Origin of the sequence: Modestobacter marinus (assembly GCF_019799945.1) — a bacterium.
Taxonomy (GTDB): domain Bacteria; phylum Actinomycetota; class Actinomycetes; order Mycobacteriales; family Geodermatophilaceae; genus Modestobacter; species Modestobacter marinus_B.
This window is the reverse complement of record NZ_JABGCH010000017.1, coordinates 1-112755: the sequence shown is the minus strand read 5'-3', so window position 1 is coordinate 112755 and position 112755 is coordinate 1. Positions and strand designations below refer to the sequence as shown.

Annotated in this window: 110 protein-coding genes and 1 tRNA gene (1 of these 111 only partly in view); 51 read left to right on the top strand and 60 right to left on the bottom strand. The window is 74.9% G+C overall.

Annotation, left to right across the window (positions count from 1 at the left end; all coding sequences use genetic code 11):
• On the bottom strand, positions 1 to 666 hold the 5' portion of the coding sequence (locus HK417_RS15075) for a PadR family transcriptional regulator (RefSeq protein WP_222267837.1). 39 nt of this gene lie to the left of the window's left edge; the window shows 666 of its 705 coding nt (coding positions 1-666); it begins with the start codon at positions 664 to 666; its stop codon lies beyond the left edge, outside the window.
• 137 nt (positions 667 to 803) lie between these two features.
• Between HK417_RS15075 and HK417_RS15070 the strand changes: the two genes are divergently transcribed.
• From HK417_RS15070 to HK417_RS15025, 10 genes are all read left to right on the top strand, one after another.
• Positions 804 to 1106, top strand: a complete 303-nt coding sequence (locus HK417_RS15070) for an urease subunit gamma (RefSeq protein WP_222267836.1) — start codon at positions 804 to 806, stop codon at positions 1104 to 1106.
• Positions 1103 to 1420, top strand: a complete 318-nt coding sequence (locus HK417_RS15065; protein ID WP_308123600.1) for an urease subunit beta — start codon at positions 1103 to 1105, stop codon at positions 1418 to 1420. The genes HK417_RS15070 and HK417_RS15065 overlap by 4 nt, the downstream gene beginning before the upstream one ends.
• Positions 1414 to 3135, top strand: a complete 1722-nt coding sequence (locus HK417_RS15060; RefSeq protein WP_222267833.1) for an urease subunit alpha — start codon at positions 1414 to 1416, stop codon at positions 3133 to 3135. The genes HK417_RS15065 and HK417_RS15060 overlap by 7 nt, the downstream gene beginning before the upstream one ends.
• Positions 3135 to 3785, top strand: a complete 651-nt coding sequence (locus tag HK417_RS15055) for an urease accessory protein UreF (protein WP_222267832.1) — start codon at positions 3135 to 3137, stop codon at positions 3783 to 3785. Before HK417_RS15060 ends, HK417_RS15055 begins: the two co-directional genes overlap by 1 nt.
• Positions 3786 to 3803: 18 nt before the next feature.
• A complete protein-coding gene (gene ureG, locus HK417_RS15050) occupies positions 3804 to 4481 on the top strand; it encodes an urease accessory protein UreG (RefSeq protein ID WP_222267830.1) in 678 nt (225 codons plus the stop codon).
• Entirely contained in the window at positions 4478 to 5221 is a 744-nt protein-coding gene (locus HK417_RS15045; RefSeq protein WP_222267828.1) for an urease accessory protein UreD, read from the top strand. Before ureG ends, HK417_RS15045 begins: the two co-directional genes overlap by 4 nt.
• A 52-nt stretch (positions 5222 to 5273) precedes the next feature.
• A complete protein-coding gene (locus tag HK417_RS15040; RefSeq protein WP_222267826.1) occupies positions 5274 to 5987 on the top strand; it encodes a GntR family transcriptional regulator in 714 nt (237 codons plus the stop codon).
• Between the two features lie 95 nt (positions 5988 to 6082).
• Positions 6083 to 7603: an NCS1 family nucleobase:cation symporter-1 gene (locus HK417_RS15035; protein ID WP_222267824.1), complete on the top strand. Its 1521-nt coding sequence runs from the start codon at positions 6083 to 6085 to the stop codon at positions 7601 to 7603.
• Positions 7604 to 7611: 8 nt separating this feature from the next.
• Positions 7612 to 8331: an aspartate/glutamate racemase family protein gene (locus HK417_RS15030; protein ID WP_308123599.1), complete on the top strand. Its 720-nt coding sequence runs from the start codon at positions 7612 to 7614 to the stop codon at positions 8329 to 8331.
• A 36-nt stretch (positions 8332 to 8367) separates the two neighbouring features.
• Positions 8368 to 9744 carry an 8-oxoguanine deaminase gene (locus tag HK417_RS15025; RefSeq protein WP_222267822.1) on the top strand — a complete coding sequence of 459 codons (1377 nt, stop codon included), beginning with the start codon at positions 8368 to 8370 and terminating at the stop codon, positions 9742 to 9744.
• Here HK417_RS15025 and HK417_RS15020 read toward each other — a convergent pair.
• The 4 genes from HK417_RS15020 to HK417_RS15005 are packed head-to-tail and all read right to left on the bottom strand — an operon-like array spanning position 9734 to position 12582.
• On the bottom strand, positions 9734 to 10438 hold the full coding sequence (locus HK417_RS15020; protein ID WP_222267821.1) for an anti-sigma factor: 705 nt from the start codon (positions 10436 to 10438) through the stop codon (positions 9734 to 9736). The genes HK417_RS15025 and HK417_RS15020 overlap by 11 nt on opposite strands.
• The gene (locus tag HK417_RS15015; protein WP_308123598.1) at positions 10419 to 11069 is read right to left on the bottom strand and encodes an RNA polymerase sigma factor; all 651 of its coding nucleotides are present in this window, start codon (positions 11067 to 11069) and stop codon (positions 10419 to 10421) included. Before HK417_RS15015 ends, HK417_RS15020 begins: the two co-directional genes overlap by 20 nt.
• Positions 11066 to 11740 carry a class F sortase gene (locus HK417_RS15010; protein WP_222267820.1) on the bottom strand — a complete coding sequence of 225 codons (675 nt, stop codon included), beginning with the start codon at positions 11738 to 11740 and terminating at the stop codon, positions 11066 to 11068. Before HK417_RS15010 ends, HK417_RS15015 begins: the two co-directional genes overlap by 4 nt.
• 26 nt (positions 11741 to 11766) lie before the next feature.
• The gene (locus tag HK417_RS15005) at positions 11767 to 12582 is read right to left on the bottom strand and encodes a DUF4397 domain-containing protein (protein WP_222267819.1); all 816 of its coding nucleotides are present in this window, start codon (positions 12580 to 12582) and stop codon (positions 11767 to 11769) included.
• Positions 12583 to 12901: 319 nt separating this feature from the next.
• Here HK417_RS15005 and HK417_RS15000 point away from each other — a divergent pair, with 319 nt between their 5' ends.
• The 4 genes from HK417_RS15000 (at position 12902) to HK417_RS14985 (ending at position 16471) form a co-directional block, all read left to right on the top strand.
• Complete coding sequence (locus HK417_RS15000; RefSeq protein ID WP_222267818.1) at positions 12902 to 13876, top strand: anti-sigma factor RsbA family regulatory protein; 975 nt, start codon at positions 12902 to 12904, stop codon at positions 13874 to 13876.
• A gap of 2 nt (positions 13877 to 13878) precedes the next feature.
• Entirely contained in the window at positions 13879 to 14376 is a 498-nt protein-coding gene (locus HK417_RS14995; RefSeq protein WP_222267870.1) for a DUF309 domain-containing protein, read from the top strand.
• Positions 14373 to 15548, top strand: coding sequence for a MalY/PatB family protein (locus HK417_RS14990; RefSeq protein ID WP_222267817.1), 1176 nt, complete (start codon positions 14373 to 14375; stop codon positions 15546 to 15548). The genes HK417_RS14995 and HK417_RS14990 overlap by 4 nt, the downstream gene beginning before the upstream one ends.
• A gap of 68 nt (positions 15549 to 15616) precedes the next feature.
• Entirely contained in the window at positions 15617 to 16471 is an 855-nt protein-coding gene (locus tag HK417_RS14985; RefSeq protein ID WP_222267816.1) for an Fpg/Nei family DNA glycosylase, read from the top strand.
• Positions 16472 to 16508: 37 nt separating this feature from the next.
• On the opposite strand, the gene HK417_RS14980 is transcribed toward HK417_RS14985, so the two are convergent.
• A complete protein-coding gene (locus tag HK417_RS14980; RefSeq protein WP_261326764.1) occupies positions 16509 to 17336 on the bottom strand; it encodes a hypothetical protein in 828 nt (275 codons plus the stop codon).
• Between the two features lie 115 nt (positions 17337 to 17451).
• On the opposite strand from HK417_RS14980, the gene HK417_RS14975 reads away from it, so the two are divergent.
• A complete protein-coding gene (locus HK417_RS14975; RefSeq protein WP_222267814.1) occupies positions 17452 to 18120 on the top strand; it encodes an HAD family hydrolase in 669 nt (222 codons plus the stop codon).
• Here HK417_RS14975 and HK417_RS14970 read toward each other — a convergent pair.
• The 5 genes from HK417_RS14970 to HK417_RS14950 all read right to left on the bottom strand — a co-directional run bounded on the left by HK417_RS14970 (position 18104) and on the right by HK417_RS14950 (position 23398).
• Entirely contained in the window at positions 18104 to 19300 is a 1197-nt protein-coding gene (locus HK417_RS14970; protein WP_222267812.1) for an MBL fold metallo-hydrolase, read from the bottom strand. The two genes, HK417_RS14975 and HK417_RS14970, sit on opposite strands and share 17 nt — an antisense overlap.
• Positions 19301 to 19362: 62 nt before the next feature.
• Positions 19363 to 20625, bottom strand: coding sequence for a cytosine deaminase (codA, locus tag HK417_RS14965; RefSeq protein WP_222267810.1), 1263 nt, complete (start codon positions 20623 to 20625; stop codon positions 19363 to 19365).
• A 69-nt stretch (positions 20626 to 20694) separates the two neighbouring features.
• On the bottom strand, positions 20695 to 21369 hold the full coding sequence (locus HK417_RS14960) for an HAD-IA family hydrolase (protein ID WP_308123597.1): 675 nt from the start codon (positions 21367 to 21369) through the stop codon (positions 20695 to 20697).
• Between the two features lie 198 nt (positions 21370 to 21567).
• Positions 21568 to 22023, bottom strand: a complete 456-nt coding sequence (locus tag HK417_RS14955; RefSeq protein WP_222267808.1) for a universal stress protein — start codon at positions 22021 to 22023, stop codon at positions 21568 to 21570.
• A 49-nt stretch (positions 22024 to 22072) separates the two neighbouring features.
• Positions 22073 to 23398 (bottom strand): Rieske 2Fe-2S domain-containing protein, encoded by a 1326-nt coding sequence (locus tag HK417_RS14950; RefSeq protein WP_222267805.1) that lies wholly within the window; start codon positions 23396 to 23398, stop codon positions 22073 to 22075.
• A 170-nt stretch (positions 23399 to 23568) separates the two neighbouring features.
• Between HK417_RS14950 and HK417_RS14945 the strand changes: the two genes are divergently transcribed.
• Both HK417_RS14945 and HK417_RS14940 read left to right on the top strand, forming a co-directional pair.
• Positions 23569 to 23946 carry a DUF485 domain-containing protein gene (locus HK417_RS14945; protein WP_222267803.1) on the top strand — a complete coding sequence of 126 codons (378 nt, stop codon included), beginning with the start codon at positions 23569 to 23571 and terminating at the stop codon, positions 23944 to 23946.
• Positions 23939 to 25576 (top strand): solute symporter family protein, encoded by a 1638-nt coding sequence (locus HK417_RS14940; protein WP_222267801.1) that lies wholly within the window; start codon positions 23939 to 23941, stop codon positions 25574 to 25576. Before HK417_RS14945 ends, HK417_RS14940 begins: the two co-directional genes overlap by 8 nt.
• A gap of 199 nt (positions 25577 to 25775) precedes the next feature.
• On the opposite strand, the gene HK417_RS14935 is transcribed toward HK417_RS14940, so the two are convergent.
• The 3 genes from HK417_RS14935 to HK417_RS14925 form a co-directional block, all read right to left on the bottom strand.
• Positions 25776 to 26033: a hypothetical protein gene (locus HK417_RS14935; RefSeq protein WP_308123596.1), complete on the bottom strand. Its 258-nt coding sequence runs from the start codon at positions 26031 to 26033 to the stop codon at positions 25776 to 25778.
• Between the two features lie 104 nt (positions 26034 to 26137).
• The gene (locus HK417_RS14930) at positions 26138 to 27001 is read right to left on the bottom strand and encodes a manganese catalase family protein (RefSeq protein ID WP_222267799.1); all 864 of its coding nucleotides are present in this window, start codon (positions 26999 to 27001) and stop codon (positions 26138 to 26140) included.
• A gap of 175 nt (positions 27002 to 27176) precedes the next feature.
• Complete coding sequence (locus tag HK417_RS14925) at positions 27177 to 27899, bottom strand: sensor histidine kinase (protein WP_261326761.1); 723 nt, start codon at positions 27897 to 27899, stop codon at positions 27177 to 27179.
• Positions 27900 to 27994: 95 nt separating this feature from the next.
• Here HK417_RS14925 and HK417_RS26500 point away from each other — a divergent pair, with 95 nt between their 5' ends.
• From HK417_RS26500 to HK417_RS14910, 3 genes are all read left to right on the top strand, one after another.
• Positions 27995 to 28642 carry a response regulator transcription factor gene (locus HK417_RS26500; RefSeq protein WP_308123595.1) on the top strand — a complete coding sequence of 216 codons (648 nt, stop codon included), beginning with the start codon at positions 27995 to 27997 and terminating at the stop codon, positions 28640 to 28642.
• 119 nt (positions 28643 to 28761) lie between these two features.
• On the top strand, positions 28762 to 29868 hold the full coding sequence (locus HK417_RS14915) for a hypothetical protein (RefSeq protein WP_222267793.1): 1107 nt from the start codon (positions 28762 to 28764) through the stop codon (positions 29866 to 29868).
• A gap of 2 nt (positions 29869 to 29870) precedes the next feature.
• Complete coding sequence (locus HK417_RS14910; protein ID WP_261326805.1) at positions 29871 to 31169, top strand: glutamate mutase L; 1299 nt, start codon at positions 29871 to 29873, stop codon at positions 31167 to 31169.
• A 3-nt stretch (positions 31170 to 31172) separates the two neighbouring features.
• Here HK417_RS14910 and HK417_RS26495 read toward each other — a convergent pair whose 3' ends face one another.
• The 3 genes from HK417_RS26495 to HK417_RS14895 are packed head-to-tail and all read right to left on the bottom strand — an operon-like array spanning position 31173 to position 33815.
• Positions 31173 to 31814 (bottom strand): pentapeptide repeat-containing protein, encoded by a 642-nt coding sequence (locus HK417_RS26495; protein WP_222267788.1) that lies wholly within the window; start codon positions 31812 to 31814, stop codon positions 31173 to 31175.
• A 19-nt stretch (positions 31815 to 31833) separates the two neighbouring features.
• Complete coding sequence (locus HK417_RS14900) at positions 31834 to 33309, bottom strand: PH domain-containing protein (protein WP_222267786.1); 1476 nt, start codon at positions 33307 to 33309, stop codon at positions 31834 to 31836.
• Entirely contained in the window at positions 33306 to 33815 is a 510-nt protein-coding gene (locus tag HK417_RS14895) for a PH domain-containing protein (protein WP_222267784.1), read from the bottom strand. Before HK417_RS14895 ends, HK417_RS14900 begins: the two co-directional genes overlap by 4 nt.
• Before the next feature lie 59 nt (positions 33816 to 33874).
• Between HK417_RS14895 and HK417_RS14890 the strand changes: the two genes are divergently transcribed.
• Positions 33875 to 34207, top strand: a complete 333-nt coding sequence (locus HK417_RS14890; protein ID WP_222267862.1) for a rhodanese-like domain-containing protein — start codon at positions 33875 to 33877, stop codon at positions 34205 to 34207.
• Positions 34208 to 34238: 31 nt separating this feature from the next.
• Here HK417_RS14890 and HK417_RS14885 read toward each other — a convergent pair whose 3' ends face one another.
• Positions 34239 to 35855 (bottom strand): long-chain fatty acid--CoA ligase, encoded by a 1617-nt coding sequence (locus HK417_RS14885; protein WP_222267782.1) that lies wholly within the window; start codon positions 35853 to 35855, stop codon positions 34239 to 34241.
• Positions 35856 to 36139: 284 nt separating this feature from the next.
• On the opposite strand from HK417_RS14885, the gene chvE reads away from it, so the two are divergent.
• From chvE to araA, 7 genes are all read left to right on the top strand, one after another.
• Positions 36140 to 37294 (top strand): multiple monosaccharide ABC transporter substrate-binding protein, encoded by a 1155-nt coding sequence (gene chvE / locus HK417_RS14880; protein ID WP_222267780.1) that lies wholly within the window; start codon positions 36140 to 36142, stop codon positions 37292 to 37294.
• A gap of 173 nt (positions 37295 to 37467) precedes the next feature.
• Complete coding sequence (mmsA, locus tag HK417_RS14875; protein ID WP_222267778.1) at positions 37468 to 39006, top strand: multiple monosaccharide ABC transporter ATP-binding protein; 1539 nt, start codon at positions 37468 to 37470, stop codon at positions 39004 to 39006.
• Positions 39003 to 40265, top strand: coding sequence for a multiple monosaccharide ABC transporter permease (gene mmsB / locus HK417_RS14870; protein WP_222267776.1), 1263 nt, complete (start codon positions 39003 to 39005; stop codon positions 40263 to 40265). Before mmsA ends, mmsB begins: the two co-directional genes overlap by 4 nt.
• A 92-nt stretch (positions 40266 to 40357) precedes the next feature.
• Positions 40358 to 41386, top strand: coding sequence for a LacI family DNA-binding transcriptional regulator (locus HK417_RS14865; protein WP_222267774.1), 1029 nt, complete (start codon positions 40358 to 40360; stop codon positions 41384 to 41386).
• Between the two features lie 102 nt (positions 41387 to 41488).
• Positions 41489 to 43165 (top strand): xylulokinase, encoded by a 1677-nt coding sequence (locus HK417_RS14860; protein WP_222267772.1) that lies wholly within the window; start codon positions 41489 to 41491, stop codon positions 43163 to 43165.
• On the top strand, positions 43162 to 43845 hold the full coding sequence (locus HK417_RS14855) for an L-ribulose-5-phosphate 4-epimerase (protein ID WP_222267769.1): 684 nt from the start codon (positions 43162 to 43164) through the stop codon (positions 43843 to 43845). Before HK417_RS14860 ends, HK417_RS14855 begins: the two co-directional genes overlap by 4 nt.
• A 14-nt stretch (positions 43846 to 43859) precedes the next feature.
• Positions 43860 to 45362 carry an L-arabinose isomerase gene (araA, locus tag HK417_RS14850; protein ID WP_308123594.1) on the top strand — a complete coding sequence of 501 codons (1503 nt, stop codon included), beginning with the start codon at positions 43860 to 43862 and terminating at the stop codon, positions 45360 to 45362.
• Positions 45363 to 45459: 97 nt separating this feature from the next.
• Here araA and HK417_RS14845 read toward each other — a convergent pair whose 3' ends face one another.
• Entirely contained in the window at positions 45460 to 45738 is a 279-nt protein-coding gene (locus HK417_RS14845) for a DUF1905 domain-containing protein (RefSeq protein ID WP_308123593.1), read from the bottom strand.
• A 167-nt stretch (positions 45739 to 45905) separates the two neighbouring features.
• Entirely contained in the window at positions 45906 to 47102 is a 1197-nt protein-coding gene (locus HK417_RS14840) for a cytochrome P450 (protein ID WP_222267764.1), read from the bottom strand.
• 48 nt (positions 47103 to 47150) lie between these two features.
• Between HK417_RS14840 and HK417_RS14835 the strand changes: the two genes are divergently transcribed.
• Positions 47151 to 48080, top strand: a complete 930-nt coding sequence (locus HK417_RS14835; protein ID WP_222267762.1) for a DUF5926 family protein — start codon at positions 47151 to 47153, stop codon at positions 48078 to 48080.
• Between the two features lie 74 nt (positions 48081 to 48154).
• Complete coding sequence (locus tag HK417_RS14830) at positions 48155 to 49132, top strand: cytochrome c oxidase assembly protein (protein ID WP_308123592.1); 978 nt, start codon at positions 48155 to 48157, stop codon at positions 49130 to 49132.
• Between the two features lie 28 nt (positions 49133 to 49160).
• On the opposite strand, the gene HK417_RS14825 is transcribed toward HK417_RS14830, so the two are convergent.
• The gene (locus tag HK417_RS14825; RefSeq protein WP_308123591.1) at positions 49161 to 49721 is read right to left on the bottom strand and encodes a sigma-70 family RNA polymerase sigma factor; all 561 of its coding nucleotides are present in this window, start codon (positions 49719 to 49721) and stop codon (positions 49161 to 49163) included.
• 41 nt (positions 49722 to 49762) lie between these two features.
• Here HK417_RS14825 and HK417_RS14820 point away from each other — a divergent pair, with 41 nt between their 5' ends.
• Positions 49763 to 50494, top strand: a complete 732-nt coding sequence (locus HK417_RS14820; RefSeq protein ID WP_222267760.1) for a zf-HC2 domain-containing protein — start codon at positions 49763 to 49765, stop codon at positions 50492 to 50494.
• 3 nt (positions 50495 to 50497) lie between these two features.
• On the opposite strand, the gene HK417_RS14815 is transcribed toward HK417_RS14820, so the two are convergent.
• The 8 genes from HK417_RS14815 to HK417_RS14780 all read right to left on the bottom strand — a co-directional run bounded on the left by HK417_RS14815 (position 50498) and on the right by HK417_RS14780 (position 60225).
• Complete coding sequence (locus HK417_RS14815; RefSeq protein ID WP_222267758.1) at positions 50498 to 51718, bottom strand: arginine deiminase; 1221 nt, start codon at positions 51716 to 51718, stop codon at positions 50498 to 50500.
• A gap of 37 nt (positions 51719 to 51755) precedes the next feature.
• On the bottom strand, positions 51756 to 52814 hold the full coding sequence (locus tag HK417_RS14810; protein WP_222267756.1) for a LacI family DNA-binding transcriptional regulator: 1059 nt from the start codon (positions 52812 to 52814) through the stop codon (positions 51756 to 51758).
• A gap of 56 nt (positions 52815 to 52870) precedes the next feature.
• The gene (gene yjfF / locus HK417_RS14805; RefSeq protein WP_222267754.1) at positions 52871 to 53932 is read right to left on the bottom strand and encodes a galactofuranose ABC transporter, permease protein YjfF; all 1062 of its coding nucleotides are present in this window, start codon (positions 53930 to 53932) and stop codon (positions 52871 to 52873) included.
• Entirely contained in the window at positions 53929 to 55068 is a 1140-nt protein-coding gene (locus HK417_RS14800; protein ID WP_222267752.1) for an ABC transporter permease, read from the bottom strand. The genes yjfF and HK417_RS14800 overlap by 4 nt, the downstream gene beginning before the upstream one ends.
• The gene (locus HK417_RS14795) at positions 55065 to 56624 is read right to left on the bottom strand and encodes a sugar ABC transporter ATP-binding protein (protein ID WP_222267750.1); all 1560 of its coding nucleotides are present in this window, start codon (positions 56622 to 56624) and stop codon (positions 55065 to 55067) included. The genes HK417_RS14800 and HK417_RS14795 overlap by 4 nt, the downstream gene beginning before the upstream one ends.
• A 76-nt stretch (positions 56625 to 56700) precedes the next feature.
• Positions 56701 to 57693, bottom strand: a complete 993-nt coding sequence (locus tag HK417_RS14790) for an ABC transporter substrate-binding protein (RefSeq protein ID WP_222267748.1) — start codon at positions 57691 to 57693, stop codon at positions 56701 to 56703.
• 439 nt (positions 57694 to 58132) lie between these two features.
• A complete protein-coding gene (locus HK417_RS14785; RefSeq protein WP_222267746.1) occupies positions 58133 to 58474 on the bottom strand; it encodes a hypothetical protein in 342 nt (113 codons plus the stop codon).
• A gap of 41 nt (positions 58475 to 58515) precedes the next feature.
• Complete coding sequence (locus HK417_RS14780) at positions 58516 to 60225, bottom strand: FAD-binding oxidoreductase (protein WP_222267744.1); 1710 nt, start codon at positions 60223 to 60225, stop codon at positions 58516 to 58518.
• Positions 60226 to 60518: 293 nt separating this feature from the next.
• Here HK417_RS14780 and HK417_RS14775 point away from each other — a divergent pair, with 293 nt between their 5' ends.
• Together HK417_RS14775 and HK417_RS14770 are read left to right on the top strand one after the other, a co-directional pair.
• The gene (locus HK417_RS14775; protein ID WP_222267742.1) at positions 60519 to 61163 is read left to right on the top strand and encodes a hypothetical protein; all 645 of its coding nucleotides are present in this window, start codon (positions 60519 to 60521) and stop codon (positions 61161 to 61163) included.
• Positions 61164 to 61201: 38 nt separating this feature from the next.
• The gene (locus HK417_RS14770; protein ID WP_222267740.1) at positions 61202 to 61996 is read left to right on the top strand and encodes a methyltransferase domain-containing protein; all 795 of its coding nucleotides are present in this window, start codon (positions 61202 to 61204) and stop codon (positions 61994 to 61996) included.
• A 71-nt stretch (positions 61997 to 62067) separates the two neighbouring features.
• Here HK417_RS14770 and HK417_RS14765 read toward each other — a convergent pair whose 3' ends face one another.
• The 10 genes from HK417_RS14765 to HK417_RS14720 all read right to left on the bottom strand — a co-directional run bounded on the left by HK417_RS14765 (position 62068) and on the right by HK417_RS14720 (position 73806).
• A complete protein-coding gene (locus HK417_RS14765; protein ID WP_222267739.1) occupies positions 62068 to 62400 on the bottom strand; it encodes a TfoX/Sxy family protein in 333 nt (110 codons plus the stop codon).
• Between the two features lie 40 nt (positions 62401 to 62440).
• A complete protein-coding gene (locus tag HK417_RS14760; protein ID WP_222267737.1) occupies positions 62441 to 63691 on the bottom strand; it encodes an MFS transporter in 1251 nt (416 codons plus the stop codon).
• Between the two features lie 4 nt (positions 63692 to 63695).
• The gene (locus HK417_RS14755) at positions 63696 to 64781 is read right to left on the bottom strand and encodes an FUSC family protein (RefSeq protein WP_222267735.1); all 1086 of its coding nucleotides are present in this window, start codon (positions 64779 to 64781) and stop codon (positions 63696 to 63698) included.
• A gap of 134 nt (positions 64782 to 64915) precedes the next feature.
• Positions 64916 to 65677, bottom strand: coding sequence for a MerR family transcriptional regulator (locus HK417_RS14750; RefSeq protein WP_222267733.1), 762 nt, complete (start codon positions 65675 to 65677; stop codon positions 64916 to 64918).
• Positions 65678 to 65760: 83 nt separating this feature from the next.
• A complete protein-coding gene (locus HK417_RS14745; RefSeq protein WP_222267730.1) occupies positions 65761 to 66348 on the bottom strand; it encodes a GGDEF domain-containing protein in 588 nt (195 codons plus the stop codon).
• A 97-nt stretch (positions 66349 to 66445) separates the two neighbouring features.
• Positions 66446 to 67045: a TMEM165/GDT1 family protein gene (locus HK417_RS14740; RefSeq protein WP_222267728.1), complete on the bottom strand. Its 600-nt coding sequence runs from the start codon at positions 67043 to 67045 to the stop codon at positions 66446 to 66448.
• A gap of 167 nt (positions 67046 to 67212) precedes the next feature.
• Positions 67213 to 68415 carry a nickel pincer cofactor biosynthesis protein LarC gene (gene larC, locus HK417_RS14735; protein ID WP_222267726.1) on the bottom strand — a complete coding sequence of 401 codons (1203 nt, stop codon included), beginning with the start codon at positions 68413 to 68415 and terminating at the stop codon, positions 67213 to 67215.
• A 41-nt stretch (positions 68416 to 68456) separates the two neighbouring features.
• Positions 68457 to 69176: a GAF and ANTAR domain-containing protein gene (locus tag HK417_RS14730; protein ID WP_308123590.1), complete on the bottom strand. Its 720-nt coding sequence runs from the start codon at positions 69174 to 69176 to the stop codon at positions 68457 to 68459.
• Between the two features lie 38 nt (positions 69177 to 69214).
• Positions 69215 to 72043, bottom strand: coding sequence for a diguanylate cyclase domain-containing protein (locus HK417_RS14725; RefSeq protein ID WP_222267724.1), 2829 nt, complete (start codon positions 72041 to 72043; stop codon positions 69215 to 69217).
• Entirely contained in the window at positions 72040 to 73806 is a 1767-nt protein-coding gene (locus tag HK417_RS14720) for a GGDEF domain-containing protein (RefSeq protein WP_222267722.1), read from the bottom strand. The genes HK417_RS14725 and HK417_RS14720 overlap by 4 nt, the downstream gene beginning before the upstream one ends.
• A gap of 113 nt (positions 73807 to 73919) precedes the next feature.
• Between HK417_RS14720 and pheA the strand changes: the two genes are divergently transcribed.
• Positions 73920 to 74873 carry a prephenate dehydratase gene (pheA, locus tag HK417_RS14715; protein ID WP_222267720.1) on the top strand — a complete coding sequence of 318 codons (954 nt, stop codon included), beginning with the start codon at positions 73920 to 73922 and terminating at the stop codon, positions 74871 to 74873.
• A 154-nt stretch (positions 74874 to 75027) separates the two neighbouring features.
• Here pheA and HK417_RS14710 read toward each other — a convergent pair whose 3' ends face one another.
• Positions 75028 to 77160, bottom strand: coding sequence for an MMPL family transporter (locus tag HK417_RS14710; protein ID WP_222267718.1), 2133 nt, complete (start codon positions 77158 to 77160; stop codon positions 75028 to 75030).
• An 81-nt stretch (positions 77161 to 77241) separates the two neighbouring features.
• Here HK417_RS14710 and HK417_RS14705 point away from each other — a divergent pair, with 81 nt between their 5' ends.
• Positions 77242 to 77715 carry a MarR family winged helix-turn-helix transcriptional regulator gene (locus HK417_RS14705; protein ID WP_222267716.1) on the top strand — a complete coding sequence of 158 codons (474 nt, stop codon included), beginning with the start codon at positions 77242 to 77244 and terminating at the stop codon, positions 77713 to 77715.
• Here the strand turns inward: HK417_RS14705 and HK417_RS14700 are convergent.
• From HK417_RS14700 to HK417_RS14690, 3 genes are read right to left on the bottom strand one after another with little or no spacing between them, the layout of a single operon-like run.
• Complete coding sequence (locus HK417_RS14700; RefSeq protein WP_308123589.1) at positions 77706 to 78029, bottom strand: GroES family chaperonin; 324 nt, start codon at positions 78027 to 78029, stop codon at positions 77706 to 77708. The two genes, HK417_RS14705 and HK417_RS14700, sit on opposite strands and share 10 nt — an antisense overlap.
• Before the next feature lie 21 nt (positions 78030 to 78050).
• Positions 78051 to 78398: a metallopeptidase family protein gene (locus HK417_RS14695; protein ID WP_222267714.1), complete on the bottom strand. Its 348-nt coding sequence runs from the start codon at positions 78396 to 78398 to the stop codon at positions 78051 to 78053.
• The gene (locus HK417_RS14690; protein ID WP_222267712.1) at positions 78395 to 79828 is read right to left on the bottom strand and encodes a GuaB1 family IMP dehydrogenase-related protein; all 1434 of its coding nucleotides are present in this window, start codon (positions 79826 to 79828) and stop codon (positions 78395 to 78397) included. Before HK417_RS14690 ends, HK417_RS14695 begins: the two co-directional genes overlap by 4 nt.
• 59 nt (positions 79829 to 79887) lie before the next feature.
• On the opposite strand from HK417_RS14690, the gene serS reads away from it, so the two are divergent.
• Genes serS through HK417_RS14675 form a run of 3 tightly spaced genes read left to right on the top strand, consistent with a single transcriptional unit; the run spans position 79888 to position 82917 of the window.
• Positions 79888 to 81186 (top strand): serine--tRNA ligase, encoded by a 1299-nt coding sequence (serS, locus tag HK417_RS14685; protein ID WP_222267710.1) that lies wholly within the window; start codon positions 79888 to 79890, stop codon positions 81184 to 81186.
• Entirely contained in the window at positions 81183 to 82115 is a 933-nt protein-coding gene (locus HK417_RS14680) for an HAD family hydrolase (protein WP_222267708.1), read from the top strand. Before serS ends, HK417_RS14680 begins: the two co-directional genes overlap by 4 nt.
• Entirely contained in the window at positions 82108 to 82917 is an 810-nt protein-coding gene (locus tag HK417_RS14675; RefSeq protein ID WP_222267706.1) for an HAD hydrolase family protein, read from the top strand. Before HK417_RS14680 ends, HK417_RS14675 begins: the two co-directional genes overlap by 8 nt.
• Positions 82918 to 83036: 119 nt before the next feature.
• Here HK417_RS14675 and HK417_RS14670 read toward each other — a convergent pair whose 3' ends face one another.
• Positions 83037 to 83585, bottom strand: coding sequence for a bacterial proteasome activator family protein (locus tag HK417_RS14670; RefSeq protein WP_222267704.1), 549 nt, complete (start codon positions 83583 to 83585; stop codon positions 83037 to 83039).
• 94 nt (positions 83586 to 83679) lie between these two features.
• On the opposite strand from HK417_RS14670, the gene HK417_RS14665 reads away from it, so the two are divergent.
• The gene (locus tag HK417_RS14665; protein ID WP_222267702.1) at positions 83680 to 84897 is read left to right on the top strand and encodes a cysteine desulfurase-like protein; all 1218 of its coding nucleotides are present in this window, start codon (positions 83680 to 83682) and stop codon (positions 84895 to 84897) included.
• A 56-nt stretch (positions 84898 to 84953) separates the two neighbouring features.
• Here HK417_RS14665 and HK417_RS14660 read toward each other — a convergent pair whose 3' ends face one another.
• The 3 genes from HK417_RS14660 to HK417_RS14650 form a co-directional block, all read right to left on the bottom strand.
• On the bottom strand, positions 84954 to 85943 hold the full coding sequence (locus HK417_RS14660; protein WP_222267700.1) for an NAD(P)H-quinone oxidoreductase: 990 nt from the start codon (positions 85941 to 85943) through the stop codon (positions 84954 to 84956).
• Between the two features lie 62 nt (positions 85944 to 86005).
• A complete protein-coding gene (locus HK417_RS14655) occupies positions 86006 to 87607 on the bottom strand; it encodes a 4-coumarate--CoA ligase family protein (RefSeq protein ID WP_222267698.1) in 1602 nt (533 codons plus the stop codon).
• An 86-nt stretch (positions 87608 to 87693) separates the two neighbouring features.
• A complete protein-coding gene (locus HK417_RS14650) occupies positions 87694 to 88122 on the bottom strand; it encodes a PaaI family thioesterase (protein ID WP_222267696.1) in 429 nt (142 codons plus the stop codon).
• Here HK417_RS14650 and cutA point away from each other — a divergent pair.
• Complete coding sequence (gene cutA / locus HK417_RS14645; protein WP_222267694.1) at positions 88121 to 88483, top strand: divalent-cation tolerance protein CutA; 363 nt, start codon at positions 88121 to 88123, stop codon at positions 88481 to 88483. The genes HK417_RS14650 and cutA overlap by 2 nt on opposite strands.
• Positions 88484 to 88493: 10 nt before the next feature.
• Here the strand turns inward: cutA and HK417_RS14640 are convergent, their stop codons facing one another.
• Complete coding sequence (locus tag HK417_RS14640) at positions 88494 to 88880, bottom strand: VOC family protein (RefSeq protein ID WP_261326752.1); 387 nt, start codon at positions 88878 to 88880, stop codon at positions 88494 to 88496.
• Between the two features lie 101 nt (positions 88881 to 88981).
• On the bottom strand, positions 88982 to 89842 hold the full coding sequence (gene folP / locus HK417_RS14635) for a dihydropteroate synthase (protein ID WP_222267692.1): 861 nt from the start codon (positions 89840 to 89842) through the stop codon (positions 88982 to 88984).
• A 95-nt stretch (positions 89843 to 89937) separates the two neighbouring features.
• On the opposite strand from folP, the gene HK417_RS14630 reads away from it, so the two are divergent.
• Positions 89938 to 90486 (top strand): DinB family protein, encoded by a 549-nt coding sequence (locus HK417_RS14630; protein WP_222267690.1) that lies wholly within the window; start codon positions 89938 to 89940, stop codon positions 90484 to 90486.
• Between the two features lie 108 nt (positions 90487 to 90594).
• Here HK417_RS14630 and HK417_RS14625 read toward each other — a convergent pair whose 3' ends face one another.
• From HK417_RS14625 to HK417_RS14615, 3 genes are all read right to left on the bottom strand, one after another.
• The gene (locus HK417_RS14625; protein ID WP_308123588.1) at positions 90595 to 91833 is read right to left on the bottom strand and encodes a serine hydrolase domain-containing protein; all 1239 of its coding nucleotides are present in this window, start codon (positions 91831 to 91833) and stop codon (positions 90595 to 90597) included.
• Positions 91834 to 91988: 155 nt separating this feature from the next.
• Positions 91989 to 92276 (bottom strand): HU family DNA-binding protein, encoded by a 288-nt coding sequence (locus HK417_RS14620; RefSeq protein WP_222267688.1) that lies wholly within the window; start codon positions 92274 to 92276, stop codon positions 91989 to 91991.
• 48 nt (positions 92277 to 92324) lie between these two features.
• Positions 92325 to 92483, bottom strand: a complete 159-nt coding sequence (locus tag HK417_RS14615) for a hypothetical protein (protein WP_222267686.1) — start codon at positions 92481 to 92483, stop codon at positions 92325 to 92327.
• Positions 92484 to 92622: 139 nt separating this feature from the next.
• Here HK417_RS14615 and HK417_RS14610 point away from each other — a divergent pair, with 139 nt between their 5' ends.
• Complete coding sequence (locus HK417_RS14610) at positions 92623 to 93549, top strand: aldo/keto reductase (protein WP_222267684.1); 927 nt, start codon at positions 92623 to 92625, stop codon at positions 93547 to 93549.
• 9 nt (positions 93550 to 93558) lie between these two features.
• On the opposite strand, the gene HK417_RS26950 is transcribed toward HK417_RS14610, so the two are convergent.
• On the bottom strand, positions 93559 to 93636 hold the full coding sequence (locus HK417_RS26950) for a DUF1059 domain-containing protein (RefSeq protein WP_222267847.1): 78 nt from the start codon (positions 93634 to 93636) through the stop codon (positions 93559 to 93561).
• Positions 93637 to 93734: 98 nt separating this feature from the next.
• The gene (locus HK417_RS14600) at positions 93735 to 94826 is read right to left on the bottom strand and encodes an EAL domain-containing protein (protein ID WP_308123587.1); all 1092 of its coding nucleotides are present in this window, start codon (positions 94824 to 94826) and stop codon (positions 93735 to 93737) included.
• A 158-nt stretch (positions 94827 to 94984) separates the two neighbouring features.
• Here HK417_RS14600 and HK417_RS14595 point away from each other — a divergent pair, with 158 nt between their 5' ends.
• Positions 94985 to 97828: a SpoIIE family protein phosphatase gene (locus HK417_RS14595; protein ID WP_308123586.1), complete on the top strand. Its 2844-nt coding sequence runs from the start codon at positions 94985 to 94987 to the stop codon at positions 97826 to 97828.
• 3 nt (positions 97829 to 97831) lie between these two features.
• Here HK417_RS14595 and HK417_RS14590 read toward each other — a convergent pair whose 3' ends face one another.
• The 3 genes from HK417_RS14590 to HK417_RS14580 all read right to left on the bottom strand — a co-directional run bounded on the left by HK417_RS14590 (position 97832) and on the right by HK417_RS14580 (position 101307).
• Positions 97832 to 98518: a trimeric intracellular cation channel family protein gene (locus HK417_RS14590; RefSeq protein ID WP_222267682.1), complete on the bottom strand. Its 687-nt coding sequence runs from the start codon at positions 98516 to 98518 to the stop codon at positions 97832 to 97834.
• A gap of 105 nt (positions 98519 to 98623) precedes the next feature.
• Complete coding sequence (locus HK417_RS14585; protein ID WP_222267680.1) at positions 98624 to 100633, bottom strand: acyl-CoA dehydrogenase family protein; 2010 nt, start codon at positions 100631 to 100633, stop codon at positions 98624 to 98626.
• The gene (locus HK417_RS14580) at positions 100630 to 101307 is read right to left on the bottom strand and encodes a TetR family transcriptional regulator (protein WP_222267678.1); all 678 of its coding nucleotides are present in this window, start codon (positions 101305 to 101307) and stop codon (positions 100630 to 100632) included. The genes HK417_RS14585 and HK417_RS14580 overlap by 4 nt, the downstream gene beginning before the upstream one ends.
• A 99-nt stretch (positions 101308 to 101406) precedes the next feature.
• Here HK417_RS14580 and HK417_RS14575 point away from each other — a divergent pair, with 99 nt between their 5' ends.
• The 3 genes from HK417_RS14575 to HK417_RS14565 are packed head-to-tail and all read left to right on the top strand — an operon-like array spanning position 101407 to position 104897.
• Positions 101407 to 102690 carry an acetyl-CoA C-acetyltransferase gene (locus HK417_RS14575; protein WP_222267676.1) on the top strand — a complete coding sequence of 428 codons (1284 nt, stop codon included), beginning with the start codon at positions 101407 to 101409 and terminating at the stop codon, positions 102688 to 102690.
• Positions 102691 to 102702: 12 nt separating this feature from the next.
• Positions 102703 to 104040 carry a 3-oxoacyl-ACP reductase gene (locus HK417_RS14570; RefSeq protein ID WP_222267674.1) on the top strand — a complete coding sequence of 446 codons (1338 nt, stop codon included), beginning with the start codon at positions 102703 to 102705 and terminating at the stop codon, positions 104038 to 104040.
• Positions 104040 to 104897, top strand: coding sequence for a MaoC/PaaZ C-terminal domain-containing protein (locus HK417_RS14565; protein ID WP_222267672.1), 858 nt, complete (start codon positions 104040 to 104042; stop codon positions 104895 to 104897). The genes HK417_RS14570 and HK417_RS14565 overlap by 1 nt, the downstream gene beginning before the upstream one ends.
• Positions 104898 to 105039: 142 nt before the next feature.
• On the opposite strand, the gene HK417_RS14560 is transcribed toward HK417_RS14565, so the two are convergent.
• Positions 105040 to 105996, bottom strand: coding sequence for a UDP-glucuronic acid decarboxylase family protein (locus HK417_RS14560; RefSeq protein ID WP_308123585.1), 957 nt, complete (start codon positions 105994 to 105996; stop codon positions 105040 to 105042).
• Positions 105997 to 106189: 193 nt separating this feature from the next.
• Here HK417_RS14560 and HK417_RS14555 point away from each other — a divergent pair, with 193 nt between their 5' ends.
• Positions 106190 to 106936: a class E sortase gene (locus HK417_RS14555; RefSeq protein WP_222267668.1), complete on the top strand. Its 747-nt coding sequence runs from the start codon at positions 106190 to 106192 to the stop codon at positions 106934 to 106936.
• A gap of 8 nt (positions 106937 to 106944) precedes the next feature.
• Entirely contained in the window at positions 106945 to 107103 is a 159-nt protein-coding gene (locus HK417_RS14550; protein WP_222267666.1) for a hypothetical protein, read from the top strand.
• Here the strand turns inward: HK417_RS14550 and HK417_RS14545 are convergent, their stop codons facing one another.
• Together HK417_RS14545 and HK417_RS14540 are read right to left on the bottom strand one after the other, a co-directional pair.
• Positions 107104 to 108240, bottom strand: coding sequence for a CaiB/BaiF CoA transferase family protein (locus HK417_RS14545; RefSeq protein WP_222267664.1), 1137 nt, complete (start codon positions 108238 to 108240; stop codon positions 107104 to 107106). It abuts the gene before it with no gap.
• Between the two features lie 17 nt (positions 108241 to 108257).
• Positions 108258 to 110051, bottom strand: coding sequence for a helicase-related protein (locus HK417_RS14540; RefSeq protein ID WP_222267662.1), 1794 nt, complete (start codon positions 110049 to 110051; stop codon positions 108258 to 108260).
• Positions 110052 to 110294: 243 nt separating this feature from the next.
• Here HK417_RS14540 and HK417_RS14535 point away from each other — a divergent pair.
• The 3 genes from HK417_RS14535 (at position 110295) to HK417_RS14525 (ending at position 112683) form a co-directional block, all read left to right on the top strand.
• Positions 110295 to 110381 (top strand) — tRNA-Ser (locus tag HK417_RS14535).
• A gap of 328 nt (positions 110382 to 110709) precedes the next feature.
• The gene (locus HK417_RS14530; RefSeq protein WP_222267841.1) at positions 110710 to 111534 is read left to right on the top strand and encodes a hypothetical protein; all 825 of its coding nucleotides are present in this window, start codon (positions 110710 to 110712) and stop codon (positions 111532 to 111534) included.
• 99 nt (positions 111535 to 111633) lie between these two features.
• The gene (locus tag HK417_RS14525) at positions 111634 to 112683 is read left to right on the top strand and encodes a GGDEF domain-containing protein (protein WP_261326742.1); all 1050 of its coding nucleotides are present in this window, start codon (positions 111634 to 111636) and stop codon (positions 112681 to 112683) included.
• Positions 112684 to 112755 lie beyond the last annotated feature (72 nt).

The following is a 112755-nucleotide window of genomic DNA, read 5'->3' as shown; positions in this document are numbered from 1 at the left end:
CGGCGCCTGGCCGGCCAGGATGAGGTAGAGAGCCCGGCGGGCGTCGCCGATGACCCGGGCGGCCTGGGCCAGCTGGTCGGCGTCCCCCACGCGGCCGAGCTGGTGTGCCGCACCCATCAGCTCGCCCATCAGTGCGCGCAGGTCGGGCCGGTCGCCGGCGCCGCCGAACGCGGTGAACGGATCGACGTCCCCCAGGCCGGCCACGTGCGCGCGACCTGCCTCGGTGAGCGCCACAAGCTTCCGGCCACCCTCGGCGGTGACCCGGACCAGGCCCTCGTCCTCCAGCTGGGCGATGGTCGGGTAGACCGCCCCTGGGCTGAGCTTCCACGCGCCCCCGGTGCGCTCGGCCACGGCCTGCATCAGCTGGTAGCCGTGCATCGGCTCCTCGGCGAGCAGGAGCAGCAACGCCGTGCGGACGTCGCCGCGCCCGGCGCGGCCGGGCCGGCCGCCCGGCCGTCCGCGGTGCCCGCCGCCGCGGCCGCCGGGATGGCCGGGGCCGAACGGCCCGCCGTGGTGCCCGAACGGGCCGCCGGCGCGGCCGAAGGGGCCCTCGAAACCGCCGGGGTGTTCGTGCGGGTGGTGTCCGCGCGCTCCGGGCTCGTCGCCGGCGCGGGGGACGTAGTGGTGGTGGCGGCGATGCCGCGACCATGGGCTGGTGGGCTCCATGTCGCACCTCCGAGAATCGTCGATGCACTCACGATATATCGCGACGCATCCCGCAACAAGGCCGTCACCGACGCAACAGCGCTGTCACACCGGGCCGCTAGCGTCCGAGCTCCGTCGCCGACCAGGAGGGCTGCCCGGTGTTGCTGTCCCCGCACGAGCAGGAGCGGCTGATGCTCAGCTACGCCGCCGAGCTCGCCCGCCGCCGCCAGGCCCGCGGCCTCAGGCTGAACCTCCCCGAGGCCACCGCGATCGTCACCGACCACGTGCTCGAGGGCGCGCGTGACGGGCGGCTGGTCACCGACCTCATGCAGTCCGGCCGCACGGTCCTCACCCGGGACGACGTCATGGACGGCGTCCCCGAGCTGCTCGAGGAGGTGCAGGTGGAGGCAACGTTCACGGACGGGACCAAGCTGGTGACCGTCCACCACCCCATCCCGTGAGCGCCGTGATCCCCGGTGAGGTCCTCCCCGCCGAGGGCGAAATCGAGACCCTCCCCGGTGCGCCGCGGATCGAGCTCGCCGTGCACAACACCGGCGACCGGCCGGTCCAGGTCGGCTCGCACTTCCACTTCGCGCAGGCCAACCGCGCCCTGGTGTTCGACCGGGCGGCCGCGCACGGCCACCGGCTGGACATCGCGGCCGGCACCGCGGTCCGCTTCGAGCCGGGCATCCGCCGCACCGTGACCCTCGTGCCGTTGGCCGGCGCGCGGATCGTGCCCGGGATCAGCGCCCAGGGAGGTCTGGGCCGGTGGTGAGGCTGTCCCGCGAGCGCTACGCCCAGCTCTACGGCCCCACCGTCGGCGACCGGGTCCGGCTGGCCGACACCGACCTGCTCATCGAGGTGACCGAGGACCGCAGCGGCGGTCCCGGGCTCGCCGGGGAGGAGGCGGTGTTCGGCGGCGGCAAGGTCATCCGCGAGTCCATGGGGCAGGGGCGGGCCACCCGGGCCGAGGGCGCCCCCGACCTGGTGATCACCGGTGCGGTCGTGCTGGACCACTGGGGCGTCGTCAAGGCCGACGTCGGCATCCGTGACGGGCGGATCGTCGCCCTGGGCAAGGCCGGCAACCCCGACACGATGGACGGCGTCCACCCCGACCTGGTCATCGGCCCGGGCACCGAGGTGCTGGCCGGCAACGGCAAGGTGCTCACCGCCGGTGGCGTCGACTGCCACGTGCACTTCATCTGCCCGCAGATCGTCCCCACCGCCCTGGGCTCGGGCGTCACCACGCTCATCGGCGGCGGCACCGGGCCGGCCGAGGGGTCCAAGGCCACCACCGTCACCCCGGGCGACTGGTACCTGGCCCGGATGCTCGAGGCGATGGACCCGCTGCCGGTCAACGTCGCGCTGCTGGGCAAGGGCAACACGGTCCGCCAAGACTCCCTGGAGGAGCAGCTCCGGGCCGGCGCCAGCGGCTTCAAGCTGCACGAGGACTGGGGGTCGACGCCCGCCGCGATCGACGCGGCGCTGACCGTCGCCGGGCGCCACGGCGTCCCGGTGGCGCTGCACTCGGACACGCTCAACGAGGCCGGGTTCGTGGAGGACACGCTCGCGGCCATCGCCGGGCGGAGCATCCACGCGTACCACACCGAGGGCGCCGGGGGCGGGCACGCGCCGGACATCATCACCGTCGCCGGGCACCCCAACGTGCTGCCGAGCAGCACGAACCCGACCCGGCCGCACACGGTGAACACCCTTGACGAGCACCTCGACATGCTCATGGTCTGCCACCACCTTGACTCCAGCGTGCCGGAGGACCTGGCGTTCGCGGAGAGCCGCATCCGGCCGACCACGATCGCCGCGGAGGACCTGCTGCACGACCTCGGCGCCATCTCGATGATCGGCTCCGACGCCCAGGCGATGGGGCGGGTCGGCGAGGTGGTGATGCGCACCTGGCAGACCGCGCACGTGATGAAGCGCCGGCGCGGGTCGCTGGCGGGGGACGGCCCGGCCGACAACCTGCGCGCCCGCCGGTACGTCGCCAAGTACACGATCTGCCCGGCGGTCGCCCACGGGATCGACGGCGAGGTCGGCTCGGTCGAACCGGGCAAGCTCGCCGACCTCGTGCTCTGGGACCCGAAGACCTTCGGCGTCCGACCGCACGTCGTCCTCAAGGGCGGGATGATCGCCTGGGCGCAGATGGGTGACGCCAACGCCTCCATCCCCACGCCGCAGCCGGTGCTGCCCCGGCCGATGTTCGGCGCGTACGGCCGGGTGCCGGCACGGACCTCGCTGCACTTCGTCGCCCCGGCGGCGCTGGAGGCCGGGCTGGCCGACCGGCTGGCGGTGAACCGCCGGCTGGCCGCGGTCGCCGACACCAGCCGGCTGGGCAAGACCGACATGCCGGAGAACACCGCGCTCCCGGAGATCCGGGTGGACCCGGACACCTTCACCGTCTCCGTGGACGGCGAGGTCTGGGAGCCCGAGCCGGTGCGCGAGCTGCCGATGGCCCAGCGGTACTTCCTGTTCTGATGGCACTCGCCGCGCTGCTCACCCTCGCCGACTCCCGGCTGCCGGCCGGCGGGCACACCCACTCCGGTGGCGTGGAGCAGGCGATCGCCACGGGAGTGGTCACCGACGCGGCGTCCCTGGCGGCGTTCCTGCGCCGGCGGCTGGCGACGTCCGGGGCGGTCGCGGCCGGCCTGGCCGCGGCCGCCTGCCGGGCTGTCGATGACGCCGACCCGGCCGCCGCACTGTCCTGCCTGGACGCGGAGGCAGACGCCCGGACCCCGTCCCCGGCGCTGCAGGCCGCCTCGCGGCAGCAGGGGCGCGGGCTGGTGCGGGTCGGCGGCCGGGCCTGGCCGCATCCCGCCTGGGCGGCGGTGCCACCGCGCCCGCACCACCCGGTCGCCCTGGGCGTCGCGGCAGCGGCGGGCGGGCTCGGGCCCGCCGATGCGGCCACCGCCGCCGCCTACCTGGCGGTCAGCGGGCCGGCGACGGCCGCCCAGCGGCTGCTCGCGATGGACCCGATCACCGTCGCCGCCATCACCGCCCGCCTCGCGCCCGAGGTGGACGAGGCGGCGTCGGGGTCGGCCGCGGAGCTCCCCGCGGCCGCCGACCCCCTGCTCGACCTGCTCGCCGAAGTGCACGCCGCACGGAAGGACCGGTTCTTCGCCTCATGACCCTCACCGGGAGTGCAGATGCCGCCTGACCACAACCTGGACGACTACGTCGACCCGTACGCGCCGGGCCACCGGCACGGCGGTCCGCTGCGCGTGGGGCTCGGCGGGCCGGTCGGCTCGGGCAAGACCGCGCTGGCCGCGGCGCTGTGCCGCACGCTGGGCGGCGAGTTCGACCTCGCCGTCGTCACCAACGACATCTACACGACCGAGGACGCCGACTTCCTCCGCCGCAACGCCGTCCTGCCCGACGACCGGATCGAGGCGGTGCAGACCGGCTGCTGCCCGCACACCGCGATCCGCGACGACATCACCGCCAACCTCGACGCGGTGGAGCTGCTGGAGTCCCGGCACCCGGGGCTGGAGCTGGTGTTCGTCGAGTCCGGCGGCGACAACCTGACCGCGTCGTTCAGCTACGGGCTGGTCGACGTGCAGGTGTTCGTCGTCGACGTCGCGGGCGGGGACAAGGTGCCGCGCAAGGGCGGGCCCGGCGTCACCGGCGCCGACCTGCTCGTGGTGAACAAGACCGACCTCGCGCCGCTCGTCGGGGCCGACCTGGGGGTGATGCGGCGGGACGCCGACGCGGTGCGCGGGGGGAAGCCCACGCTGCTGATCTCGCTCCGCGAGGACCCGGCCGCCACCCCGGTGGCGGAGTGGGTACGGGAGCAGGTCCGGTTGCGGGCGCTGCAGTCGGCGTGAGGACGGTCGTCGAGGTGGTCGCCCGGCGCGGTCCGGGCGGCCGGACGGTGCTGCCCGTGATGCGGGCCAGCGGGCAGCTCGCCGTCCGCCGCACCGGCGCCGCCTCCGTGCACCTCGTCGCGACCGCGTTCGGCCCGCTGGGCGGGGACGACGCCGAGATCCGGCTCGTGGTGGAGGAGGGCGCCCGGCTCAGCGTCCACACGGTGGCCGCGGCCGTGGTGCTGCCGCAGCGGGGCGCGTCCCCGCCGTCCCGGCAGGCGGTGCGGGCGGAGGTGGCCGGCACGCTGGACCTCGCCCCCGAGCCCACCGTGGTCACCGCGCGCGCCACCCACGAGGCCGACCTGCTGGTGCAGCTCGGGCCGGACGGCGCGCTCAACGCCACCGAGCAGGTGCTCCTCGGCCGGACCGAGGAGGAGCCGGGCCGCTGGACCGGCACCACCCGCGTCGAGCGCGCGAGCCGCCCGCTGCTGCACACCACGGTCGGCCTCGGCCCCGGGGCGCCGGCCTGGCTGCCGCCGGTCGCGCCGCGCGCGTACGTCTCCACCCTGCGGCTCTATGGCGACGCCCCGCCCGGCGTGGTGACCGGGGACGACGCCGTGCGGCTGCCGCTGCCCGGCGGCTGGGTCGCCACCGCGTGGGGCGCTGAACTGCACGAGGCGGCCGCCCGGCTGGCCGCGGTCACGGCCCCCGCCGGCGAGCTCGTGGCAGCGGCAACGGGGTTGGTGCCGTCACACCGGTGAAACACGTGGTCGGCAGGTTGCGGCCGTCGGCGTCGGCCAGGGGGAGGGTGCCGTGTCCCGTCCACCCGCCGGCTGGGTCCGCCGGCTGGCCACCGACTCCCCGGGGACGTCCCACGAGGCCGTCCGCGACCAGCTCCGGGCGGCGATCCTGCAGGGCGCGGCCCCGCCGGGCGCCGCGATCGTGGTGGAGGACGTCGCCGACCGGTTCTCCGTCAGCCGCATCCCGGTCCGCGAGGCGCTGAAGACCCTGGTCGGCGAGGGCCTGGTCAGCCACGCGCCCCGGGCCGGCTACTTCGTCGCGCAGCTGACCCGGGTCGAGCTGCTGGAGCTGTACGTCGTGCGGGAGGCGCTGGAGTCGGCCGCGCAGGCTGCCGCCGTCCCCCGGGCCGACGCGGCCTGTGACGCGGAGGCGCGCTCCGCCCACGCGGCGCTGAGCTGGGCGATCGCGGACGGCGACGTGCGGGCGCACCACCGGGAGAGCCGGCGCTTCCACCTCGCGCTCGCCGCTCCCTGCGGCATGCGCCGGCTGCTGCACATGTACGCGGCGGCCTGGGACCTGACCGAGCCGTTCCAGCCGATGTCGCACGTCGACCGGCCGCAGACCCAGGTGCTGCACGAGGAGCACGGCGCGATGCTGCGGGCTTTCCTCGACCGGGACGCCGACGCGCTCGTGGCGGTCTCCCGCGCGCACTCCGGCCACATGCGGGACGTGCTCGCGAGCCTGCCGGAGGAGACCGGGCTGTTCGCGCCGGAGACCCGGTCCTGAGCCGGCCGCGGATATATCGCTGCGGTCATCGGGTCGCAACACCCGCTCCCTAGCGTCCCCAGCACGCCGACCCGCCAGCCTGAGGGAGCCTGCCCGTGACCACGACCGCCGCACCCCCACCGAACGTCCACGAGTCCACCGGCGCCGCCGTCGGCGGCGCGCTGGTGAAGCCCGGCTACGACCCGCGGCTGACCAACGAGGACCTGGCACCGCTGAAAGAGCAGCGCTGGGGTTCGTACAACATCTTCGCGTTCTGGATGTCCGACGTGCACAGCGTCGGCGGGTACGTGACCGCCGGCAGCCTCTTCGCGCTGGGCATCGCGGGCTGGCAGGTGCTGATCGCGCTGGTCGTCGGCATCGTGATCGTGCAGGTGTTCGCGAACCTGGTGGCCAAGCCCAGCCAGCGGACCGGCGTCCCGTACCCGGTGATCAACCGCGCCGTCTTCGGCGTCAAGGGCGCGAACATCCCCGCCGTCATCCGCGGGCTGATCGCGGTCGCCTGGTACGGCGTGCAGACCTTCCTCGCCGCGCAGAGCCTGAACATCATCTGGCTGAAGTTCGTCCCCGGCTCGGCGTCGCTGCTGGACCACTCGTTCCTGGGCCTGGAGGCGCTGGGCTGGATCTCCTTCGCGGTGCTGTGGGTCGCCCAGGCGGCGCTGTTCTGGCGGGGGATGGAGACGATCAAGCGGTTCATCGACTTCGCCGGCCCGGCGGTCTACGTGGTGATGATCGCGCTGGCGGTGTACCTGGTCTCCCGGGCCGGCTGGTCGAACATCGACCTGGACCTGCACACCGGCCCGACCCTGACCGGCTGGGCCACGATCTCGACCATGGTCGGCGCGATCGCGCTGGTGGTCTCCTACTTCTCCGGCCCGATGCTGAACTTCGGTGACTTCGCCCGGTACGGGAAGAGCTTCTCCGCGGTGAAGCGGGGCAACCTGCTGGGCCTGCCGCTGAACTTCCTGTTCTTCTCGGTGCTCACCGTGGTGTGCGCCTCGGCGACCGTGCCGGTCTTCGGGCAGCTGATCACCGACCCGATCGCCACCGTCGAGGCGATCGACTCCTCCTTCGCGATCCTGCTCGGCGGGCTGACCTTCGTCATCGCGACCGTCGGCATCAACATCGTCGCCAACTTCATCGCCCCGGCGTTCGACTTCTCCAACGTCTCCCCGCAGAGGATCAGCTGGCGCACCGGCGGGATGATCGCCGCCGTCGGCTCGGTCCTGCTGACCCCGTGGAACTGGTACGACAGCGCCGAGGGGATCCGGTTCACCCTCGGCATCCTGGGCAGCCTCATCGGCCCGCTGTTCGGCATCCTGATCGCCGGCTACTACCTCGCTGCCAAGCAGCGGGTGGCGGTCGACGACATGTACTCGATGGCGCCCACCGGCCGCTACTGGTTCCGCGGCGGCTACAACCCCAACGCCGTCCTGGCCACGGCCGCCGCCGGCATCCCGACGATCCTGCTGACCCTGTTCGCCTCGGTCGGCGACTACGGCTGGTTCATCGGCTGCGCCCTGGGCCTCGTCGTCTTCGCGGGGCTGGAGGGGGTGCGGCCTATGCTGCCGGAACTCGACCCGGCCGAGGACGGCGTCTCCGACGGCACCCTGGCCTGAGCCGTCCCGTGCTCATCCAGGTCGTCAACCCCAACGCCACGGCCGCGATGACCGACGTCATCGCGGCCGCGGCCCGGGCCGCCGCCGCTCCCGACGTCTCCGTCGAGGCGGTCACCAACGCCGCCGCGCCGGTGTCCATCGAGTCGGCGTACGACGAGGCGCTCGCCGTCCCCGGGCTGCTGGCCGCCGTCCGGGAGCCGGCGGACGGGTACGTCGTCGCCTGCTTCGGCGACCCCGGCCTGGACGCCGCGCGGGAGGTGGCGGCCGGCCCGGTGGTCGGCATCGCGGAGGCGGCGATGCGGACGGCGACCTACCTGGGCCGCTCGTTCAGCGTCGTCACCACCCTGGCCCGCACCACGGGGCGCACCGAGGAGCTCGTCGACCGCTACGGCGTGCGGCCGCTCTGCCGCTCGGTGCGGGCCTGCGAGGTGCCGGTGCTGGGTCTCGCCGGCAACCCGGACGCGTACCGGCGCGTGCTGGCGGAGTGCCGGGCCGCGGTCGAGTGCGACGGGGCCGAGTGCCTGGTGCTCGGCTGCGCCGGGATGGCCGACCTGTGCGCGGAGCTGGCCGCCGAGCTCGGGGTGCCGGTGGTCGACGGGGTCGCCGCCGCCGTCGCCACCGTGTCGGGGCTGGTCCGGCTGGGGCTGTCGACCAGCCGGGTCGGCGGTTACGCGCGGCCGCCGGCCAAGCCGGTCACCGGCCCGCTGGCATCCCTGTGGCTGGGGTGACGCCCGTTCGTCAGCCAGGAGCGGCATCATGCGCGCGTGCAGACCGCTGACCTCCTCGTCCACGACGCCGAGCTGATCGCCACCGTCGACGACGCCCGCCGCGAGATCCCCGGGGGGTGGGTCGCGGTCATCGACGGCGCGGTCAGCGGCCTCGGCGGCCCCGGTGACCCCCGGCCGGAGGCCGCCCGCCGGGTGGACGCGCGGGGCTGCCTGGTCACCCCGGGCCTGGTCAACACCCACCACCACCTGTACCAGAACCTCACCCGCGCCTACGCGCCCGCGCTGACCGGCGGGTTGTTCGACTGGCTGGTCACCCTCTATCCGCTGTGGGCGCGGCTGGACGAGGAGGCGGCGCACGTCAGCGCGTTCGTCGGGCTCGCCGAGCTGGCGCTGTCGGGGTGCACGACGTCCACCGACCACCTGTACGTCCACCCGGCCGGCGGCGGCGACCTGATCACCGCGGAGGTGGCGGCGGCCCGGGAGCTGGGCGTCCGGTTCCACCCCACCCGCGGGTCCATGTCGCTCTCCGTCAAGGACGGCGGCCTGCCGCCGGACTCCGTCGTGCAGGACGACGACACGATCCTGGCCGACTCGCAACGCCTGGTGGAGGCCCACCACGACCGCACGCCCACCGCGATGACCCGGATCGCGCTGGCCCCGTGCTCGCCGTTCAGCGTCTCCACCGCGCTGATGGCCCGCACCGCCGAGCTGGCCGAGTCCCTCGACGTCCGGCTGCACACGCACCTGGCCGAGACCCAGGACGAGGACGCCTTCTGCCTGGAGACCTTCGGGCGCCGGCCGGTCGACTACCTGTCCGACGTCGGCTGGATGACCGACCGGGTGTGGCTCGCGCACGTGGTCTGGCCGTCGCCCGAGGAGGTCACCCGGCTCGGGGCGGCGCGGGTCGGCGCGGCGCACTGCCCGTCGTCCAACATGATCCTGGGCAGCGGCCTGGCCCCGGTCGCCGAGCTGCGGGCCGCGGGTGCGCCGGTCGGGCTCGGGGTCGACGGTTCCTCGTCGGCGGACTCGGCGTCGCTGTGGCTGGAGGCCCGCACCGCGATGCTGCAGGGCAAGCTCCGGCACGGCGCGGCGGCGATGTCGGCCCGGGCCGCGCTGGAGATGGCCACCCGGGGAGGAGCGGCCTGCCTCGGCCGGACCGGTGAGATCGGGCAGCTGTCGGTCGGCGCCTGCGGGGACCTGGCCGTCTGGTCGCTGGAGGGCGTGCGGTTCGCCGGGGCGCTGTCCGACCCGGTCGAGGCCTGGCTGCGGTGCGGCCCGGTGGCCGCGCGGCACACCGTCGTCGGCGGGCGGTTCGTGGTGGACGACGGCGTCGTGACCCACCCCGGGCTGGACGAGCAGCTCGCCGTCCACCGGCGGGTGTCCGCGCGGCTCCAGGCCCCCGTCAGCGGGTGAGGGAGCCGCGGGCGACGCTGACGCCGGAGTGGGTCGGGTCGCCGTCCAGCGGCTCCACCGAGACGTCCACCACCGGGTAGGCGGCCAGGTCGACGCCGGGGGGCAGCGGCAGCACGGTGTCCCCGGCGGTCACCGCGCCGACCTGGACCATCCGCTGCGCGTCGGGCTGCAGCAGCCACACCTCGTAGTAGCCGTCGTCCAGGGACGGCGCCGAGAGGTCCACCTCGAGCAGCCGGTGGCCGTCCTCCTCCCGGACCTCGGCCCGGCCGGAGGCGTCCTCACCGGCCAGCGCGTCGAGCCCGGCGGTGGCGATCACCGTGCCCGACGGGCCGTCGTCCCGGGTGACCGCCACCGCGCCGGCGCCGACGGCGATGCCGGCCACCACGGCGGCGGCGAGGGCCAGCCAGCGGCGGGCCGGGCGGCGCAGCGGGACCACCGGCGCCAGGGGGGGCTCGGACGGCGGGGCGGCGGACACCCCGGTCGCGGCGGCGATCCCCGCCCACAGGTGCGGTGGCGGGGGCACCGGGGCGCCCGGCGCGGCGAGCTCGGGCACGGCGAGCACGTCGACGCTGCGCCGGAGGGAGGCAACCTGCCGCCGGCACTCCTCGCACCCGGCCAGGTGCTCGGCGTCCTCGGCGGGCAGCGGCTCGCGGAGGGCGGCCAGCGCGAGCTGCTCAGGACTGCAGTGCTGCACCGTCCACCTCCAATCGGGTCCGCAGGCGCTCGAGGGTGCGCCGGATGTGGCTCTTCACCGTGCCCAGCGGCAGCCCGGTGCGCTCGGCGATCTGCGAGTGCGTGAGGTCGGCGAAGAAGGCCAGCTCGATGATGCCGCGCTGCGGCTGGCCGAGGCGGTCCAGCTCGCGCAGCAGCAGCACCCGGTCGGCGACGAGCGCGTCCAGGCCGTCGTCCCGCCCGCCCTCCGGCCGGGACCGGGCGTCGACGACGGCCGCCTCGGCCACCCGGCGCTGCCGCTCCCGCCGGGCCCACACGTCGGCGATCTTGTGCCGGCAGACGCCGACCAGCCAGGCGGCCAGCGGCCCCTCGTCGGGGCGGTAGCCGGTCCGGCCGGTCCAGGCGGAGATGAACGTCTGCTGCGTGACGTCCTCGGCGTCCGGGCCGGCGCCGAACGCGCGCACCGCCATGCCGTGCACGATGCCGGCCCAGCGGTCGTAGGCCTCGGCGAGCGCCCGCTCGTCGCCCGCGCGGAAGCGACGGCCGACGGCGTCGTCGTCCGGCTCGAGGGACTCCTCGGGAGTCGACGCCGACCGCACGCCCCGACCGTAGGGGGTCGCCGTCCGGCCGGGCAGGCCCAGGGTCACCGTCACGCCGGGACCGCCACGACGACGACGTTGTCCCGGTAGCTGCCCAGCTCGGGACGGAACGGTCCGCCACAGGTGAGCAGGACCAGTCGCGGCTCCCCGCTCCGGGCGAACAACGCGGCCAGCGGCAGGGCCTGCTTCTCGACCAGCTCGCGGCTGACCACCCGCCACCGGGAGATGCCCCCCGCGGCGTCGGTGACCTCGACGGGCTGCCCGGGTTCCACCGAGCGCAGGGCGGCGAGCGGTCCCAGCCCCTGCTCGGCGTCGTCCACGTGCCCGGCGAGCACCGCGGAGCCCGGCTGCCCGGGCGCCGGGCCGAACCGGTACCAACCGACCCGGCCGACGTCCGGGGGCAGCTCCATCAGCCCGCTCCCGGTGACGCCGACGGGGTCGACGGCTGCCGCGACGCCAGAGCCGGGCACGCTCAGCGCCACCGGTGCGGGCGCGGGGTCCGGGACGGCCACCGGAGCGGCGTCCCGGACCGTCACCGGGGGGAGCACGTCGGCGGGCGGCTGCGGGGCCATCACCGGGCGGAGGAGGACGTCGCCGGCCGGCGCCGCGAGCACCTGGGTCACGGGCACCCCGGCCGACGACGGCGGGCGGGCCACCGCCCAGGCCGCGGGCGCGCCGCCCGCCACCGTGAGGCCGGCCACCAGGCCCACCACGGCTCGCCGCACGACGTCCTCCTCCCCGGTACCTGCCGTCAGCGGCGGCTGAGGACCAGTCGCCGGCCGGCGACCGCGGCACCGGTCAGGCCGAGCGCGGACACCGCCAGCACGCTCATCGGCAGACCGCCGTCGTCGGCCAGCCCGGCCGAGCCGGCGGGGACGCCACCGGGCGCGGAGGACGCCTCCCCGAGCTGCTGCACCGCCAGCTGGTAGCCGGCCTCCGAGCTGCCCCAGGCGTAGACGGCGGTGGCCGTGCCCTCGCCGAGCGGCAGGTCGGCCGGGCCGATCGCCACGGTCTCGGTGCCGGCCAGGACGACGTCGGCCGAGATGGTGCCGGCCGGGACGGTCAGCGTCGCCTCGTTCGGGCTGGTGAGCCCCGGCGCGGCCACCTGCCCGCCGGCGCGGACGTCGACCGCCGGCGCGGCCGCGGTGTGCCGGACAGTGACCCGGGCCTGCCCGGCGGGCACCGGGGAGACGTCGTTGACGAACGGGGTGAGGGTCGGCGTGCCGCCCTCGGTGAGGTGGGCGACGACCGTGGCATTGGCCCCGGCGGGCACCTGGACGCCGGTGGCGGACGCGGCCGGCTGGGTCGACGCCGGGTCGGAGCCGGCCGGGTAGATGGCCAGGTCGTAGCTGCCCGCGGGCAGGGAGACCGGGTCGGTGAGGGTGCCCGGCGCGAAGTCGGACAGCAGCTCCTCACCGTTGGCGTAGACGTCGACGGTCACCCCCGGCACGCCGTGCAGCACCGAGACGCTGGCGGTGTCCGCCGCGGCGGCGGGGCCGGCAGCGAGGACGACGGCGAACGCTCCGGTGGCGCCGGCGGCGAGAGCGAGGGAACGGGACCTGGTCACGGTGGTGTCCTTCCGGTGGGGGCGTGCCTGACACCCCTCCTTCCACGGCACCCCCGCCGGCGGATGCAGCGACCTCTCGACACCCCGGCGGAACGGGCCCCGGACACGCCGCGGGGCCGGGTGGCGTTCCGGGGCGACCTGCCGGGTGACCGGGCAGGATGGGCGAGGCGGCCGTCCTGCACCGACTGGCGCGCGCCCGGCGGTCGTCACAGGCTGTACTCGACGCCGGGGGACTGACCTGCGCCGGAGCGGGTAGGGGAACGGCGGGACACGGCTGCCGGGATGGTGGCGTCGCGACGGCAGGACGGAGACCAGCAGCATGGACGGGGCAGCCGGGTCCGGGGTGCACCGCGGGCTCCTGGCCGCCTCGGACGCCGAGCTGGTCGACGGGATGGTCGCGTTCGTCTGCGCCGGGCTGGACGCGCGCCAGCCGGTGGTGGTGGCCTGCACGGAGCCGACCGCGGCGTTGCTGCAGAAGGAGTTCCCCGACCACGACGAGATCTCCTGGCCCGACTGGTCCGACGTCTACGGGAACGGCCCGGCCGCCGCGATCACCGCCGTCCGCCGGCTGGGCGCGCGGCACCGCGGGCCGGCTGCGGCCGCGGTGCGCGTCGTCCTCGAGCCGGTGCCCGCGTCCGGTGAGGACACCTGGCGGGAGTGGCAGCGCTACGACGCGGTCCTCGACCACACGCTGACCGAGGCCGCCGAGCTCGGCGAGGGGGACCTGGTCGTGCTGTGCGTGTTCGACACCCGCCGGGTGCCCGGTCCGCTGGTGGACGCCGCGCACGCCACCCACCCGGTGCTCCTCGTCGACGGCCGGGACGCGCCGAACCCGGCGTCCATCGAGCCCGAGCACTACCTGGCGACGCTCCCGGTGCCGCCGGAGCCGCTGGAGGCGACCGAACCGCTGGTGCGGGCCGACTCGGTGCGGGACCTGCGTGGGCTCCGCCGCGCCCTGGCCGCCCGCGCGGCCGACGCGAGCCTGCCGGCCGGCTCGGAGCCGGCGCTGGAGGACTTCCTGCTCGCCGTCGACGAGATGACGACCAACGCGCTCCGCCACGGGCGGCCGCCGGTCGACCTCCGGCTGTGGGCCGATGAGAAGCGGCTGGTCTGCACCGTCACCGACCGCGGCACGGGGCTGCGGGACCCATTCATCGGCTACGGCCCGGCGCACGGTGACGACCTGTCGCTGGGCGGGATGGGCCTGTGGCTGGCGCGGCAGCTGTGCGACCACGTCGACATCACCCCGACCGAGGACGGCGTCCGCGTGCGGCTGACCACCGTCCTGGGGTGAGCATGGTCGCCGGCGACCGCGACCGCGACGCTGCCGGGCGGGCCCGTAACGCCCGGCCCCGGGACGCGCTGGGCCGCCCGCTGCCCTACGGCGCCGAGGGGGAGCCGCGTGCCCCGGAAGGCGTCGTCCGCACGCCCGAGGCCACCCTGGCCGAGGCGCAGGAGCTCCTGGACGCCGGCCGCCCGTTCCACGCCCACGAGGTGCTCGAGGACGCGTGGAAGACCCGGCCCGACGACGAGCGGGACCTCTGGCGCGGGCTGGCGCAGCTCGCGGTGGGGCTCACCCACGCCGCCCGGGGCAACCCGGCCGGCACCGTCACGCTGCTCGGCCGCGCCGTCCGGTCCCTGGCCACCGCCGGGGAGGCGGCCCGGCGGCACGGGGTGGACGTCGCGGGGCTGCTGCGCTGGGCCGAGCCGCGGACGTCCGCCGCGCAGGCCAGGGGACCGGTCGAGCTGACGCCACCCCGCCTGCGGACGCCCGGAACGGACCCGACCCGGTGACCGGCGACGTCCAGCGCTCCTTCGACGACCTCACCGAGGAGGCCCTGCGCGCGGCGGGCAGCCTCAAGTGGACGCGGTACGGCGACGCCATCGGGGCCTTCGTCGCCGAGATGGACTTCGGGACGGCGCCGGCGGTCACCCGGGCGCTGCACCGGGCCGTGGACGTCGCCGCCTTCGGCTACCTGCCCGCCCCGACGGCGCGCGCCCTCGCCGAGGCCTGCGCCGCGTGGCAGGCCGACCGGTACGGCTGGCCGGTCCCCGCCGAGCGCGTCGCGCCGCTGGCCGACGTCGTCGCCGGCCTGCAGGCCGCGATCGAGCACTTCACCCCGGCCGGCACGCCGGTGGTCCTGCCGACCCCGGCGTACATGCCGTTCCTCGTCGTCCCCCGGCTGCTGGGCCGCGAGATCGTCGAGGTGCCGCTGGTCCCCGGGCCGGACGGGCGGCTCACCTACGACCTGGCGGCGCTGGACCGGGCGTTCGCCGCGGCCGGCGGCGGGCTGCTGGTGCACGTCAACCCGCACAACCCGGTCGGCCGGGTCTTCACCGAGGCCGAGCAGCTGGCGCTGGCCGAGGTCGTCGAGCGGCACGGGGTCCGGGTGTTCTCCGACGAGATCCACGCGCCGCTGGTGTACCCGGGAGCGGTCCACCGGCCCTACGCCGCCCTCTCCCCGGTCACGGCCGCGCACACGGTCACCGCCACCGCGGCGTCCAAGGCCTGGAACCTGCCCGGGCTCAAGTGCGCGCAGCTGCTGCTGTCCAACGACGCCGATGCCGCGCACTGGGCGCAGGTGGGCCAGCACGCGGCCCTCGGCTGCTCGACCCTCGGGGCGATCGCGAGCACGGCCGCGTTCCGCGAGGGGGCGGAGTGGCTGCACGAGGTCCTGGGCTACCTCGACGGCAACCGGCGGCTGCTCGCCGACCTGCTGGCCGCGCACCTGCCGCAGGTCCGGTACACGCCCCCGGAGGGCACCTACCTGGCCTGGCTGGACTGCCGGGCGCTGGGGATCGAGGAGCCGCTGGCCGAGTTCTTCCTGCGGGAGGCGGGCGTCGCGCTGGTGGACGGGCTCGGGTGCGGGCGGGCCGGTGCCGGGCACGTGCGGCTCACCCTGGCCACCCCGCGCCGGGTGCTGGAGACCGTCGTGGAGCGGATGGCCGCCGCCGTCACCCCCTGAGGGGCAGAAATGGCCATTTCCGCCCTCCAGGGGGAGCAGACCGGCGGCTGCGTGTGGATCATGGGCGGATGCCCGAGTTGCCCGAGGTGGAGGCGCTGGCTGCGTTCCTGCGGGAGAACGCCGTCGGCCGTGTGATGGCACGCGTGGACCTGGCCGCCGTCCAGGCGATCAAGACCTTCGACCCGCCGCTGTCGGCGCTGTCCGGGCTGGAGGTCAGCGGAGCCGCCCGGCACGGCAAGTTCCTGGACCTCGACGTCTCGGGGCTGCACCTGGTCGTGCACCTGGCCCGGGCCGGCTGGCTGCACTGGCGGGAGAACCTGCCGACCGCGCCGCCCAAGCCGGGCCGGGGACCGCTCGCGCTGCGCGCCCACCTCGATGACGGCAACGGCTTCGACCTCACCGAGCAGGGCACCCGCAAGGGCCTGGCGGTGTACGTCGTCCGGTCACCGGCGGAGGTGCCGGGCATCGCCAGGCTCGGGCCGGACGCGCTCGACCTGGACGCCGAGCGGCTCGGTGCGCTGCTGGCCGGCCGGCACGGCCAGCTCAAGGGCACTCTCACCGACCAGACGGTGCTCGCCGGGATCGGCAACGCCTACTCCGACGAGATCCTGCACGCCGCCCGGCTGTCGCCGTTCCGGATGGCCGACAAGCTCACCGACGACGAGCTGCTCCGGCTGCACGCCGCGCTGCGGGAGACGCTGCTGGGCGCCCTGGACCGCCAGCTCGGTCAGCGGGCGGCGACGATGAAGGGCGAGAAGCGCGCGGGCCTGCAGGTGCACGCCCGCACCGGGCTGCCGTGCCCGGTGTGCGGTGACACGGTGCGCGAGGTGTCCTTCGCCGACACGTCGCTGCAATACTGCCCCACCTGCCAGACGGGCGGCAAGCCGCTGGCCGACCGGCGGATGTCCAAGCTGCTGCGCTGAGCGGGGCGCGGACCGCGCCCCGCCCCAGCGGTGGGGGTCAGCGGCCGGCGTGGACGGCGTCGAAGCCGACCCGGTCGACCTTCTTGTGGTACCGGCCGCCGAGGATCCCGCCGAGCACGGCCCCGACCAGCGTCGCGACCAGGACGGCGACCAGCGCGATGATGCCCGCGGTGGTCGCGGTGCCCTCGTTGATCGGGATCCGCGGCAGGTCCAGCCGCGCCAGCACGTTGTACTGCGAGCCGAAGACCAGGCCGGCCAGCGCCAGCAGGAGCACGACCAGCAGGCCGATCACCCAGACGGCGATGCCCTGCTTGGCACCGTCGAAGCGGGACATCCGCCCGGCGACGTACCCGCCGGCCAGGTAGGCGAGGAACAGCACGACCAGCAGCCCGATCCCGCCGCCCAGCCCGATCCCCGCGGCCGAGCTGATCGCCTCGTCCGCGCTCACGCCCTGGGTCAGGCCGACCGCGACACCGCCGGCCGACAGCAGGGCCACGAGCAGCACCGCGAGGCCGTTCGCCGACAGCCAGCCGAAGAACGCCGGGCCCCAGTGGATGCCGCCGTAGCGGGCCCGCTGGGCGGCGACGACCTCCTTGCGGGACACGGCGGCGGGGGCGTCCCGGTCGGTTCCCCGGTGCCGGTCGGCGTCCGGGCGCAGCACCTGCGTGGACTCCCGGTCGCTGGGGCCGCCGACCGGCGGGAGTACCTGGGTCGCGTCCCGCCCGCTGTCGCTGGGCGACGTGGACCCCGCGGAGCCCGCGGGGACGGCGTGGGACCCGCCGCCGCCCGGTGGGACGTCCGCGGCGTGGTTGCCGCTGAACTTGGCGCGGATCGTGTCGGTCACCCGGTGGCCGTCGCTGGGCATCGTCGTCCTCCTGTTGATCCTGGGCTGGATCGATTGGCGCGTGGATGCCCGTTCCGCGCGGTGATCAATCCTCCCCGCGACGCGGGGCGCTGCGGGGCAGGTCAGGATGGGCGGTATGGCGTGGGTGACGTTCGACCTGTTCAGTGCGCTGATCGACTCCCGCGCGGGCGGGACGGCGGCGTTCGACCGGATCGCGGCGGGGCACGGCTGGGACGTCGCCGGCCGCGACCTCTACGACGACTGGGACGCGCGCAACAAGGCCTCGCAGAAGGATCTCCCGGCGCAGCCGTGGGTGACCTTCGCCGAGCACAGCCGGCGGGCGCTGGATGCGGCCTACGCCGCGCGGGGGCTGCGGGCCGACCCGGCCGAGGACGCCGCGGCGCTGCTGGCGACGCTGCCGGACTGGCCGCTGTGGCCCGACGTCGAGGCCGGGCTCGCCGCGGTTGCCCGCGACCACCGGGTGGGCATCCTGTCCAACGTCGACGACGAGCTGTTCCGCCGCACCCGGGCCGCGGTCCTGGTCGACGACGACGCGGTGCTCACCAGCGAGCGCCTGCGCGCCTACAAGCCGCACCCGGATATCTACCGGCGGGCCGCCGAGGCGGGCGTCGACGTGCACGTGCCGGCGTCCGCCCGGGACACGCGGGGAGCGCTGGAGGCCGGGCTGGCGGTTGTCCGGGTCACCCGGCCGGGGCACCGGGTCGATCCGGCGGGCCCCCAGCCGGAGCACGAGGTCGAGGACCTCACCCAGCTCCCGGCGGTGCTGGTCAGCGTCGCGAGCTGAACCGCCGGGCCGGACCGGTCCAGCGGTTCCCGTTCTCGGTCGGCAGCGGGGCGCGCGGCGCGTCGTCGGCCGAGCCGACGGCGGTCCACCAGTCGACGAGCGGCGGCGGGGCCAGGACGTCGACGCGCTCCCCGGGCCGCGGGACGACGACCGTCACGTCCCGGGCCTGCGCCGCGGCGACCAGCCGCTCCACCGGCTCGGCCCAGCGGTGGAAGGCCAGGTTGAACGTCGCCCAGTGGATCGGCACGAGCACCTGCCCGCCGAGGTCCCCGTGCGCCCGCACCGCCTCCTCGGGGTCCATGTGGATGGCGTGCCAGGCGTCGTTGTAGGCGCCGATCGGCTGCAGGGTCAGGTCGAACGGGCCCAGCCGGGCGCCGATGCCGGCGAAGGCCGGGGTGTATCCGGTGTCCCCGCCGAAGAAGACCCGGTGCTCGGGCCCGGCGACCACCCAGGAGGACCACAGCGTGGTGTTCCGGGCGAAGAACCGCCCGGAGAAGTGCCGGGCCTCGGTGCAGGTCAGCGTCAACCCGGCGACCGTGGCCGCCTGGTCCCAGTCGAGCTCGACGATCCGGTTCTCCGGCACGCCCCACCCGCGCAGGTGCACGCCGATGCCCAGCGGGACGACGAACGGCGCGGACTGCGTGCGCAGCAGCGCGCGGACGGTCGGCAGGTCGAGGTGGTCGTAGTGGTCGTGGCTGATCAGCACCGCGTCGACCCGGGGGAGGCCGGCGATGCTGACCGGCACCGGGTGCAGCCGGGTGGGGCCGAGCAGCGGGGACGGCGACACCCGCTCGGCCCACACCGGGTCGACCAGCACCCGGCGGCCGTCCACCTCGAGCAGCGCGCTGGAGTGCCCGTACCAGGTGACCGCCAGCGCGCTCGCCTGCTCGGGCACCTCGGGGCGGGCCAGCGGCACCGGGGCGCCGGGCAGGCCCTTGTGCCGGTCCTCGTGCCACTGGCGCAGCAGCCCGCTGCGGGCGGTCGCCGGCTCCAGCGCGGGCGTCGGCATCGCGTTGTGGAACCGGCCCTCGGCGAACTGCGGCGAGCCGGCGACGGTGGGACGCAGCTGCCGCTGGCTGGCACCCAGCGCGGTGGGCAGCCCCCAGGCGGCGCGGACGACCCAGCTGACACCCCCGGCGAGCGCGGTGGCAGCGGTCAGTAGGGCGGTACGGCGGATCATCAGCACACCTCCAGCATCCCCCGCTGGCCTGGACGGTGGCTGGGTGACCGGCCGGGGGGCACTCAACGGAGGAAGGTGACCGGCTCGGTGATACCCGACCAGGTGACGGTCGTCCGGGCCGGCTCGGTGCGGGCGACCACCCGCCCGCCCCGCAGCACGAGGGTGCGCGGCGCCACCAGCCGCAGCGCGTCGACGTCGGTGGGCGCGTCGAAGACGACCAGGTCGGCAGGGTCGCCGGGGCGGAGCCGGTTCTCCGGGAGGCCCAGGGTGCGGGCGGCGTCGGTGGTGATCATCTCGATCAGCCGGGGCAGCTCCTCGGCGCCGCTCATGTGCGCCAGGTGGGCGAGCACGAACGCGCACTGCAGGGGGTCGCCGTAGCCGAGCGGGTACCAGGGGTCCATCACCGAGTCGTGGCCGATGCTCACAGTGATCCCGGCCGCCTGCAGCTGCTTCACCCGGGTGTTGCCGCGGCGCACCGGGCCGGTGTCGAACCGGCCCTGCAGGACCGCGTTGTCCAGCGGGTTGGTCACGAAGTGCATCCCGGACCGGGCCAGGTTGCCGATCAGGCGGTAGGCGTAGGCGGCGTTGTAGCTGTGCATGGCCGTGGTGTGTGAGGCGGTGACCCGGCCGGCCATGTCCCGGCGGATCGTCTCGGCCGCCATGACCTCGACGAACCGGGAGTGCTCGTCGTCGGTCTCGTCGCAGTGCACGTCGACCATCAGCCCCCGCTCGTCGGCCAGCGCCATCAGCCAGCGCACCGACTCCACGCCGTCCTCGCGGGTGAGCTCGTAGTGCGGGATGCCGCCGACCACGTCCGCCCCCAGGTCGACCGCGCGCTCCATCAGCCGCTGGCCGTCGGGGAAACCGAGGATGCCCTGCTGCGGGAAGGCGACCAGCTGCAGGTCGACCATGTCCCGCACCTCCTCGCGCAGCTCGACCAGCGCCCGCAGCGCGGTGAGCTGCGGATCGCAGACGTCGACGTGGCTGCGCACGGCCTGCACGCCGTTGGCGACCTGCCAGCGCAGCACCTGCCGCACCCGTTGCTGCACGTCCTCGACCGTCAGGTCCCGCACCCGGTCGGCCCAGACCGCGATCCCCTCGAACAGCGAGCCGCTGACGTTGGGCCGCGGCTGGCCGACGGTGAGCACCGCGTCGAGGTGGATGTGCGGCTCGACCAGCGGCGGCGTCACCAGCCGGCCGCCCAGGTCGATCGTCTCCCGGGCGTCCTGGCCGGTGGCCTCGACGAGGAGGCCCCCGTCGACGGCGAGGTCCACGGGGGCGGTGGTCCGCGGCAGGACGGCGTTGCGCAGCAGGAGATCGATCATGCCGTCCACCCTGGCAGGACGGCAGTCCTCCTGCCGACGCTCGTGCCCTCGAAGCCCGCTGTGACGCCGTCAGACCGAGGAGACGGTGATCCCCCCGGGCCCGGCGTCGAACCGGACGTGGGACAGGTCGGGCGCGTGCGCGTCGGCGTCCAGCTCGTCCGGGGTGTGCGTGTCACCGACGGCGAGGGTGGTGCAGCCGGCGGCGCGGGCCGAGGCCAGCCCGGCGGGCGCGTCCTCCACGGCCAGGCAGCGCGCCGGGTCGAAGCCGAGCCGCCGGGCGCCGAGGACGAACGGGTCGGGCGCGGGCTTGCCGTGCTCGACGTCGTCGAAGGTGACGATCTCCCGCGGGTGCCGCAGCTGCGACCCCGCCAGCCGCGCCTGGAGCAGGGAGCGCGTGCACGACGTCACGATCGCCGTCCGCTCCGGCGGGAGGGACTCCAGCGCCTCCACCGTGCCCGGCAGCACCTCGATGCCCTCGGCGGCCGCCTCGATCTCCAGGTGCTCGATCCGGGCCAGCGCGTCGGCCACCCGCTCGGCGGCCAGCAGCTGCCCGATCACCTGCGCCGCCGGCCGGCCGCCCATGCCCAGTTCCGCCAGCACCGACGGCTCGACGTCGTGCTCCTGCGCCCAGGTGCGCCAGGCGGCCAGCGCTCCGGACATCGAGTCGATCAGCGTGCCGTCCATGTCGAACAGGACGGCGTCGAACGTGCGCCCGGCCAGGGCGTCGAGGCTCACGAAGGGCACCCGCCGATCCTCCCCCGCCGTGCGCACGGAGGCGTCACGGGACGACGACACTGGTCCCGTTCCGCCCCCGCTCCGCTCCTCGGTCGCTGGCGCTCCCTGCGATGCTCACGGAGGCGTCACGGGACGACGACACTGGTCCCGTTCCGCCTCCGCTCCGCTCCTCGGTCGCTGGCGCTCCCTGCGATGCTCACGGAGGCGTCACGGGACGACGGTCACCGGCCAGCGGCCCAGCCGCACCAGCCGCACCGCCACCGAGCCGACCACCCGGTGCCCGGCCTGCTCCGACGCCCCCACGAGGACGGCGTCGGCCGGCAGCGCGTCGGCGATCCGGGCGATCTCGGTGACCGGGTCGCCGCGGGCCGTGCGGTACTCCGCGTCCACCCCCAGGTGCCGCGCCGCGTGGGCGAGCTCGGCGCGCAGCTCGGCGTCCACCTCGGCCGTGGCGTCCCGGATGACCGCCTGGGCGGCCGGCACCCAGCCGGCCATCGCCGGCGCCGGCTCGGCGACGTAGACGGCCACCAGCCGGGACCCCTGCCGGCGGGCCAGCCCCGCCGCGTACGCCGCGGCACGCAGCGACGTCGGCGAGCCGTCGACCCCGACCAGGATGACTCGGGGGCCGTCGGTACCGCGCTCGAACCGGTCCCGCGAGCTCACCGGGGAATCGTCCACCCGGTCCGGTGCCCGGCGCCGCCCGGGTCCCCGCTCAGGCGCTCGCCCGGTCCGGGAGGTCGGCGGTCGCGCCGGCCGCGGCGAAGTCGGCCAGCGCGCGGCGCAGCGCCACGCCCAGCCGGTCCGCCGGCACGTGCAGCTCGTCGCGGAGCAGCAGCGGCAGGCCCTGGCTGTCCATCCGCGCATGGAGCGCCAGGTCCTCCGCGAGCAGCTCCTCCTGGTGGGTGACCGCGACGGCCAGGACGTCCCCGGGCACGGCGCCGGCGTCGCCGGCGCACAGCAGCACGCAGGTGTAGATCCGGGTGGAGTCCCGGTCCTCGGGCTGGAGCAGGAACAGGACCGTCCGGACCGTCCCCGTGGCCGGCTCCTCCAGCCGCCGCAGCAGCTGGAACGGCACGCGGTACACGGAGGTGGCCCGCCGGCGGCCCGCGCCCCTGTCGGACCAGTGCTCCTGCACGCTGCGGAACCCGCCGGCCTCCGGGGTGACGACGTGCGCGGGCACCTCCTCCGCCGACGTCCCGGTCGTGCCGGCGTGCACGAACGGGACGTGCGCGACGTCGAGCAGGGTGTCGGCCAGCGGACCGGCCGGCGCGGCCGAACGGGCGGGCGGCAGCCAGGCCGCGGCGAACCGCGGGTCCTCGGCCTCCGGGACGGCGAGCACCGGACCCTGCGGCTCGTCGGGCGCCAGCCAGACGACCCCGTACCGCTCCTGGACACCCCAGGCCGGCGGATCGGCGTCCAGCTCGCCGTCCCGGCGGTGCACCGTCCAGGTCCGGCCCAGCAGCCGCGCCTGCACGTAGCCGCCGTCCACGAGCTCGTCGGCGAGCGCGACGGGGTGCCAGGCGCGGGTCAGCGACGGGTCGAGGTTGCCGAACACCGGGCCGGACGGCGGCGCGGGGTCGGGCACCGGCTCCGGGTCGGGCGCCGGGCGGGAACCGCCGCTGCGCGGCGGGCGCAGCGTGGCGGTGCGCTCGGGGGCCAGCCATACCCAGCCGTCCCGCTCCTCCACCGCCCACGGCACGGTCAGGTCGGCGCGGGGTGGCGGCGTCCCGTCAGGGCCGAGGGAGGGGATCTCGACGCAGCGGCCCTCCGCGTTGAACCGCCAGCCGTGGTACGGGCACTGCAGGTGGCCGTCGACGACGCCGGCCGCCACCAGCGGCACCAGCCGGTGCGGGCAGCGGGCGGAGACGGCGGTGACCTCGCCGTCGGCCGTCAGCCGGACCACGACGTACGCCCTCCCGCCCGCCCCCACCTGCACCGGGGTCGTCGAGACCTCGGCGGAGTGGGCCACCGGGTACCAGCCGGACGACGATCCCGGCGCCGCGGCGGTCCGGGTCGCGGGGCTCCAGGGGATCGCCATGCACCTGATGGGACCAGCCGGCCGTTACCCCGGTGTTGCACCGACGTGGACTTCCCGCGTCCCCCGAACGGGGGACGCCGGGGGTTTCGGACGGGGCCGTCCCCCCTGGTGAGCGCGCAGACCCTAAGGTGACGACGATCACCCTCAGGCGACGCACAGCGAGGTGCCCCGTGACCGAACCGACCGAACGCAGGTTGCTCACCCCGGAGGAGTACCGGGCGGCGCAGAACTCCCCGGAGTTCGCCGAGCTCCGCCGCAAGTTCCGCAGCTTCGCCGTCCCGATGACCGTGGCCTTCCTGGTCTGGTACCTGCTGTACGTGCTGCTGTCGACCTACGCGCAGGACTTCATGTCCACCCGGGTGTTCGGGAACGTCAACCTCGGGCTGCTGCTCGGCCTCGCGCAGTTCGCCACCACGTTCCTGATCACCCAGCTCTACGTCCGGCACGCCGGCAAGAGCACCGACCCGATCGCGGACGAGATGCGGAACCGGCTCGAGTCGCACCAGTTCGCCAGCCCGTCCTCCCGCGAGGAGCCGACCCGTGGCTGACCTGCTCGCCGCCGACAGCGCGACCATCGGCAACCCGGCGATCAACATCTCGATCTTCGGCATCTTCGTGCTGATCACGCTGTTCATCACGTTCCGGGCCAGCCGCACGAACAAGAGCGCGGCGGACTACTACGCCGCCGGCCGGAACATCACCGGGACGCAGAACGGGTTGGCGATCGCGGGTGACTACCTGTCCGCCGCCTCGTTCCTGGGGATCGCCGGCGCCATCGCCGTCTACGGCTACGACGGGTTCCTCTACTCGATCGGCTTCCTGGTCGCCTGGCTGGTGGCGCTGCTGCTCGTCGCCGAGCTGATGCGCAACACCGCGCGGTTCACCATGGCCGACGTGCTGGCCTTCCGGATGCGGCAGGGGCCGGTGCGCACCGCCGCCGCCATCTCGACGCTGGCCGTGTCGCTGTTCTACCTGCTCGCCCAGATGGCCGGCGCCGGTGGCCTGGTGACCCTGCTGCTCGGCGTCACCGGTGAGGCCGCCCAGGCGATCGTCGTGATCGTCGTCGGCGCGCTGATGATCTTCTACGTGCTCGTCGGCGGCATGCGCGGCACCACCTACGTGCAGATGATCAAGGCGACCCTGCTCATCGCCGGCGCGTTCGTGATGACCGTCTGGGTGCTCGGCAAGTACGGGTTCAACCTCTCCTCGCTGCTCGGTGGCGCGGTCGCCGACGGCGGCGAGGCCGTGCTGAACCCCGGGGCCCAGTACGGCGCGTCGGAGACGTCCAAGCTGGACTTCATCTCCCTCGGCCTCGCCCTGGTGCTCGGCACCGCGGGCCTCCCGCACGTGCTGATGCGCTTCTACACCGTGCCGACCGCCAAGGACGCCCGTAAGTCGGTGGTCTGGGCGATCTGGCTGATCGGCATCTTCTACCTGTTCAGCCTGGTGATCGGCTACGGCGCGGGTGCCCTGGTCGGCAAGGACGCCGTGCTGGGGGCTCCGGGCGGGGTCAACGCCGCCGCTCCGCTGCTGGCCTTCGAGCTCGGCGGCACGGTGCTGCTCGGGATCATCGCCGGCGTCGCGTTCGCCACGATCCTCGCCGTGGTCGCCGGCCTGACCATCACCGCGTCGGCGTCCTTCGCGCACGACGTCTACGCCTCGGTGCTCAAGAAAGGCAACGTGCGCCCGGACGCCGAGGTCAAGGTGGCCCGGATCACCGCGATCGTGATCGGTGCGGTCTCGATCGGGCTGGGCATCCTGGCGCTGCAGGCGGGGATCAACATCGCGTTCCTGGTGGCGCTGGCCTTCGCGGTGGCGGCCTCGGCCAACCTGCCGACGATCCTCTACACGCTCTTCTGGAAGGACTTCACCACCAAGGGCGCGCTGTGGTCGATCTACGGCGGGCTGATCGCCTGCATCGGGCTGATCATCTTCTCCCCGGTCGTCTCCGGCGCCCCGGTCAACCCGGCGACCGGGAAGAGCCCGTCTCTGCTGCAGGACGTGGACTTCTCCTTGTTCCCGCTGAACAACCCCGGCCTGGTCTCCATCCCGCTGTCGTTCTTCCTGGGCTGGCTGGGCACCAAGCTGTCCAAGGAGAAGCCGGACGTCGACAAGTACGCCGAGCTCGAGGTCAGGTCGCTGACCGGCATCGGTGCGGAGAAGGCCGTCGAGCACTGAGGAAGGGCCCTCCTGCCCCCCGACGCTCGCGAGCTCGCGCCGGGGCCCTGCAGGAGGGCCGTTCCATCACCTCACCCGCGAGGCCCGTCCCGACACCGGGGGGCGGGCCTCGCGTCGTGCCGGTGCCGCGACCCGGGCCATGGCCTCGCTGCAGGGGCCCCCGGCGAGCTTGCGAGTCGTGGGGGGCAGCGAGGTCCTTTCAGGCGTCGACGACGGCCGCGGCCACGGGCAGCGCACCGGTGGCGGTGCGCCGACGGCGGACGGCCCAGCGGCCGAGCAGTCCGGCCAGCACCACGCCGCCGCCGACGGCGTGCTCGCCGGGCGCCGACAGCGCGACGGCGATCGCGGCGGCGTAGACCGCCGCGAGCAGGACCCCGGCCACGGACAGCCGGGCGGGCAGGTGCAGCGCCGGCAGGTGCACGGCCGGCAGGTGGGCGGTGGGGACGGTCAGGTGCACGGTGTGGTCCTCCAGGGGGCCGGAGCGCCCGCCGGGCCGGCGTCCCCGGTCCGCCCAGGAGGCGGAACCAGGGCGCCGGCGCGGCGACGGCGCGGGGGAGGCACTTACTTGAGGGCGTCCTTGGCCTTCTGGAGCAGACCGGTGACCTCGGTCTGCGGCGACCCGTACAGCCGCGGGTCGCCCGGGGGCAGGATCGGGGCGTCGGCGGTCGCCGCGATCGGCGCGGCCCGGAACACGTTGTCCGTGCCGTCCAGCGCCGGGCCGCTGGCCCAGCGGCCGTTCGCGGCCTCGGGGCCGTCGGAGGCGTCGATGAAGGTGTAGGCGAACTCCGGCAGCTCCTCCTCCAGCGGGAAGGCCTCGGGGACCGGCAGGCCCTCCAGCCCGTCCTCCTTGAGCTGCTCCATGGCCGCCAGCCACTGCTGCTGGTGGTAGTGGTCCCGGGTGAGCAGGAACCGCAGCAGGTCCTTCACGCCGTGGTCGTCGGTCATGTTCCACAGCCGGGCCACCTGCAGCCGGCCCTGCATCTCGGCGGTCGCGTTGTAGGAGAAGTCGGCCATCAGGTTGCCGCTGGCGGTAACGTAGGCGCCGGTCCAGGGGTTGCCCATGCTGTCCATGTAGCTCGCGCCGGCACCGTTGGCGATCGCGTGCTGCGGGTTGTGCTGCCCGTAGCCGGCGGCGGCCTCCTTGCTGCGGTCCGCGGCGTCCGGCTTGAGCGGGATGTGGTCCAGCAGCCGATCGATCATCGTCACGATCATCTCGACGTGCGCGAGCTCCTCGGTGCCGATCGAGAGGAGCAGGTCCTTGTACTTGCCGGGCAGCCGGCAGTTCCAGCCCTGCAGCAGGTACTGGGTCGCGACGGTCATCTCCCCCCACTGACCGCCGAGGACCTCCTGCATCTTCCGGGCGAAGTCCGGGTCGGGGCCGTCGGGCTTGGCCTCGTACTGCAGGGCGTGGGTGTGCGTGAACACGGGCGTCTCCTCTGTCGGCCGGTCGCCTGCCGCCGCGGTCAGCGGCGACACCAGGGAGATCCCCCGCCGGGCTGTCACCCCCGTGCCGTCCCGTGGCCCGCAGGGGCCGACTCTGCTGGCCCTCCTGCAGGGGGCCGCCACGAGCCTGCGAGCGGTGCGGGCAGGGTGTCCTCCATCAACGGTCGGGCAGCCGGACGACGAGGGTGAACGCGCCGTCGGGGCCCTCCGACCAGGCCAGCCGCCCACCGAGCTCGCGGGTCTGCCGCTGCACCGACCACAGCCCCAGCCCGGTGAGGTCCACCGGGGGCGTCGGGCAGCTGAGGTGGCCGAGGACCCGCTCGGCGGGGACGCCGGCCTGCGTCAGGGCCAGCTCGACCCAGCCGGCGCGGCGGTCGGCGCGCAGCCGGACCGGCGCCCCGCGGCCGTGCCGGTGCGCGTTCTCCAGCAGGTTGGTCAGGATCCGCTGCACCCGGGCGTCGGCCACCGTCACCTCGCCCACCTCCTCGCACAGCCGCACCGTCAGCTGCTCCCGGGCCAGGCCGGAGGACTCGATCGACGCCTCGACGACGTCGACCAGCCGCCGCGGGCCCCGCCGCTCCGGGGCGCCGCCGGTGGCGTGCGCCGTCCGCAGCAGCGAGGCGAGGTGCCGGGCCTGCTCGCGGGCCAGCTGCAGCACCTCTGGTCGCCGGTCCTCCTCGCCGGCCAGCCGGTCCAGCAACGCCTCCAGGGCCGCCAGCGGACTGCGCATGTCGTGGCACAGCGCGCGGACCAGCGCGTCCTCGGTCCGCACCGCCTCCGGGGCCGGGTGCGGCAGGTGGCTGCGGACCACCCGCGCCAGGTCGGTGATCAGGCCGGGGAGGGCGGACGACGGGGTGTCGGCGGCGAGTGTCACGGGCATCTCCGGGGTGCGTGACCGGTCAGCGACACCGGCCGCGACCGATCGATGGGGGTGTCGTGGGAGAAGCGGACGCCGGTTCTGGGCTCCGTCCCCCGGTGGACGTGGTGGTCATCGACGACCACCCGCTCTTCAGTCGTGGTCTGGCGCTGCTGCTGCCGCCGGAGAGCGGCGGGCGCGTGCGCGTGGTGGGCACCACCGAGGACGCGTCGGCGGGGGCCGCGCTCGTGCGCCGGCACCACGCGGACGTCGCCGTCGTCGACCTGCACATGCCGCCCCCGGGCGGCACGCGCGCGATCGCGGCCATCCGCCGGGCCGAGCCGACGACGCGGGTCGTGGCCCTGTCCGGCCTCGCCGAGGCCGATGCCGCCCTGGAGGCACTGCGCGCCGGCGCGGCGGCGTTCCTGCCCAAGACGGCGTCCCCGGAGACCCTGGTCCGCCCGCTGCTCGCCGTCCTGGACGGCTGGTCGGTGCTGCCGGAGCAGCTGCTCCGGCAGTTGCTGCAGGACGCCGCCCCCAGCGCCGACCAGGGCATCGCGGCCCGGCTCAGCGCCGACGACCGGCGGCTGTGGCGCCTGGTCGCGGCCGGCACCAGCACCGTCGACATCGCCACCACGCTGCACGTCTCGGAGCGCACCGTGAAACGGCTGGTCGCCAACCTGCTGCGGCAGCTGAAGGTGTCGACCCGCGTGGAGGCCGCCGCGCTGGCCGGGCGGATCGGCCTGGGGGAGGGCACGGCGCCGTGACCGGGTCGGCGGCCACGGCGCGGAACACATCACGGCCGCCCTACCCGGTCGCGCACGACTGATTCCCGACCGCCGGGTTCCGTCCGTCCTCCGGCGTGGCGTCCCCTAGCGTTCCCGGCATGGCCTCCCGGATCGTCCTGCTCGGCGCCACCGGCCACACCGGGGGCCGGGTGGCCAGGTCGCTCACCGCCCGGGGCGCGCGTCCGGTGCTCGCCGGTCGCGACGCCGGCCGGCTGGCCCCGCTGGCCAGGGAGCTCGGCGGGGACGACGGGCCTCTGGAGACCGCGGCCGCCGACGTCGGCGACCGCGGGTCCGTCCGGGCGCTCGTGGGCCGGGGTGACGTGCTCGTCACCACGGTCGGCCCCTTCCTGCGGCTCGGCGATCCGGCGCTGACGGCCGCGGTCGCGGCGGGGGCGGTCTACCTGGACTCGACCGGGGAGCCCCCGTTCGTGCGCAGCGTCTTCGAGGACGCCGGACCGCGCGCGGAGCGCACCGGGGCGGTGCTGCTGACCGCATTCGGGCACGACTACGTCCCCGGCACGCTGGCCGCCGCGCTGGCGCTCGCCGCGGCCGGGCCGCGGGCGCACCGGGTCGACGTCGGGTACGCCCTGGACGGCGTGCGGGGGCAGGCGTTCTCCCGCGGCACGCTGGTCTCGCTGCTCGGGGTGCTGCTCGAGCCCGGGCACGCCTTCACCGGCGGTCGGCTGGAGGCCGAGCCGGCCGGGGCGCACACCTGGTCGTTCGAGGCCGCCGGACGGCGCCGGCGCGGTCTGTCGGTCGGCGGTTCGGAGCACCTGACCCTCCCCGGGCTGGCCCCTCCGCTGCGCGAGGTCGGCGTGCACCTGGCCTGGTTCGGCCCCGGGACGCCGCTGGCCCACCTGGTGGCCCCGGCCACGCCGTGGCTCGCCCGCGTGCCGGGTGCCCGCGCGGGTGCGGTGCGGCTCGCCGACTGGGTGGGCGGCCGGGTGGCGGAGGCACCGTCCGGGCAGGGCCGGGTGCGCACCGCCGTCGTCGCCGAGGTCCGCGACCCGGCGGGGGAGCGCGTCGCGCGGGTCGAGCTGACCGGCCCGGACCCCTACGCGATGACCGCCGACCTGCTGGCCTGGGCCGCCGTGCGCGCCGCGGCCGGCGGGGTCCGCGGCACCGGCGCGCTCGGGCCGGTGCAGGCGTTCGGCCTCGACACCCTGGTCGAGGGTGCGGCCTCCGCCGGGATCGTGCGGACGTGAGCATGGCGGTGGCCTGCGTCGACATCGGCTCCACCTGGACCAAGGCGGCCCTCGTCGAGGTGCCCACCGGGCGGCTGCTCGCCACCCGGCAGGCGCCGACCACCCCCGGCGACGTGGTGACCGGCGTGCTGGCCGCCACCGACGGCTGGGACGCCGAGGTGCGGGCGTGCTCCAGTGCCGGCGGGGGGCTGCGGCTGGCGGTGGTGGGCTACGAGGAGCTGATCAGCGCCGAGGCCGGGCACCGGGCGGCGCTGTCGGCCGGTGCGCGCGTGGTGCACGTGGTCGCCGGCCGGCTGGACGGCGCGGCACTGGCGGCGCTCGCGGCGGCCGAGCCCGACGTCGTCCTGCTCGTCGGCGGCACCGACGGCGGCGAGGCCGGCGTGCTCCGGCACAACGCGCACGCGCTGGCCTCATCCGCCCCGCTGCAGGGTCCCAGCGCGAGCCTGCGAGTGCCGGGAGGCAGCGGGGTCCTTCGTCCGTCCGTCCCGGTGGTGCTCGCCGGCAACGCCGCCGTCCGGGACGAGGTCGCGGCCGTGCTCGGCGCCGCCGGGGTCCCGGTCAGCCCGGCCGAGAACGTGCTGCCCGACATCGGCCAGCTCGCTCCCGAGTCGGCCCGGGCGGCGATCCGCGCCGTCTTCCTCACCCACGTCATCGGGGGTGACCGGCTCTCCGCGGACCCCCGGCTGCGGCAGTGGGTGCGGTCGGTGACCCCCGACGCCGTGCTCGACGGGGTGGCCGCCCTCGCCGACCTGCGGCTCGCCGCGGAGGTACCCGGGGTCGTGGTGCTCGACGTCGGCGGGGCGACCACCGACGTGTACTGCGTGCCCGCGGTCGACGCCGAGCAGGCCGGCCTGCGGCGTGCCGCGGTGGGGGTCCCGTCCCGGCGGCGGACCGTCGAGGGCGACCTCGGCGTGCACGCCAGCGCCGACGCGCTGCGCGCCGCCGCGGTGGCCGAGGGGCTGCCGGCGCCGGGGGACGCCCCGCTGGCGCTGGGGGAGGCGGCGGCCGTCGTGGCGCTCCGCCGGCACCTGCGCGCCGAGGCGGCCTACGGCCCAGGTGGGGCGAGCGCGCGCGGGGTGGGGCTCGTCGTCCTCTCCGGCGGCGTCTTCCGGCACGGCGACCCCGCCGCGGTGGGCGCGGTGGTCGATCGGGTGGCCGCCGACCGCGGCGGCGCCGGTGGCGTGGTGGGCGGGACGCCGGTCGTCGTCGACGTCCGGTACGTGCTGGCCGCCGCCGGCCTGCTCGCCGCCGACCACCCCGCCGCCGCCACCGGGCTGCTGGCGACGCTGCTGCCCCGCTGAGGCTCAGCCGACCGTGATGCCCAGCTCGGCCGCCAGCCCGGCGGCCCAGCCGGTCAGCTGGGTGGTGTCGATCGTGCAGCCCCGGAGACCGGCGACCCCGTCGAGCCGGGTGACCTCGGCGCCCCGCAGGTCCACCGACCGGCAGCGGCTGTCCTCGAGCACCAGCGTGTTGATCGTGGAGCCGGTCAGCCGGACGTCGCGGAGGTCCGCGCCGCCGAGGTCGAGCTCGCGGAGGGTGCAGCCGGCGAGGACGACGTCGACGAGCGTGGTGCCGCGCAGGTCCAGGTAGTCGACCACGACGTCCTGCAGCAGCACTCGGGTGAGCTCGGCGCCGTGCGCGGTCAGCGCGCCGAACCGCCCACCGGTGAGCACCACGTCCAGCATCGTGGCGTCGACCAGCGACCAGGTGCTGGCCCGCAGGCCGGTGAGCCGGCAGGTGGCCAGCCGCGCTCGGTCGAACCCGACGTCCTCGACCGAGCAGTCCTCCAGGCGGCACTCCAGGAAGCGGGCGCCGGTCGCGTCCCCGCGCAGCTCCAGCCCGGCGAAACGCAGACCGTCGGCCGTGCCGCCGCCCGCGAGCTCCGGGCCGGGAGCGTCGTCCAGGTCGGGCAGCAGGCGGTCGAGGTCCTCGGCGTCGATGGGCACGGCGCCATCCTGGCGCGACTCAGCCGCGGAGGGTGGCCGCCCAGGGCCCGGAGGACGCCTCGGCGAAGTCGACGACGTCGTCGGCGGCCATGTCGATCGCCGCGTAGCCGCCGCGGCCCGCGCCGACGCAGGCCAGCACCGTGGCCAGGCCCGCCCGCCGCTGCACCGCGCTCTGCTGCACCTGCCACCCGACGACCGCGCGGCGCTGCAGCACCACGTGCTCCCGCACCAGCCATCCGGAGCGCACGGCGAAGGTCCGCGGGCCGGCGGCGTGCCCGAGGGCGGTGTAACGGGCGTGACCGACCGGCCAGCCGAGCAGGGTGAGCACCGCGCCGGCCAGCAGCAGCGGCCACCAGCCGCTCGTCACGTTGAGCACCGCCCCGGCGAGCAGGACGACGACACCGGGGGTGAGGGCCCGCACCAGCCGGCGGCGCAGCGCCGCGGGCGGGTGCGGCCGCAGCGGACCTGGGGAGGGGACGAGCAGGTCGCTGAGCAGCCAGGCCCGGTCCCGCGGTCCCAGGGGCAGCAGCTGGCCGCGGCGGGCGGCGTCCCCCAGCCCGGTCACCAGCGCCGTCGAGCGCGCGGCGCCGACCAGCCGCATGCCCAGGCCCTCGCTGACCGCGCAGCCGCGGATTCGGTCGACCTCCAGGTCGGTGTGCCGCCGGGTGATCAGCCCGCGCTCGGCGACCAGCGACCCGCCGCGGCGCAGCAGCCGGAACCGCCAGTTGACCACCGCGCTGCCCGCGATCGACCCGAGCGCGAGCAGCAGCAACCCGGCGGCGACGACCGCGGCGATCAACCAGCCGTCGAGCACGTCCTGGCGGGCGAGGTCGGGGGCGAGCTCCGGCACGTACCGGTCGGGCAGCTCGTCGAGCAGCCGGAACAGCGCGCCGACCGCGGCCAGCGGCACCACCAGGTAGCTGCCGACCAGCGGCGAGTAGAGCAGCCACCGGTTCAGGAAGCGGGGGAGCTCCTCCTCCTCGGGCTCCGCTGCGGCGTGCCGGCCGGTCGCCTCGGCGGGCACCACCGCGCGGCGGGCGAGCAGGTGCGCGCGCAGCCGGTCGCCCTCGTCCCGGGTGACGCCGTCGACCAGTAGCTCCTCGTCCTTTCCGGCGACCGACCCGGCGGCGGCGTCGATCCGGACCCGGACCAGGCCGAAGAGCCGGTGCAGCAGGGGTGCCTCGATCTCCACGCCGCGGATGCGGTCGTTCGGCACGGTGCGCACCGACCGGGACAGCAGGCCGCGGGTGACGACCACCGCGGTGGGCCCCGGGTCGTAGCTGAACCGCCACCAGGTGAGCGCGGCCCACAGCAGCGAGAGCACGGTCACGGCGACGGCGAGGACGGCGACGGTGACCGGCCCGCCCTCGAACCCCCGCCCGGCGAACACCGCCAGCGCGACGGGCACCAGGGACCGCGCCTGCCGGAAGGTGATCGTGTGCACCAGCAGCACGCGCGGCGAGGTGCGGCGGCCCGCGGGCCCGGGCTCAGTCACGTCGCCTCGTCGCGGACCTGCTCGGCCCGCCGGGAGATGTGGTCGGCGACCCGCCGGGCGACGTCGACCTCCAGGTGCGGGATGCGCACGGTGCCCTGGGACGATGCGGTCAGCACCGCGACCGTGGCCAGCCCGAACAGCTGCTGCACCACACCCCGGGTGACGTCGACGGTCTGCACCCGGGAGATCGGGACGAGCGTCCAGGTGCGGGTGAGCCAGCCGGTCAGCGTGTAGACCGCCTCCCCGGTGACCTCCCAGCGGTGCACCCGGTACCGCAGCCGCGGCCGCACGAAGACGGCGACGACGCCGTAGCAGGCCACCACCGCCGGAACCGCCCAGCGCGCCGCCTCCAGCCAGCCGTCCCCGGTGGGCACGAACAGCACGAAGGCCGCCGCCAGCAGCCCGTAGACGACGGTGCCGATCACCCCCTGGGTGACCCACAGGGCGATCGCCGAGCGGGACAGCTGCCAGACGGGTTCCCGGACCGGCAGCGGAGCGGTGGACATCTGCTCCATCCTGTCAGCGCCGGTGCCCGTTCCCCCCGCGTGTCACGATGGATCGCGTGATGATGCCGCAACAGATCCCGACGGTGCCCGCCGCCGACGTGCCGCAGGACGCCGTCGTGCTGGACGTGCGCGAGGACGAGGAGTGGACGGCCGGGCACGTCGCCGGCGCCACCCACATCCCCATGGGTCAAGTGCCTTCCCGGCTCGACGAGATCCCCGAGGGCGATCCGCTGTACGTGATGTGCCGCGGTGGAGGCCGCTCCGCCCGGGTCGCGGTCTGGCTGAACCAGAACGGCTACGACGCGGTGAACGTGGGCGGCGGCATGGGCGCGTGGGACGCGGCCGGCCGCGACATGGTCAGCGAGAACGGCCGCCCGCCCTACGTGGTCTGACCCCTGAGGGCAGAAGTGGCCACTTCTGCCCTCAGTCCTTCGCGGGGTACTCGGCGAAGCGGGTGCGCAGGTCCTTCTTGGAGAACTTGCCGACGCTGGTCTTGGGCACCTCGTCGATGAACTCCACGGCGTCCGGGAGCCACCACTTGGCGACCTGCGGGGCGATGTGGTCGAGGATCTCCTGCTCGGTCGCGGTCTCCCCGGACTTGAGGACGACGCAGGCCAGCGGCCGCTCGGCCCACTTCGGGTGCGGGACGGCGATCACCGCGGCCTCGGCGACCGCCGGGTGGCTCATGATCGCGTTCTCCAGGTCGACCGAGGAGATCCACTCGCCGCCGGACTTGATCAGGTCCTTGGTGCGGTCGGCGATGCGGATGCTGCCGAACGCGTCCAGGGCGGCCACGTCGCCGGTCCTCATCCAGCCGTCGGGCGTGGACAGCTCCACCCCGGCGTCGGGGTTGTAGTAGTCCTTCGCGCACCACGGCCCCCGCACCTGCAGCTCACCGGTGGCGACGTCGTCCCAGGGCCGCTCGTCGATGGTGCCGGCCTCGACGATCCGCGCCTCCAGGCCGAAGAGCGGGATCCCCTGCCGGGCGCGCTGGGCGGTCTTGGTCTCCTCGTCGGCGTCGGCGTAGCGGCGGGCCAGCGTGCTCCCGGAGGCGACCGGGTGCGTCTCGGTCATGCCCCACGCCTGGTAGATGGGCAGCCCGACCTGCTGCTGGTAGGCCCGCGAGAGCGCCGGTGGCACGGCGGAGCCGCCGCAGCCGATCTTGCGCAGCCGGTGCTCGCGGCCGGCCAGGTGCGGCAGCACGCCCTGCCAGATGGTCGGCACGCCGGCGGTGAAGGTGACCTCCTCGTCGACGATGAGGTCGGCCAGCGCCTGCGGCTGCATCATCGCGCCGGGGAAGACCATGGCCGCGCCGGCGGCCGGGGACGCCTGGGCGATCCCCCAGGCGTTGGCGTGGAACATCGGGACGACGGGCATCGCGACGTCGTCCACCCCGATGCCGAACCCGTTGGGTGAGATCACCGCCATGGTGTGCAGCACCGTCGAGCGGTGCGAGTAGACGACGCCCTTGGGGTTGCCGGTGGTACCGCTCGTGTAGCACATCGACGCGGCCGCGTTCTCGTCCCGGACGGCGAAGTCGACCGGCTGGGCTCCCGCCAGCAGCGTCTCGTAGTCGAGCACCCGCGGGTCGTCGGGCACCTCGGCGTCGCCGCCGTCGTCCATGACCACGACCTGCTGGACGGTCTTCATCGTGTCGATCAGCGGCCACAGCAGCGGCAGCACCGTGCGGTCGACGAAGACGACCTCGTCCTCGGCGTGGTTGGCGATGTAGGTGAGCTGCTCGGGGAAGAGCCGCACGTTCAGCGTGTGCAGCACCCGGCCGGTGCAGGGCGCGGCGAAGTACAGCTCCAGGTGGCGCTGGCTGTTCCAGCCGAAGGTGCCCACCCGTCCGTCGGCGCTGATCCCGAGGGTGTCCAGGACGCCGCCGAGCCGCCGGGTGCGGTCGGCCCACTCGGCGTAGGTCGAGCGCGTCTTCCCGCCGGGGCCGTTCGTGACGATCGGGACGTCGCCGTGGTGCTGCTCGGCGTGCCGGAAGATGGTGTCGATCGTCAGGGGGACGTCCTGCATCAGCCCGCGCATGGCGGCATGGTGCCAGTGACCGGCGTCACGATCCACCGGTCCCCCGGGGCGGGCAGGCGTCCCGCGGCACTGCGCTGCGCCCAGCTGCCGCCCACGCTCCGCAGCGCCGCACGGGGCGGGTCCGCTGCAGGCCGCGCCAATGAACGGGCCGTTACAGGACCGTGACGGTGAACTTCGCCCTCGGGGGTTGACGTGATCACCTTGTTAACGTTCACACTGTCCCGCCCGCATTGATTGCGGGCCTGCGCCATCGGGCGGCAGATGTCTCGAGGAGGAGATGTTCAGTGAGCAGCAAGCTCAGGATGACCGCCCTGGGTGCGGCGCTGGCGGTCGGGCTGGTGGGCTGCGGCGGAGGCGGCGCGGGCAGCGGCGGGTCCGACACCGCGGACGCCGCTCCCGAGGACCTCACCATCGGTGTGGCCATGCCGACCCAGACGTCGGAGCGCTGGATCGCCGACGGCAACAACGTCAAGGAGCAGCTGGAGGGCGCCGGCTACCAGGTGGACCTGCAGTACGCCAACGACGACATCCCGACCCAGTCGCAGCAGATCGACCAGATGATCACCGAGGGCGCCGACCTGCTCATCGTCGCCGCCATCGACGGCACCGCGCTGAGCAGCCAGCTGCAGGCCGCGGCCGACGCGAACATCCCGGTCATCAGCTACGACCGGCTGATCCGCGACACCGAGAACGTCGACTTCTACGTCAGCTTCGACAACTACAAGGTCGGCGTCGCCCAGGGCACCGCGCTGCTCACCGGCCTCGGGGTCCTGAACCCCGACGGCTCGCAGGGCACCGCCACGGGTCCGTTCAACGTCGAGCTGTTCGCCGGCTCGCTGGACGACAACAACGCGCACTTCTTCTTCCAGGGCGCGATGGACACCCTGCAGCCCCACATCGACAGCGGCGTCCTCGTCGTCAAGTCGGGCCAGACGGACATCGAGCAGGCCGCGACGCTGCGGTGGCAGCAGGAGACCGCGCAGAAGCGCATGGAGGACCTGCTGACCTCCAGCTACAACGACGGCTCGAAGGTCAACGGGGTCCTGTCGCCCTACGACGGCCTCTCGCGCGGCATCATCACCGCCCTGCAGAACGCCGGCTACGGCCCGACGATCGACGCCCAGCCGAACCCCATGCCGATCGTCACCGGTCAGGACGCCGAGATCGCCTCGGTGAAGCTGATCGCCGACGGCGTCCAGGACAGCACCGTCTTCAAGGACACCCGTCTGCTGGCCGAGCAGGCCGTCACGGCGGCCACGGCGTACCTCGAGGGCAACGAGCCGGAGGCCAACGACACCGAGACCTACGACAACGGTGTCAAGGTCGTCCCCTCGTACCTGCTCCCGGTCGAGACGGTCTACGCGGAGAACATCCAGTCCGCGCTGGTCGACACCGGCTACTGGACGGCCGACGAGGTCGCCAAGGGCCAGTCGGACTGATCTGAGCCCCGGTCCCGGCCGGCCCGGCAGCTCTCTGCCGGGCCGGCCGGGAACACCCCGTGGGCCCCGGTCACCCGCCCGTCGAGGGGATCGCCCGGGACCACATGCCCCGCGCTCCCGCGGGGAGCACACTTCCCCCACACATCCCGCGACGAGCGAGGACGACGGAGTCCATGGACGACTACATCCTGGAGATGCGCTCCATCACCAAGACCTTCCCCGGCGTCAAGGCGCTGTCGGAGGTCAGCCTGGCCGTGCATCGAGGCGAGGTGCACGCCATCTGTGGCGAGAACGGCGCCGGCAAGTCGACGCTGATGAAGGTCCTCTCCGGCGTCTACCCGGCCGGCAGCTACGAGGGCGAGATCCTCTACGGCGGCCAGGTCTGCAAGTTCTCGGGCATCCGGGACAGCGAGCACGCCGGCATCGTGATCATCCACCAGGAGCTCGCCCTGGTGCCCTACCTCTCCATCGCGGAGAACATCTTCCTGGGCAACGAGCGCCGTGGCCGCAACGGGCTCATCGACTGGAACAAGGCGAACGCCGACGCGGCCGAGCTGCTGGAATCGGTCGGGCTCCACGAGAACCCGGTGACCCCGGTCGGCCAGCTCGGTGTCGGCAAGCAGCAGCTGGTCGAGATCGCCAAGGCGCTCTCCAAGGACGTCAAGCTGCTCATCCTCGACGAGCCCACCGCGGCGCTGAACGACACCGACTCCGAGCACCTGCTGGGCCTGATCCGGCAGCTGCGGGACCGCGGCATCACCTCGATCATCATCTCGCACAAGCTGAACGAGATCATCGCGATCGCCGACCAGACCACGATCATCCGGGACGGCCAGACGGTCGAGACCCTGGACATGGCGGACCCCGCGGTCGACACCGACCGCATCATCCGCGGCATGGTCGGCCGTGACCTGGAGTCCTACTACCCCGAGCGCGAGTCGCACCCGGGCGAGGAGGTCCTCCGGGTCGAGGACTGGACGGTCAAGCACGCCACCCAGGACCGCCTGGTGGTCGACCACGCCAGCTTCGACGTGCGCGCCGGCGAGGTCGTCGGGATCGCCGGCCTCATGGGCGCCGGGCGCACCGAGCTCGCGATGAGCATCTTCGGCCGCTCCTACGGCCGGGACGTCAGCGGCCGCATCTTCATCCACGGCCGGGAGGTCAAGGCCCGCAGCGTCGCCGAGGCCATCGACCACGGCATCGCGTACGCCACCGAGGACCGCAAGAAGTACGGCCTCAACCTGATCGAGGACATCCGGCGCAACGTGTCGGCCGCCGCCCTCTCCAAGCTCGCCCGCCGCGGCTGGGTCAACTCCAACGAGGAGACCAAGGTCGCCGAGGAGAGCCGGCGCAGCATGAACATCAAGGCGCCCAGCGTGTCCTCGATCGTCGGCAAGCTCTCGGGCGGTAACCAGCAGAAGGTCGTGCTGTCCAAGTGGCTGTTCACCGACCCGGACGTGCTGATCCTCGACGAGCCCACGCGAGGTATCGACGTCGGGGCGAAGTACGAGATCTACACGATCATCAACCGGCTGGTGGCGGCCGGGAAGGCCGTCGTCGTCATCTCGTCCGAGCTGCCCGAGCTGCTCGGCATCTGTGACCGCATCTACACGCTCTCGGCGGGCCGGATCACCGGTCAGCAGCCGGTGCGCGAGGCCACGCAGGAGAGCCTCATGGCGCTCATGACCAAGGAGAGGGAGCTCGCAGCATGACCAGGACCGTGCCCCCCAAGGCCGACCCGGGCGCCGACACCGCCGGGACGGGCGAGGCCGCGACCGCCGCCGCGCTGCACAGCGGCACCAGTGACATCCGCGCGCTGATCAGCCGCAACCTGCGGACCAGCGGGATCTACGTGGCGTTCGTCGCCATCATCGCGCTGTTCGCGATCCTGACCGGGGGCACCTCGCTGAGCCCCGGCAACATCACGAACATCGTCCTGCAGTACTCCTACATCCTGGTCCTGGCCATCGGCATGGTCATCGTGATCATCGCCGGGCACATCGACCTGTCGGTCGGCTCGGTGGTGGCGCTGACCGGTGCGGTCTCCGCCGTGCTGGTCATCCGCAACGGTGCACCGTGGTGGGTCGGCATGCTGGCCGCGATCGCCGTCGGTCTGGTGGTCGGTGCCTGGCACGGGTTCTGGGTCGCCTACATCGGCATCCCCGCGTTCATCGTGACCCTCGCCGGCATGCTGCTCTTCCGCGGGCTGACCCTGCAGGTCCTGGACAACATCTCGCTCTCGCCCTTCCCGCCCCAATACCAGAAGGTCGCCAGCGGCTTCCTCAACGGTCTGATCGGCGGCCAGGGTTACGACGCGTTCACCCTGCTCATCGGTGGCATCGCGGTGGCCGGCTACGCGTTCAGCCAGTTCCGCACCCGGGTCGCGCGGATCACCTACAAGCAGCCGGTCGAGTCCTTCCCGCTGTTCGTCGCCCGGATCGTCGCGGTCGGCCTGGTGGTCATGTACTTCGCCTGGCAGCTGGCGCACGCCCGCGGCCTGCCGATCGTGCTGATCATCCTGGCCGTGCTGATCATCGCCTACGGCGTGATCACCAGCCGGTCGGTCTTCGGCCGTCAGGTGTACGCGATCGGTGGCAACCTGGCCGCGGCGACGCTGTCCGGCGTCAAGGTGAAGGTCGTCAACTTCTGGATCTTCGTCAACATGGGCTTCCTCGCCGCCGTCGCCGGGATCATCTACTCGTCCCGGTCGAACGGTGCCCAGCCGGCCGCCGGCAACATGTTCGAGCTCGACGCGATCGCCGCCGCCTTCATCGGCGGCGCGGCCGTCACCGGTGGCGTCGGGACCGTGGTCGGCGCCATGGTCGGTGGTCTGATCATGGCCGTGATGAGCAATGGCATGCAGCTCATGGGCGTCGACCAGTCGATCCAGTCGGTCATCAAGGGGCTCGTGCTCCTGCTCGCCGTCGCGTTCGACGTCTACAACAAGCGGCGCGCGGGCTCGTCCCGCTGACCGCTGCGGCGGGACCACCGGAGGGGGGCGGCACCGGGGCCGTCCCCGGGAAGGGGGCGGCATCGGGGCCGCCTCCTGTGAAGGGGGAGACCGTGCTGACCCAGGGGGCGACACGGCCGCTGGGCCTGTCAGACGTCGCGGCCCGGGCCGGGGTGTCGCTCCAGACCGTCTCGCGGGTGGTGAACCACCATCCCAACGTCGCCGCGGCGACCCGGGAACGCGTGCTGCGGGCCATCGCCGAGCTGGGCTACCGGCCCAACACGGCCGCCCGCGCCCTGGTCACCGGTTCGTCGCGGGCGATCGGTCTGGTCGCCACGCACATCAACCAGTACGGCCCGGCGCAGACCCTGCTGGGGCTCGAGCAGGCCGCACGCTCGGCCGGCTACTCCCTCGGGGTGACCATCCTCGACGAGAACAGCGCCAGCGCGATGCGGGATGCGGTCGACCGGCTGGTGGCGCAGTCGGTGGACGCGGTCGTCGCGCTGTCCACCTACGGGAAGGCCGTCGACGCGCTGCGGCGGTTCGTGGCGCCGGTGCCGCTGATCGCCGTCCAGGTCGGCCGGGGTGAGGACCACCCGACCGTCTGGGTCGACCAGGAGCTCGGGGCCGAGCTCGCCACCCGGCACCTGCTCGAGCTCGGGCACCGGACGGTGCACCACGTCTCCGGCCCGGTCGACTCGCTGGAGGCACGCGGGCGCCTGCGCGGCTGGCGCCGGGAGCTCGTCCGCGCCGGCGCGCCGGTCCCCGAGCCCATCGAGGGGGACTGGACGGCGGCGGCCGGTCATGCGGTCGGCCGCCGGCTCGCCGCGGCCCGCCTGCGGGGCGAGGACGTCACCGCTGTCTTCCTGGCCAACGACCAGATGGCGCTCGGGCTGCTCAACGCGCTGCACGGCGAGGGCATCTCGGTGCCCGGGCAGGTCAGCGTGGTCGGCTTCGACGACGTCCCCGAGGCCGCCTTCTACACACCGCCCCTCACCACCGTGCGCCAGGACTTCGCCGAGCTGGGCCGCCGCGGGGTCGAGCTGGTGCTGTGCCGGCTGAACGGCGCGGTCCGGGAACTGGAGCCGGTGCAACCGCTGCTCGTCGTCCGGGACTCCACCGGCCCGGCCTCCAGGACTTGACGGCGGGCTTGTTAGCGCTAACATCTCCCTGGTGCCGCGTCCTCCAGTCGACCGGATCGCTGAGACCAGGCCTGTCACCGGTGGGCGGAAGGGGCTCCTGACATGACGATGGACGCTGGCGCAGCGATCACCTCGGGTCGCACGGCCTTGGGGATCGAGCTCGGCTCGACCCGGATCAAGGCGGTGCTGATCGGTCCGGATCACGCTCCGCTCGCCGTCGGCAGCCACGACTGGGAGAACCAGTTCGTCGACCGGCTGTGGACGTACTCGCTGGAAGCCGTCTGGTCAGGCGTGCAGCAGAGCTTCTCGGCCCTGGCCGAGGACGTGCGGCGACGCCACGGGGTCGAACTGGCAGGAGTCGGTGCGCTCGGCGTGTCGGCGATGATGCACGGCTACCTCGCGTTCGACGCCGACGGTGAGCTGCTCGCGCCGTTCCGCACCTGGCGCAACACCAACACGGGTCGGGCAGCCGAGCGGCTCAGCGCGGAGTTCGGCTGCAACATCCCGCACCGGTGGAGCGTGGCGCACCTCTACCAGGCTGTCCTGGACCGCGAGGAGCACGTCGGTCGGCTCGACCACCTGACGACCCTCGCCGGCTACGTGCACTGGCAGCTCACCGGCGAGAAGGTCCTCGGCATCGGGGATGCCAGCGGCATGTTCCCGATCGACGCCGTCACCGGTGGGTACGACACCGCGATGCTGACCCGGTTCGACCAGCTGGCTGCCGAGGCCGGGGTCGGGCTGACCCTCGCCGAGCTGCTGCCCGGCATCGCACTCGCCGGCCAGCCGGCCGGCGCGCTCACCGAAGCGGGTGCCCAGCTGCTCGACCCGACCGGGCGGCTGCGCCCCGGCATCCCGCTGTGTCCCCCCGAGGGTGACGCGGGCACGGGGATGGTCGCCACCAACTCGGTCGCTCCGCGCACCGGCAACGTCTCCGCCGGGACGAGCATCTTCGCCATGGTGGTGCTCGAGCAGGAGCTCGCCCAGGTGCACCGCGAACTGGACCTGGTCACCACGCCGGCCGGCGACCCGGTGGCCATGGTGCACTGCAACAACGGGGCCAGTGAACTGGACGCGTGGTCCGGGCTGTTCGCCGAGTTCGCCCGGGCGCTGGGCGCCGAGGTCGACCCGTCGAAGGTCTTCGAAACCCTCTTCACCGCCGCTCTGGACGGTGCGAGCGACTGCGGCGGGATGCTCGCCTACAACTACCTCTCCGGGGAGCCGATCACCGACTTCGAGGAGGGCCGGCCGCTCTTCCTGCGGTCCCCGGACAGCAGGCTCGATCTCGGCACCTTCATGCGGACGCACCTGTTCGCGTCCCTGGCCACGCTGAGGATCGGCATGGACGTCCTGCAGAAGACCGAGGGCGTGCGGCTCGACCGGATGTTCGCGCACGGCGGCCTGTTCAAGACCGAGGGAGTGGCGCAGCGCTTCCTGGCTGCGGCGATCGACACCCCGGTCTCCGTCGGCGACGTCGCTGCGGAGGGGGGTGCCTGGGGCATCGCCGTCCTGGCTGCCTTCGCCGCCGGGCGCTCGCCGGGACAGAGCCTGGTGGACTACCTGGACACCACGGTCTTCACCGGCACGAGCCTGCAGACCGCCGAGCCCGACCCGAGCGACGTCGCGGGCTTCGACGCTTTCATGCAGCGGTACGTCGCCGCGCTCCCGGTCCAGCGGGCCGCCGTGGACCACGTGGGGATCGGCTCCCGGCGGGCCGAGCCGCAGACCGCCGACATCGGTACGACCCCCGCCGCACTGACCGAGGAGCAGCCGGCATGACCGCCACCACCCGCACCCCGACCGAGCAGGGCACCCACCGCGCGCAGCGCGAGCACGTCGCCGCGCTGCACTCCTACCTGACCCGCTACCAGCTGGTCACCTGGACCTCCGGCAACGTCTCGGAGCGGGTCCCCGGGGAGGACCTGTTCGTGATCAAGGGCAGCGGCGTCGAGTACGACGAGCTGACCTGGGAGGGGATCACCGTCTGCGACCTGGACGGCAACGCCGTCGACGGCGTGAAGCGGCCCTCCAGCGACACCGACGCGCACGCCTACGTGTACCGGCACATGCCGCAGGTCAACGGCCAGGTGCACACGCACAGCCCATACGCGACCGCCTGGGCGGCGCGTGCGGAGGAGGTCCCCTGCGTCCTCACCGCGATGGCCGACGAGTTCGGCGGGTCGATCCCGGTCGGCCCGTTCGCGCTGATCGGCGACGACTCGATCGGCCGGGGGATCGTGGAGACGCTCACCGGCTCCCGGTCGCCGGCGGTGCTGATGCGCAACCACGGCGTCTTCACCATCGGCCCCTCGGCGAAGGCCGCGGTCAAGGCCGCGGTGATGACCGAGGACGTCGCCCGCACCGTGCACTTCGCTCGCCAGCTCGGCGAGCCGCTCCCCATCGCGCAGGCGGACGTCGACTCGCTGTACGCGCGCTACCAGAACGTCTACGGACAGTGAGGAAGGACGTGCAGGTGTCGTTCGAAGGCAGCGAGATCTGGTTCCTCACCGGCAGCCAGGGGCTGTACGGCGAGGACACCCTCCAGCAGGTGGCCGAGCAGTCCCAGCGGGTCGCCGCCGCGCTCGACGATTCGGCGGACGTCCCCGTGCGGGTCGTCTGGAAGCCGGTGCTCAAGGACGCCGGCGCCATCCGCCGGCTCATGGGCGAGGCCAACGAGGAGCCGGCGTGCCTCGGCGTCATCACCTGGATGCACACCTTCTCCCCGGCGAAGATGTGGATCAGCGGGCTGGACGCGCTGCGCAAGCCGCTGCTGCACCTGCACACCCAGGCCGACGCCGCCCTCCCGTGGGCGACGATCGACATGGACTTCATGAACCTGAACCAGGCCGCGCACGGCGACCGCGAGTACGGGTTCATGCTCACCCGGCTGCGGACCCCGCGCACCACCGTCGCCGGCCACGTCAGCAACCCGCGGGTCGCCCGGCGGGTGGGCTCCTGGGCCCGCGCCGCGGCCGGCGCCGCGGAGGCTCGCGGCCTGCGGCTGGCCCGCTTCGGCGACAACATGCGCAACGTCGCGGTGACCGAGGGCGACAAGGTCGAGGCGGAGATCCGCTTCGGCATGTCGGTGAACACCTGGGGCGTCAACGACCTGGTCGAGGTGGTCACCGCCGTCCCCCACAGCGACGTCGACGCGGTGATCGCCGAGTACGGCGACCTGTACGACATGGACGACGACCTCCGCCCCGGCGGCGAGCGGCACGACAGCGTGCGCTACCAGGCGCGGATCGAGGTGGCGCTGCGGCAGTTCCTCACCGAGGGCGGCTTCGGGGCGTTCACCACGAACTTCGAGGACCTCGGGGGTCTGCGGCAGCTGCCGGGTCTCGCCGTCCAGCGGCTGATGGCCGACGGCTACGGCTTCGGCGGCGAGGGCGACTGGAAGACCTCGGCGCTGCTGCGGGTGCTCAAGACGGCCGCGGCAGGGCTGCCGGGCGGGACCTCGTTCATGGAGGACTACACCTACGACCTGGCCTCGGACACCCCCAAGATCCTCGGTGCGCACATGCTCGAGGTCTGCCCGACGATCGCCGGGGAGAAGCCGCGCCTGGAGGTGCACCCGCTGGGCATCGGCGGCCGGGAGGACCCCGCCCGTCTGGTGTTCAACGCCGCCCCCGGTGCCGGGGTGACCATCGGCTGGTCGGACCTCGGTGACCGGTTCCGCTGGGTCGCCAACGAGATCGACGTCGTCGAGCCCTCCGAGCCGCTGCCCAACCTGCCCGTCGCCCGGGCGGTCTGGGAGCCGCGGCCCGACTTCGAGACGGCGACGGAGGGCTGGCTGACCGCCGGCGGCCCGCACCACACGGTGCTGTCCACCCAGCTCGGCACCGAGGAGCTCACCGACCTCGCCGAGGTGTTCGACACCGAACTCGTGGTGATCGACGCCGACACCACCCGGCGTGGCCTGGCCAAGGAGTTGCGTTGGAGCGCGGCCTACCACCGCCTGGCGCAGCGCCTGTAGCGGACTCCGGTCACGCGTGGCTGCACCCCCCGAGCAGCCGCGGGTGACCGGGCACCACTGTCGACGCCCCCGTCCGCCGGACGGGGGCGTCGACGTCTCAGCTGAGCCGTTCCGACAGGTGGAGGGACACCTCGGCGCCCGCCTGGTGCTTGCCGATGGCCCGGCACAGCGCCGCGCGCACGGGGAGCCAGTGCGGGCCCTGCCCGGACGGCATGAGGGTGGCGGTGAACGGGTGCCCGTCGATCGTCCCGCCCACCTTCACCGCGCGCCGGGTGCCGAGCAGCTCGGCCGAGCCGGGCACGGTCACGTAGGTCGGGAACGAGCCGTCCTTCTCCAGCGGAGCGGTGAACGAGTGGTCGAGCGGCTGCGTGGGCACGAGCATTCCTCCTGGACGGGAGTCGGGTGTCGCAGGGAGGACCGTGCCCGGCCGCGGAACTCATCGCCGCCCGCCTCGCTCCACTCCGCCGCACGGCACGCGTTGCTGCGCGTGAAGAGCGTGCGATGCCGGGGCGGGGCGGGGCGGTCCGGGTCGGTGCGGCGGGGTCAGGCGGTCAGGACGACGGGGAGCTCCTGCAGGCCGCGGATGACGAACTCCGGACGGCGCCGCGCGGGGGCCCCGAGCTCCAGCCGCGACGTGCGGGACAGCAGCGCCCCGAAGGACGCCTGCAGCTCCACCCGGGCCAGCGGCGCACCGATGCAGAAGTGCACGCCCGCGCCGAAGGCGATGTGCGGGTTGTCCGCACGGCCGACGTCCAGCGTGTCCGGGGCCGCGAAGACGGCGGGGTCCCGGTTGGCGCTGCCGAGCAGCGCGGCGACCTTCTGCCCGGCCCGCACGGTGACGCCGCCGATCTCCACGTCGGCGGTCGCGGTGCGCTCGAACAGCTGCAGCGGCGAGTCGAAGCGCATCAGCTCCTCGATCGCGGTCGGCAGCAGGCCCCGGTCCGCGCGCAGCCGGGCCAACTCCCCCGGGTGCTCCAGCAGGGCCAGCAGGCCGTTGCCGGACACGTTGACCGTCGCCTCGTGCCCGGCGTTGAGCAGCAGGACGCAGGTCGTGACCAGCTCGTCCTCGGTCAGCCGGTCGCCGTCGGAGTCGCGGACGGTCACCAGGTGGGTGAGCAGGTCGTCACCGGGGGAGCGGCGGCGCTCGGCGGCGAGCTCGCGCAGGTAGGCGACGAACTCCGCGGCGGCGCGCTCCGCGGCGTCCTCGACCTGCGTCGTCCGGCCGTACTCGTACATCTTCACGATCGCGTTGGACCAGGGCCGCAGCAGCGGCCGGTCGGCCGTGGGGACGCCGAGCAGCTCGGCGATGACCGCGACCGGCAGCTCCTCGGCCATCCCGGAGAGGACGTCGACCGGCGCGGTCCCGCCGGAGCGCTCCACCAGCCGGTCGACCAGCGAGTCGGCGAGCTCCTGCACCCAGGGTCGCAGCCGCTCGACGTGCCCGCGGGCGAAGGCGGCGCTGACCAGCCGGCGCAGCCGGGTGTGCTCCGGCGGCTCCATCTCCAGGATCGCGTTGCGGTGGATCAGGTTGAAGCTGCCGAACCGCTCGGCGGGGGTCCGGTCCCGCCAGATCCGCCCGAGGCGGCGGTCCCGGAGCACCGCGTTGGCCTCCGCGTGGGTGAACGCCAGCCACAGGCCGAGGGGCTCGTCCCACTGGACCGGGGCCGCGGCCCGGGACCGGGCGAAGGCGGGATAGGGATCGGCGACCACCGCCGGGTCGGTGAAGTCCAGGGGTGTCACGAGAGGGCAGCCTAAGGCGACCACCGGAGCGCCTCCTACCCTCGCGGTATGGCCCGCACCGCGACCCGCCGTCCCGCCGCCCCCGCCTCGGGCGAGGTGAACCCGAAGGCGCCGTGCCCGTGCGGCTCCGGCCGCCGGTACAAGCACTGCCACGGCTCGGGCTACGCCCCGCCGGTGCGTCGGCCGTTCGAGGGGCTGCCCGGCGAGCCCGACTGGGTGGCGCTGCGCGAGCTCGTCCCGGCCGCCACGGCGACGCTGACCACCACCTCCGGCCGCACGGTCACGCTGGCCAGCGTGCTGCCCGGCGGGACCCCCGCCCTGGTCCGCGCGAACGGCGAGGTGCTCCTCGGGGTGCAGCTGGCGACGTCGTCCGACGACGTCAGCCGGGACCTGGGGACGGCGCTCGCCGCCGCGCTCGAGGCGCCCGCCGGTGCCCCGGTCGACCCGGGCCCGGTCGGCGGCGCCGGGTCCGCCGGTCCGCGGCTGCAGGAGCTGCTCGACCTGACCGCGCCCTTCGAGGTCACCGTGCACGAGGACTTCGGGTTCTGGCTGGAGGGCGCCCAGGTCGACGCGGCCGCCCGGGCGGGCCTCGAGCAGGCCAATCAGATGATCATGCCGACGGTCCGGCTGGAGGGCCTGGAGGCGGCCTACTGGTGCCGCCCCAGCGACGATCGCGCGCACGTCCGGTGGGTACGGCCGGAGCCGGAGGAGCAGCTGCTCGACGCGCTGGCCCGGCTCTCGGCCGGCGGGGAGCTGCTCCTCGGGGAGGGGACCCGGTACGCCGGCGCCTTCCGAGCGCTGGGCCTCGTCGTCCCGGTGTGGGACGTGCCCGCCGACGTGCCGGGCGCCGACTGGGCCGGTCCTGCGGCGGAGCTGCAGTCGCGGCTGGAGGCGGCGCTGGCCGTCGACACCCCGCTGACCGCCGACGAGCGGCGGGCCCGCGCGGGCCTGCTGTCCCGGCAGGTCACCCTGAGCTAGGGAACGACGCCATACCGGGGACCGGTGCCGGGCCTACCGTGGGTGCGCGCGGCGCGGTCTGAGGAGGGACGAACGTGGGACACGAGCACGGCGGCATGCACCTGCCGGATCTGCCGCCGACGACCGGCCGGGTGCTGGCCCTGGACCTGGGCGGGGCGTCCCCGGTGGCCTGGCTGGCGGTCCTGCTCGCCGTCGCCTACGCGGTCGGGCTGTGGCGGCTGCACGCCCGCGGCGTGCGGTGGAAGCCGCTGCGCACGGTGGCCTGGATGGTCGGCTGCGCGAGCCTGTTCCACGTCTGCGCCAGCGGCCTGCAGACCTACGGCATGGCCATGTTCAGCCTGCACATGGTGCAGCACATGGTGCTGACCATGATCACCCCGCTGCTGCTGCTGCTCGGAGCCCCGGTCACCCTCGCGCTGCGCGCCCTGCCGACGTCCTACGGGCCGGCCGGCATGCCGCGCCGGCTGCTGCTGTCCGGGCTGCACAGCCGGCTCGGCCGGTTCGTCTCGCACCCGCTGTTCACCGTGCCGTTGTTCGTCGCGAGCCTGTACGGCGTCTATTTCACCCCGGTCTTCGACGACCTGATGAGCACCGTGCCGGGGCACACCCTCATGCTGCTGCACTTCCTGATGACCGGGCTGCTGTTCTTCGGCCCGATCCTCGCCGTCGACCCGTGGCCGCGGCGGGCCGGGTACGGCGGCCGGATGCTCGAGCTGCTGCTGCCCGCGCCGTTCCACGCGTTCTTCGGCGTCGCGGTGATGATGAGCAACAGCATCCTGCTCACCAGCTACGCGAACCCGCCGGCGTCCTGGGGGATCGACCCGCTCTACGACCAGGGCGCGGCCGGCGGCATCGCCTGGTCGTTCGGTGAGTTCCCGACGGTCCTGGTGCTGGCGGTGGTGTTCTTCCAGTGGTCGCGATCGGAGGACCGGGCCTCGCGAGCGGAGGACCGGGCTCGGGACCGGGCGATCGCCCGCGGGGAGACCGGCGAGGACCCGGAGCTGGCCGCCTACAACGAGCGACTCCGCCGGCTGGCCACCCGCAACCCCTGACCCCGGGCGGAAGTGGCCACTTCTGCCCTCAGGTGGGGCGGCGGGTGCGGGGGTGGTCGGCGGCGACCAGCGCCTCGACCAGGTCGGCGCGGGCCCGGGCCACCCGGGAGCGGATCGTGCCCACCGGGCAGCCCACCACTTCCGCCGCCTCGACGTAGGGCAGCCCGATCAGCTGGGTGAGCACGAAGGCCTCCCGGCGCTCGGGTTCCAACCGGTCGAGCACGTCCTGCGCGGCGACGGTGCCGCCCACCTCGTCGGCCGGGACGTCGCGGACCAGGGCGCCGAGGTCGGTGTCCTCGCCCACCAGGACCAGCGGACGGCGGGCCCGGCGGCGCAGGTGGTCGGCGCACACCCGGCGGGCGATGGACAGCAGCCAGGTGCGCACGCCGGAGCGGCCCTCGAAGCGGCGCAGCGCGGGCAGCGCGCGCAGGTAGGTCTCCTGGGTGAGGTCCTCGGCCACCTGCCGGTCGGCCAGGTGGGCGCACAGCCGCCACACGTCGGCCTGGGTCTCCCGCACCAGCGCCGCCTGTGCCGCCACGTCGCCGCCGGCCGCCTGGGCCGCAAGACGTTCCAGCTGTCCCACGACCACCCTCCGGGAACTCCTCGTCCGTCGGCGGCGACTATGCCAGCGTGTCCTGTGAACCCTTCCGTGAGGCGGTGTCGGCCGGGCTCGACGGCGAGTCCCCGGGGGTGCCGCAGCGCTGGGTCGACGAGCACCTGACCCGCTGCGCGGCCTGCCGGAGCTGGACGGAGGCCGCGGCCGAGGTGACCCGCCGGGCCCGGCTCACCCCGGCCAGCCCGGTGCCCGACGTCACCGCCGCCGTGCTGGGCCGGCTGCCCCGCCGCCGGGTGTGGCTGCACGGGCACGGGGTGGACGCCGCCCTCCGGCTGGCCCTGCTGGCCGTGGGCGCCGGGCAGCTCGCCGTCGGCCTGCCGGCGTTCCTGGGCCAGGGCGCGTCCCACGTGGCGCACGAGACCGGTGCCTGGAACCTGGGGCTGGCGGCCTGCTTCCTCGTCGTCGCCACCCGGCCCCGGCTGGCCGCCGGGGCGCTGCCGTTCCTGCTCTCGTTCACCGCCGTGCTGGTCGCCGTGACGCTCGCCGACCTCGGCGCCGGCCACGTGCACGCCGACCGGGCCGGCATCCACCTGCTGCTCGTCGGCGGCGCGGTGCTGGTCAGCGCGCTGGCCGTGCGCGGCCGGGCGCCGGGCCGCGGGCCGCGGGGCGTCCTGCGGGCGTGGGCCGGCCGGTGGTCCGCCGGCCGGGCGGCCGTCTCGACCCGGGCCGCCTCGGCCGCCCCCGGCGTCCGTCGGCTGCCCGCCGACCCGGTCGCCGGGCACCATGCGGAGCCGCGCGCCGCGTGAGGATCAGAGCAGCGGGTCGCGCAGCACCGGGCAGGACATGCAGCGCGGCCCGCCGCGACCGCTGCCGAGCTCGGACCCGGCGATCGCCACCACCTCGATGCCGGCGGCCTCCAGGGCGGCGTTGGTGACGGTGTTGCGCTCGTAGGCCACGGCCAGCCGGGGGGCGAGCGCCAGGGTGTTGTTGCCGTCGTCCCACTGCTCGCGTTCCGCGGTCACCGGGTCCAGGCCGGTGTCGATGACCCGCAGCCGGTCGATGCCCATCGCCTGCGCCGCCGCCTCCAGGAAGGGGTGGGGGCCGCGGACGGTGAGCTCCACGGTGTCCGCCTCGTCGGGCAGCTCGTCGTGGGTGGTGACCGTCCAGGCCTGCAGGTGGTCCGCGACCGCCGGGTACATGACCAGCGCGTCGACGTCGACCATCGTGCAGATGGTGTCCAGGTGCATCGTGGCGCGCTGCTGCGCGATCGGGACGACGAGGACCGTGTGTGCCAGCCCGCGGGCGAACACCCGGCGGGCCAGCCGCTCGGCGCCGCCCGCCGTCGTCCGCTCGCCCACCCCGACGGCGACCACCCCGGGGCCGAGCAGGAGCACGTCCCCGCCCTCCAGGTGCTCCAGCGAGGCGTCGTAGAGCTGCTCGACCCCGCGGAAGCGCGGGTGGTGGGTGTAGATGGCCCGGGTGAGCACGCTCTCGCGGGCGCGGGCCGGCATCGCCAGCGAGGTCACCGCCACCTCGTCGCCCACCCACACCGAGGAGTCGCGGGTGAACAGCAGGTTGGGCAGCGGCGGGACGACGAAGTCCCCGCGCCGCATCAGCTGGTAGGCCAGCCCCCGACCGCCGCGCAGCTCGTCGTGCGCGACGCCGGTGATCAACGCCTCCGCGAGGTCCTCGGCGGACAGGCCCTCGAGGTGCGCGGTGGTCGCGTGCCGCAGGGTGGCTCCCAGCCGGGGGTCGTCGACCGCGGCGGCGATGGAGGTCACCCGCGCGGCGGGCTCGCCCATCACCTCGGCCAGCAGCCGGTCGAGGTACAGCACCTCGACGCCCCGCTCGGTGAGCGCCGCGGCGAACGCGTCGTGCTCGTCCTGCGCGCGGGCGACCCACGGCACGCCGTCGAACAGCAGCTCGTCGTTGTTGCGCGGAGTGAGCCGGCGCAGCTCCGCACCCGGCCGGTGCAGCAGCACAGTGCGCAGCCGGCCGACCTCGCTGGTCACCTGGTACCCGGCGGTCATCCCCCGAGGGTGCTCGATCTTGGTCGACGCGGCCACCTCACCCGGGGGACCGGCCCGCCGGCCGGGCGCCGTGCCCACCCCGGGCGGCGGTCGAGGCACGCACGACCAGCCGGGACGGGACGACGACCGGCGGCCCCTCGAACCACGTGGTGCCGCCGGCGATCCGGTCCAGCAGCAGGTCGACGCACCGCCGTCCCACCTCGGGGAAGTCCTGCCGCACCGTGGTCAGCGGAGGACGGAGGAACTCGGCCTCGGCCATGTCGTCGAAGCCCACCACGCTCACCTGCCCCGGGACGTCGATCCCTGCCTCGGCCAGCGCCCGCAACATCCCGAGCGCCATGTGGTCGTTGGCCGCGAAGACCGCGGTCGCCTCCGGCTGCTCGGCCACCAGGCGCAGGCCCGCCTCGTAGCCGGACCGGGGGCTCCAGTCCCCGGCCAGCACGGGCGGCAGGTCCAGACCGGCCGCGGACATCGCCTGGCGCCAGCCCCTCAGCCGGGCGTCGGCCTCGATCCAGTCCTCGCGGCCCGAGACGTGCACGACGTGCCGGTGGCCGAGCTCGATCAGGTGCCGGGTGGCCTGGATCGCGCCGTCCACCTGGTCGATGACCACCGCCGGGATCCCCGGCGCCGCGCCGCCCTCGACCGCCACCGCCGGCAGGTCGGCGGGCAGGCCGGCCATGACCCGGACCTGGGCGCGCTGGGGTGCCAGGACGACCACGCCGGTCACCGACTGCTCGAGCAGCCGTTCGACCGCGTCGGCGAAGGCGTCCTCGTCCGGGTCGGGCACAGTGACCACGCTGACGTGGTAGTCCCGCGCCCGGGCCGCTTCCTCGATGCTGAACAGCGTGCTGGCCGGCCCGTACAGGGTGGTGTCGAACGCGACCACGCCGATGGTGTCGGTCCGCCGGGTCGCCAGGGCCCGGGCGGTGAGGTTGCGCCGGTAGCCCAGCTTCTCCATCGCCGCGAGCACCCGCTCGCGGGTCTCCTCGCGCACGTGCGGGTGCCCGTTGACGACCCGGGACACCGTCTGGTGGGAGACGCCGGCGAGCTGGGCGACGTCGGTCATCACCGCCGGCCGGCTGGCACGTGCCGCCATCGGCCCTCCTCCCGACCGCGCCGTCCCCGGTGACGACGCGGCGGCTGCGAACGGCCTCACGTGCCCGGCCGGGCTCGCCGGGTGGTCAGCCGCTGGACGACGACGAACACCAGCAGCAGCACCCCGACGGTGATCTTGGTCCACCAGCTGCTCAGACCACCGTCGAAGGAGATCAGCGCCTGGATGGTGCCCAGCACGAGCACCCCCAGCAGCGACCCGACCACGTAGCCGGCCCCGCCGGTGAGCAGTGTCCCACCGATCACCACGGCGGCGATCGCGTCGAGCTCCATGCCGATCGCGTGCAGGCTGTAGCCGGAGAGCATGTAGAAGGTGAACAGCAGGCCGGCCAGCGCGGAGAGGGTCCCGCTGATCACGTACACGCCCACCTTCGTGCGCCCCACCGCGAGGCCCATCAGGGCCGCCGAGGACTCGTTGCCGCCGATCGCGTAGACGGTGCGCCCGAAGCGGGTGCGGTGCAGCACCCAGACGGCCGCCACCAGGACGGCGAGGGCGATGAAGACGCTGTAGGTGAGGAAGGTGTTCCCGGGCAGCTCCACGACGTCCTGCGCCATCGACTGGAAGAACGGGTCGCGGATCGGGATCGAGGGCACGCTGATCACGAAGCACAGCCCGCGGGCGAGGAACATCCCGGCGAGCGTGACGATGAACGGCTGGAGCTGCAGGTGGTGGACCGCGGCCCCCATCAGCCAGCCGAGCAGCGCTCCGGTGGCGAGCACGACGGCGATCGCGACCGGCGCCGGCCAGCCCGCTTCCAGCAGCGAGGCGGCGATGACCGTCGAGAGCGCCACCACCGCGCCGGAGGACAGGTCAATGCCGCCGGTCAGGATGACGAAGGTCATCCCCACCGCCAGCACCACCAGGTGCGCGTTGTCCACCAGCAGGTTGAGCGCGACCTGGGGACTGCCGAAGTTCTCGTACCTGGCCGAGCCGGTGCCGAAGAGCACGACCAGGAGCACCCCGGTCACGAGCACCGAGAAGGTGCGTGAGCCGGTGGTGGTGCTGCGCAGCCAGGTCTGCCAGGGGCGTCGCCCGCCGGGACCGGCCGGCGGGGGAGCAGCCGGGTCGGGTGCGGTGGGCCGGGTGTCGGAGACGGTCATCGCAGGGCTCCTCGGCCGGACCCGGTGGTCCCGCCGGCCGTCGGGGCGGGGGTGTGCTCGTCGTCCGCGAGGACCGGGCCCCCGGTGAGGACGGCCGCGGCCTCCTCGGGCAGCCCGCCCGACGGCAGCGGCGGCGGGGCGGGCCGGCGGCGGCGCGCCAGGACGGCGCGCAGCCGCGGTGCCTGCAGCAGAAAGACCACGATCACGACGAGCGCCTTGAACAGGGTCGTCATGTCCGGCGGGATGCCGACCGTGTACACGGTCGTGGTGAGCGTCTGCAGGATCAGCGCGCCGACCACCGTGCCGGTCAGCGAGTACCGGCCACCGGCCAGCGAGGTGCCGCCGATGACGACCGCGAGGATCGCGTCGAGCTCGATGAACAGGCCGGCCCGGTTGGCGTCGGCCGCGGTGACCTGTGCGCTGATCATCAGCCCGGCCACCGCCGCGGCGAGGGCGGCGAAGACGTAGACGGTCCACACGATGCTGCGGGACCGGACGCCGGCCAGCCGGGCAGCCTCGGGGTTGATGCCGACGGCCTCGAGCAGCATGCCCAGCGCGGTGCGCCGGGTCAGCAGCGCGACGGCCAGCAGGATCAGCCCGGCGACCACCACCTGCGCCGGGATGCCGAACAGGTAGCCGCCGCCGAGCCAGCCGTAAGTGTCGTTGTCGACGGTGATGATCTGCCCGTCGGTGATCAGCATCGCGATGCCGCGACCGGCGGTCATCAGCACCAGGGTGGCGATGATCGGCTGGATCCCGAGCACGGAGACCAGCAGACCGTTCCAGGCCCCCAGCAGGAGCGCGACGCCCAGCGCCGTGCTGATCGCGACGACCGCCGCCCCGGCGGACGTGGGGTCCGGGGCGGAGACCAGGGAGTTGCAGGCGATCGCGCCGGCGATGGCGACCACCGCACCGACCGACAGGTCGATGCCGCGGCTGGCGATGACCAGGGTCATGCCGATCGCGATGAGCAGGGTGGGAGCGGCGTTCTTCAGCACGTCGACCAGCGAGCCGAACAGGTGCCCGTCCTGGATGCGGACGGCGAAGAAGCCGGGGTTGACCACCAGGTTGAACAGCAGGAGCGCCGCCAGGGCCAGCAGCGGCCACAGCAGCGGGGAGCGGGTCAGCCGGTTCACGACCGTCCTCCACGGGCGATGAGGTCGACGACGTCGTCGACGGACGAGGTGGCCCCGTCCAGCTCGGCGACCTTCTGCCGGTCACGGAGGACGACGACCTGGTCGCAGATGCGCACGACCTCCTCCAGCTCGGCGGAGACGAAGACCACCGACATCCCGTCGCTGGCCAGCTGGGCGACCAGCTGCTGGATCTGCGCCTTGGCGCCGATGTCGATGCCGCGGGTCGGCTCGTCCAGCAGCAGCAGGCGGGGCTCGGTGAGCAGCCAGCGGGCGAGCAGGACCTTCTGCTGGTTGCCGCCGGAGAGGTTGCGGAGCAGCGCGTCGGGGTCCGCGGGCCGGACGTCGAGGGCGGCCATGTACTTGGCCACCAGCTCGTCCCCGGTCCGCCGGGGGATCGGCCGCAGCCATCCACGGCGGGCCTGGAGCGCCAGGAGCAGGTTGTCCCGCACGGTCAGGTCACCGACCACCCCCTCGGCCTTGCGGTCCTCGGAGGAAAAGGCGATCCGGTGCGCGATGGCCTGCCGCGGGCTGCGCAGCCGGACCGGCCGGCCGTCCATGCGGAGTTCGCCGCTGGTGGCCCGGTCCGCACCGAACAGCAGCCGGGTCAGCTCGGTCCGGCCGGACCCCAGGAGCCCGGCCAGACCCACCACCCGGCCGGCGTGCACGTCCAGGTCGACGGGGGCGAGCGCACCGGTCCGGCCGAGCCCCCGCCCGGACAGCCGCGGCACGGCGTCGGTCGGCACCGGGTTCGCCGCCGCGCGCTCGAGGTCCTCGAGCGTGGCCAGCTCGCGGCCGATCATCTCCTGCACCAGCTGCAGCCGGGGCAGGTCCGCGGTGCGGTGCTCGCCGACCAGCTGGCCGTTGCGCAGCACGGTCATCCGGTCGGAGATCTCGTAGACCTGGTCGAGGAAGTGCGAGACGAACAGGATGGCCACGCCGCTGTCGCGCAGCGCCCGGATCACCCGGAACAGCTCAGCGACCTCGCCGGCGTCCAGGCTGGAGGTCGGCTCGTCGAGCACGAGGACGCGGCAGTCGGTGTCGACGGCGCGGGCGATGGCGACCAGCTGCTGGACGGCGATGGGATGCGTGCCGAGGGTCGAGTCGGGGTCGACGTCCAGGTGCAGACGGGCCAGCACCGCGCGGGCGCGGGTACGGCTGGCGCGGCGGTCGATGTGGCCCCGGCGGCGCGGCTCGCGGCCGAGCACGATGTTCTCGGTGACCGACAGGTTGGGGCAGAGGTTGACCTCTTGGTACACGGTGCTGATCCCGGCGGCCTGCGCCTCGGCCGGGGAGCTGAAGCTGCGCTCGGTCCCGCCGACGGTGACCGTGCCGGAGTCGTAGCTGTAGACGCCGGTGAGCGCCTTGATCAGGGTCGACTTCCCGGCGCCGTTCTCGCCCATGAGGGCGTGCACCTCGCCGGGGAACAGCCGCAGGTCGACGGCCTGGAGCGCCTTCACGCCGGGGAACTCGATGGTGATCCCGGACATCTCGACGACCGGCTGGGACGGGGTCGCCGGACCTGCGCCGTCCGCCGGTCCGGCAGGGGTGGTGCGCATGCGCTGACCTCTCTGGGTGGGCCCCGCCGTCCGCCGGAGGAGCGGCGGACGGCGGGGCCGGTCGGGAACGGGGAGGTCAGTACTTCCGCTCGGGCAGCACCTGGACGGCCTGCTCCTGGGTGAACGTGGTCTCCTCGGTGACCACCCGGGACGGGACCTCCTCGCCGGCGACGACCTTCTTGGCCAGGTCCATCAGCTGGTCACCGAGCAGCGGGTTGCACTCCACGATGAAGTTGATCTTGCCGTCGGCCAGCGCCTGCATGCCGTCCTTCACCGCGTCGACGGTGATGATCTGGATGTCCTTGCCGGGCACCTTGCCGGCCGCCTCGATCGCCTCGATCGCGCCCAGGCCCATGTCGTCGTTGTGCGCGTAGACGGCGTTGATCTCCGGGTGGGAGTTGAGCATCGCCTCCATCACCTCACGGCCGCCGGAACGGGTGAAGTCACCGGTCTGGGACGCCACGACCTGCAGATTCGGCGTGCCGGCGATGGCGTCGGCGAAGCCCTCCTGACGGTCGATCGCCGGCGCGGCACCGGTGGTGCCCTGGAGCTCGGCGATGAACGTCGGCTGGCTGCCCCAGTTCTCCACGGCCCACTCGCCGGCCTTCTTGCCCTCCTCGACGAAGTCCGAGCCGAGGAAGGTCACGTACAGGGAGTCGTCCTCGCTGTCCACCGAGCGGTCGGTGAGGATCACCGGGATGTTGGCCCGCTTGGCCTCCAGCAGGACGGCGTCCCACCCGGTCTCCACGACGGGGCTGAACGCGATGACGTCGACCCGCTGCTGGATGAACGAGCGGATCGCCGAAATCTGGTTCTCCTGCTTCTGCTGGGCGTCGGAGAACTGCAGGTCGATGCCGGCGGTCTTGGCGGCCTCCTGGATGGAGGCGGTGTTCGCCGTCCGCCATCCGCTCTCCGCGCCGACCTGGGCGAAGCCCAAGGTGATGGTGTCGTCGCCGCCACCACCGCCGCCACCGCTCGCGGCCGATGAGCCCTCGTCACTGCCGCCGCAGGCCGTGAGGCCGAGCGCCAGGGCCGCCGTCAGGGCCGTGAGTGCCGTCTTCTTGAACACCTGTCCTCCTCGTCGAGGTCAACACCGTGCGGGTCAGCCCGTCCGGTTGGTCGTGGTGGTGCCGAACGGGCAACCGCAGTGCGCTGGAGGCGGCTCGGCGGGCCTCGCGGGAGGCTGCCGACGCTCCGTCACGCGGCGGGCTCGATCGCTGCGGCCACTGTGAGCGTTCTCAGTCATGGTCGCCGAGGGGGATGGTGGTACTGGATTCGACCGGTGTTACTGCTGGTGAGACGGTTGTTATCGGATCGTTGTGATCCTTGCCACGTCGTTGTTACCGCTCACATCAGCGAAGCAGCGTCACGGCCTGCGCCGTTCCGCCACCCCGGGTGTGGCCGGGGCGGGGTGCTGACCTGCGCTAACACCGGGCGCCGGTGCGCCGGCCATGGCGATGCCGGGACCGCCGGCCACGGCGGTCAGTCGGGTGCGGGGAGCGGGCCGGTCAGGCGCCGGGGCGGGGCAGCAGGCGGCCGAGCCCGGCCCGCTCCAGTGCCGGCCGCAGGCTCCCGGCCAGGCCGACCACCTGGAGGATCTCCCCGGTGCGCGCCTGCTTGCGGGCCAGGTGCACGAGCAGCTCCAGCCCCGCGGGCTCCAGGGCGGTGGCCGCGGTCAGGTCGACCCGGGCGGGCCAGGACGCCGGCGCGATGCCACGCCGGAACGACCGGACGACGTCCTTGTCCACCCGGCCGGTGAAGCGCAGCAGGGGGCCGGTCGCGTCCTCGCCGAGCTGGACCGCTCCGGCGGGCGATCCGCCGGCCGGGAGGTGAGCAGCCGCGGAGTCCATGCCGTGCCGCTACCCGACCGGCGGGAGGACCACACGCAGGGTCAGTCGGGCAGCAGGACGCCGGGGTTGCACACCCGCTGCGGGTCGAGCTGCTGCTTCACCGCCCGCAGCAGGTCCACGCCGAGCGGCCCGATCTCCTGCGCCAGCCATGGCCGGTGGTCGACGCCGACGCCGAAGTGGTGGCTGAGCGTGCCGCCCGCGGCGAGCACGGCGTCGGTGGCGGCCCGCTGGGCGCTCAGCCACTGCTGCAGCGGGAGCTCGTCGTCCCGGTCGGCGAGCACGGTGACCGACAAGGCGGCGCCGGTCGCGTAGCCGTGCGAGATCGAGGACAGCACCAGGGGACGGCGCCCCGGCCGGGTCAGCGACGTCTCGAGGGCCTCCCGGACGGCGTCGTACACCGCGGGCAGCGCGCTCCACGGGGCGGCGGTCTCCAGCGTCTCGGCCAGCAGCCCGGCGTCCAGCAGCCGGTCGCGCAGCTGCGGGCCGGCGAAGCGGAACCGCACCCAGGCGCGCCCCATCCGGCCGCCGAGCCGGGTCGCCCCGCCGTCCCGCAGCACCGAGCCGGCCGCCGTCCGCCGGGCGCGGACCAGCGTCGGCAGGCCCTCCCAGCCGACCACCAGCAGGCAGCCCGCGCCCCGCCCGCGAGCCCGCAGCCGGGCGCGCAGCGCGCGGGTGCGGGGAGCCTGCAGCAGGGTGGCCCGGGTCTCGTCGGGATCGGCGAGGCGGACGACGTCGGGCAGCAGGTCGTGGCGCGCCAGCCGCTGCAGCGCTGCCAGCCCGGCGGCCCAGCTGCGGAAGGACCAGCCCTCGTACCGCGTCGTCCGCGGCCGGGGGCGCACCCGCAGCCGCAGCTCGGTGATCACGCCCAGCGTCCCCTCGGAGCCCAGCGCGAGCCCGAGCAGGTCCGGGCCGGCGGCCGACGCGGGCGGGCGGCCCAGCTCCAGCGTCCCGGTCGGGGTGGCCAGCGTGAGGCCGGCGACCAGGTCCTCGAACCGGCCGATGCCGGTCGACGACTGGCCGGCCGAGCGGGTGGCCGCGTACCCGCCCAGGGTGGCGAACTCCCAGCTCTCCGGCGTGTGCCCGAGGGTCAGGCCGTGCTCGGCGAGCGCGGCCTCCAGCGCCGGGCCGCGCATGCCGGGGCCGACGGTCACCAGCGAGGAGGGGACGTCGACGGCGTGCACCGCGTTCATCCGTCGCAGGTCGACCGCGACCACCGGCCGGTCGTCGACGTCCGTGCCGGCCAGGCCGCCCACTCCGCTGGTGCCCCCGCCGTACGGGACGGCGACCACGCCCAGCTCGCTGCAGGCGCGCAGCACCGCGGCGACCTCCTCGGTGCCGCCGGGGGTGAGGACGGCGTCGGGGGCGTCGCTCGCGTCCCCCGCGCGCCGGCGCTGCAGGTCCAGGTAGCTGCGGCCGCCGGCGTGCGCGAGCCGGGTGGCCCGGTCGTCGGCCACGTGCTCCTTCCCGAGCAGCGCGGCGAACGCCGCCCGCGCCGGCGCCGGCAGGAGCGAGGGGCCCAGCCGGATGTCCCGCACCGGGACCGGCGGGGTGGGGCGGGGCGTCCAGCCCAGCTGCCGGGCGAGGTGGCGGCGGGCCGCCTTGGGCAGCGCGGCACGCAGGTCGGGGTCGGCGGTGAGCTCGAGGACGCCGTCGTCCGAGCCGTCGGCGGCGTCCTCGCGGGCCCGGAGCGTCGCCACCCGCGCCCCGGACGGGGCCCAGCCCTGGACGGTCAGCTGCGGTTCGTCGGGCACGCGCCCCAGTCTGCGCCCGGCCTGCCCATCGGTCACAGACCGTCCATGTTTGGGTGACAGCGGGTGAGGATGCGCGCCACGGGGACGGTGGGAGAGCTGGGACCGGAAGGTGTGCGGTTCAACTGCTGTCGGGACCCCCGCTGCCGAAGACCAAGGAGCAGGCCACCGGGTCCATCCGGCCGGCCGGCGACCGGTGCAGCACCGGGCGAGGGCCGCAGGCCCGATCCCGCCGTGCCGGTCCGGTCGGTGCGACTTCCCGCGCATCGGCCACGGACGAGTGTCGGGGGTGTCGCGTGAGCGTGTCGGGCGGTTCGGGCCAGGAGGCCGTGGCGAAGGTGGCCACCGAGCAGGGGTGGTGGCTGGTGGACATGGACGGCCGGGCGGTGGGCGGCCCGTTCGAGGCGCAGGTGGACGCCGCGATCGCCGAGCTGTCCTGGAACGGCGGCTCCCCGGCCGGCGCGGACCTCGCCTACGGCCTGCGCATGGACGACGGCACGGTGGTCCGCCGGTTCTCCCCGGAGGACCAGGGGTGGCTGGCGCACCTGTCCGACCAGCTCAACCGGCTCGCCGACGAGTGGGACACGCACATCTCCGACGCCGACCCGCTCACCGGCCTGGTCTGCGAGCTGGCGGCCGCGGTGGTGGAGGCCGGCCTGCCGCTGCACGACTGCGCGGGCCGCACCGGCAGCCGGGCGCTGGGCGGGGTCTGCCTGACGCCCAGCCCCGCGCGCGAGGGCGTGATCGTCACCTGGTCGCAGCACGACCGCATGGCGGTGCACCACGTCCGCGGGCTGGAGGCCGAGGGGTGCGCGCAGCAGACGATGAGCCTGGCCGTCGCCGACGTGCTCGCCGCGTTCGGCTTCATCGTGGAGACGGTGGAGGGGACGCTCGCCTACCTGGTCCGGGCCGGGGAACTCGATCCCACACTTTGGGACTGACGTTCCGTAGTCTGAGACAGCCGGTGCAGGATTGCCGGGTGGACACCTACACCCACGGGCACGCCGACCCGGTTCTGCAGTCCCACCGCTGGCGCACGGTCGAGAACTCGGCCGCGTACCTCGCTCCCCAGCTGCGGCCGGGGCTCGACGTCCTCGACGTGGGCTGCGGCCCGGGGACGATCACCGTGGACCTCGCCGCCCGGGTCGCCCCCGGCCGCGTGGTCGGGCTGGACGTCTCCCCGGCGCCGCTGGACGAGGCACGCGAGCTCGCCCGGCGGTCCGGGGTCACCGTGGAGTTCGGCGTGGGCGACGCGTACGCCCTGGCGTTCCCGGACGACACGTTCGACGTGGTCCACGCCCACCAGGTCCTCCAGCACCTGACCGACCCGGTCGCCGCGCTGGGGGAGATGGCCCGGGTCTGCCGGCCCGGGGGAGTGGTCGCCGTCCGGGACGTCGACTACGCCGCCACCACCTGGTACCCCGCGGACCCTGGGCTGGACTCCTGGCTGGCGCTCTACGGGCGGGTGGCGCGCCGCAACGACGCCGAGCCCGACGCCGGACGGCGGCTGCTCGCCTGGGCGCACGCGGCCGGCCTGCGGGGCACGGTGGCGACGACGTCGTCCTGGTGCTTCGCCACCCCCGCCGAGCGCGCCTGGTGGGGTCGGTCGTGGGCCGGCCGGGCCACCGCGTCGGCCTTCGCCGAGCAGGCGATGACCTACGGGCTGGCCTCGCCCGCGGAGCTGGCGGAGATCGCCGCTGCCTGGCTGCGCTGGGCGGACTCCGACGACGGGTGGCTCGGGATGATGCACGGCGAGCTGCTCGTCCGGATCTAGAAGGACTCCCCTCGCCCCCCAACCCTTCGCGAGCTCAGGGTGGGCCTTTGCGAGCGGGCCGTTGCAGCACCTCACCCCGCGGCGAGGCTGCGGGCGACGTCCCGGCCCGTCGCGACCCAGCGGCGCAGCGCGTCCTCGTCCTCGACGGCGCCGGCGTCGACCCGGAGCCAGCCGTCCATCTCGCGGCCCCGCATGACCATCCGCGTCACCCCGTCGGCGGCGACCAGTTCCGCGGCCCGCGCCGGGTCGCAGCGCACCATCAGGCCACCCTGGCCGCTGGTGGCCACCGCCATCGCGCCGTCCACCAGGAACGCCAGGCCGCCGAACATCGCCTTCTCGGTCACCCCCGGCTCGGTCGACAGCGCGGAGCGCAGCCGGTCGGCGAGCTCCCGGTCGTAGGTCATGCGGGCAGGGTGCCGCCTCGCCGTCGCGGCCGGCAAGGCCTCAGCCGGCGGCGGGCGCCGACTGCTCGTCGGCGTGCGCGATGTGCCGCAGCGAGCGCCAGATGAGCACCACGAACACCGCCGACCCGGCGAAGGCGAACCAGAACGGCGCGGTCACCCCGCCGTGCTGGGCGAGCACGCCGCCGATGCCCGAGCCGACGACCAGCCCGCCGAAGACGCCGACGAGGTTCACGCTGCCCACCCGGCCCTGCAGGTGCTGGGGAACGGCGCGCTGCCGCACGGTGATCGACGTCGTCCCCCACACGAAGGCGTGCGCCCCGAAGACGAAGAAGACCGGCAGCGCCACCCACGGGCTGGTGGTCAGCGCCAGCGCCAGGTGGGTCAGCGTCTCGATGACCAGGCCGATCCGCATGAGGTCCCCGAGCCTCACCCGCCGGGTGATCCAGCCGTAGGCGAGCGTGCCGGCCACGCCCCCGGCCGCGCCGACCGTGCTGACCAGGCCGAAGCCGATCTCGCCGAGCCCCAGCCGGTCCCGGGCGTACAGGACGAGGACCGACCAGGCCGCGCCGAAGGTGACGTTGAAGATGGCGATGGTCAGCACGAGCGTGCGGACGGCGGCGTGCCCGCGGACCCAGCGGAAGCCCTCGACGACGTCGTGCCGCAGCTTCGCCCGCGGGCCGTCGGCGCGCTCGCGGGGAGGCAGGGCGACCCGGGTGACCAGCACCGCCCCGAGCAGGACCACCACCGCCTGCGCGCCGAGCGCCCAGGCGGCCCCCACGGTGAAGAGCGCGGCGCCCAGCGGTGGCCCGGCGAGCTGGTTGACCGTGATGAAGCCGGTCTGCAGCCGGGAGTTGGCGACCGCGAGGTCCTCGCGGGCCACCAGCATGGGCAGCAGGGTCTGCGAGCTGTTGTCGGCGAACACCTCGGCGGTGGCCAGGACGAACAGCGTGGCCAGCACCGCGACGATCGCGACGCGGTCGGTGGCGACGGCGAGCGTCAGCACGGCGAGGACGCCGGCGCGGACGACGTCCACGGCCACCACGATGAGGCGGCGGTCGAGCCGGTCGGTCAGCGCGCCGGCGACCAGCCCGAACAGCAACGGCGGCAGCCACTGGACCGTCGCGGCGAGGGCCACCAGGAACGCGTCCCGGGTGAGCGAGGCCACCAGCAGGGGCCCGGCCGCCAGCGCGATGCCGTCGCCCAGGTTGGACGTCCAGGACGACGCCAGCAGCCAGCGGAACCCGGTGCCGAGCCGGGCCGGCACCAGGACCTCGGCGATGCGGCTCCCCATCGGCTCAGGCCGGCTGGGCGAAGCGGACGTGCGCCTCCAGCGTCTGCAGCGCGCGGTGCATCCCGACGGTCACCGCGCCTAGGGCGAAGAAGCCCTCGTCGTCGCCGATCGTGGAGCTGCGCAGCAGCGCGGTCAGCCGGTCGGCCGCGGCGACGGCGGTGGCGATCGCCGCGTCGCGCTCGTCGGGCTCGCTGTCGGTGGCGTGGTACGGGATGCGGACGACGCCGGCCAGGCCGTCGAGTGCGTCGGCCAGGATGCGGCCGGTGCCGTCGTCCACCCGGTCGAGGCCCTGCCGGTGCGGCTGGAACTCGACCACGAGCATCGTCAGGTCGTCGATGAGGACGGCGACCCGGTCCAGCGCCCGGGACTGCTCCCGGATGCTGGCCGCGGTGCCCTGCCACCGGCGCGCCCGCGGGTTGGCCCGTCGCGCCCGCTCCACCACCGTCTCGGCGGCCCGCATCAGGTCCAGCGCCCGGTCCAGCTCCGCGCCGCGGGCCTCCCACTCGCTGGGCGCCGGCACCCGCGCGCTGCGCAGCGCGGCGGCGATGGTGTCCAGGTGCCCGGCCAGCAGCGACCGGGTGGCGGCGATCCGCTGCACCGCGGTGGTCAGCTGCATCGGCGGGAACAGCACGCTGGTCACGAGCACCCCGATCGCCGCGCCGAGCAGCGTGAGGCCGGCGTAGCGCAGCGCGTACTGCGCCGGGTCGGCGGCGCCGACGGTGAGCATGAGGACGGCGGCGAAGCTCACCCAGCTGGCGGCGTCGCGCCACAGCCGGAGCTGCTCCACGGCGATCGCCAGCGCGACCAGCAGCGCGAGGGTCGGTGCGGTGGGCACCGCGCGGGTCAGCTCGTGCACCACCACCGCCAGGCCGAAGCCGGTCAGGATGGCGAGCACCGTCCGCCAGGCGGTCGCCGCGGAGTCGGCGACTGTCGGATGCACAGCGATCACCGCGCCCAGCGCCGCGTAGTACGCGAAGTCCGCGTAGACCGGGATCAGCACGGCCACCTGCCACGCCAGCCCGGCCGCCAGGGCCGCCCGCACGCCGCGCTGCACCCACGGCCGCTGCACCAGCCCGATCACCCGCTCCACCCGGCCAGGATGCGGCCCGGACCGGTCCGTCCGGGGGGAACGACGCGGTGGCGCCCGCCACAGGGACGTCCCCCGCGCCCCGCGCGTCACAGGGCACGCGGGACGGCGGGTGAGCGCAGTGCGCCGCCGGAGGATCAGCCGCCCTGGCGGGTGGCGTTGGCCTGGACGGCGGTGCTCACGTACTGCGCCAGCCCCGCGGCCCGCTGCTCGTAGTGGGCGGTGAACCGCTCGTCCTCGACGTACATCCGCCCCAGGGCGGCGTGCATCGCCGGCGGGCAGTCGTAGAAGTTCCGGGTGATCTGCTGCCGGTGCTCCTCGGCCAGGTCCATCGCCCGCGCCGAGTCGGCGGGGACGCCCTCGCGCAGCGCCGCGGCGAACCGCGCCTCGACGTCCTCGCCGTCCGCCTGGATCCGCAGCCAGTCGTCCTTGCCGTAGGACGCCGTCCGCCGCTGCGACTGCCGGTAGGCGTCGGTGTCGCCCCAGCGCTCCTCGACCTCGGCTTCGTACCGCGCCGGGTCGTGCTCCCCGAAGACCTCGAACCGCTCCTCCGGGCTCAGCTGGATCCCCATCTGCCGTGCCTCCATCTCCTTCTCGACGGCCGCGACCATCGCCTGGGTGCGCTCGAGCCGGTCCCGCAGCAGCCGGTGCTGCCGGCGCAGGTGCTCCGCGGGGTCGGCGTCGGGGTCGTCCAGCAGGGTCGCGACCTCCTCGAGGGGAAACCCGAGCTCCCGGTAGACCAGCACCTGCTGCAGCCGGTCCAGGTCGGGCAGCTCGTAGCTGCGGTAGCCCGCCGCTGTCCGCCCGCTGGGCTGCAGCAGCCCGATCCGGTCGTAGTGGTGCAGCGTGCGCACCGTGACCCCGGCCAGCCGGGCCAGCTCGCCGACCGTCCAGCTCATCGCCCCTCCTCTCTCTCTCCTGACAGGGACGAGGGAACAGCCTGACGCAGCGTCAGGGTCAAGTGCCTTTCCCGGGAGACCGGTCAGCCGTGCCGGCCGCTGCCCTGCCGCTCGTGCCGGATCCGGGTCATCGCCCCGTTGGCCGACGCGATCAGGGACGCCGGGGTCGAGGCGTGCCCGGACAGCGCCACCCCGACGCTGATCCGCACCCGGTGCTCGATGCCGGGCCGCGGGCGCAGGGTCTCGTCGAAGGCGGCGGCGACACGGCGGGCGATGCCCTCGGCGTCGGCGCGCTCGGGGACGCCGGGGCACAGCAGCACGAAGGTCTGCGCGCTGATCCGCGCGACGACGTCCCCCTGCCGGACGCTGGCCACCAGCCGGCCGCCGGCCTCGGCGCGGGCGGCGTCGGCGACCGCCGCCCCGTGCAGGTCCTCCAGGACGGTGATGCCGTCGAGGGTGCAGCACAGGACGGCGAGCCGACCGGTGTGCGGGCCGGCGGCCGCCAGGGCGTGCTCGAGCCGGTCGATGAGCAGGCTGCGCACCGGCAGCCCGGTCAGCGGGTCGGGGACCGTGCGCTGGCGCAGGCGCTGCGCGAACTGACGCTGTGCGGCCACGACCGCGGCCGTCAGCGCCAGCGCGTCCTGCGACTCCTCCAGGCGGATGGTCTCCATGGCTGCTCCCGTCGGTGGCCGTCCCTCGGCCGTCGGGGGAGCAGTCGGCAGCGCGCCCTCCGGGCTTGAGCGCGCGCTGACCCGTCGGGGTGGGACCTCAGCCGGCGAGGGTGCGGACCGTCTCCACCACGGCGACCACCGCGAAGACCAGGAAGAGGACGGCGGCGACCCGGCGGATCATGGCCACCGGCAGCCGGTCGGCGAGCCTCCGGCCCAGGAACGCGGCCAGCCCCGAGACCACCAGCAGCGCAGCCCACGCACCGGCGAAGACCGAGATCGGCTCGTCGTAGCGGGCGGCCAGGCCCGCGGTGGCCAGCTGGGAGAGGTCGCCCCACTCGGCGGCGAACAGCACGCCGAAGGAGACCGCGGCCGCCCGCAGGAAGGAGGTCTGCTCGCGGGTCTGCGCGGCCTCCTCGTCGTCCTCGGGCCCGGCCGCGGCGCTGCGCCACAGCAGCACCGCCCCGACCAGGAACAGGACCGCGACGACGGCGCTGACCAGCGCCTCCGGCAGCAGGGACAGCAGGCTGCCGGCGGTCACCGCGATGGCGACCTGCAGGCCGAACGCGGTGCCGACCCCGACGAACACCGGCAGCGCCGGGAACCGGGTGGCCAGCACGAGGGTGGCGAACAGTGTCTTGTCCGGCAGCTCGACCGGCAGGACCAGGACGAAGGCGGCCAGGATGACCGAGGGGACCACAGTGCTCTCTTCCGCTCCGCGCGGCCGGGCGGGGCACGGGTGGCCTCCGACCGGCGGCGCACCGACAGGTGACCGCTCGGGTCGAAGGTCTCGCCCACCCGCGCCGGGGCGCGGGCCCGCTGACCGGGCGCACCAGCGCGCCAGCATGTCGACCAGCGGTCGGGGGGCTACTCCCCTTCTCGGTGTCCGAGGGTAGCCGATGCCCCCGGGTGTGCGGCGTGCGCCGCGGCGGTGGCGGCCCGCAGCACCTCCTTGGCCGGCAGACCGGTCGCCCGGGCGAGCGCGGCCACGTCCTCGAACTCGACACTGACGTTGAGCACCCGGCCGGCGGCGGAGGACACCTTCACCCCGATCCGCCCGCCGAGCACCTCGACGGAGTCCTGCACGCGGTCCAGCGCGACCTTCCGCACCGGCTGCACGCGCATCCCGATCGTCGAGGTGCTGCCGACCACCACGTCCTGGACGGCGGGGAGCGCCCCCGTCGGGCACAGCACCGACAGCGTGTGCGCCGGGCGGCCCTTCTTCATCAGGATCGGCGTGAGCCAGGCGTCGGCGGCCCCGGCGGCCAGCAGCTCACCGAGCACCCCGGGCCACAGCCGGGGGTCGAGGTCGTCGACGTTGGTCTCCACCAGCACCCCGTCGGACGGCTCGGCCACCGGGTCCCCGAGCACCAGCCGGACGAGGTTGGGCAGCTCGGCGGGATCGCGGCCCCCGGCGCCGCTGCCCACCCGCTGCACCCGCATCGGTGGCAGCGTCGTCCACTCCTGGACCCGGGCGGCCAGCAGCGCGGCCCCGGTGGGGGTGCAGGTCTCGGCGGGCACCGGCCCGGCGAGCACGGGCACCCCGCGCAGCAGCTCCAGGACGGCGGGCCCCGGAACGGGGACGACCCCGTGCGCGCCGCGCGCCGAGCCGCTGCCCAGGGCCACCGGGGAGGCGGACAGCGAGGTCAGCCGCAGGTGCTCGAAGCCGGCGACCACGCCCACCACGTCGGCGAGCGCGTCGAGCGCGCCGACCTCGTGGAAGTGGACGTCGTCCGGCGCCACCCGGTGCACCCGCCCCTCGGCTTCGGCGAGCCGGGCGAAGACGTCGAGCGCTCCCTCCCGCACGGCCGCGGGGAGCGCCGCGTCGGCCAGCAGGGCGCGCACGTCGGCCCAGGTGCGGTGGTGCGGGCTGTCCGGGGCGGACACGTGCACCCGGGTCGCGCCGAGCCCGTGCCGGGTGACCGGCTCGGCGGTCAGCCGCACCGGCTCGACCGGCAGCACCGCGACGGCGCGGGCGAGGACCTCCAGCGGCACACCTGCGTCGACCAGCGCGCCGAGCAGCATGTCCCCGCTCGCGCCCGCCGACAGGTCCAGCCACCCGATGGTCACCGGGCGATCATGCCGGTCCCGCGGCGCGGCCGGGACCGGCCTCAGAGCATGATCTCCCCGGTGCCCACCAGGTGCTCGGCGACGTCGCGCAGGTTGCGGCCGGCGTGCAGCGACGCATGGGCCAGGAACTGGAACGCCTGGTCGGCGGTCAGCTGGTGCCGCTCCATGAGGATGCCCTTGGCCTGGTCGATGACCTCCCGCGCCCCCAGCGTGACCTCGAGGTTCCGCGCCTGGTCCCGGGCGCTCTGGTACTCGTGCATGTTGGCTACGGCGACGGCCGCGTAGGGCGCGAGCCGGCCCGCGACCGCCCGGCTGTGCTCGTCGAACGCGTGCGGCCGGCGGGCGTAGACGTTCAGGCCCACCCGGACGTGCTCGCTGACCGGCAGCGGCACCGACAGCGAGCTGCGGCTGCCGTGCTCGACGGCCCGGCGGGCGTAGTCCGGCCACCGGGTCTCCTGCTCGGCGTCGGGGACCTCGGTCACCTCACCGGTGCTGGCGGCGTGCAGGCAGGGGCCGTACCCGCGCCCGTACTGGGACTCGTCGCAGTCCAGGGCCAGCCGGCCGGTGTACACCGCGGTGGAGGGCCGGTCGTTGACCAGCACGGAGATCGAGACCTCCGCGTCACCGGGCAGCACGCTCTTGGCCACCTCGGCCACCGTCCGCAGCAGGCTGTCCATGGAGTGCTCGCGCAGCGAGAGCCGACCGAGCACCTCGAGGGCCTGGTCGGCGGCTCGGTCGCCGGTGTGGCCGTCGCTCGTCACGGGTGGACCTCCGGTCCTCGGACCCCGGCGGGGCCAGCCTAACGCCGGGCGGTGCGGCGGGCGATGCGGGCGGCGAAGACGCCGGCCGACCAGCCGTTGTCGATGTTGCTCACCACGACCCCGGGGGCGGCGGAGTTCAGCATGGTGAGCAGCGCGCCGAACCCGCCGAAGGAGCCGGCCGACGCGGCCGACGTGGGGACGGCGACCACCGGGACCTCGGTCAGCCCACTGACCACGCTGGCCAGGGCGGCGTCGAGGCCGGCGACCACGACGAGGCAGTCGACGTCGGTGAGCAGCGACCGGTCGGCGAGCAGCGGCCCGATGCGGTTGCCGCCGACGTCGTCCACCCGCACCACGTCGGTCCCGGTCACCCGGGCGACGAACGCCGCCTCGGCGGCGATCGGGGTGTCACCGCTGCTGGCGCACAGCACGCCGACCCGACCGAGGGCCTCGGGCACCGGCCCGACGGCCGCCGCCATCGCCGCCGCGTCGATCGTCGTGTAGGCGTCGTGCTCGGAGGCGAGGGCGACCAGCGTCTCCGCGCTGGCCCGCACCACGACGGCCGGGTGGTCGGGGTGCTCGCGGCGCGCCTCCCGGACCAGGGCCAGCACCTGGTCGGTGCTCCGGCCGGTGGCCCAGATGACGTCGGGACCGGTGGGCAGGGCCGGCTCCCGGGTGACCGGCGTGCCGGTGACCGGGGCGACCTGCGGAGGGGCGACCGCGGCCGGCTGCTCGGGGGCGGCCTCCGGAGCGCGCGGCCGCTCCACCCGGGGCTCCTCGGTACGCCGGGGCTCGGCGGCCGGTGGCGCCCCGAACAGCTCGTCCAGCGGGTCGCGTGCCCGGGCCGGCTGGACCGGCGGCTCGACCAGCAGCGCCGCGAAGCCGCCGGCGTCGTCGGCGGGGTCCACCCCGCCGCGGTCGGGGTCGGCGTCGCGCGGGGAGGAGGTCACGCCGTCGACCCTAGACACCGCCGCCGCTGCCTCCGGAGCGACCGGCCCGGCGGGCTCCTCGGCGCGGGTCTGGGTGACCGCGGACAGCCGGACGACCCGGTCGCGACCGGCCCGCTTGGCGTCGTAGAGCACGCCGTCGGCGGCGGCGAACAGCGTCCGCCGGTCGTCGCCGCGGGCGGCGGACGCGATGCCGACGCTGATCGTCACCGGCACGTCCACGCCCAGCGCCGACCAGTCGTGCGCGGAGATCGAGCGGCGGATCCGCTCCAGCGCCCGCTCCGCCTGCTCCGCGGTCGTGTCGGGCAGCAGGATGACGAACTCGTCACCAGCCCACCGGCACACCTCGTCGGTGTCGCGGCACCCGTCGACCAGCAGCTGCCCGATCGCCCGCAGCACCGCGTCGCCGCCGGGGTGGCCGGCCGCGTCGTTGATCGACTTGAAGTGGTCGACGTCGACGACGGCGAGCGCCGGCGCGGACCCGGTGGAGAGCAGACCGTCGAGCCGGGTCTCGGCGAACCGGCGGTTCGGCAGGTGGGTGAGCGGGTCCTCGTAGACCTGGCGGCGCAGCTGGAGGGCCGCCCGCTCGTTCTCCAGCAGGCTCTTGCGCCGGCCGAACAGCCCCACCCAGCGGGTGCGGCGCTCGTCGACCCGGTCCAGCTCGTCGGCGAGGTAGGCCTGCAGGTACGGCAGTGCGCGGGCGGCGTCGTCCAGTTCGGCGTGCAGCGTGCACAGCTCGCGCAGCGCGGCCCAGCGCAGTCGCGGCAACCCGTGCTCGGTGGCCAGCGTGAGCGCGGTCGCCAGGTGGTCGTCGGCGGCGCGCGGATCACCGGACCGGCGCAGCGCCCGCCCCAGACCCAGCTCCGCGGAGGCCAGCAGGGCGCCGTCCTGGACGGACGTGGCGGTGCCGACGACGCCGCGCAGCAGCGGGACCGCGGCGTCGTGCTCGCCCAGGCCGACCAGCGCCCAGCCGTGCACCGCCTGGGCGTCGAGCAGCACCGGGTCGCCCTCGGGCAGCTGGGCCAGCGCCCGGACGGCGAGCTCCCGCGCCTCGGCGAAGTACCCGGCGGCGTCGGGGTCACCGTCGTCCAGCAGGCCCTCGCCCACCTCGGCGGTCAGCGCGGCCAGCCGGGTCGCGGCCTCACCCGCCAGCGCGGCCGGCGCCGGGTCCGCCGTTCCGGCGGCGAGCTCGGCCGCGGTCTCGGCCGCCCGCCGCTGGTACTGCAGCGCCAGCGGCATGAGCTCCAGGTCGGCCAGCACGGAGGCCAGGGAGCTGAGTGCGTGCACCGCGAGCGGGCTGGCCGGCAGCGGCGGGTCGAGCAGGCTGGCGGACTCGACGGCCTCGTCCATCGCCTGGTCCACCCGGCGGGACAGCAGCTGGATGCGGGCGTGCCGGGCCAGGCCGGCGGCTCGGTGTACGTCGTCGTCCTGGGCGTCGAACGCCGCCCGGGCGGCGCGCACCAGGGCGATCGCCTCGGCGACGTGCGCCGCCGCCTGCGACCGGTCGGCCCGGTCGACGGGGGCCTCGTCGGAGACGGCGGGCTCCCCGTCCTGGTGCAGGTCCAGGGAGCCGGCCTGCTCGGGGCCGCCCTCGACGAGCGGCTCGCCGACCAGCGACCAGCCGGACAGCCGCAACCGCCGGACCAGCAGCTCGGCGCGGAGCGTGTCGGCCCAGGCGCGGGCGAGCGAGGAGAGCGGCGCCCCGGCGCGGCCGCCGGCCGCGGACTGCACGCCGTCGACCTGGCGCAGGAGCGCCTCGGCGCCGTCCAGCTGCCAGGTGGCCAGCGCGGCGCTGACCTGCTGGTGCAGGCACCCCGGTGGCACGAGCGCCGCCGGTCCGGCGGGGGTCGGCACCGGGGCGTCCTCGCTGCTCTGCCGGGTGGGCGTCGCGGTGGCCCCGCGAGAGCGGCGGAGGTTCACCGGACGACCTCGTTCTCGTCGAACGCCCAGCCCGGACGGCGGGCCGAGCCGCCGAGCACCTCGGCGACGAGGTCGTCGACCGAGGCGCGGTTGGACCGGCCGGCCGGCGGCGTCGTCCGGGACTGCGGGCCACCGTGCTCGGCGCGCACCTGGTCGCGCCCGCCCCGCTTGGCGTTGAACAGCTGCAGGTCCGCGCTGTCGAACAGCTCGCGCCAGGTGCGCGGCCGGCCGGCGGACGTCGAGCTGGCCACGCCGATGCTGATCGTGATCGGGGCCGGGACGTCCAGCGCCGCCCAGTCGGCGGCCGCGACCGCCTCGCGCACCCGTTCCAGGGCCACGACCGCCTGCGCCTCGCCGGTGGCCGGCAGCAGGACGACGAACTCGTCGCCGGCCCAGCGGTACACCTCGTCGCCGGTGCGGCAGTGCTGGCGCAGCAGCTCGGCGACCCGGCGCAGCACCGCGTCCCCGTGCAGGTGGGAGCGCTGGTCGTTGACCGTCTTGAAGCCGTCGACGTCCAGGACGGCGAGGGAGAGGTCCGGGGCGTCGCCGAGCTCGGTCAGCCGGCGCTCGGCGCTGCGCCGGTTGCCCAGCCCGGTGAGCACGTCCTCCAGGGCGTGCCGGCGCAGCACGGCGGTCTGCCGCTCCGCCTCGCGCAGCCGGCTGCGGCGGACGAACAGCTCCGCCCACAGCTCACGGCTGCGCAGGTGGGCGCGCGTGGTCTCGTGCCGGTAGCCCTCCAGCCAGTGCAGTGCCTCGACCGTGCGGTTCATCGCCGCGGTGGCCTGGCCGAGCTCCAGGAGGCACTGCCGGTACCGACGCCGGTCACCGGCCCGGGCGAACTCGCCGGAGGCGGCGACCAGCAGGTCCACCGCCTCCTCGCCCTGCGGGGAACCGGGGGAGGCGTCCCGGGCGCAGCGGCGGGAGAGCAGGCGGGCGAGCACCAGGTCGGTGTAGCCCCGCAGCCACATGCCCGCGGCGCCGTCCTCCAGGTGCCGGCGGACCCGCCGCAGCGGCGGCAGCGCGTCGTCCAGCTCCCCGGACAGGGTGAGCGCCCAGGCCTGGACGACGTCGAGCAGGTCGAGGTCGGCGTCGGACGGCTCGACGGGGAGCGCCCGGGCCGCCTGCGCGCTGGTGAGCGCGACCGTGGCCAGCTCGGCTCCCCGCGTGGAGTCGCCGCGGCGTTGCACGGTCTGCGCCAGCTCGGCGTGCTGCTGCGCGCACAGGCGCAGGGCCTGCCAGCGGTCGGCCAGGTCGGGCAGGGCCTCGGCGACGGCGGCGCAGCGCAGCGACTGCGCGGCCGCCAGCTCCTCGAGGTCCAGGGCGGTGAGGGCCAGGGACAGCCAGGCGTGCGCCTGCTGCAGCTCCCGGCTGGGCTGGCCGGCGGGGACCTGCTCGGCGAGGACGCTGGCGTCCACCGAGAGGTGCAGGGCGGCGTCGTAGCGGTCGGCGTCCACCTGCACGTGGGCGAGGTAGGCGAGGGTCAGCGCCCGCTCGGCGGTGGGCCGGCACCGCTCGAGCGCCTCCTCGGCCGCGGTGACGTCCTCCGCCGCGCCCTCGGGGTCGCCGTCGAGCAGCCGGGCGCGCGCGGCGAAGGCGGCGGCCCACGCGTCCCAGCAGGGCAGGCCGGTCCCGGCCAGGTCGGGGGCGACCTCGGCGTGGGTGTCCTGGAAGGCGGCGGCGTCCGCGGCGGAGCTGGCGGTCAGCAGCCGCCAGCGGGCGGACTGCAGCTGGGCGTCCTCGACGACCTGGGACCCGGCGGTCACGTGCACCTCCACTCATCAGTCAGGGGACGCGTCGCGCGCGCTCCCGGCCGGTGACGAGGCAGCTCCCCCCGCGCCGGGGCCTGGACCCGGCGCGGCCGCACTACCCTCACCGGATGCTGCGTACAGCTCCGACGAGGTTCGCCTATCTGGGACCCGAGGGTACCTTCGCCGAGGCCGCGCTCGCCCTCCTGACCGGTGGGTCCGGAGCCGCCGGACCGGACGCCCGGCCCGCGTCCAGCGTCGCCGCAGCCCTCGCCGCCGTGCGGGCGGCGGAGTGTGATGCGGCCCTCGTGCCGATGGAGAACTCGGTCGAGGGCTCGGTGCCCGCGACCATGGACGGCCTGGTCGACGGCGCCCCGCTGGTGATCACCCGCGAGGTGTTCCTCGACGTGGCCTTCGTGCTCGCCGTCCGGCCGGGCACCGCTCTGGACGGCGTGCGCACCGTGGCCAGCCATCCGCACGCGCTGGCCCAGTGCCGCGGCCGGATCGCCGAGCTGCTGCCCGGGGCGGACGTCGTGCCGGCCGCGTCGACCGCCGACGCCGCCCGCCGGGTGTCCGAGGGCGAGCACGACGCCGCCGTCTGCGCATCGATCGCCGCGAGCCGGTACGGCCTGGAGGCGCTGGCCACCGACCTCGCCGACCACCCGGGCGCGGTGACCCGGTTTGTGCTCGTGGAGCGCCCGGGCCCGCTGCCCGAGCCGACCGGCGCGGACAAGACCACGGTCAGCGCGGTGGTCACCGACCGCACCGGCGCGCTGCTGGACCTGCTCGCCCAGTTCAGCGTCCGCGGGATCAGCCTGACCCGGATCGAGTCGCGGCCGACCCGGGAGCGGCTGGGCGTCTACTCGTTCTCCATCGACTGCGAGGGGCACGTCGCCGACCGGCGGGTGGGGGACGCCCTCGCCGCGCTGCACCGGGTGTCCGCCGACCTCCGGTTCCTGGGGTCCTACCCGCGGGCCGACGGACTCCCCGGCCGGCCGGTCGAGGACCCGGTGAGCGACTCGGCCTTCGCCGAGGCCGAGCACTGGCTGGCGCGCGTGCGTGCGGGGGACGTCGGGCAGGGGTGACCCCTGTGCGCACGTCCGCCGCTCCGCCATAGTCACCCAGTGTGCGCGATCGAGAACGCCGCGCACATACCGGCACCGGACCGTCCCGTCACTCGGGTGCCGCCAGTCCCACGAGGCCCACTCGTTCCGGGGGCGGTGCCGACGGGACCCCGGGTCAGACCCGGGCCGGCTCCGGCTCCGGCTCCGGGCGGGCCGCCACCCGGTGCCTCCCGTGCCCCGACCGGCCCGGCCACCAGGTGCGCTCCCCGAGCAGGTGGACCGCGGCCGGGACCAGCAGCGAGCGGACGACGAAGGTGTCGAGCAGGACGCCGAACCCGACGATGAAGGCCAGCTGGTTGAGGATGAGCAGCGGCAGGACGGCGAGGGTGCCGAAGGTCGCGGCGAGCACCAGTCCCGCGCTGGTGATGACGCCGCCGGTGACGGCGAGCGCGCGCGCGATGCCCCGCCTGGTGCCGGCGGCGGCCGACTCCTCCCGCGCCCGGCTCATCAGGAAGATGTTGTAGTCGACGCCCAGGGCGACGAGGAACACGAAGCCGATCAGCAGCACGCCCGGGTCGCTGCTCGGGAAGCCCAGCACGTGGTCGAACACCAGCGCGGAGATGCCGACGGTGGAGGCGACGCTGAGCGCGACGGACGCGACGAGCACCACCGGGGCGACCAGCGCCCGCAGCAGGACCGCCAGCACGATGCCCACGACGAGCAGGACGCTGGGGACGATCACCGCCAGGTCGCGGGCGCCGGTGTCGCGGGCGTCCAGCGTGCTCGCGCTGTTGCCGCCGACGAGGGCGTCGGCGTCGGCGGCGCGGACGGCGGTGCGCAGGTCGGCGACCACGTCGAGCGCCGCGTCGCTGTCGGGTGCCTCGGTGAGGGTGGCGTCCAGCCGCACCCGGCCGTCGACGACCACCGGCGCGGCGTCCGGGGACGGCGGGCCGCCCTGCTGCCCGGTGAACGGGGTGACCGACGCGACGCCGTCCACGCCCGCGGCCGCCTCGGCGACCGCCGCCCAGCTGTCCTCGCGGGTGAGCACGACCGCGGGGCTCGCGCTGCCGGCGTCGAAGTGGCGGGCGAGTGCCTCCTGGCCGACGGTCGCCTCCGAGCCGCCGCGGATCGCGTCGGTGGTCGAGATGCCGCGGGCGTCGAAGGTGGGCGCGAAGGCGGCGGCGATCGCCAGGACGGCGAGGCTGATCGCCAGCACCCGGCCCGGGCGGCGGCCGACGGACGCGGCCACCCGCTGCCAGCCGCGGCCGTGCGGCTGCGCGTCGCCGTACCGCGGCTGGAAGGGCCAGAAGGCGGCGCGGCCCAGCAGCACCAGCGCGGCCGGGAGGAAGGTCAGGGCCGCGACCATGGCCAGCAGGATGCTGACCGCCGAGATCGGCCCCAGGCCGCGGTTGGACGACAGGTCCGACAGCAGCAGGCACAGCACGCCGAGGACGACGGTGGCGCCGGAGGCGACGATCGGCTCCCAGGACCGGCGCAGTGCCGTCCGCATGGCGGCGAAGCGGTCCTCCTCCCGGCGCAGCTCCTCGCGGAAGCGGGCGACCAGCAGCAGGCCGTAGTCGGTGGCCGCGCCGACGACGAGGATCGAGGCGATGCCCTGGCTCTGGCCGTTGACGGTGATCCAGCCCTGTCTCGCCAGGACGTAGGCGACCGCGACCGACGCGGACAGCGCCAGGCCCGCGGTGCCGATGACCAGCAGCGGCAGGACCGGGGAGCGGTAGACGACGATCAGGATCAGCAGGACGACGCCGAAGGCCGCGAGCAGGAGCAGGCCGTCGATGCCGGCGAAGCCGTTGGCGAAGTCGGCGAACAGACCGCCGGGCCCGGTGACGTAGTAGGTGGTGCCCGCGACGTCGGGCAGGGCACGGAGGTCCTCGACGAGGACGCCCAGGTCGTCGCCGAGGTCGGGGCGGACGGGGACGACGGCCTGGACCGCCTCGCCGTCCGCCGACGGGAGGGGCGGCGACGCGGCGCCGGCGGTGGCGTCGGCGGCCTCGGCGAGAGCGACCGCCTCGTCCAGCCGCTGACCGATCTCCGCGAGCGCGGCCGGGTCGACCGGGCCGCCGTCGGACTCCCACAGCAGGATGATCGGGAGGCTGCGCTCGGTGTCGAAGCCGCGGAGCAGCTCGGTGACGCGCGTGGACTCGGCGCTGTCGGGGAGGAAGGCGGCGTTGTCGTTCTGCTGGACCGCGCTCAGCTTGCCGTTGAACTGCCCCAGCGGACCGCCGAGGCCGAGCCAGAGCAGGACGACGAGCGCGGGCAGTATCCAGCGGAGCGTGCGGCGTGACATGAGATCCCTCGGTCAACGACAATCTCGACGATCGAGAGATTAGTGCGCGGGCGGACGCGCGGCAAACGGGGAGGAGGTCGGGTGGACGAGACGCGGGCCGAGCTGGCGGTGCTGCTGCGGCGGCTCACGGTGGAGCTGGACGCGGTGGGGCAGCGCTTCGCCGAGATGCACGGGCTGGGTCGCACAGACGTCCGGGCCCTGGTGGCGATCATGGACGCCGCCCGGGCCGGCCGACCGATGACCGCCGGCGCGCTGGGCGCGGCGGTGGAGCTGTCGTCGGCGTCGGTGACGGCGCTGGTCGACCGGCTGGAGCGCGTCGGGCACGTGGAGCGGGTGCGCGACGAGCACGACCGCCGGCGGGTGGTGCTGGAGATGACCCCGGTGGCGATGGCCGCCGGTGGGGAGTTCTTCGGCGGGCTGCAGCGCGACCTCGCCGCGGCGATGTCGAGCTACTCGGACGAGGAGCTCGCCGTCGTCCGCCGGTTCCTCGAGGACATGACGGAGGTGATCTCGGCGCACCGGCGCAGCGAGCCGGACGCCCCTGGTCAGAGGTAGAGCCCGGTCTGCTCCTCGATGCGCTCGGCGGCGACGGCGTGCACGTCGCGCTCGCGCAGGATGATCAGGTCCTCGCCGTGCACCTCGACCTCGTGCTGGTCCTCGGGGGAGAACAGCACCTGGTCGCCGACCTTGACCTGGCGGACGCTGGAGCCGACGCCGCGCGCCTCGCCCCACACCAGCCGCTTGGCCACCTGGGCCGTGGCCGGGATGAGGATCCCGCCGGTCGACCGCCGCTCGCCGTCCTCGGTGCGCCGCGCGACCAGGATGCGGTCGTGCAGCATCTTGATCGGCAGTCCGCGGGTGTCCGGCACGCCGGTCACGCTACCCGGCGCTCACGCCCAGCCGAGGGCGTGCAGTCGGTCGTCGTCGATGCCGAAGTGGTGGGCGATCTCGTGGACGACGGTGATGGTGACCTCCTCGGCGACCTGGTCCTCGTCCTCGCAGACGTCGCAGATCGCCTCCCGGTAGATCATGATCCGGTCCGGCAGGGCGCCCCCGTAGTCCGCGCCGCGCTCGGTGAGCGCGTACCCCTCGTACAGCCCGAGCAGGTCCGGCTCCTCGGGGTGCCGGTCCTCGACCAGGACGACGACGTTGTCCAGCAGGTCCATCAGCTCGGCCGGCACCGCGTCGAGGGCCTCGGCGACCAGCTCCTCGAACCGGGCCTCCGGCAGGGCGTTCACCAGCTGGTGGGCAGCGGGCGGCCCTCCTCGTACCCGGCCGCGCTCTGCACCCCCAGCACCGCACGCTCGTGCAGCTGGTCGACGGTGCGGGCACCGGCGTAGGTGCACGCCGAGCGGACGCCGGCGACGATGCCGTCGATCAGGTCCTCCACCCCGGGGTGGGCCGGGTCCAGGTACATCCGGGAGGCGCTGATGCCCTCCTCGAACAGCCCGGCGCGGGCCCGGTCGAAGCCGCTCTGCGCGGCGGTGCGGGCCTTGACCGCGCGGGCCGACGCCATGCCGAAGCTCTCCTTGTAGCGGCGGCCGGCGCCGTCGTCGTACAGGTCGCCGGCGCTCTCGTAGGTGCCGGCGAACCAGGAGCCCACCATCACGTTCGCCGCACCCGCGGCCAGCGCCAGCGCGACGTCGCGGGGGTGGCGCACCCCGCCGTCGGCCCACACGTGCTGGCCGAGCTCCCGGGCGGCCGCCGCGCACTCCTCGACGGCGGAGAACTGCGGCCGGCCGACGCCGGTCATCATCCGGGTGGTGCACATGGCGCCCGGGCCCACGCCGACCTTGACGACGTCCGCCCCGGCCTCGATCAGGTCGCGGGTGCCCTCGGCGGTCACCACGTTCCCGGCGACCACCGGCACCGCGCCGGCGACCGACCGCACCGCCCGGACCGCCTCGATCGCCTTCTCCTGGTGGCCGTGCGCGGTGTCCACCACCAGCACGTCCACCCCGTGGGCGAGCAGCGCGGCGGCCTTGCCGGCCACGTCGCCGTTGATGCCCACGGCGGCGGAGGTGAGCAGCTGCCCGCGGTCGTTCACGGCCGGCAGGTAGAGCGCCGAGCGCAGCGCGCCCTTGCGGGTGATCACGCCGACCAGCCGCTCGCCCTCCACCACCGGGGCGGCGTGCACCCGCTCCGCGGCCAGCACGTCGAACACCTTGGGCAGCTCGGTGCCGGCCGGGATGGTCAGCGGCTCCTCGTTCATCACCTGGGACAGCTGGGTGAAGCGGTCGACGTCCTGGCAGGCGCCGTCGGTGACCACACCGACCGGCGTGCCGTCCTCGACCACCACGACGATGCCGTGCGCCCGCTTGCCCATGAGCGACAGCGCCTCGGAGACCGTCGAGGTGGAGGACAGCGTGATGGCGGTGTCGTAGACCGGGTGCCGCTCCTTGACCCAGCGGACGACCTCACCGATCACGTCGATGGGGATGTCCTGCGGCAGCACCGCGAGGCCACCGCGGCGGGCCACGGTCTCGGCCATCCGCCGTCCGGAGATCGCGGTCATGTTGGCGACCACCACGGGGATCGTCGTCCCGACCCGGTCCGGGGTGGTCAGGTCCACCTCGAGCCGGGACCCGACCGACGAGCGGGCCGGCACCATGAAGACGTCGGAGTACGTCAGGTCGTGGGCCGGACGGGTGTCGCCGAGGAACCGCATGCCCCCAGTGTCCCGTAACTGCGCGGGGGCCGGGAACGGCGGCACCTACCATTCCCCGTGTGATCGACCTGCGACTCGTGCGTGAGGACCCCGAGCGGGTCAAGGCCAGCCAGCGCGCCCGGGGCGCCGACGAGTCCCTGGTCGACCGGCTGCTCGGCGCCGACGCCGCCCGCCGCGCCGCGGTCAAGGCCGCCGACGACCTCCGCGCGGAGCAGAAGGCCGCCTCGCAGGCGGTCCGGACGGCGAGCAAGGAGGAGCGCCCGGCGGTCCTCGAGCGGGCGAAGGTCCTGGCCGCGCAGGTGAAGGAGGCCGAGGAGGCCGAGCGCGCCGCCGACGCCGCGCTGCGCGAGGCGCACCTGCGCATCCCCAACGTCGTCCACGAGGGCGTCCCGCCGGGTGGTGAGGACGACGCGGTGACGCTGCGCACCGTCGGCGAGGTGCCCAGCTACGACTTCGAGGTCAAGGACCACTTGCAGATCGGCGAGGCCCTCGGCGCGATCGACATGGAGCGCGGCGCCAAGGTCTCCGGCGCCCGCTTCTACTTCCTCACCGGGCCCGGCGCGCTGCTCGAGTTCGCCCTCGCCCAGCTGGCCGTCACCCGGGCCGTGGCCGCCGGCTTCACCCCGGTGGTCGCCCCGGCGCTGGTGAAGCCCGAGGCGATGGAGGGCACCGGCTTCCTCGGCGAGCACGACGAGGAGGTCTACCGGATCGAGCGCGACGACCTCTACCTCGTGGGCACGTCCGAGGTCGCGCTCGCCGGCATGCACGCGAACGAGGTGCTCGACCTGTCCGCCGGCCCGCGGCACTACGCCGGCTGGTCGTCCTGCTTCCGCCGCGAGGCCGGCTCGTACGGCAAGGACACCCGAGGCATCATCCGCGTGCACTGGTTCGACAAGGTCGAGATGTTCAGCTTCTGCGCCCCCGAGGACGCCGCCGCCGAGCACCACCGCCTGCTGCAGTGGGAGGAGGAGTTCCTCCAGGCGCTCGAGCTGCCCTACCGGGTGGTCGACATCGCCGCCGGGGACCTCGGCACCAGCGCCGCCCGGAAATTCGACATCGAGGCGTGGTTCCCGAGCCAGGGCACCTACCGGGAGCTCACCAGCACCTCCGACTGCACCACCTTCCAGGCCCGCCGCCTGGCAATCCGTCACCGGGACGCCGACGGCCGGCCGCAGGTGGCCGCGACCCTGAACGGCACGCTGTGCGCCATCGCCCGGACGATCGCCTGCCTGCTCGAGGTGCACCAGCGGGCGGACGGGTCGGTGTACGTGCCGGCGGCGCTGCGGCCGTGGCTCGGCGGGCACGAGGTGCTCAGCCCCGGCATGGCCCTGACCGCCGTGGCGGGCACGTCCGCATGACCGCTGACCAGCCGGTGCGGGCCGCCTTCGTGCCGGAGTCGGGCGCGTACGAGCTGGTCGACCTCGGCGACCTCGGCGCGCGACTGGGCAGCTGGCGGCCCCGGCTGGTGGCCACCGACCTGGACGGCACCTTCCTCACCTCCGCCGGGGAGGTCAGCCCCCGCAACCGCGCGGTGATGGCGACCTGCCGGGCGGCGGGGATCCCGTTCGTCGGGGTCACCGGGCGAGGTCCCCGGCTGCTGGAGAGCGTCCGCGGTGCCCTCGCCGGCCAGGGGATCGCCGTCTTGGCCCAGGGCGGGTACGTGGTGGACCTCGAGCGCGACGAGGTGCTGCGGACCGTCGGCATGTCGCGCGAGGTCGCCACGTCGGTGATCGAGTCGATCGAGCAGGTCGCCGGCGACCTGATCGTCGCGGTCGAGGACGCCGCCGAGCAGGCCGAGGCGATGGCGCCGTTGCGCGTGCAGCACGGCTTCGACTGGCCCTACCCCGAGCCGGCTCACCTGCTGCCCCGGCACGAGGTGCTGCCGGTGGGCGCGGTGCTCAAGGTCTTCCTCCGGTCGTCCCGGCTGGACGAGGACGAGCTGCTGGCCCGGGCCCGGGGCGTGGTCGACCCGCGGGTCGCCGAGCTCACCCACGCCGGGCTCGGGTTCATCGAGGTGCTGCCGCCCGGGGTGACCAAGGCCACCGGTCTCGCCGTGGCGCTCGACCACTTCGGGGTCGCTCTCAGCGACGTCCTGGCCTTCGGCGACATGCCCAACGACCTGCCGATGCTCGCCGCGGTCACCGCCGCCGGCGGTCGTGCGGTGGCGATGGCCAACGCGCACCCGGCCGTCCGCGCCGCGGCGTCGGACCGGACCAGCGGGTCGGACGTCGACGGTGTCGCCCGGTACGTGGAAGCGGTGCTCGCCCTGGAGGAGCCCGGTGTCTGACTGGCGGCCCGGGCTCATCGTGAGCGACCTGGACGGCACGCTGCTGCGCAGCGACGAGACGATCAGCGACGCGACGCTGGCCGAGCTGGGCCGGTGGGCGGACGACGGCGTCCCGCTGGTGCTCGCCACCGGGCGCCCGCCGCGCTGGATGCACGGGGTGCGCGAACGGCTCGGCGGTGGGACGGCGGTCTGCTGCAACGGCGCGGTGCTGCTGGACCTCACCGAGTTCGCCGTCCTGGCGGAGTGGCCGCTGGAGCCGGCGGACCTGCGGGCGATCACCGGGGAGCTGCGCCGCCGCGCGCCGGGCACCTGGTTCGCGGTCGAGTACGGCGACCAGTTCCGGCACGAGCCGGTCTACCAGCCGCGTTGGGACGTGGACGCCCCCGGTGTCGCGGTCGCCACGCTGGAGGAGCTGGTGGTCCAGCCGGTGGCCAAGCTGCTGGCCCGGCACGAGCAGCTGCCGCGGGACGCCTTCGTCGAGCTGGTCGCCGAGGCGGTCGGCGACCGGGCGACGGTCACCAACTCGTCCTCGGACGCGCTCGCGGAGATCTCCGCGCGGGACGTCACGAAGGCGTCCGGGCTGGCCCGGGTGGCCGCGGTGCGGGGTGTCGGGCCGGAGGACGTCGTCTACTTCGGCGACATGCCCAACGACGTCGCCGCCTTCAACTGGGTGCGCGAGGGCGGCGGCCGGGCCGTGGCCATGGCGCACGCCCACCCGGAGGTGCTCGCCGCGGCGACCGACGTCACGGACACCAACGACGAGGACGGCGTCGCCGCCTTCCTCTCGTCGCTGCGGGCCTGACCCCCTCCACCTCGTCCGCCGATGCTCGTGCTCTGAGTGCCCCTCGCACTCAGAGCACGAGCGTCCGGAGTGTCCTGCCGAGGTCGCCGGCGACGGCTCCAGCCGGTGGGCCATCCGGGCTACAGGTACTGGCCCCCGGCGTGCCGGGGCTCCGGGGCCTGGTGGTCGGTGTGCCCGGCGGGCAGCGCGCGGCGGCGCATCTCCTCCAGTTGCGCGCGGGCCGCCATCTGCTGGGCGAACAGCGCCGTCTGGATCCCGTGGAAGACGCCCTCCAGCCAGCCGACGAGCTGGGCCTGGGCGATCCGCAGCTCCGCGTCGGACGGGGTCTCGCCCTCGGTGAAGGGCAGGGTGATCCGCTCCAGCTCCTCGCGCAGCTCCGGGGCGAGGCCCTCCTCGAGCTCCCGGATCGACGCGGCGTGGATGTCGCGCAGCCGGTTGCGGCTGGCGTCGTCCAGCGGCGCCGCGCGCACCTCCTCCAGCAGCTGCTTGATCATCGTGCCGATCCGCATCACCTTGGCGGGCTGCTCGACGAGGTCGCCCACGCCGGCGCCGCCGCCGTCCCCGTGGTCGCCGGCGTCGGGCGCGGGCATGGCTGCGACCGGCTGCCCGTCGGGCCCGACCACGAGGACCTGGTGCGGGCGCGGCTCTCCGGTGCCTGGTGCTGTCATGCCCCCCATCCTGCCCCGAGCCGCGGCCGGGGTGCCGAGGCGGCTGGGGGCACGGCCCGACCAGGCCTGCAGCAGGCCGAATAGGCTCCCCGGCATGTCATCGGGGGCGGGCCGGCTGGACGTGGCCCGCGTCCGGGGCCTCTTCCCGGGGCTGTCGGACGGTTTCGTGCACGCCGACGGTCCGGGCGGGGCGCTCGTGCCGGAGAGCGTGCTGCGTGCGGTGTCCCAGGCGATGCGGGTGCCGATCGCCAACCGCGGCGGGGTCTTCCCGTCCTCGGCCCGCGCGGAGGCGCTGGTGTCGGGGGCGCGCTCGGCGATCGCCGACCTGACCGGCGCGCACCCGTCGGGCGTCGTCCTCGGGCCCAACCTGACGACGCTCACCTACCTGCTGGCCCGCGCCCTCGCCAAGCACTGGCGGGCCGGGGACGAGCTGGTGGTCAGCCGCCTGGACCACGACGCGAACATCCGGCCCTGGCTGCAGGTCGCCGAGGAGTTCGGGCTCGTGGTCCGCTGGGCGGAGGTCGACATCGAGACCGGCGAGCTCCCCGCCTGGCAGTACGACGACCTGTTCACCCGCCGGACCCGGCTGGTCGCGGTCACCGCGGCCAGCAGCGCGATCGGCACCCGGCCCGACGTCGCGGCGATCGCCGCGCGGGCGCACGAGGCCGGTGCCGTCGTCTACGTCGACGGCGCGCACGCGGCGCCGCACGTCCTGCTGGACGTGCGCGCGCTCGGCGCGGACTTCCTGGCGCTGTCGGCGTACAAGTGGGGCGGCCCGCACGTGGGCGCGGTGGTGGCCTCCGCGGACCTGCTGGCCGAGCTGTGGCCGGACAAGCTGCTGCCGGCCCCGGACCGGGTGCCCGACCGGTTCGAGATCGGCACCCCGCCGTACGAGCTGTACGCCGGGGTGGCGGCATCGGTGGACCACCTGGCGGCGCTGAGCACCGCTGCCACCGGCAGCCGCCGGGAGCGCCTGGCCGCCTCGATGACGGCGGTGGCCCGGTACGAGGAGGAGCTGTTCACCCGCCTGGACCGCGGGATGCGGGCGATGACCCACGTGCAGGTGCTCGGCGAGCCACCGCAGACCACCCCCACGCTGTCGTTCACCGTAGCCCGGATGCGGCCGCGCCAGGTCGCCGCGGAGCTGGCCCGCCGCGGGGTGTGCGCCTGGGACGGCGACTACTACGCCCGCGAGCTCTTCGACGCCATCGGGGTGAACGAGACCGGCGGGGCGGTCCGGCTCGGGCTGATGCACTACAACACGGCCGAGGAGGTCGAGCGCCTGCTGGAGGCGGTGTCCGGCCTCCGCTGAGGCCGCCCTTCAGGGGCCCGCGCCGCGCCTGCGGGGTGTGGGGAAAGGGTGGTCCTTCAGTCGGGGAGCAGGAGGACCTTCCCGACGTGGCCGCTGGACTCCAGCAGCGCGTGCGCCTCGGCGGCCCGCGACATCGGCAGCCGCCGGTCGACCACCGGGCGGACCACCCCGCGCTCGACGTCCGGCCACACCTCGTGCTGCACCGCGGCGACGATCTCGGCCTTGCCGCCGCGGCCGGTGGCCGGCCGCGACCGCAGCGCCGTGGCGTGCACGCTGCCGCGCTTGGCCAGCAGCTTGCCGAGGTCCAGCTCCGCCTTCCGGCCGCCCTGCATGCCGATGACCACCAGCCGGCCGCCGTCGGCGAGCACGTCGACGTTGCGGGCCAGGTACTTGGCGCCCATGTTGTCCAGGACGACGTCCGCCCCGTGCCCATCGGTGGCCGCCCGGACCCGCTCGACGAAGTCCTCCTCCCGGTAGTCGACCAGGACCTCCGCGCCGAGCTCCCGGCAGAGGGCCAGCTTCTCCGCGCTGCCCGCGGTGGTGGCCACGCGCGCGCCGGCCCGCACCGCCAGCTGGATCGCCATGGTGCCGATGCCGCCGGAGCCGCCGTGGACCAGGAAGACGTCGCCGTGGCGCAGGCCGGCGAGCATGAAGACGTTGGCCCAGACGGTGCAGGTGACCTCCGGCAGCGCCGCCGCGGTGGCCAGCTCCACCCCCGCCGGCCGGGGGAGCAGCTGCCCGGCCGGGACGGCGACCCGCTCGGCGTACCCGCCGCCGGCCAGCAGCGCGCACACCTCGTCACCGACGGCCCAGCCGGTGACCTCCGCGCCCACCTCGCTGACCACCCCGCTGCACTCCAGGCCGAGGACCTCGCTGGCACCCGGTGGCGGCGGGTAGAAGCCCTGCCGCTGCACGAGGTCCGCTCGGTTCACCGCGGTGGCGGCCACGTCGACCAGCACCTCGCCCGGGCCGCAGACCGGATCGGGCACCTCGCCCCACTCGAGCACCTCGGGACCGCCGGGCTCGGAGAACGTCACCGCGCGCATGCCCCGACGCTATGCCGGGGCCGGGACGAGCGCTCGGGCGCACTGTCCCCGAGGGAGCGCGCTCAGGCGCGGGACCTGAGGTCCTTGCGGAGGATCTTGCCGGCCGCGGACTTGGGCACGGCCTCGATGAACTCGACCAGCCGGACCTTCTTGTGCGGGGCGACCCGCTCGGCGACGAAGGCGGTCACGTCGTCCCCGGTGAGTGCCGAGCCGGGGGAGCGCACGACGAACGCCTTGGGCAGCTCGTCCCCGCTCTCCCTGTCCAGCACGCCGATCACCGCGGCGTCGACGATCTCCGGGTGGCCGAGCAGCACGGCCTCCAGCTCGGCCGGGGCCACCTGGTAGCCCTTGTACTTGATCAGCTCCTTGAGCCGGTCGACGATGGTGTACCGGCCCTCGTCGTCGACCACCGCGAGGTCGCCGGTGTGCAGCCAGCCCTCGGGGTCCAGCGTGTCGGCGGTGGCCTGCGGGTTGTTCAGGTAGCCGGTCATCACCTGCGGCCCGCGGACCCACAGCTCGCCGCGCTCCCCGGGGGCGGCGTCCTCGCCGGTGGCCGGGTCGACGAGCCGGCACTCGGTGTTGGGCAGCGCGTAGCCGACCGTCCCCTTGGGCGTGGGGCCGGTGGCGCCGGGCGGCTCGTGGCCGGCCTCCGGGGTGCTGTGCGAGACGGGGGAGAGCTCGGTCATCCCGTAGCCCTGCGCGACGACGACGCCGTCCGGGGCGCCGCGGCGCAGCCGGGTCTCCACGGCCTGGGCCAGCGACTCGTCCAGCGGCGCGGCGCCGGAGGTGATGGTGCGCAGCGAGGACAGGTCGAACTGGTCCACCAGCGGGTGCTTGGTGAGCGCGACCAGGATCGGCGGGGCCACGTAGGCCCGGGTGACCCGCTGGTCCTGGATGGTGCGCAGGAACTGCTCGAGGTCGAACCGCGGCAGGGTCACCACCGCGCAGCCCCAGGCGAGGCCCTGGTTCATCAGCACGGTCAGCCCGTAGATGTGGAAGAACGGGAGGACGGCGATGACGCGCTCGTCGTCCTCGTGCAGCTCGAACAGCGGCCGGCACTGCGCCACGTTGGCCACCAGGTTCCGGTGGGTGAGCATGACGCCCTTGGGCAGCCCCGTGGTGCCGCTGGAGTAGGGCAGCGTGACCAGGTCGGTGGCCGGGTCGATGTCGACGTCGACAGGCGGGGCGTCGCTGGTCAGCAGGTCCCGCAGCGAGGCGTGCCCCTCGGCGCCGTCCAGCACGATCACCTCGTCGACCGGCTGCTGCGCGACCGCGGCCTGCGCCCGGTCCAGGAACAGCGAGATGGTGATCAGCGCCTTGGCACCTGAGTCCTTCAGCTGGAAGGCGATCTCGTCGGGCGTGTAGAGCGAGTTGATCGGGCTGACCACGCACCCGGCGGCGGCGATGCCGTGGAAGACGACGGGGTACCAGATGGTGTTCGGGCTGAAGACGGCGACGACGTCACCCTTGCGCAGGCCCCGCGCGTGCAGCGCCGCCGCGACCCGCCCGACGTGGGAGGCCAGCTGCCCGAACCTGATCGTCTCCCCGGAGAGCCCGTCGACCAGCGCCGGGGAGTCCGTGCGCTCGGCCGCGCCGGCCAGCACGTACTGCGGCACGGACAGTGCGGGGATCTCGACATCCGGGTAGCGGCTGGCCAACGCCACGGGGTCCTCCTCGACTCGGGGGTGGTGCCCGCAGTCTCACACCCGGTGTGGCGCACGACACACGTGTGTTACCCGCGGGTAGGACCTCAGCTGCGCGGCCAGAGCACCGACTGCGTGCAGCGGAACAGCGCCATCGACTTGCCGGTGTCCTCGTTGGTGACGACGGCGTCCCAGACCTGCGTCGTGCGCCCGGCGTGCGCGTTGGTGGCGACCACGCCGATCCGCCCCTCCCGCGCGGTGCCCAGGAAGTTGCTCTTCAGCTCGATCGTGGTGAAGCCGGCCGACCCGTCGGGCAGCAGCGCGCGGGTGGCGAGCCCGCACGCCGTGTCGGCCAGCGCGACCACGGTGGCCGCGTGCAGGTAGCCGTTGGGCGCCAGCAGGTCCGGCCGGACCCCCAGGTGGGCGGTCAGCCGTCCGGGCTCGTGGTCGTCGATCACGATGCCCAGCAGGCCCGGCAGGGTGCCGGGCAGCAGGTCGTTGAGCTGGTCGGCGGTGTGGAACCCGGTGGCGGCCATGCCCGCCAAACTAGCGACCGGACGAGAGGGGGTCCCGGTGGAGGAACTGGTCGAGGTGGTCGTCACCGCGGAGGACGCCGACTGGCTGGCCCGCTGGACGCGGGCGCTGGTCGAGGACCGGCTGGCCGCCTGCGGGCACGTGCAGCCGGGCGTGCGGGCGTTCTACCGGTGGGACGGCGCCGTGCACGACGACCCGCAGGCCCGGGTCGGCCTGCACACCCGGGCGTCGCTGGTGCCGGCGATCGTCGAGCGGGCGCGGGCCGACCACCCCGACGAGGTGCCGTGCGTGATCGCGCTCCCGCTGACCGGCGGCCACCCGGACTACCTGGCCTGGGTCCTGGCCGAGACCCGCTCGCCCTGACCCGGCCCCTTCATGACCCGGCGGCGGTCTCCCACAGGCCGATCACGTTGCCCTCGGGGTCGCGGACGTAGGCGGAGAAGCCCATCTCGCCCACCACCTGCTTCTCCAGGATGGTGGTGCCACCCAGCTCGCCGATCCGCTCCAGCGCCTTCTCGATGCTGTCGACGTCGACGACGAGGATCGGCGCCGGCGACGGGCTGACCGAGCGGGCCATCATCCCGCCGTTGACGAACCCCGGCTCGGTCGGTCCGCGGTCGCTGCTGGGCCCGGTGGTCACCAGCGTGTAGCCCATCGTCGGGATGCTCTGCAGCTGCCAGCCGAAGGCCTCGCCGTAGAACCGGCGGGCCCGGTCCCCGTCGTCGAAGGGGATCTCGAAGTGCACGACGCGGCCGCTCATGTCGGTACCTCCCTGGCTCAGACGGAGATCAGCGCGGCACACGCTAGGGGCGCCGGCAGACGGGCGGAAGGCCTCTCCGCGGGGGGCGGCGGGGTCCCTCCTCAGGCCAGGCCGCGCACCGTGCGGGTGGGCGGGCGGTCGCCGCGGATGGACGCGACCATGTCGAGCACCTGGCGGGTCGGGGCGACGTCGTGCGCCCGGAACACCCGGGCCCCGAGCCACGCGCTGACCGCCGTCGCCGCGAGCGTGCCGGTGAGCCGCTGGTCGACGGGCAGGTCGAGGGTCTCACCGACGAAGTCCTTGTTCGACAGCGCCACGAGCACCGGCCAGCCGGTGGCGACCAGCTCGTCCAGCCGGCGGGTGGCCTCCAGCGAGTGCCGGGTGTTCTTGCCGAAGTCGTGCCCGGGGTCCACGAGCACCCGCTCCCGGTCGACGCCGGCGGCCACCGCGGCCTCGGCGAGCGCGGTGGTCCGGGCGACGACGTCGGCGACCACGTCGTCGTAGGTGACCCGGTGCGGGCGGGTGCGCGGCGGCAGCCCGCCGGCGTGGGTGCAGACGATGCCGCCGCCGGCCTCGGCGGCGACCCCCGCGAGCTCCGGGTCGACCCCGCCCCACGCGTCGTTGACGACGTCCGCGCCGGCGGCCAGCGCCTCCCGCGCCACCTCGGCCCGCCAGGTGTCGATCGACAGCGGCAACCGGGGGTGCGCCTCCCGGATGGCGGCGACCAGGTCGACGGTGCGCCGGACCTCCTCCGCCGGCGACACGAACTCGCCGGGTGCGGCCTTCACCCCGCCGACGTCCACCATGTCCGCGCCCTCGGCGACCACCTGCTCGACCCGGGCCAGCGCCGCCTCGAGCCCGTAGGTCGCGCCGTGGTCGTAGAAGGAGTCCGGGGTGCGGTTGACGATCGCCATCACGACCAGGCCGCCGTCCGGCACGTCCAGGCCCCCGAGTCGCAGCACCCGGCCAGCCAACCAGGTCGAGCACCCCCGTGCCGTGCCCCCCACCGCTCGCGAGCTCGCGGCAGACCCCTGCACGGGCCAGGCACACTCACCCCATGGTCGAGTTGCCTCCTGTCCCGGACCGCGTCGACCCGCCGTTCCTGGACGGCGAGCGTGCCGCCGTCGAGGCGTGGCTGGAGTTCCACCGCGCGACGTTGCTGCACAAGTGCGCCGGCCTGGCGCCCGAGCAGCTGGGGGAGCGGTCGGTGCCGCCCTCGGCGCTCAGCCTGCGCGGGCTGGTGCGGCACCTGACCGAGGTGGAGACCGGGTGGTTCCGCGAGGTCCTCGGCGGCGAGCAGGTGCAGTGGGCGTACTGCAGCGACGACGACCCGGACGGCGACTTCGACGGTGTGGGTCGCGACCCCGACGAGCCCGACACCGCGACCGCCGTCGCCCGCGAGTTCGCCGCCCTCGCCGCGGCGGTCGAGGCCAGCCGCGCGCTGGCCGCCGGTCACGCGTCCCTGGACGACGTCGGCGCGGGCACCCGCCACGGCCGGCCGGTGTCGCTGCGCTGGATCTACCTGCACATGATCGAGGAGTATGCGCGGCACAACGGCCACGCCGACCTGCTGCGGGAGCGGATCGACGGGGTCACCGGCGAATGACCAGGTGACCTGACCCGACGCGGTCCTCCCGCATCAACGGTGGTGCGGGAGGACCGCCGTGGATCGGGTGAGGTGATCGATGCTCGGCGGGGGGAGGGCCGGGTCACCTCAGACCAGGGCCTGGTTCACCAGCTGCCGCAGGTGCGAGCGGATCGGCAGGGCGCTCGAGGGCAGCAGCTGGGTGTAGAAGCCCACGGTCAGCTCCTCGACCGGGTCGATCCAGAACGCCGTCGAGGCCGCCCCGCCCCAGCCGTACTCACCGGCGCTGGACACCGAGCCGTAGCGCACCGGGTCCAGGACCATCGAGAAGCCCAGGCCGAAGCCCACCCCGCGCAGCGGCGTCTCGGCGTACAGCGGCCGGCCGTAGGTCTCCAGGTCGACGTTGCCGGGCAGGTGGTTGCGCACCATGTACGCCAGGGTCCGCGGACCCAGCACCCGGTCGCCCGACGGCGTCCGCCCGCCCGACCGCAGCATCTCCATGAACCGCAGGTAGTCCCCGGCGGTCGACACCAGCCCGGCGCCGCCGGCGAGGAACGTCGGCCTGCTGTGCGCGCCCTGCTCGAACGGGGCGGGCAGCGGCTGCACCCCCGGCCCGTACAGCCGGGCCAGCGAGCCGACGTCGTCGCCGGGACGCAGCCCGAACGACGTCTCCGACATGCCCAGCGGCCCGAACACCCGCTCCTCGAACACCTCGTCCAGCAGCTTGCCGGCCACCACCTCGACCAGCCGGCCGAGCACGTCGGTGGACATCCCGTAGTTCCACTCGCTGCCCGGCTGGAACAGCAGCGGCATCGCCGCGAGCTGGCGGCTGACCTCGGCGTTGTCCGCGCCGGGCGGGGTGGCCCACTCGAACCCCTGCAACCGGTAGAGGGTGTCGACCGGGTGCGCGTGGTGGAAGCCGTAGGTGATGCCGGCGGTGTGGGTGAGCAGGTGCCGGACGCGGATCGGCTCCAGCTGCGGCACGGTCACCGGGTTGAGCTCGGAGCCGGCCACGTACACCCGGGTGTCGGCCCACTCGGGCAGCCAGCGACTGATCGGGTCGTTCAGCTCGAACGCGCCCTCCTCGTAGAGGGACATCGCCGCGACCGAGGTGACCGGTTTGGTCATCGAGTAGATCCGCCAGCGGGTCTCCGGCGTCACCGGCAGCCGCGCCTCGACGTCACGGTGCCCGTACGTGCCGACGTGCACGAGCCGGCCGTGCCGGGCCACCGTGACCAGGAGCCCGGGCAGCTGTCCCTCGTCGACCCAGCGGGCCAGCCGGCGGTCCAGCCGCGCCAGCCTCCCGCCGTCCAGGCCGACCTCGGCCGGGTCGGTGGTCACCACCAGGTCCGACTGCAGGGACGTCACGCACGACTCCGCTCGTCGCGGGCCCTGCCCTCCGATGAGCAGCGCCCCCGCCGCGCATCCTGACACGAGGTCAGGAGCGCGCCGGGGGCGCACGCTCAGGCCCCGCTGCAGGGTCCCGCCGCGAGCTCGCGAGTGGCGGGGGGCAGCGGGGTCCTTCAGTCGACCGGGACGGCGGCGGCGGCCTTCTTCAGGACCGAGCCGGCGGTCACCTTCACGGTGTTGGAGGCGGCGATCTCGATCGACTCGCCGGTCTGCGGGTTGCGGCCGGTGCGGGCCGAACGCTGTGAGCGCTCGACGGTCAGCAGGCCGGGCACCGCGACCTTGTCGCCGCGGGTGATGGCCTCGACGAGCTCCTCGCGCAGACCGTCGATCACGGAGTCGACGGTCGACGCCGGGACGTCGGCACGCTTGGCGATCGCGGAGACGAGTTCGGCCTTGTTCATCGGGTTCCTCTCGCTGTGGGTCTCAGCGGGACCGCCCGTGCGGGGCAGTCACCGTTCGTTCCTCGCGCCCGGTCCGACCGGGCGCGCACCGGGGTCCGGGCGGACCACCGGCGCCTCCACCGTGCCCTCGACCTGCGCATCCGATGCGCAGCGGGGGCCCGGCGGGCGGATCCGGCCGACCACGTCGTCGGCCGGCAACGCCCGCACGTTGCCATGCCGACCTGGGTGTTGGCGAGCGGAGCCCCCGGAATGCCGGGCATTTCCTCCTCATCCGTCACGATCGTCACGTTCTGTGAAGGCCCTGGCCCGGCGCGCGACCCGCCCGCGGCCGCCATACGTTGGAGGCATGCCGCAACTACCGAGGACCGACCTGGACGTCAGCGACCTGTGCCTGGGCGGCAACGTCTTCGGGTGGACGGCGGACGAGCCGACGTCCTTCGCCCTCCTCGACCGCTTCCACGACGCCGTCCCCAGCACCCAGTTCCCCTTCGTGGACACCGCGGAGTCCTACGGCGACGGCACCTCGGAGACGATCCTCGGCACCTGGATGGCCGAGCGCGGGCTGCGCGACCGGATCGTGGTGGCCACCAAGGCCTCGCCCGGGGACAAGGAGCACCCGCTGTCCGCGCCGGAGATCCGCGCCGCCGCCGAGCACTCGCTGCGCAACCTGCAGACCGACCACATCGACCTGTACTACGCGCACCGGGACGACCCGACGACGCCGCTCGACGAGACGCTCACCGCCTTCGACGAGCTGGTGCAGGCGGGCAAGGTCCGGTACGCCGCGGCGTCGAACTACTCGGCCGAGCGGCTGACCGAGGCCCTGCAGACGGCGCAGCGGCTGGGCGTGACCGGGTACGTGGCGCTGCAGCCGCACTACAACCTGATGGAGCGCCGGGTCTACGAGGCCGAGTTGCAGGCGGTGGCCGCCGAGCACGACCTCGGCGTGCTGCCCTACTTCGGGCTGGCCCGCGGCTTCCTGACCGGCAAGTACCGGGCCGGGGAGACCATCGACTCCCCGCGCGCCCAGCGGGCCGCCCAGTACGTGGGGGAGAAGGGCGACCGGGTGCTCACGGCGCTGCGCGAGGTGGCCGACGGGCACGGGACCACGCCGGCCGCGGTGGCGCTGCGCTGGCTGGCCGACCAGCCGACGGTCACCGCGCCGATCGCCAGCGGCCGCTCGGTCGAGCAGCTCGCCGACCTGCTGCCGATGCTCGACCTGCGGCTCACCGACGACGAGCGCCGGCGCCTCACCGACGCCAGCGCCTGGTGAACGACCCCCTCAGCTCGGCCCCTCCGCAGGGGCCGTGACGCTGAAGGTGCAGCCGGGAACGACGTCCCCGCAGGCGAACGCCCGCATCGCGGCTCCTGCGTGCTCCTGGGGTGCTCGGCTCCCGGTCCGCCGGGCGGCGGCCGGGGTGGTGCGTTGCCGGGGGCGGGATCAGGGCCCCCGGGAGGTCAGCGGCTCGCCGCGGCGGAGGCGAGGTCCTCGACGCGCAGCAGCCCCAGGACGGCGCCGCCGCGGTCGGTGCAGATCACCGGGTCGAAGCGGTGCACCGGCGGGCGGGTCAGCGCCCGCTGCAGGGTCCCGGCCACGTCCGCGGACGGGTGCACCGTCAGCGAGACGGGAGCGCGGTACGGCGCGCCGGTGCGCGGGTCGGTGAGCACGAGCTCCACCGGGACGCCGAAGGGGTCCAGGAGCACGTACGGCGCCGGGACGGCGTCGTCCTCGTCGCTCTCCCGCCGGCGGACGGGGCGGAGCAGGCTGGTGACGCTGTCGGTGAGCTGCGCCCGGGCGACGTGGCTGCGCACCAGCGCGGCGACCTCGGGGGTGAGCTCGGCGAAGTGCGGGGTGGGGCGGCCGAGCAGCCACCCCTGCGCCAGGGGCACGCCGAGCCGGGCGAACACGGCGAGCTCGGCGGCGGTCTCGATGCCGTCGGCCAGCAGCCAGGCGTCGATCCGGCTGGTGAAGCTGCCGACCATCTCCACCAGCGCGGCCTTGACTGGGTCGGTGTCCGCGCCGGCGACCAGTGCGCGGTCCAGCGTGACCAGCTGCGGCCGCACCTCGGCCAGCTGCTGGAGCCCGGCGAGGCCGGTCCCGGCGTCGTCGATGGCGATCAGCGCGCCCCGGCTGCGCAGCGCCGCGGTCTGCGTGCGCAGCGCGTCGAGGTCCGGGGTGGGCAGGTGCTCGGTCAGCGCGACGACGACCCGGCGCAGCGTCGCCGGCTCGGCGAACGCGGCGGCCACGGGGACGCTGCCGAGCAGGTTAGGGCGGACGGTCACGGTCAGGAAGGTGTGGGGCGGCAGGTCCGGCAGCGCGGCGAGCGCCTTGCGCAGCGCCAGCGCCTGGAGCTCCGCGCCGAGCCCTGCCTCCGCGGCGGCGGCGAACCACACGTCGGGTGCGGCGGTGCCCGGGAAGCGGGCCTGTGCCTCGTAGCCGGCGACGGTGGCCGAGGCCAGGTCGACGATGGGCTGGAAGACGACGGTCAGGTCGTCCTCCCCGGCCAGCAGCGGCCGGCAGTCCCCGTGCTTCGGCATGGTCGCGGTCACGGTCCGGGGATCGACCCCGGCGGGCGGCTGCTTGACCGGACCCACCCGGTGGGGGGAGGCCCGGCGCCGGCGGCGGCCCGCGCCGTCCGCTCGACCGCGTGCCACTATCGGGCGCCCGCGCCGGTGCCCCGGGGAGCGGAGACAGGGGGAGGTCTGCCGTGCTGCCGCAGCAGGTGTCGGCGGACGTCGACCCGCTGACCGATCCGCACCGCATCGCCGCCGCCCGCCGGTTGATGGAGGAGGTGGCCGGGCCCGCCGTCTTCGACCGGCTGTCCGGCCTCGCCGCCCGGCTGGTGGGTGTCGGCCATGCCAAGGTCACCCTCTTCCCCGACCAGGACACCGTCGTGGGCGGGCACGGGCTGCCCGCCGGCGCCGTGGGGGGCCGGGCGCTGCTGACCGGGGCGTTCTCGGCGCTGACCGTCCGGCGGGGAGCGTCGCTGGACGTGCCGGACGCCGCCGCGGACCCGCGGGTGGCCGACCTGCCCGCCGTCGTCTCCGGCCAGGTCGGGTCCTACCTCGGCGCGCCGCTGGTGGCTGCGTCGGGGCACGTCGTCGGGGTCCTGGCGGTGTACGACCCGCACCCGCGGGCCTGGTCCGACGACGACGCCGCGCTGCTGGAGCAGCTGTCCGCCTCGGTGGTCGCCGAGCTGGAGCTGGCCGCGGCCCGCTCGGCGGTCGGCACCTCACGGGCCCGGCTGGACGTGGCCCTGGAGGCCGGGTCGGTCGGCATCTGGGAGCAGGACCTGCGCACCGGCACCGTCTTCTGGGACGAGCGCTGCGCGGCCATCTTCGGCTTCGAGCACGCCGTCGAGGTGTCGTCGGTGGACGAGATGATGGCGCAGCGCATCCACCCCGACGACCACGCCGCGGTGCGGGAGGCCATGCGGGTCGCGATGGCCGGCCGCGGCGAGTACGTGGTCGAGACGCGGGTGCTGCGGACCGACGGGGCGGTGCGGTGGACCGTCTCGCGCGGCCGGGTGGGGCGCAACGCGCACGGCGAGCCCGTCCGCGTGCTCGGCACCACCGTCGACGTCACCGACGCCCGGGAGCAAGCCGAGGCCCGCCTGGCGGCGGTGCAGCGCGCCGCCGCGATCGCCGAGGTGGCCGCGGAGCTGGCCAACGCCACCCGGATGCAGCAGCTGGCCGCCGTCGGGCTGCGCGGCTGCGCGACCGTCCTCGGCGCCGACGCGACCGCGATCGCCGTCCTCGACCCGGCGGACGGGACGCTGCGGCTGCACATGACCCGCTCGCTCGTCGACGCCGTCGAGGCCGGGGCGGACGTCGCGCTGCCCGCCGAGGGCGTCGAGCTCCCGCTCGACGACGCCCTCCCCGCCCAGTACGTCGCGCGGCACGGCGAGCCGGTGCTGCTGGCCGACCGGGCGGAGGCGGTCGCCCGCTTCCCGCGGATGGCCGAGGTGGGCGACCTGGTGGGCGTGCAGGCGCTGGCCGCCCTGCCGTTGCGGCTGGAGGGCCGGCTGCTGGGCAGCTTCGTCGCGGCCTGGCGGCACGAGCACCGGGTCGGGGAGGACGACGTGGCCCTGCTGGAGGCGCTGGCCGCGCAGCTGGCGCTGAGCGTCTCACGGCTGCGGGCGGACGCCGAGCGGGACGCCGCGGTGGCCGAGATGCGGGCGGCCAACGCGCGGCTGGAGCTGCTCGCCGAGGCCGGTGAGGTGTTCGCCGGGACCCTGGACATCACCGAGCAGCTGCAGCGGCTGGCCGAGCTGGTGGTGCCGGCGCTCGGTGACTGGTGCTGGGTCGTCGCCGCCGACGAGCACGGCCGCATGCGCGAGCTCGCCTCCGCGCACCGCGACCCGGCCCGCACGGGGGAGCTGAGCGCCTACGTCCGCGCCATGGTCGCCAGCATGCGGGAGGGCGCCGCGGCCCGCGTGGTCGTCCGCACCGGGCGGCCCGTGGTGGTCCCGCGGCTGGACGACGAGTACGTCCACCGGGTGCTGGGCGACCCGGCTGCCCGGGCCGCGCTCCGCGCGCTCGCGCCGGACTCCGGCGTCGCCGTCCCCCTGGTCTCGCGCGGGAGGACCCTCGGCGCGCTGGGGCTGTTCGCCGACGCGAGCCGGGGGCCGCTCAGCGAGGTGGCGCTGGAGACCGCGCTGGAGATCGGCCGCCGGGCCGGCGCCGCCGCCGCGCAGGCCCGGCTGTTCGGCCAGCAGCGGCAGCTGGCCGAGACGCTGCAGCGCAGCCTGCTCACCGCGCCGCCGGCACCGGACCACTGCGAGATCGTCGTCCGGTACGTCCCGGCGGCGGCCGGGGCCGAGATCGGCGGCGACTGGTACGACGCGTTCGTCCAGCCCGACGGCGCCACCGTGCTGGTGATCGGGGACGTCGTCGGCCACGACAGCCGGGCCGCGGCGGCGATGGGCCAGCTCCGCGGGCTGCTGCGCGGCATCGGCCACCACACCGGGGGCACGCCCGCCGAGCTGCTCACGGGGCTGGACCAGGCCGGCGTCGGACTGGACCTGGACACCATGGCCACCGCCCTGGTGGCCCGGCTGGAGCAGGACGACCCGGAGCTGCGGTCCGGCCACACCCGGCTGCGCTGGTCGACCGCGGGCCACCCGCCGCCGGTGCTGATCGACGCGGACGGCCACGTGACCCTGCTCGACGACACACCCCCGGACCTGCTGCTCGGGGTGCTGCCGACGACCCCGCGCACCGACCACGTCGCCAGCGTCGACCGCGGCGGCACGCTGCTGCTCTACACCGACGGGCTGGTCGAGCGGCGGGACCGGGACCTCGACGCGGGGATCGCCGAGCTGCTCGACGTGCTCGACGGGCTCACCGGGCTGCCGCTGCAGGAGCTGTGCGATGCGCTGCTGGACCGGATGTACCTGCCCGACACCGAGGACGACGTGGCCCTGCTGGCGGTCCGGCTCCACCCGCAGGACCGGCCGCGCCCGCCCGAGGCCGGGCCGCAGCGGGTGCCACCGGGGATCGAGCCGGCGCCGGACGTCGTCGTCCAGCCGGAGGCCGCCGCGGACCGCTGACCGTCAGCGGCGCCGCCGGGTGCGCCGGACCAGCCGGCTGCGGGCCCGGGCGGGCAGGTCGAGGGCGACCGGCGCGTCCCAGCCGCGCCACACTGAGAGCAGCCGCAGCCCGGCGACCAGCACGATCACGATCGCGGCGACCGGCAGCGGCGGCATCCCCACCGGTCCGGCCAGGATGCTGAGCACCGTGGCGCCGATCAGCGCGGCGACCGCGTTGTAGGGTCCCGGCTGGATGATGTCCGCCCGCTGGGCGAGCAGCATGTCCCGGATGACCGCGCCGCCGACCGCGGTCACCGTGCCGATGAACACCACCGACGGGCTGGGCAGCCCGGCGAGCTGGGCCTTCTGCGCGCCGATCACGGTGAAGAAGCCGAGGGTGACCGCGTCGAGCGCCACCAGCAGGCCGGTGAGCCGGGACAGCCAGCCGGAGAAGTAGAAGGTGACCGCCGCCGTCACCGCGACGGTCGGCAGGTAGGCCTCGTTGGTCATCGCGACCGGCGGGCCCTGGGCGAGCAGGATGTCGCGGATCAGCCCGCCACCCAGCCCGCCGCTGACCGCGAGCAGCAGCACGCCGGAGACAGCGAAGCCCTCCCGGGCCGCGAGCAGCCCGCCGGTCAGTGCCCCGATCACGATCGCCGCGAGGTCGACCGCCGCCGGCACGTACAAGGCCTCGGCCGCGATCAGGTCCATGGCGTCGATTGTCACCCCGCCCCCATCCCGTTGATCATCGGCGTCTGGCTGCTCGACACGCCGAGCGGGCCAGTCGTTCGCCGATGGTCAACGGGGAGTGGGGGATCAGCCGGCGGCGGCCAGCTCCCGGTCGATCGCCCGGAGCGCGGCGTCGTGCTCGGCCATGGCCCGCTGCCGGCCCTCCTCCTCGCGCAGGATCGCGCAGTTGAGCCAGGCGTCGGGGATGGCGAACGCGTCGACCAGCGTGCGCATGTGCGGCCGCAGCTCCTTGAGCAGGTCGTTGACCGCCCCGGTGAGCGCCTTGGCCCGGGTCGGGGTGAGCCGCCCGTGCTCGAGGAACCAGCCCTTGCCGGCCTCGATCGTGCTCAGCGCGTACAGGTCGCAGACCCGGTCCAGCAGTGCCCGTGCGGCCGGGTCGGTGGTCCGCTCGATGCCGGCGACGAACGCCTCCAGCACCACCCGGTCGATGTGCGCCGTCGCCGTCTTCAGGACGTGGTCTTGGACGTCGTTGAAGACGTCGAACTGCCGCTCCCGCCGGCGGGCCGCGCTCCCGCGCAGTCGCCGGATGGCGCCGTCGAGGACGTGCTTCTCGCGGTCCTCCAGCGCCTTCAGCTGCCAGCCGCGGTCGGTGAAGGGCACGTCGTCGTCCCGGCCGGGGACGGCGTCGACCAGCCGCTGGATCAGCGAGCGGGCCGCGGTGCGCTCCAGCACGGTCTCGCGCACCTGCTCGGCCACGAACGCCGCGCGGCCCCAGCCGTCCAGCGAGCCGAAGGCGTCCCGGTACCCGGTGAGCAGCCCCTTGGCCACCAGCTGCAGCAGCACGGTGTTGTCGCCCTCGAACGTGGTGAACACGTCGGTGTCGGCCTTGAGCGCCGGCAGCCGGTTCTCCGCGAGGTAGCCCGCGCCGCCGCAGGCCTCGCGGCAGGTCTGGATGGTCTGCGTGGCGTGCCAGGTCTGCACCGCCTTGAGCCCGGCGGCCCGCGACTCCAGCTCCCGCTGCGCCTTCTCGTCATGGGTGTCGGCGGCCTGCACGTCGTGCATAGTGGAGACGAGCTCCTCCTGGGCGAACGTCAGCGCGTAGGTCCTGGCCAGCGCCGGCAGCAGCTTGCGCTGGTGCACGAGGTAGTCGTTGACGACCACCTCGCGGTCCTCGCCGGGGGTGCCGAACTGCCGGCGGACGTCGCCGTAGCGGACGGCGATCTCCAGTGCGGTCTTGGTCGCCGAGGAGGCCGAGCCGCCGACGCTGACCCGCCCGCGCACCAGGGTGCCGAGCATGGTGAAGAAGCGGCGGGTCTCGTTCTCGATGCCGGACGTGTAGGTGCCGTCCGGGGCGACCTGGCCGTACCGGTCGAGCAGCATCTCCCGCGGCACGGTCACGTGGTCGAAGGTCAGCCGCCCGTTGTCGACGCCGAGCAGCCCGGCCTTGGGGCCGTCGTCGCCGATGGTGACGCCGGGCATCGGGTCGCTGTGCTCGTCGCGGATGGGCACCAGCCAGGCGTGCACGCCGTGCCCCTTCCCGCCGCTGATCAGCTGGGCGAAGACGACCGCCATCCGGCCGTCCTGGGCCGCGTTGCCGATGTAGTCCTTGCGGGCGGCCTCGTGCGGAGTGTGCAGGTCGAATGTCTGTGACGCGGGGTCGTAGGTGCACGTCGTCCGCAGCTGGTGGACGTCGGACCCGTGCCCGGTCTCGGTCATCGCGAAGCAGCCCGGCAGGGCGAAGCTGATGATGTCGGGCAGGAACGCCGCGTGGTGCCGCTCCGTGCCGAGTGCCTGCACGGCGCCGCCGAACAGGCCCCACTGCACGCCGGCCTTGACCATCAGCGACAGGTCGGCGAAGGCCAGCATCTCCACCGCGACCACCGATCCGCCGTGGTCGCCGTCGCCGCCGTACTCGACCGGGAAGCCCAGCGCGACCCGCCCGGTGGTGGCGAGCTGGGCGGTCAGCCGGGTGATCCGCGCCCGCGCCTCGGCCATCGACTCCCCGTACACCGGGGCGTACGCGGCGTCGCCCAGCTGCTCGCGGGCGGCGCGGCGCACGTGTGCCCAGCGGCCGTCGAGGACCTCGGTGAGCCGGGCGGGGTCGACCGGCGTCAAGGGGGCGGGGGTGCTCGTCATGCGTCCTCCATCGGTAGCGCGGGAGCAGGGGTCGAGGCAGTCGGGGTCACCACGCCGCGCAACCCGGCCCAGGCCAGGTCGGTGAGGTGGACGGCGAGCTGGTCGCGGGGCATCGGCCGGTCGGCGCGCAGCCACCAGTCGCCGGCGGCGCGGACCAGGCCGATGACGCCGTGCCCCCAGGGGGCAGCGGCCGCGGTGTCCTCCCCGGCGCGGGTCAGCGCCGCGGCGACGAGTGCGCCGACCTCGTCGCCGATCAGGTCGGAGAGGCTGCTGATCGGGTCGGCGTCGATCGGCCGGTCGACGAGCGTGTGGCCGACGACGAACCGGTACAGCTCCGGGTCGGCCTCGATGAAGGCCAGGTAGGTCTCGACGGCGGCCGACACCATCTGCCGCGGGTGCTCGCTGCTGCCCATGGCGTCGCGCAGCTTGCGGACCAGCTGCCCGGCGACCCGGGCGCAGACGGCGACGTACAGCTCGCTGCGGTCGGCGAAGTGCCGGTAGACGACGGCCTTGCTGGTCCCCGCCTCGGCGGCGATCTCGTCCATGCCGACGCCGGCGCCGTGCCGGCCGACCGCGGCCAGCGTCGCCTCCACCAGCTGTTCCCGGCGGGCGCGGCGGTGCTCGTCCCACCGCGAGTCCCGTCGGTCGCGGCGACCCGGCTCCTCCGTGTTCACGGGACCGACGGTACTTGATACTGTCGGTACCAGACAGTGACTCACCCCCCCCCCGGGGCAGAAGTGGCCACTTCTGCCCCCACGTTCCGGAGGTCCCGCATGCCCGCGCAGTTCCGCAAGGCCGCGATCGTGGGCGGTAACCGCATCCCCTTCGCCCGCGCAAACGGCGCCTACGCCCGGGCGGGCAACCAGGACATGCTCACCGCCACGCTGGACGGCCTGGTGGCCCGCTTCGGACTGCAGGGCCAGACGGTCGGCGAGGTCGCGGCGGGGGCCGTCCTCAAGCACTCCCGTGACTTCAACCTGACCCGCGAGTCGGTCCTCGGTTCCCGGCTGTCGGCCGCCACCCCGTCCTACGACGTCCAGCAGGCGTGCGGCACCGGGCTCGAGACGGCGGTCCTCGTCGCCAACAAGATCGCGCTGGGGCAGATCGAGTGCGGCATCGCCGGCGGCGTGGACACCGCCTCGGACGCGCCGATCGCGGTGAACGAGGACCTGCGGCGCATGCTGATCAGCCTCGGCAGCGCGAAGACCGTGCAGCAGCGGCTGAAGGCGCTCTCCGGGATCCGCCCCGGCCAACTGCTGCCCGAGGTCCCGCGCAACGTGGAGCCGCGCACCGGCCTGTCCATGGGCGAGCACGCCGCGATCACCGCGCGCGAGTGGGAGATCGGCCGCGAGGAGCAGGACCAGCTCGCCCTGCGCTCGCACCAGAACCTGGCCGCCGCCTACGACCGCGGCTTCTTCGACGACCTGGTGACGCCGTTCCTCGGCCTCACGCGGGACGACAACCTGCGGCCGGACACCTCGCTGGAGAAGCTGGCGACCCTCCGGCCGGTCTTCGGCGCGGGGGAGTCCGCCACGATGACGGCGGGCAACTCCACCCCGCTGACGGACGGGGCCTCCGCCGTCCTGCTGGCCTCCGACGAGTGGGCCGCCGCGCACGACCTGCCGGTGCTCGCCCACCTGGTCGACGCGCAGACCGCCGCGGTCGACCACGTGCACGGCGGCGAGGGGCTGCTGATGGCCCCGGTCCACGCCGTTCCGGTGCTGCTGGCCCGCAACGGCCTGACCCTGCAGGACTTCGACTTCTACGAGGTCCACGAGGCGTTCGCGTCGACCGTGCTCGCCACGCTCAGGGCCTGGGAGAACCCGGGCTACTGCAAGGAGCGGCTGGGTCTGGACACACCGCTGGGCCCGATCGACCGGTCGCGGCTGAACGTCCACGGCTCGTCGCTGGCGACCGGGCACCCGTTCGCCGCGACCGGCGGCCGGATCGTCGCCACGCTGGCGAAGACGCTGTCCGAGGCGGGCCCGGGCAAGCGCGGCCTGATCTCCGTCTGCGCGGCCGGCGGCCAGGGTGTCGTCGCTGTCCTCGAGTCCTGAGGAGGACCACCGATGAGCGACTGGTACCGCGACTTCGCCAACTCCGGGCTCGGCACGACCATCACCCGGCAGCTCGGCCTGCCCCGGCCTGCGGTGCTCCGCCGGTACGAGCCGGGGCAGCCGCTGCTGACCGGCCCGGGGCTGGTCGGGGCGGCCGGGGAGGGCCGGCTCCGGGACGTCGTGTCCGGGGTCCTGGCCGCCGCCGGGGTCCGGGTGGACGGCGGAACGGACGACGAGCGGCTGTCCGCCGTCGTGCTGGACGCCACCGGCCTGACCGGCCCGGCCCAGCTGGCCGCCGTGCACGAGCTGCTCGCCCCCGCGGTGCGGCGGCTCGGTCCCAGCGCCCGGGTGCTCGTGCTGGCCGAGCCGCCGGCCGACGCTCCCACGGTCGCCCAGGCGGCGGCCCGGCAGGCGCTGGAGGGACTGGTCCGTTCGGTCGCCAAGGAGCTGCGCAACGGCGCGACGGCGAACCTCGTGCTCGTGCCGTCCGACGCGGAGGCCGCCCTGGCGAGCCCGCTGCGGTTCTTCCTCTCCGGCCGCTCGGCGTACGTCGACGGGCAGGTGCTCACCCTCGCGGCGGCGGAGGTGCCGGCCGGCGACGACCCCGACCGCCCGCTCGTCGGGAAGGTCGCGGTGGTCACCGGCGCGGCACGGGGCATCGGCGCCGCGATCGCCCGGGTCATGGCCCGGGACGGCGCGCACGTGGTCGCGGTCGACGTCCCGGCGGCGGGCGAGTCGCTGGCGCAGGTGGCCAACGCGGTCGGCGGGACGGCGGTGGCCCTGGACCTCACCGCCCCGGACGCCGGTCCGCGGCTGGCGCGGCAGCTGCAGGCCCGGCACGGCGGCCTGGACGTCGTCGTCCACAACGCCGGCATCACCCGGGACAAGCTGCTGGTCAACATGGACGCCGACCGCTGGAACGCGGTGATGGCGGTCAACCTGCAGGCGCAGCTGGACGTCACGCAGGCCCTGCTGGACGCGGACGGGGTGCTGCGGCCCGGCGCCCGGGTGGTCAGCGTGAGCTCGCAGTCGGGGATCGCCGGCAACCGCGGGCAGACAAACTACGCGGCGAGCAAGGCCGGGATCATCGGGATGGTCCGCGCCTGGGCGCCGGAGTTCGCAGCCCGCGGTGCCACGATCAACGCGGTGGCACCCGGCTTCATCGTCACGGAGATGACCGCGACGATGCCGCTGGGCACCCGGGAGGTCGGCTCCCGGATCAACTCGCTGCAGCAGGGAGGCCTGCCGGTGGACGTCGCCGAGACGATCGCCTGGCTCGCGCAGCCGGGCAGCGCGGGGGTCAACGGTCAGGTCGTGCGGGTGTGCGGCCAGTCGGTGCTGGGGGCGTGATGGTGCGGACCGTCCTGTCCGAGACGCCGGCGCTGCCGGCGCTCTTCGCCCGGGCCACCCTCAGCGCGCGCGGCCGGGGCGGCGACCTGCCCGACACCCGGCTGGCCCGCGAGGGCGTCGTCGCAGACCCGGCGCAGCTGGCCGGCTACGCCCGGGTGTGCCGGTTCCCGCTGGGCGACACGCTGCCGGTGACGTTCCCGCACCTGCTGGCCTTCCCGCTGCAGGTCGCGCTGATGGCCGACCGCGCGTTCCCGCTGGCGCTGCCCGGGCTGGTGCACGTGCGCAACCGGATCGAGGCCGTGCGGTCGATCGGGGTGGGGGAGGCGCTGGACCTGGAGGTGTGGGCCGAGCGGTTCGCCCGGCACCGCGGCGGCGCGACCGTCGACCTCCGCGCATCGGTGTCGGCCGGGGGCGAGGAGGTCTGGCGCGGCCGCTCCACCTACCTGGCGCGCGGCGCGCAGGCGCCGGAGGGCGCGCCGGACGCCGACGTCGACGTCGAGGTCGGCGTGCTCGACCGGATCGCCGCGCAGTGGCAGGTCCACGACGACGCCGGACGGCGCTACGCCAAGGTCTCCGGGGACGTGAACCCGATCCACCTGTCCGGGCTGACCGCCAAGGCGTTCGGCTTCAAGCGGGCGATCGCGCACGGCATGTGGGTCAAGGCGCGGGCGCTCGCGGCGCTGTCCGGCCGGCTGCCGGACGCGGTCGACGTGGACGTCGCCTTCCGCAAGCCCCTGCTGCTGCCGTCGACGGTCCTGCTGGCCACCGAGCAGGTCGAAGGTGGATGGGACCTCGCCGTCCGCAACGCGTCGGCCGGCACCGAGCACCTGCTGGGGACGGTCCGGGCGCGCCGCTGACCGTCAGCTGCCCCAGTTGTCCCAGACCACCGTGTCCGGGCGCGGTCGGGGATCGGCCCTGACGTCGACCTCCGGGTGCTCGAGGACCCGAACGCGCTGGCATTCGTCACCCAGGCGCCGGAGGTGCTGAGGCCGGCGCCGGTCAGCCGAGGGCCTCGTCCTCCAGGTCCACTTGCCGGCGGAACCAGTCGATGGTCCGCCCGAGTCCGTCGTCGAGGTCGACCTCCGGCTCCCAGCCCAGCGCCCGGCGGGCCAGGGTGATGTCCGGCTGGCGTACCGTCGGGTCGTCCACCGGCCGGGGGACGAACGTGATGGGCGACCCCGATCCGGTCAGCGCCAGGACCCGCTCGGCCAGCTCGAGGACCGTGACCTCCCGGGGGTTGCCTATGTTCATCGGCCCGCTCTCCCCGGACAGCAGGAGACGGAGCAGGCCCTCGACGAGGTCGTCGACGTAGCAGACCGACCGGGTCTGGCTGCCGTCCCCGGCCACGGTCAGTGGCTCCCCGAGCAGGGCCTGCCGGATGAAGGTCGGGATGGCGCGCCCGTCGCGGGGGCGCATCCGCGGCCCGTAGGTGTTGAAGATCCGCACGATCGCGGTGTCCATCCCGTGCGTGGTCCGGTAGGCCGTGACCATCGCCTCGGCGAACCGCTTCGCCTCGTCGTAGACCCCCCGCGGCCCGACCGGGTTGACGTTGCCCCAGTAGGTCTCCGGCTGCGGGTGGACCAGCGGGTCCCCGTAGGTCTCCGAGGTGGACGCCAGCAGGAAGCGGGCGCCCTTCTCCTTGGCCAGGCCCAGCGAGTGCAGCGTGCCGATCGACCCGACCTTCAGCGTGTGGATCGGCAGTTCGGCGTAGTCGACGGGGGAGGCCGGGGAGGCGAAGTGCAGCACGTGGTCGACCGGGCCGGCTACGTGGACGTAGTCGGTCACGTCGGCGCGGACGAGCCGGAAACCGGGGTGTTCCAGCAGGTGCGCGACGTTGACCGGCGTCCCGGTGAGGAAGTTGTCGAGGCACAGCACCTCGATGTCGCAGGCCAAAAGTGCTTCGCACAGGTGCGAGCCGAGGAAACCGGCTCCGCCGGTCACGACGGCACGTGGCACGAGATCACCTCTTCGTCGAGGGCAGGACCGCGGCCGCGGTCCCAGGACTGGTCCGGGCGCGGACCGTAACAGGGCGCGCCGAGCCGCGGGGCGTCGGCGTCGCGTCCGAGGCCGGCGGGAGTTCTCGCCTAGCATCGCGACCGGCCCGCGGCACCGCCGACCGGACGGCCGGTCAGACCTCGGGGGACAGCAGATGGCACAGGCAGGCCGGACCCCGGCCGGGCTGTGGCGCGCCGTCGCCCGGGGGCTCGGCGAGCTGCTGGTGACGGCGGGGCTCGTCGTCCTGCTGTTCGTCGTCTACGAGGTCCACGTCACCGACCTGCTCAACGACCGCCGGCAGGCCGAGCTGGCCGAGGAGGTCGACGAGGCCTGGACCCGGCAGCCGGCCGGTGCCTCCGTGGAGCTGGTCGAGCCGCCGCTCGGAGAGCCGGTCGCGGTGCTGCGGATCCCCCGGCTGGGCGCGGACCACCAGCGGGTCGTCCTGCAGGGCACGTCCGAGGACCAGTTGTCCCAGGGGCCGGGGCACTACGTCGGCACCGCGCTGCCCGGGCAGCAGGGCAACCTCGCGATCGCCGGCCACCGGGTCGGCAAGGGGTCCCCGTTCCTCGACCTGGACCGGATGCGGCCGGGCGACCCGATCGTCGTGGAGACCGCGGGCAGCTGGTTCGTCTACCGGGTGCTCGGGAACCCGGCGAACGGGGACGTCGCCGACCCGAGCGGCGTCCCGGGCCTGCACGTCGTCCGCCCGGAGGAGGTCGGCGTCATCGCCCCCACCCCCGGCGCGCCCGGCACCGCCGCGTCCGGGGCGTACCTGACCCTGACCACCTGCCATCCGAGGTACTCCGCGCGTCAGCGCCTGGTCGTGCACGCCGTCCTCGACGGCACGGCGATCAGCAAGGCCGACGCGCCCGACGGCCCACCCGGGCTCACCGGAGGCTGAAGCACACCGTGTACGGCTGGATCTGGCGTCACCTGCCCGGCGGCCGGGCGAGCAGGACCGCGATCGCCCTCGTGCTGGTGCTCGCCGTCTGCGCGCTGCTGCTCCTCGTCGTCTTCCCGTGGGTCGAACCCCGGATGCCGTGGGGCGACGTCACCGTCGGCCGGTGATCAGCGCGCCTCGCTGACCGCCCCGCTCGCGAGGAGCGCGTCCACGTCGGGCACGCCCCAGTCGGTGAGCGCCTCCCGGGTGTGCCCACCCGGCTGCGCGGGCGGCCGGCCCAGGGCGCCGGGGGTGCGGGAGAAGCGGGGGGCCGGTGCGGGTTGCGGGACGCCGTCCTGCACGACGTAGGTCCCGCGGGCCCGCAGGTGCGGGTGCTCGTGCGCCTCGGCCCAGGTCAGCACCGGGGCCACGCAGGCGTCCGAGCCCTCGAACACCGCCGTCCACTCCGCACGGGTGCGCCGCCGGATCGTGCCGGCCAGCAGCGTCCGCAACGCCGGCCAGTTCGCCGGGTCGTCGCGGTCGGGGGCCTCCGCGGCGATCCCGAGCCGGTCGAGCAGCTGCGCGTAGAACTGCGGCTCCAGGGCCGCCACGGCGAGATGGCCGCCGTCCGCGGTCTCGTAGACGTCGTACCAGGGGGCGCCACCGTCCAGCAGGTTCACCCCCCGGCGGTCCTCCCACCGCCCGGCGGCGAGCATCCCGTGGAGCATGGTCGACAGGTGCGCCGTCCCGTCGACGATCGCCGCGTCGACGACCTGCCCGCGGCCGCTGACCCGGCTCTCCAGCAGCGCCGCCAGCACCCCGACGGCGAGGTACATCGCCCCACCGCCGAAGTCGCCGACCAGGTTGACCGGCACCTGCGGGGGCCCGTCGGCCCGGCCGACCGCGGCGAGCGCGCCGGTGACGGCGATGTAGCCGAGGTCGTGCCCGGCGGTGCAGGCCAGCGGGCCGTCCTGACCCCAGCCGGTCATCCGGCCGTAGACCAGTCGCTCGTTGCGGGCCAGGCAGGCGTCGGGACCGAGCCCCAGCCGCTCGGCCACCCCGGGCCGGAAGCCCTCGAGCAGCACATCGGCGCGCTCGGTGAGGGCCAGCACCGTGGCCACGCCGTCCGGGTGCTTGAGGTCGACGGCGACCGACCGGCGGCCGCGGGCGAGCAGGTCGAACTCGGCGGGGCCGAACGCCGACACCGCGCCGGGCCGGTCGATCCGCAGCACGTCGGCGCCGAGGTCGGCCAGCAGCATCGCCGTGAACGGGCCCGGTCCGATGCCGGCGAGCTCCACGATCCTCAGTCCCTGCAGCGGCCCCATGCGGTCACCCTGTCAGGTCAGCCCCGGCCGGTGCGGGTGGGGCGGCGGCCCGGCCGCGATCCCGAGCGGGAGGCCGGCCGGCCGCCGGGCCGGTGGTCGCGGGCGCCGCCGCGGTGGTCCCGGGCCGAGCCGGCAGGCCGGTGGCTGCACGGCTTGCAGGTGGTGAACCACGGGGCGATCGACGTCCCGCACTCCACGCACCTGCTGGAGCCGCTGACCGAGATGGCGTCGGGGAGCAGCTCGCTGATCGACTCGGCGCACTCCTCCTCGACCCAGGCGGCGTCCTCGCTGGTCAGCCCCGCGACGCCGGGAAACTGGCGGAGCAGAGTCTGCGCGTCCCGGGCCGCCGCGGCGGCCTGCTCGTAGTCCTCCACCGAGCCGCCGCGGGGGACGTCGGGCAGCACGGTCTCGGCGGCCACCGGCAGTCCCACCGCGTGCCGCAGCGCCGCGCGGGCGAGGGTGAGCCAGCGGATCCGCCGCGGCGGGTTGTAGTCGATCGCCAGGTTGACCAGCCGCCAGACGGTGCGCAGGTCACCGGCGGCACCGAGCGGGCCGCGCAGCAGCGGCAGCAGGGCGTGCACCCGTAGCACCAGGCTGGTGACGTCGTCGGCGGTCATCGCCTCGTCGCGGGTGGCGCGGCGGGCCCAGGTCATCCACCGGGTGAGCGCCTCGGGCAGGTCGACCGGCTCGAAGGCGCCGAGGTCCTCGAGCTCCGGGCGCAGCCGCGGCGCCCGCTTGGGCAGGTCGCTGAGCTCGTCGCCGCGGGCGACCGCGGCGCCCTCGCCCACCAGGCCGATCGCCGGCTTCAGCCCCGGGATGCCGGCCAGGACGCCGACCGTGCCGTGCCCGGTCAGGCCGTAGCGACCGGCGCGGCCGGCGATCTGCGCGGCCTCCCAGGTGCGCAGCGGGCGCACCTCCGAGCCGTCGAACTTCGTCGTCTCGGCGAAGAGCACCGTGGTGGCCGGCACGTTGATGCCGTGCCCGATGACGTCGGTGGTGACCAGGACGTCGAGCTCACCGGTCGTGAACCGCTCGATGACCTCGCGGCGGGTGGCCGGCGGCAGGGCGCCGTAGAGGACGCCCACCTTGCCGGGACGCTGCTGGTCGAGCTGGGCGGCGACGGCGTACACCGTCTTGCGGGAGAAGGCGACGACGAGCGTCTGCGGGCGGACGCCGGTGGGCTTCACCGGGACGCGCAGGACGTCGAGCCGCGACAGCCGCTTGTGGTTGACGACCTCGACGTGCTCGGCGTCGGCGACCAGCGGCTTGAGCAGCAGGTACGCCTCCGCCGCGGAGATGAGGTGCATCTCCCGGTACTCACCGGTCAGCAGCAGCCGGGCCCAGTGGTGCCCGCGGTCGGGGTCGGCGACCCAGTGGGACTCGTCGAGGACCAGGAGCTCGCCGCGCAGCGGGGCCTTCTCCACGGTGCAGCAGACGATCCGCGCGAGGGGGTTGATCTCCTCCTCGCCGGTGGACAGGCCGACCGTGCCCTCGGGCAGCTGGGCCGAGAGCTTGGCGTAGGCCTCGTGGGCGAGCTGACGCAGCGGCGCGGCGTAGACCCCCGAGCCGGTGGCGGCCAGCGCCTGCAGCGACTCGTAGGTCTTGCCGGAGTTGGTCGGGCCGAGGTGGAAGACCACCTGCTCGGGGCGGGAGGCCCGGGTCGGCAGGGTTGGGGCGGCGCCGTCCACCCAGATCTGCTGGGCGGTGCGCTCGTCGGAGGCCGACGTGCGGTCGGCCTCGCGGGCGGCGGCCTCCCGCACGGTGGTGCGCTCACGACGGCGGGCACCGGGGGACTGCTGGGGGGCGGTCACAGACAGGAGACGTCCTTCGATCGTTGATCGGGTTCGGCAGGTCGACGCGAACCCGTCGCGGACCTTCACGGGCTGCAACACTGCCAGGCCGCTGTCCATGCCCGGTCGGCGCGTCGGTCTCGGCACCCCCGGAGGGGTACCGAGCCCGGGCACGGGCTCGCCGTCCCCGGTCGGGGGCGGCGCGGTAGCGTCGGCGTCCCGAGCTCCTGGCCCCGCGGTTCCCGCATCGGCGAGGCGCTCGGAGGAGGGCTCGCCTAGTGGCCGATGGCGGCGGTCTTGAAAACCGCTATGGGGTAACACCCATCGTGGGTTCGAATCCCACGCCCTCCGCCGTCCTTCCGGGCGCGGCCACGCGCCGGCCCCGTGCCGGGACACGCCGCCCGGCCCTCCGCCGCCGAGGTGACCGCACCCGCGGACCGGTCGGTCACCGACGAAAGGCCAGGTCAGAAGGGGAATTCTCTGCGGCAAGTCGACAAGGCGCCGGCCCGGGGGTCGGTCACCGACCGCGCCGCGGGCCGGTCGCAACGATCCGGTGACGGCGAGATCGCGAGTGGTCCGGAACACGCGGCGCGGCGGGCGGCGAACCGTAATTTCTGCGCCAGCCCGCAGCACTTCCCCGGCTGCGGCGAATGGTGCTGAGGAGTCCTTTCCCGTGAACATGGGCGGAACGCTGGTGTGGCCGGCGGTGGCATTGCTGGGTTTTCTCGTCTTCACCGGGCTGGTGGTGGCCCTCGGGTCGAGCTCGACGGCCCGGTACGAGTTCGAGCGCAACCGGACGCGTGAGCCGCAGCGCTCGGCCTCGCCGCGCACCGACGCCCACCCGGCCGGGCGCCGGTCGGGGGCCGCTGGGGCCGGTGACGCCGGCACGCAGCCGCGGCCCCAGGCCGTGGGGCTCGCCGTCCGCCCCGCCCCGGCGCCGGGGCAGGCGAACGTGCCCGCCTGGTGGCTGGTCGACGGGTCGACGCAGGTGCTGGCCGGTCCGTTCGTCGACCGGCTCGACGCCGACTGGGCCGCCGTGACGGAGGGGCTGCCGGCCGTCGCCGTCTTCGGCGCCCGCCGTGCCGACGGCGCCGTCGCGGTCCGCCCCTCGCCGCAGGAGCTGGCCTGGCTCAGCGAGCTGGGCGAGCAGCTCGACCGGCTCCCGGAGGACTGGGACACGCTGCTGTCGGACACCGATCCGCTCACCACCCTCGTCGTTGAGGTCGCCGCCGCCCTCGTCGAGGCGGGCCTGCCGCTGAACGAGACCGCGTCCGGCCGCTCGGCCGGCGGGCTGTGCCTGATGCCCGCGCCCGGCCTGCACGGAGTCCTGGTGAGCTGGCGCCCGCACGACCGGATGAGCCTGGACCGCGTGCGCGGCGCCGGCGCCGACGCCGCTGTGCAGCGGCTGATGAACAGCGGCCTCACCGACGTCCTGGTCGAGCTGGGGTTCGAGGTGGAGACCTTCACCCCGACGGGGTGCCCGCTGGTGACCGGCCGGGGCTGACCGCCGCCGCCGGGTGCGCCGCGGAGCGCCTCACCCCTTCGGGTCCCCGCCAGGTCGATCGTGTGCAATCGGTACTCCGAGGCTGCCGATCTCCCGACCATGAGGGCACCGGAGTCGTTCAGGGCGCGTGATCCGCACGCGGCCGGCCGCACCGCGGTCCTCGTGCTGCTGGTCTGCGCCGTCACGCTGGTCGTCTTCTCGCTGTTCGGCCCGAACGCCGCCAGCACCGCCGGGCGGGTGTCGTCCTGGGCCTCGTCGGCCCTGCTCGGCCTGCTGGCCATCGTCTACCGGACGACGCCGGCCGAGCGGCTGGACCGCCGTGGCGGGTACGTGCTGATCGCGGTGCTCGGGGTGGTCCTCTGCTGCGGCATGAACTGGATCACCCGGGACCCCTCCGCCGGCGCCCAGGCCTTCCTCGCCTTCCCCGTCCTCTGGGCCGGGGTCAACCTGCACCGGCACGCCGTCGCCCTGGTCACCACGGTGGCCCTCGGCCTCGACGGGGTGGTCCTGTTCCACCTCGAGTCCGCCGGTGCCGCGATCAGCGACCTGAGCTTCTTCGGCGCCGTGATCGTGGCGATGGCCGCCATGCTGGTGCGCGCCGGCGACCGCCAGGAGCGGCTGGTCGCGATGCTGCACCGCCAGGCGACCGTCGACTCGCTCACCGGCCTGGTCAACCGCCGGGTGCTCGACGAGGCGCTGGCCGGCGCCCTGCACGCGTCGGCACACCCGGAGGGCACCGCGCTGGTGCTGCTGGACGTCGACTCCTTCAAGACGATCAACGACACCTACGGGCACCCGGTCGGCGACCACGCCCTCGTGCACGTGGCCGGGCTGCTGCGCTCGGTGGTGCGGTCCGGGGACGCCGTGCTCAGCCGGATGGGCGGCGACGAGCTCGCCGTCCTGCTGCCGCGGTGCCCGGCCGACGTCGCCGAGCGGCGCGCCACGGAACTGCTCGACGCCGTCCTCGCCACGCCCCTGGTGCTACCGGACGGCGGCCTGCTGGCCATCTCGGCCAGCCTCGGGGTCGCCCACGCGCCGTCGCACGCCCGCGGCCTGGAGGAGCTGTACGCCGCCGCCGACGGCGCGCTCTACGACGCGAAGCGCGGCGGTCGCGGCCGGGTGGCCGTCGCCGGCAGCCGGGTCGCCTAGCTGTTCTGTCCCGTCAGGTTGGTAACGCGGGCGGCGGGAGGGAGTCCGCCGAGTGCGGTGTGGCCGCGGTGA

Bases quoted from the DNA above. Each gene is read 5' to 3' on its own strand.
- HK417_RS14970 (WP_222267812.1), bottom strand. From the start codon at position 19,300: ATGATCCGCCGTACCGCCCTACTGACCGCTGCCACCGCGCTCGCCGGG.
- HK417_RS14545 (WP_222267664.1), bottom strand. From the start codon at position 108,240: ATGGGGCCGCTGCAGGGACTGAGGATCGTGGAGCTCGCCGGCATCGGA.
- HK417_RS14915 (WP_222267793.1), top strand. From the start codon at position 28,762: ATGGCCTCCCGGATCGTCCTGCTCGGCGCCACCGGCCACACCGGGGGC.
- HK417_RS14925 (WP_261326761.1), bottom strand. From the start codon at position 27,899: ATGCCCGTGACACTCGCCGCCGACACCCCGTCGTCCGCCCTCCCCGGC.
- HK417_RS26950 (WP_222267847.1), bottom strand. From the start codon at position 93,636: ATGCGGGCGTTCGCCTGCGGGGACGTCGTTCCCGGCTGCACCTTCAGC.
- HK417_RS14555 (WP_222267668.1), top strand. From the start codon at position 106,190: ATGGCACAGGCAGGCCGGACCCCGGCCGGGCTGTGGCGCGCCGTCGCC.
- codA (WP_222267810.1), bottom strand. From the start codon at position 20,625: ATGATCGATCTCCTGCTGCGCAACGCCGTCCTGCCGCGGACCACCGCC.
- ureG (WP_222267830.1), top strand. From the start codon at position 3,804: ATGCCGCCTGACCACAACCTGGACGACTACGTCGACCCGTACGCGCCG.
- HK417_RS14950 (WP_222267805.1), bottom strand. From the start codon at position 23,398: ATGGCGATCCCCTGGAGCCCCGCGACCCGGACCGCCGCGGCGCCGGGA.
- HK417_RS14590 (WP_222267682.1), bottom strand. From the start codon at position 98,518: ATGGACCTGATCGCGGCCGAGGCCTTGTACGTGCCGGCGGCGGTCGAC.
- HK417_RS14680 (WP_222267708.1), top strand. From the start codon at position 81,183: ATGACCGCTGACCAGCCGGTGCGGGCCGCCTTCGTGCCGGAGTCGGGC.
- HK417_RS14750 (WP_222267733.1), bottom strand. From the start codon at position 65,677: ATGAGCTGGACGGTCGGCGAGCTGGCCCGGCTGGCCGGGGTCACGGTG.
- HK417_RS14640 (WP_261326752.1), bottom strand. From the start codon at position 88,880: ATGAGCGGCCGCGTCGTGCACTTCGAGATCCCCTTCGACGACGGGGAC.
- HK417_RS14910 (WP_261326805.1), top strand. From the start codon at position 29,871: ATGGCGGTGGCCTGCGTCGACATCGGCTCCACCTGGACCAAGGCGGCC.
- HK417_RS14650 (WP_222267696.1), bottom strand. From the start codon at position 88,122: ATGGCCGCCACCGGGTTCCACACCGCCGACCAGCTCAACGACCTGCTG.
- HK417_RS14895 (WP_222267784.1), bottom strand. From the start codon at position 33,815: ATGTCCACCGCTCCGCTGCCGGTCCGGGAACCCGTCTGGCAGCTGTCC.
- HK417_RS14530 (WP_222267841.1), top strand. From the start codon at position 110,710: ATGGGCGGAACGCTGGTGTGGCCGGCGGTGGCATTGCTGGGTTTTCTC.
- HK417_RS14525 (WP_261326742.1), top strand. From the start codon at position 111,634: ATGAGGGCACCGGAGTCGTTCAGGGCGCGTGATCCGCACGCGGCCGGC.
- HK417_RS14985 (WP_222267816.1), top strand. From the start codon at position 15,617: ATGCCCGAGTTGCCCGAGGTGGAGGCGCTGGCTGCGTTCCTGCGGGAG.
- HK417_RS14570 (WP_222267674.1), top strand. From the start codon at position 102,703: ATGAGCGACTGGTACCGCGACTTCGCCAACTCCGGGCTCGGCACGACC.
- HK417_RS14815 (WP_222267758.1), bottom strand. From the start codon at position 51,718: ATGACCGCCGGGTACCAGGTGACCAGCGAGGTCGGCCGGCTGCGCACT.
- HK417_RS14585 (WP_222267680.1), bottom strand. From the start codon at position 100,633: ATGACGAGCACCCCCGCCCCCTTGACGCCGGTCGACCCCGCCCGGCTC.
- HK417_RS14890 (WP_222267862.1), top strand. From the start codon at position 33,875: ATGATGCCGCAACAGATCCCGACGGTGCCCGCCGCCGACGTGCCGCAG.
- HK417_RS14745 (WP_222267730.1), bottom strand. From the start codon at position 66,348: ATGGAGACCATCCGCCTGGAGGAGTCGCAGGACGCGCTGGCGCTGACG.
- HK417_RS14810 (WP_222267756.1), bottom strand. From the start codon at position 52,814: ATGGCGGCACGTGCCAGCCGGCCGGCGGTGATGACCGACGTCGCCCAG.
- HK417_RS14765 (WP_222267739.1), bottom strand. From the start codon at position 62,400: ATGACCTACGACCGGGAGCTCGCCGACCGGCTGCGCTCCGCGCTGTCG.
- HK417_RS14855 (WP_222267769.1), top strand. From the start codon at position 43,162: ATGACCGCCACCACCCGCACCCCGACCGAGCAGGGCACCCACCGCGCG.
- HK417_RS14835 (WP_222267762.1), top strand. From the start codon at position 47,151: ATGGCCCGCACCGCGACCCGCCGTCCCGCCGCCCCCGCCTCGGGCGAG.
- yjfF (WP_222267754.1), bottom strand. From the start codon at position 53,932: ATGACCGTCTCCGACACCCGGCCCACCGCACCCGACCCGGCTGCTCCC.
- HK417_RS14575 (WP_222267676.1), top strand. From the start codon at position 101,407: ATGCCCGCGCAGTTCCGCAAGGCCGCGATCGTGGGCGGTAACCGCATC.
- HK417_RS14785 (WP_222267746.1), bottom strand. From the start codon at position 58,474: ATGGACTCCGCGGCTGCTCACCTCCCGGCCGGCGGATCGCCCGCCGGA.
- HK417_RS15000 (WP_222267818.1), top strand. From the start codon at position 12,902: ATGGACGGGGCAGCCGGGTCCGGGGTGCACCGCGGGCTCCTGGCCGCC.
- HK417_RS14860 (WP_222267772.1), top strand. From the start codon at position 41,489: ATGACGATGGACGCTGGCGCAGCGATCACCTCGGGTCGCACGGCCTTG.
- HK417_RS14710 (WP_222267718.1), bottom strand. From the start codon at position 77,160: ATGTCACGCCGCACGCTCCGCTGGATACTGCCCGCGCTCGTCGTCCTG.
- pheA (WP_222267720.1), top strand. From the start codon at position 73,920: ATGCTGCGTACAGCTCCGACGAGGTTCGCCTATCTGGGACCCGAGGGT.
- HK417_RS14795 (WP_222267750.1), bottom strand. From the start codon at position 56,624: ATGCGCACCACCCCTGCCGGACCGGCGGACGGCGCAGGTCCGGCGACC.
- HK417_RS14665 (WP_222267702.1), top strand. From the start codon at position 83,680: ATGTCATCGGGGGCGGGCCGGCTGGACGTGGCCCGCGTCCGGGGCCTC.
- HK417_RS14995 (WP_222267870.1), top strand. From the start codon at position 13,879: ATGGTCGCCGGCGACCGCGACCGCGACGCTGCCGGGCGGGCCCGTAAC.
- HK417_RS14760 (WP_222267737.1), bottom strand. From the start codon at position 63,691: ATGGGGAGCCGCATCGCCGAGGTCCTGGTGCCGGCCCGGCTCGGCACC.
- cutA (WP_222267694.1), top strand. From the start codon at position 88,121: ATGCCCGCCAAACTAGCGACCGGACGAGAGGGGGTCCCGGTGGAGGAA.
- mmsA (WP_222267778.1), top strand. From the start codon at position 37,468: ATGGACGACTACATCCTGGAGATGCGCTCCATCACCAAGACCTTCCCC.
- HK417_RS14630 (WP_222267690.1), top strand. From the start codon at position 89,938: ATGGTCGAGTTGCCTCCTGTCCCGGACCGCGTCGACCCGCCGTTCCTG.
- HK417_RS14670 (WP_222267704.1), bottom strand. From the start codon at position 83,585: ATGACAGCACCAGGCACCGGAGAGCCGCGCCCGCACCAGGTCCTCGTG.
- HK417_RS14975 (WP_222267814.1), top strand. From the start codon at position 17,452: ATGGCGTGGGTGACGTTCGACCTGTTCAGTGCGCTGATCGACTCCCGC.
- HK417_RS14610 (WP_222267684.1), top strand. From the start codon at position 92,623: ATGCCGCAACTACCGAGGACCGACCTGGACGTCAGCGACCTGTGCCTG.
- HK417_RS14565 (WP_222267672.1), top strand. From the start codon at position 104,040: ATGGTGCGGACCGTCCTGTCCGAGACGCCGGCGCTGCCGGCGCTCTTC.
- HK417_RS15055 (WP_222267832.1), top strand. From the start codon at position 3,135: ATGGCACTCGCCGCGCTGCTCACCCTCGCCGACTCCCGGCTGCCGGCC.
- HK417_RS14980 (WP_261326764.1), bottom strand. From the start codon at position 17,336: ATGCCCAGCGACGGCCACCGGGTGACCGACACGATCCGCGCCAAGTTC.
- HK417_RS14620 (WP_222267688.1), bottom strand. From the start codon at position 92,276: ATGAACAAGGCCGAACTCGTCTCCGCGATCGCCAAGCGTGCCGACGTC.
- mmsB (WP_222267776.1), top strand. From the start codon at position 39,003: ATGACCAGGACCGTGCCCCCCAAGGCCGACCCGGGCGCCGACACCGCC.
- HK417_RS14885 (WP_222267782.1), bottom strand. From the start codon at position 35,855: ATGCGCGGGCTGATGCAGGACGTCCCCCTGACGATCGACACCATCTTC.
- HK417_RS14690 (WP_222267712.1), bottom strand. From the start codon at position 79,828: ATGCGGTTCCTCGGCGACACCCGTCCGGCCCACGACCTGACGTACTCC.
- HK417_RS14660 (WP_222267700.1), bottom strand. From the start codon at position 85,943: ATGCGCGCGGTGACGTTCTCCGAGCCCGGCGGTCCCGAGGTGCTCGAG.